The sequence below is a fragment of the Streptococcus suis genome, from assembly GCF_016775005.1.
Classification (GTDB): domain Bacteria; phylum Bacillota; class Bacilli; order Lactobacillales; family Streptococcaceae; genus Streptococcus; species Streptococcus suivaginalis.
In genome coordinates this window covers 114,983-196,110 of the sequence record NZ_JAEUXI010000005.1, presented here as the reverse complement: position 1 = coordinate 196,110, position 81,128 = coordinate 114,983, and the positions used below count along the sequence as shown (strand labels likewise).

Sequence of the window (81,128 nt, the reverse complement as noted above, 5' to 3'; positions counted from 1 at the left end):
GTTTGTTTTTCAGTCAGATTTTCCAAGGCTTCTGTTTGAGCCAGGAGGGCAGCTAAGGCGCTAGTGTTCAAGGCAACGGGGTTCCCACCTGGATTTGGCACTTCTGTTGTGCCACCTGCTCCTGGTGCATCTGTTGATTCGCTTGAACCTGGCGCTTCTGTCGTACCACCTGTACCTGGTGTCTCGGTTGTGCCACCTGTGCCTGGTGCTTCGGTTGTAGCACCTGTGCCCGGAGTTTCGGTTGTGCCACCTGTATCTGGAGTTGCACTAGTACCTGAGGTGTTCAAAGATGTTAACCAATCTTCAATCAAGCTTGCTACTTCATCAACTGCTGCTTGGTCTGTTCCACCTAGGGCAGCATCCGCAGCCTCAATCAGACCTTCCAATTCTTGCGTTTGTTTTTCAGTCAGATTTTCCAAGGCTTCTGTTTGAGCCAAGAGAGCAGCTAAGGCGCTAGTGTTCAAGGCAACAGGCTTCTCACCTGGATTTGGTACCTCTGTTGCACCACCTGTTCCTGGTGCATCTGTTGATTCACTTGAACCTGGCGCTTCTGTCGTACCACCTGTGCCTGGTGCGTCTGTTGTACCACCTGTTTCTGGGCTAGTTGCTGGAGTTTCTACCTGATTGTGAACAACTGCATAGGTTGTGCCGACTTCTCTTTCTCCATCGACTGTCCGAGCGGTTACTAGACCGATTGGACGATTTTCTGCCAGAGTCAGGTAGAGACCATCTGTTGCTAGCCGATGATCAGGCCCTTGAACTGCAACTGTCTCACCAGACTTACTAATTCGAACTGGGTTATCTGCACCTGCGAAGCGAACTTCAACAACAGTCCATGGACCTGTTGGCAATTCCAACTTGATTTCATTGTCGCTTGCCGCTGCATCCAAAATGGTGGCTGGCTGAGCAACTTGGGCTTGTGCTTTCAAAATCACAATGCGATCCAAGGAAATCTTCTTCTGGCTATTGCCAATTGCTTCTGGAGCAATCTTAATTTTAATCGTATGTTCACGGTCTTCAAGGCCAAGGTATTGACCAATCAGAACACCTTTTTCAGTACGATTATCAGAACGGTTGAAGATGAGTGGGTCAACTTCTACCCCATCGATGGTGACAAGGGCCTTGCTGAGCTGGTTGGATTTAATACCATAAATCTGAATTCCTGTTCCAGTAAAGGTCAGGCTTGCAGTTGCCTGCTCGTCTGTTGTCTGGTCATTACGTACACCAAATTTTTCAGTATTGGCAAAGAGACCACTTTGACCGTAGTTGTCAAAAGCAGAGCCATACTGGATACGATCGCTACGATCATCCAACTCTTCATACTCAGCCGAAGTATCGCGCAGGATGCGGAAGTAATCCAGACTGATTTTGTTGCGTTCATTGGCACGGCTTGGCTCTTCACGATTTACAATCAATTGAAGGGTATGCTTACCTGCTTCCAAACCAGTAACTCGACCAATCAAGACACCTTTTTCTGTGCCACCAGTACGGTAGAAGTCAATGGTACTATGCTCACGACCATCAATCAAGACTTTTGCTGTGCTCAATTGCTGCGATTTATTACCATAAATTTCGATACCAGTTCCAAAGAAGGTCAGACTGGCTGTAACAGCGTCTTCAGAAACAGTGCGGCGACCTGTAAAGTCAGCATATTTCTCTGTACCAGCCCATTGACCTGCATCTGCGTAATCCTTAAATTCGCTACCATAGGAAATGCTTGGGTCACGGTCATCTAAAAAGTCGTTGAGGGCATAAACTGATACTGGATCTGAGAAGGCTGTATTGATGCCTGCCAGGACTGGACGTACACGGTAGCTATAATCACCACCAGGCACCAAACTGTTATCTGTGAATTCACCAGTCAGGCTAGAGAAGATTCTCACACCTTCTACACCTGTTTGACTGCGCTCAATCTGATAATAAGCCGCTCCTTCAGAAGCCGTAAAGCGAAGCTTGGCTGTACTTGCCCCTGTTCGCTCTGCCGTCAAATCGGTAATCCGTGTCAAGATAGAATCCAACTCAACAACATCACCCTTGGCAGTCATAAATTCGATACGACCATCTTGAACTCTTGTAAAGTTTGCCACTTGACCATTGATAAGGATGCGGGCTGTCTCGATATTTGGATAATCGAGGACAATCTTGCCGCCTGATTTTGCTTCCAAACGGATGACCTTCAGGTTCTTCTCCTCCCAGTCCATATCCACTTGAACATTACCACGCGCCATCAAACCACGAACTTGACCAGTCTTCCAAGCATCAGGAAGGGCTGGTAGAGGTGCTATATAGCCTGTATGAGACTGGAGCAACATTTCTGCCATACCACTGGTTGCACCAAAGTTTCCATCGATTTGGAAAGGCGAATGGGTATCCCACAAGTTGGCCAGGGTAGAGCCTTTTAGCTGTTCAGACAAAAGACGGTGTGCCCTATTGCCATCAAGCAAACGAGCCCATAGGTTAATCTTATTGGCCTTAGACCAGCCTGTACCACCATCACCACGATGGTTGAGCGTCGCCTTGGCTGCTTCGAGGTACTCAGGCTTATCTTTACCAAAGAGGGTACCAGGGAAGAGTCCAACTAATTCCGAAACATGTCGGTGTCCAATTTCCACTTTTTCACCTGTAAAGGCAGGGGTATCCTCTTCATACCATTCCTTGATGCGACCTGCATTGTTAATATGGAGCGGGTTGAGTTTTTCGTATTTGGTCGTAATTTCTGCAACAAGGTCTGCATCTTGTCCCAATTCATTGGCTGCTTCGATGAAATCATGGAAGAGCTGCCATACCAAGGATTGGTCAAAGGTATTTCCGATGGTAATGGTACCATGTTCTGGCGAATATGATGGAGAAGAAACATAACGATCGCTCGCCTGATCATAATGTAGGAAACCATTCCAGAATTTGGCAGTTTCTTTCAACATTGGATAAATCTTCGTCCGTAAGTAGTCCTTATCCTGGGTAAACTTATAGTAGTCGTAAACGTTTTGCATGATCCAGGCATTGGAAGCTGGTGACCAACCCCAATAATAATTCCAACCTGGGGTCGTCCAACCAAATGGAGTCGCTTGGGTATGGGCTAACCAACCGTTTTCCTGGTCACCTTCTGACACGATATTGGCATATTCTTTGGCAGCCACACGCCCATAATAACGCATGTCATCGACATAGTTGATCAACGGAAGGGCCGTTTCTGCCATATTGGTCACATAAACAGGCCAATAGTTCATCTGAAGATTGACGTTCAAATGGTAATCTGAATTCCAAGGTGGATTATCCACTGCATTCCAGACACCTTGCAGGTTAGCAGGAAGAGCATTTTCCCCGTCACGTGAAGAAGTAATCATCAAGTAACGACCATATTGGAAGAAGAGTTCTTCCAACTCCTGTCCGCTCGCTGTATTGTAGCTATGAAGCAGCTGGTTGGTTCTGCCGTTTGTCTCTCCCTCGGTGATGTTTAAGGTCACACGGTTGTAGATAGACTGGTAATCAGCGATATGACGGTCTTTCAAGGCTTGATAGCCCTTGGTCTTAGCCGCAGCCACCTTGGCTTTTACCTCGGCAGTTAAGTCAACATTTTGACGACGATAGTTGGTTTTTGGATTTTGGGCAAAATCTGTCGCCGCATTCATCACAAGCGTTGCATAACTTGCTCCCGTCACCACGAGTTTATTATCCCGAACACTGACCTGACCATCCGTATTTACCCCAACAAAGGCAGCAAAGTTGAGTTGGTTGTCCGTCACTTGACCAGTCAATAAAATACCTTCTGCACTTGCACTTACTTGACCTGTCTTAAAGCCTGATTTCTCAGCCTTATATTGACGAACACGCGCTAAGCCATCCTGTACCAAATCCTTGGTCATCTGCAAGTCCAATTCAAATTCAAGGGCTTCATTTCCATCCTTGGTCAAATGGGTTACCGAAACATCATCTGGATAGCTGACAAATGACTCCCTCCTATAACGTGTTCCATCTTGCGTATAATTCGTCGCTGAAATAGCTGTTTTCAAATCCAATTCACGGCTATAGTCTGAAACACTTTCAAAAGTCTTGTCTTGGTTAGTAAAGTTGAGGTAGATATCCCCAAATGCCAAGTAGCGGCCATACTGATGGTTGTAAGGACCTTTCAGATGCCGTTCTGCCAAACTCTTAGCTGTTGCCAAATCCCCGTCTTCCAAAGCCTTACGAATCTGCGGCAAGAAGACATGTTTACCAGGAATATTTCCACCATTGTAGTCGCTCGAACCTGGAAGCGGACCACCTGACCAGAGGGTCTTTTCATTAAACTGAATCCGTTCTTCCCCAATCATGCCAAAGACCTTGGTCCCGATATCCCCATTTCCAAGTGGCAGGGCATAATGCTCCCAACCTTCATAGGTATTAGCTGCTGGGCGGTCGTAATTTAGCTTGTAGTTGTTATGGTCCACAATCTCTTTCAAGGCACTTGGACGAGCTTCTGTGTTACCAGTTGATGGCGTTGCTGAACTTGGACGACTGCTTTCAGGAGCATCCGAGGTAGCTGTTGAAGCAGGTTCTACTGGACTGGTAGGAGTTGATGCCGTTGTAGAAACTGGGTTTTCCACTGGATTTGCGGTTTCTGTTGGAGCTGTATTTTCTACAGCCCCTTCTCCGCTTTCTGCTGCTGCAAAGGCTTTTTCAATGACAGACAAGGCTTCTTCAACCCATGCATTGACATAGTTGATGGCACGGCTGTCATTGGTTGCCTTGGCATTCTGAGCCAACTCTTGCATCTGTGCCACAAAACGTTTGTTTTGAGCATTTTGCTCTGAATCTGGAAGAGAATTGATGACAGTAGCCACATGGTTCAATCCCTCTTCATTGAGAACAGGCACTGCTTCACCCGCTTCTGTATTGCTGCTAGCTGGGACTGCATTGATCACCAAGATTCTGTCTCGCATACCTCTAAGCATGTCATTGACATTGCTTAGAAGGGTTGGATTATTGGTTGCGATAGCTTGCTCACCGATACTAATGATTCTCACCAAGTCCTCCATCAAAACTTTCTTTTGATCGGATTCTGGTAAGTTTTCCACATAGCTAATAACAGTATTGAGGGCCTCGCCATCGACCACTAGTTCTTCAGAGACTGCATTTTCTGTTTCAGGAGCTGCTGGAGCTGACTCTTCAGCAACTACCTCCGTTGAGTTAGCTGGTTGAACACTCTCTGTTCTTGGTTCAGCGATAGGATCGGTAACTTCATCTGCTGAAGTATCCTCTTCAGCCGACCTTTCCAGATTGGCCTCCTCACCGACTTGGTTGCTGACTTCTGCTTCAGATTCTGGTAATGTATTGGCAAAAACCTGAGTCTGTTGCCCACCAAACAAGAGACAGCCGACCACTACCGATGCAGCTCCGACACTAAGTCTACGAATGGAGTAGCGGTAGCGTTTATCGAATAATTCTTTCGAACGATTCTTCATAGGTTTTCCTTTCTTAAATAGGTTTTATAAGACTTGCTTACGGAGAAGTTTGCCTCCTTCCCTTCCATCTCTCAAAAATGTAAGCGCTGTACTTTTATTATACACCCTCAGTTTCTAAAATTCAATATGATAATATGTCATATCCGTGAATTTTTAGTAAAAAAACAAACCTAGATAAACTAGATTTGTCAATTATTGTTCAATCCATCGTTCCGCAAGTGTTATAGGGATGCTTGCTAATTCTTTGTCTGTCAAATAAGAAAAGCCACATTTTATCCAAAAAGCCTTGGCTTGGGGATTGCTGGTAGCGTAGCCTAATCGTACTCTTTTTAAGCGATCTGGTAAACTAGCTATGACCTCTTCAACTAAGCTAGAGCCCAAGCCCCCTCCCTGATAGGCCTGATCCACCATAAAGAGACCGATGTAGGCAATCTCCGCTGTCGGATAGCCGTCAATTAGGTCTAAGATGGCAACTAATCGCTCTTTGTCCCAAAATCCTAGAAAATACTTATCTGATAACTCCTTACCTGGTGGACAATCCACCAAGTCATTGGCTAAGCTTTCTAGACTAGGTAAGGGCGGAAAATACTCAAAATAGAGTGGATTAGTCTGGTAGAGGGCCAAAACCTGCTCCAAGTCGGCATCTGTCAGTTTTCGAACTTGGAAGCGACTGGATAAATTAGCAATCTCTATTTCCATAGCGATTCTGCCATTCCTTTCGATGCAATTCATAGTAATAAGAGGTAACTTGCTGACCGGCAATCACTTGATCGGCCTCTTTTTGTGCGACTTGTTGAAACCCCATCTTTTCCAAGAGTCGCTTGGAGGCTTGATTTTCCTGAGCGTGCCCTGCCTTGACCACTTCAAAGTCCAGGTCCAGCAGTAAAAGGTCCAAAACAGCCTGCAAGGCCTCGCTTGCCACCCCCTGACCCCAATAAGACTTGTTGAGAATAATTCCCATAGACAGAGACCTATCTTTTTCTGAAAGCCCATAGGTATCCAGCGTACCAATCATCTTCTGCTTGCCTTTTAATTCCAAAGCAAATTTACCAACAGGATCTGCCAAATACATTTTTTCAATACCCCGTCGAGTGTCTTCCCGAGTCTGATTAGAAGGAAAGGTCCAACGAGTTGTCTCCTCATCAGAGGCATACTCGTACATATCCTCCAAATCCGCCATACCCACAGGGCGAAGCCGTAGGCGTTTGGTCTCCAAAACCTCATGTTGAGCCAGCCTATCCTTGAGAGTCATGGTCTTCCTCTTGCTCTTTCTTCAGCTCCCCAATCGTCTCAAAACTTGCTCGGCTATCAGCTGCCAGAGCCTCCTGCTCGTAGGCATTGATAATTTGGGCAACGACTGGGTGACGAACCACATCCTTAGCTGAAAAATGCACGAAATCAATCTGCGGTATTTTGCTTAGTTTCTCCGTCGCGTCAATCAAACCTGACTTGACCTTGCGCGGCAGGTCAATCTGGCTAATGTCCCCATTGACAATCATCTTGGAATTAAAGCCCAGACGGGTCAGGAACATCTTCATCTGCATAATGGTGGTATTTTGCGCCTCATCCAAGATGACAAAGGCATCTTCCAAGGTCCGACCACGCATATAGGCCAGGGGTGCGATCTCGATGATTTCCCTCTCCATTAGGCGCGTGGTCTGCTCCTTGCCCAAAATCTGGTAGAGGGCATCATAGACAGGACGCAAATAGGGGTCTACTTTTTCTTTTAGGTCCCCTGGCAAAAATCCTAAACTTTCGCCTGCTTCTACCGCAGGACGTGTCAGGACAATCCGCTTGACCTGCCCACGCTTGAGGGCTGTTACCGCGAGAGTGACCGCTAAGAAAGTCTTCCCTGTACCAGCTGGTCCAATTCCAAATACGATATCATGACGTTTTACGCTGTCCACATAGAGTTTTTGACCAAGGGTCTTTACGCGAATAGGTTTTCCGTAGTTGTCCTTGATAATCTCTTCTTCATAGAGGGCAACGAATTTCTCAATCTCATCATTTTTTACCATGGAAATAGCCGTGACCACATCTGGCGTATTGATGACCAGACCTCGATTAACCAAGACTAAGAGGGACTGAATAACCAGGCGAGCTTGCTCCACCTGAGTTTCCTGACCGATGACTTGCACAACTTCTGTCCGTGCATGGATCACCACGCCCAATTCTTGCTCCATCAGCCGTAAGTGACGCTCATTGGACCCAAAAAGGCTAAACAAATCATCTGGATGTTTTAAATGAATATCAATCGAATGTTCTAGCAAGGCCTGCTCCTTTTTCTCTGCTTTTTTTCTATTATAGCAGATTTTTAGCAAAGAGGGGACCTGACCCTCGCAAAACCAAAAGGACAGGCAGTCAACCTGACTGCCCTGTCCTTCTTTTTTGCTATCGCTAAAAATTAACTACGGTAAATTCCTTGGCGGAATTCCTCTGTCTCTTGTAAAAAGGCATTCAACAAGGCCGCTTTCAAGCTGTAAACAGCTGATTTTTCTGGCGAATAGCCTGGTGTTTGTGAGCTGTAATAGCCGTGACTTGCATCATAGGCCACAGCCGCAGCCATCAGAGAGCGTAGATCTGCGATGCTTGAAACAGTCTGACTCGATCCATGGAAGTAACCTCCCTCTTGTCGCCCAAGAATGCGGACTGAACGCAAATCGTTCAAACGCAGTCTGCGCCGTTCAAACATGGCCTTTCTGAAATCAAGAATACTGCTATACTGGTTTCCAGTAATCCGAGCTAGTAAGGCACTATCAGCCATTGGTGCAGTTGAGCTACCTGTCAACTCTTGACCATGCTGGTTGGACACATAAGGTACAAAGCCAGCCTCATAGCCCTTCTCAGCCAATAACTCAAAGGCGATCTTACGGAACTCATATTCATTGCGACTCGTACCGTCATTGCCTGTTGCAGCAAAGAGCGGGTTGAGGGCATTGACATCCAAGTAGGCATTGTGGAATTCATTGGCACTGGTTCCTGACCAGGGGTCATAGGAACGGCGCGATACCAAACCTTGTTCCAAGAGATCATTGAAACTGGTCAGGGTGGACGAAACTTGCTGGATTTGCGTGTGGTTGTTGGCAAAAGTCGTCATACGGTTGAACCAGTTTGCCTTAGCATGCTGATTTGGTGACTGCAGGACGGCCTCTGCTTCCAGATAGTCCATACTATAAATCAGGTCCATATAGTGCTTCATGTAGGTATGGAGGTCTTCTGGACTTGAAAAGCGACTTGGAGAACTGTTGGTCAAGAGTTTGCCTGGCGACTGACCTATATAAGTACCGTAATCCATAATGGTGTTAAGACTGAAATTGTCTTGCGTAAACCAAGTATTGGATTGGAAGAGGCCTTGAGCAAAGGATTCTAAGCCCATTCCAGCCCGCCGGCCATGCCCCAGTAGGTAGGTATCATCGTCTGCCACATGGACCATTTCATGCGAATAAACTCTCGCTCCCTCCATGCCACGAATATCCGTTCCCATAAAATAGATATCTGTCAAGTCTGAGTAGGCATTGGAACCTGTTTGAACGGTATAGTCCAACTCCATCGGTGCGTAGAAATTCCGCACAACTGACAGATGACTATCCCGAGAATCCGCCCAATTATCACCAAAATAACGACTATCCCAGGTCAGAACCCGTTTAAACATCTTATCCTTGTGGGCCGTTGGCAACACGCTATACCAGAAATCTGCATGGGCAGCCCAGCGCTTAGCAATGCTGTCCAATTCCCCATCTAGCTGGTCTGGATTTTGATAGCGCGCATAGGTACCAATTACCGTATTGGTCATATCGGTCAAGACGAAGAGTTCTTTTTGAGATAAATGCAGGAGTATCAGAGCTAATTCCTTATAGGACCAGTTTGGATCTGCCATCTTTTCAAAAAAGGTATTGCGGAAAACTCCTGTCGGAGATTGGGTTTGTTTGGCACGTACTTCCTCAATGGTTGAATAGGTTTCAATAATCCGAGCCTTACTCGTCTGCTTAAACCAATCATTGGTGGAAACAGCTGGTAAGAAGGTTTGGCGATAAGCATCCAAGAAGGTGAAAAGATCTCCCCCCATCCGTGACTGAGCAAGAACTTTTTTCGCAACCAAAGCATTTTGTTTTGGCTTCAAGAAAGCATGTCCTAAGCTGCCGATTTCGATAACCTGCTGGAGAGAATCTACCGGTCGTCCAAAGAAATCTCCCTTCTTAATCACCAAGTCCCGAATGGATGTCTGGCCAAATGGCAAGGCATACCACTTGTGCAAGTAAGCCAAGCCCAAGACCAATTCCGCTTTGTTCTTAAGTAGATAATCTGTCAGATAGTTTTGGTAGGCTGGGCTATTTTGGTAGGTCAAACTGCTGACAGCCAATAGGTCCCGCAAATCTTGTACCAGGCTAGTTTTGACATCGGCAAAGGCTTCGCTCAACTGCAATTGTGCCAGAGTCTGACTGGACTCCCAGGAGGACAATCCTAGCGCCTTGCGAATTTCGGTAGAATTCCATTCAACAGCTTGTAGGGCTGGAAGAACTGCTTGAAGGATTTCATCCAGCTGCTCCTTATTGGCTGCCGATTGACTGGTATACGAAATGCCCTTGTCCACTAAGCGGTATTCGACAATCGCCAAATCAGAAAACTCTTGTACTTTTTCCAGATCATGATAGGTCAAACTGTGGTCATCAAAGTGGAGAAGCAAGCGATTGATGGCATCTTTTTGGTGTCCAGCGTCAAAGACAAATTGATTATCCACCATTGGAAGGACCGCTACAAGTGTTTTTTTCACCAGATCATCTTGGTCTGCTAACTGGTTTGCTTGCGCAATCACCATATCACTCGCCATCAAAGGCAAGAGTTTAGCGACATTGTGATAGGCCAAAAGCCGTTCTCTTCTGGCATCCGGAAGAGCTAGGTAATCCACTTGTTTCCGATTTAGGCGGCTGATCCCTTGGGGATCTTCCTGAGCAGACAAGCCGAGCTCCTGCAATCGAGCTGCAAATTGGTCTGCTGCTAAGGCAGTTAACCCTGTCTGATCTTTGCCAGCTGCCACTTGATCCAAATAGGCAATCCTATTTGCTTTCAAGCTTGAATCAGTCGCAAATCCATAGGCCCGTTTCCCATTGAACACCTCGACAGCTGTGACGGCGTCCTCTAGGATGACCTGTCCATTTTCAGGTACGGATCCGATCAAGCCTCCTGCTTCGCTGTCACTTCCTTGGGTAGTATAAATGGCACCTTGAGCAAAGGCTGTTTGAATGCGGGTCCCAGCATTTTCAGCTTGACCGACCAAACCTCCTGCTCGTAAACTGTTCGAATAGGCATTGATTTCCGTAGAAACCTGGGCTTGTCGAAGTTGGCTTCCACTACCCAGCCAGCCTGCAATTCCTCCAACAAAATTATTTTGACTGCCCGTATAGGCACTGGTTAGCTGGCCTGTAAAGCTGACAGATGACAAGCGAGCATTGGCATAAACCTCAGCTGCCAGTCCACCTATTTTTTCACCTGCTCGAATGCTTCCAGTCACATGAACTCGATCAATCTGACCGCCTCGAATGTCCTTGGCCAAACTGCCAACTGAGCTGGATTTTGGCTGGTCAATCCTTACTTCTTTCAAGTGTAAATTGGTTACTTGTCCTGTTACTACCTTAAAGAGTGGCGCCTGTAAACCATAAATGGCAAAGCCTTGTCCGTCTAATTGCCCCGAGAAAGTCGGGCTGATGTAGGCTTCCCCAGTTGGAAGGTCTTGCGCTTGAACATAGAGATCTTGGGTCAAGACAAATCGACCACTGGTATTTTGCCCAATGCGGTTCAAAAGGTCTTGGAAGCTGGAAATAGCCTGCGCACTGGCACTTGTTAGGGATTTTGCTACCAAGAAGGTCGGTGTTTGAGACTGAGCTGCCGATCTCGCCCTTGGCCCACCATCTTCCCAGCTGGCTATTACTTTAAAGTAGCTTTGTCCTCCCTCTTCTACCTCTTGAATCGCTGCAACCGGTAGATAGACTGGCTGATGCTGCTCTGAGGTGAATTTTGCCACATAGTTGCGTAGATCACTTGGTCTCTGGCTGAGCGCAAACACAGGTGTCGCACTGCCATTTTCCAGATGGAGTAATTCTGCACCTGATATCGATTTGAGTTCAAATCTCGGCTCAAGATTCCTTACAATTGGCTGATTGGTCGGCGGTAAGAATATACTTTCCCTAAATTCTTGGCTCACTTCATGAAAGGCCTTATAAAGGGCTTCCTTGAGTTGCTGACGCTTAAAGCTGGTTCCTAGATTTGCCAGGTCTTCTCGAATAGCCGCCTGCATCAACACCTGAATATCCTGACCAGTTTGCAGGTCATGGTGTCTGCCATCCCAGAAGATTCGAATAGCTTTCATGCTATTCTTCTGATCTAGACTGGTTCGGTATCGTGCCTTTTTGAAGTCAGCATAATCTTGGTAATCAGGCATTATCTTCTTCCAGATATAGCTATCTGTCAAGGCTCTGCCATTTGCATGGGCCTCCTCAGCCAGCTGGTTGCTCACATAAGGCAAGAAACCTTGGTCCCAACCTTTTTCTGCTAACAGTTCCAGAGCTGTCCGACGGAATTGGAGACCACCGACTGTTCCCTGGTTATTGAGCAAACCTGCATAGATTGGATAGTAAAGCGGCACAAAGTAATAGTTTCGATCATTGTCTCGGTAGTAGCTACCGACATTGTTAATGGTATTGGCCAATTGAAGATTATTGGTCACCAAATCTTCGACAGTTGTCAGGTTTATGGTCTGCCATTCGCTGTCTGTTAGCTCACGAATCCGATCCAAGGCATCCTGATAGGTCTGCCCATCTTTTTGGTAGGCTGCTTCTAATTGGAGTTCAATTTTTCTAAAGGCTTTTTTCTGCTGATCTTTCTGCAATTTTAAGAGTTCTTCCGCCTCCAAGGCATCCAAGAAGTAGGTGGTATCAAAAGAACCTTTCAGATAGCCTTGCAAATCGTCTTTGCTCGTTAGACGATTTGGACTAGAGTTATGGCTGGCTGTTGCTGCCAGTTCTTCTGTCAGGTTAAAGCCATAATAATAGGCATTTGCCGAAGCGATGGACTGCAAGAGGCCAAGGGCATAAGATTCTGACTCTTGACCCTGCCGTCTTCCTGCGAGATTTAGGATTTGGTCTTCGAGAATGTGGGTCATTTCATGCGTGAAGGTTGAATTTCCAGTCGGTGTCAACAAGTCAACATTGCCATAGATGATGTATTTTTTAAACTCAAAGTCTGCTGCCCCTGACTTGTTAAAGGTGCCGTAGTAAAGTTCTGTCGGTCCGAAGAAATCATCGATGATGCGGTAGTCATCCCCAAATTCCGCTGCCCAACGGCGGCGATCAGTTGTTCCAACCAGCGGTTGACCAGCTGAATCCTTGATGTTGTAACCTTCTCGAACGGTTACCAACTTGGACTCGATGGCTTGTCGAGCCTGGTCAGATACCAAGGACTTGATAAATTCCATATAGGCATTCCAGATGCGGGCATGCTTCGGAATGCGGTTTTCTTGGATGTCCCTGACTGTGGAACGATAGACATCTGGCTGACTGGTCTGCAATTGATGGTCCACATAACGACCGTAGCTACCAAAAACAAGGACATTGGCCAGCGAAACAAGATAAAGCTGGTCTTCCTCAGGCAGATTGAGCAATGGCAAGACATAGCGATGGTAGTCAGCATGGTTTTTCAGCTGGTCGTAAACCTGGACGGACTTCTCAGGCTGACGAACACTTGCTTCTTCATGAATAAAGGCCTTGCTGGATTGTTTAAACCAGGCTGCATCAGTCTTGTCTGGTGAGAAGAGACGGCGGTTTAATTCCAAGTAGTCAAACAGATTCTGTGTACCTGGAACCTGTTGTCCAATGGTCTTCTTAAAATTGCTTGCTGCTGCAAATGGGGCCAGGTCCTTATAGGTCAGACCTCCTACTTCTTTTAACCAATCCAAGGTTGTTAGGGATTGACCGTAGAAATGTGGCTGATAGATTGCTAAATTGCGGAGGTTTATGCTATCAAAATCGATACCATAGTAGCGTGCCAGATAGGTCAAGGCCAACCAAATGGATTCCTTGTTGTCTTCTACTTGCTGCTGCATATAGGCATTGATAACTGGACTAGCACTATCTGTCACCCATTGACTGGCTAGGAGAGAGCCTACTTCTTGATTTAACTGTGCCTTCAAAGCCTCCTGGGTACGTTTCAGATAGAGCTGTTTCATGCTGATGGTCAAATCCTGCTTGCCATGTTTAAAGCGCAGTTCTGACAGATAGTCTGCCATCTTGGTTTTCAGAGCATAGGCATCTGACTCTATATCTAAGTCCTGGAAGGCTTGGCGGAGATTTGTTACAAGGCTAGCTCTGTTTTGCCCATTCACCCATTGATAAGGTGTAAAGAGCAGGTCTGGACCGAAGCTATATTCCAAGACGCCTGTCTGGTCATATGCCCCTTGATAAGTCAGGTCAAAGACTTGAACAGCCTGGTCAGTAAAGTAAACCAGCAAGCGATCGACTTGGTTGGCATTCTCCGTAAAGTCAACTACAACTTCCTTGCCTCGCAAGGCTTGAATAGACTGGATAGATTTGGTCACAAAGACCGAATCATCTGCCAGCTGATTCCCCATCCGCACGATGGTATGGCGGTCATAGAATGGCAGGAGTTTGGCCATGTTTTCATAGGCCAACTTCCGCTCAATACGACCATTGCGCAAGAGATGGTAGTCGATTCCTCTCGACTGTGGCTGAGTCTGGTTATTATTAGTGGCCTGAATAGGCTGCATCACCCCATCCAAGCCCCAGCTTGAAAGTAGCTGTTTGAGTTCTTCCGCAGTTCTTTCCTCTACCTGATGACCATTATCCACGCGACCTGTTGATCGATTTTCCTGTACTTGAACCGTTAATGGCAATGGAGTTCTCGTACCAACTAGAAGACCTGTTTCTGGCAAGGTCAAAGCTGAAGCTGCTCTTGTAATAATTGGTGAATAGCCACCTGCAACCAGTCCAGCTACCGTTCCTGCCAGCTCCCTATTGGTCACTTGCCCTTCAACAAAGACGGAATCAATAGTGGAAAGCAGAGCATAACCTACAACTGCTCCCAGTCGATCTTGCATAGACAGTCGTGGGGCGAAGGTCGAGGTCAGATGGACGTAAGCCTTGCGCAAGGCACTACCTGACATCAATTTACCAATCAAACCACCAGAAGTAATCTGATTTCCCGTTCGATGTTCATTCAGCACTAGTTCTCCCTTAAAGGAGACTGAGTCAAACTGGCTATTGTTTGCCTCATAGACAAGACCCGCTGCCCCAACATATGACTGAACTTGCCCTGTCACATGAACATCTTGCACACGGCTATTGTTTGCGGTGACAGCAAGGGCAGCAGCCTGAGAATCTCCGCCTTGCAGGGCAACATTTTCAAGTAGGATATGTTCCACTTGGGCACCTGTCATGGTCTGAAAGAGCGGTTTTTGGAGGTTGAGAATCCGATAGACCTGACCATCCAATCCTTCTAAACGTCCACGGAAGTTTTCCACATAGGCTGAATCAGTTGTTGGGCTGGCAACCAAGTCAGCTGCTAGCTTGAAGGTCCCGTCTGGGCGGGCCTTCATGGCCTGTATCAATTGCTGGAAGTCTGCATAACTATCCTGTGCTAGGCTGATCTTTGGAAGCTGGAATTGGTCCAAGTTCTCCAATGCATTTGCATCTGCTTGATTTCTGGCCTGAACTAATTTCGGCAATTGAACCGCTACGTCAAATTCATTGTCATTAGCTACGATGGAATGCACTGCCCAAAGAAATTCCTTGGCATCCGCACTTTTATACCGAACAAAGTAGTTGGACAGGTCACTAGGGACTTCTTGAAGCCCTGTCACTTGCTGGAAGCGACCGTCTGGCATGCGAACAAATAGCTCTCTCTGACTGACTCGGTTGAATTCGATGGACTTCGGACTGATGTCAAACGGTATCGTTGTAACCAGTTCTTCTGCTTGACCATCTTGGGTCCGATAGCGGAAGGAAAGGCGGGCCTGGTAAGCCATATAGGCTTGTAAATCTCTCAGTTGCAATTGATTTTCAACCGCAAACTCGGTGGTTTGTTCAATAGATTTGACCAGTTGTTCTCCATTGTAGATGGCCAGTTGAACAGCCTCCAGGGTCTTATCTGGGTCGGCCACTCGGTAGTAAACATCCACTCCTAGAGCATTTTCATTTACAACCAACCCTGCTGGATGAGTATCCGTACCTAGAACTACACTTGGTTTTTCCAGCGGTTTCGGTGGTGCCTCCACCACTTTTCTACCCACTCGAATCACCTGGTCGATAGCTGGAATTTCTTCGACTTGAACTGGAAGACTTTCTAACTGCCCTGTCCTTTCATCTAAGCGATAGGAAGTTATTCGTGTAATACTACCATCCTGCCCAACTGGTCCTTCTATTTCCTCGCCGATTGGTAGGTCCATATCGTCTTGACGGATAACACGGTGCGGAATGGTTTCCCTTACAAGGGTCGCTTTTGTGCCGACTTCAACCTCTGCCGCTCTGCCTTGATCCAAAACAGTTTGAATTTCTTCCTGGGCTGTGCGGTTACCTGTTCGCGGGTCGACCACATAGTTTGTTTGGTAGCGGATACGACGGGCTTGGCCTTGAATGACCTCTTCTCGATAAGGTGGCTCCCTGTCTTCTCTTGCCCTATAAATAGTTGGAAGACTCTGACTTTCCTCACGGACGGTCGGCTGAGCACCAACTCGGACAATCGTTGCTTCACCCTCGTCTGTCACCGCACTAACTGGTGCATTTACCGTGACTTCTCCCGTGCTTGAATTGAGGGTGTAGGTGGTGGTGATGGTTGTCACCTTGTCTCGACCTTCTTGACGGATAGGAACACTTATGATTGGAAGGTTGGTATCTGCCTGATAAATCAGAGGCAGAGGTTCACGATGGGGTACATGAGTCGGCTTCGTTCCTTTTCGAATCAGGGGAGCTTCGCCTGTTTCACTGATTTGGCCCTGACCTCGATGACTGGTCACAATTCCAGTCTCTTCATCAACGGTATAGGTAGTCTGATAAACGGTTACTTTCTCCCTACCGCTTGATACTGGGCTTTCTTGACCAACTGGAGCTGTCTCGTCTGCTTCATATCGTGTAGGTAGAGATTCTCGGATGATCTCCTCGGTAGGCTTGGTCCCCACTCGGACAACCTTATCCACAGGCGGAATGAACTCAGCCCGTTCTCTTCCCAATTCCTCTGTTTTTTGTCCCTTGATGGTCCGATAGATGATGGCAATAACCTCTTGACCCGATTGTCCATCAAATTCTTCTCTACGTCCAAAGTCTAATTCTGGATCTGCCTGGTAAATAGTTCTAAAAGCAATGGAACGCGATTCTTCTTCAATCAAACTGCCCTCAATCGGCTTGATACCTTTGTGGATAATTCTTTCCTGACCAGTTTGAGTTTCTTCACTGATAACTTGACCATTACGATAAACTGTCCTTCTCCGTCCTGGATAACCCGCCTGCTCGATTCTGATATAGTCTGTGTATTGATCAGCAATCTCAATGATGCGTTCTACAAGTGAAAGCTCCTCTTCAAGGACAACATCCTCCACGCGGCTGCCATGATAGGTCACTTGAGAGCGGGAGGGGTGGATTTCCTCACTGGTTAAGAGAGTCCGAACTCCATCCAGCNTCGGCATAGGTAACTAGGGCTAGTCCATCCTGACCGGGCTCCACGCGACTGGTACCTTGCGCCATTTCAGGATCCTCGGCCTCACTTCTTTCAAAAGGAATGGAAACTTCTTCACTGACCAAGGTCGCAGTGGCTTGGCTGTGCGTAAGTGGAGGAACTTCCTTGGAATCCACTCGCGTCCCCACATAGACCTTACGACTGATTGGAGCAACTTCCTGACGATGAAGTTCGTTGCTAGCAATAACTTGACCCGCTACTATCACATCCTGATAGGTAATTTCTAGTAGTCCTTCACGACCCTCTTCCACCTCAGTCTCACCCTGAGCCAAGCGATCTGTTTCAATCCGCTCCTCTGGAATGGACAAGACCTGACGGTCCACTCGCTCCTGCAATTGGAAATCCATGCGGACTGGCGGAATAGCTTGAGGACTGTCACTTGGAATAAGTATCTCTGATGGTTGTTCAGGAACTTCTTCTGTTTCTCGTGTCCCCACATAGACCTTACGACTGATTGGAGCAGCTTCCTGACGATGAAGTTCGTTGCTAGCAATAACTTGACCCGCTACTATCACATCCTGATAGGTAATTTCTAAAAGCCCTTCTCTGCCCTCTTCCACCTCAGTCTCACCCTGAGCCAAGCGATCTGTTTCAATCCGCTCCTCTGGAATGGACAAGACCTGTCGGTCCACTCGCTCCTTCAATTGGAAATCCAGGCGGACTGGCGGAGCAGTTTGAGGACTATGACTTGGAACCTGGGTCACCTCTTCTTGCACAGCAGTGGTTTTTGTCCCTCGATAGAGGATTTCCGGTTTTCCAGCTACCTCCTTGGTCTCCAAAAGGCGACTAGACTGCAATCGCTCTCCCAACCAGCTTTCCTCATAGCAGTGAATCCGATAGCCAGCATGACCAGCCTCCAAGCGCACCTCGCCAAGCGCTAAATCCGGATCCTCTACTTCAATTCGCTCGATTTCTAGCGGAATCTTTTCTTCACGATAGTTGATAAATGGCTGCAAACCTGGTCCTTCAGCCTGCACTTGTTCGGATACAGGTTCTTTTTCTGGTGAAACTGCCTGGTTGGCAAATAAATGATCAACACGGTCACTTTGTTTAGATGGCTGTTCTACTATCTTTTCCGTCGAAACGGTTTGACCTACTTTCCCATCTTCTATGATATAACCCACAAAATCATAGGAAGCCAGTTCTAACTTCCCATCTGGCAGAAAATCCCCTGCCTTGACCGTCACCGTTTGATTGTAGCGAGCAAGGGCATGGCTCTGAAGTGCTTCCACTTGTAATAGTGGCAAGGCAGCTCCAGCCAAGGTGACGTAGAGCAAACTAACTACTCGGGCTTTTTTTGATCGGATGGTCTGGATAGCAAGGACTAGAAATCCAGTTGCCAACCAAGCCGCTGCATGGGAAACAAACTCACCCGTCGCTGGCAAGACCTTAGGAGACCGTGGCCGGTATACTAAAAAATAAGTCGCTTCTTGGCGCAAGTCCTCTGGCAATTGCTGCACAATCCTGCTCTTTTCCTCAGAACTCAATTCCTCTTCTAAGAGATAGTGAAAATGGATCTCCTGATTGGATGTCGCGATCCGCTCGCTAGCTTCTACCTGTAACCCTGTCAAACTGGATAAGAACAAACCTGTACCAATACAGAGCGAAACTACACCGATGGACAATTTTCGTATGGAAAATATCGAGTGTCGGTATTCCTTCATCTCTTTACAATACCTCCTTTTTTCTATGTGCTAAGTTTTTATTCATCATTTCCAGTATAGCAAAATTCAGTATATTATTCCATTTATTATAGGTAGTTTATTTTTTACATTTACCTGTAAAAAGGACAGAAAAAAGGTGTGGAGAACTCCACACCCTCAATGTTCCAAATAGTCTTCCCAAATCCGATCAAAATCACTCATGGAAAAGCTAAAGCTAGCTGATTCTTCCAAAAAACGACTGACCACATCAAAGTCATCCGATTGTTTGGGAAAATCCGATTCTTCAAAGGCAAAATCTGCCAAAATTGCCACAGGCGCATCACTCTTAGGATTACGCTGGGCCATTAACCAAGTATAAAAACTTTTTCTCACAATGCTTACTTTCTATGATTTTCTTCATAAAGGGAGATATAACCTTCCATGCTCATCCGACTGATTAAATCCCCAATCAATTCAAAGGGAATATTTTTGGGATTTTTCATGCGGATGCAGGATTTCCCCATGTCTAACTTGGTCGGCACCAGCTCTTGATAGGCTGATACAAACCAGTCATTGAGGTCCTTATCCATATAAATCCCCATATGGTAAAGGGCGATATGGGCCTTTTGGGAAGCCAAAGCGACAAATGGCAAAGGCTCCCCTGGCGTACAATGATAACCAGCTGGATAGGCAGATAGAGGGACATAGTAGTTTATCATGCCCCCTAAAACACCTACCTCAAATCCCGCAGGCAGGTGGCCCAGAATCACCTGATGCAAATGCTCCACTGCCTGTCTGCGATTTTCTGGCAGAGCCTCAAAATAAGCCTCTACACTTTCAACATCATATAACATCGTTACCTTCTTCTATTTCTACGAGACCGCTGTCCAGATTGTTGGGTCTGCTTTCGTCTTCTCCGATTCCTACTCAACATATGGTGAAGCATTCCCATCAAAATAAGGAAAATCAAAAGGAGCAACCATGGCCAGTAAGCCAACCACTGCTTCACTTGATCGAGCATACCACTAGCAAGAGTGGCTTGAGTCTCTATCTGGCTGCTCGTGCCTGACGAAGCAGAGTTACTCACCACTTCCACAGCCTGACCTGCTGCAATCATTGGGCTGACCTGCTCCAAACCAGTATCAAGGACTACCCGCCCATCAGCAATAGACAGGTTTGGACTGCTACCTTTTGGAACCGTTGCATACAAATCCGCTTCCAGATTAACAACTTGGCCATCCACTTCCTGCTGTCCAGCTGCCAAAACTTTCTGGTAATCAAATTCAGCGTAAGCCTTTTCCATCAAGGCATTACCAAATGGGTGGCGGTAATATTCGCCATTTTGATCTTCCCAACTACCAACCCCCATAATTACCGTAATAAACCGTTGCCCATTCCGATTGACAGTTGCAATGTAGTTGAAAGCACCTCGTGGACTAGAGCCTGTTTTTAACCCATCGACTCCCTCAATCCCATACAGAGCACCTGGTAGGGAGTAATTATAGGTCTCGAACCTTTCCTCATAAGGAGTCCCAGCCTTAACAGTTACCACAGGGTGCTTGGTGTGTTCCAAAATTTCAGGATAATCTTTCAAAAAATGATAGGTCAAAATAGCCATATCACGCGCTGTTGTTTGGTTAGCACTATAAAGGTCATAACGAGTCGGATTGTAGTAACCCTCAAAAGAAGAAGCCGCTGCCCCACTCGGGTTAAACCAATAAGAATTAGTCATGCCCAGTTCCTGCGAGACGGCGTTCATCTGGTCCATAAACGCATCTGGGTCATTGTTAGACAAGAGATTGGCCAACATAATCGTCGCAATGTTTGAAGAAGGAACTGCCGTCATGGTAATCAATTCTGAAACAGTATAGTCGACACCTGCGACAATCGCATTGTTTGAAATGGCATAGATGCCCGCAATCGCCTGGTCACTTTCTGTTGCTCGAACCAGGGTATCCTCAGAAATGGTCCCAGCTTCAATTGCCTGATAGGTCATGTATAAGGTCAAGACCTTACTCATGCTGGCTGGATCGCGGACCTCATCCACATTATCCTGCCAGACAATGGTTCCTGTATGGGCATCAATGACAATGCTTGACTTAGGACGGTTGATATCGCTCACTTCATAGCCTGCCGCCCTTGTCAAATCCAGCAGTTCATCTGCCCTGACAGATGGAGAGAAAATTGATAACAAGAAAACACAAGCCAACAGAATGAACTTTTTCATTTTCAATCTCCCTCCATCCTAACGCAAGCCTAAGATACTTTCTTTGGTATGGATCATATCCGTCACCATTTGACAATAAGGAGTTGGAATGCCCACCCTTTTGCCTTTGAAGACGACTGCTCCATTCAAGAAATCAATTTCCGTTTTGCGACCATGTTGAACCAAATCCTGGTGCATCGAAGGATAGTGACTTGCTGCTTTTTTAGACGCATCCATTATATACTTCCAAATGCCTTCTTCATCAATGTTGCCAACTTCTGCCTTGGCAACAGCGATAAATTCTTTAAAGATACCTTGCACCAGATTCAAGCCAGATTCCGTTCCAAACAGTTCACCGATCGTACAATCCAAAATCGTACAGGTAGGATTCATGGTCCCATTGACACATGCCTTCTGCCAAATGGCCTGAATCACATTCTCATCATACTGCGCATTGAGACCTGCCTGATTGAACATTTCCACGATCGGAGCCACTGCTGCCACCTGACCAGCTAGGTCTTGCAAGGAGATAGAACCAGTTCCCTCTAGATGGGCATGCCCTGGCCCTTTCAAACCAGCCAACCAAATAGTCACACCCACCATGATATTTTCTTCCGGCACAAAACGGCGCATTGTTGTCGCATGCCCCAAGCCATTCAAGAGACTGAGAACCTTGGTTTCCTTGCCAATGATTGGCTTGATATCCTGTAGCATTTTCGGTAACTGATCCGCCTTTGTCAAAAGAATAATCAAATCTGCCTGTCGTGTCGCCTCAGTCGGCAGCATAATCGGTAGCTGTACCCGATCTTCTACATCACCAGTAATCAATAAGCCATCCTGTCGAATTGCCTCGATATGAGCCGGCCAATTATCCAGCAGGATTACTTCATTCTCCGTTTTGGACAATTGGTAACCAAAGCGACAGCCCATAGCACCCGCACCAGCAATATAAACTAACATAGTCCCTCCTTATATAGTCTCCGTTCCAAATGCATCTTGCTTGATTTTTCCAGCCTTCATCAACCCACCGAGAGCTTTCTTAAATTGCCCCTTGGAAATCCCAAAGGTAGCTTTGATATCTTCCGGAGAAGACTTGTCGTTCAAGGTCATAAAGCCTCCATTGCTCTCCAGATAGGTCAAAATCATCTGGGCATCATTTTCTAACATCTCAAATGAGCGTGGTTTCAAGGATAAGTTCAGCGTCCGATCGACCGCTCTATAGCCAATCACCCGCACTTCCAATTCCTGACCCAAACGCGGTTCAGAGTAGCGTTCATTGGGATGAATAAAGCCCAACATATTGTTATCTGGCAGATAGACAAAGGTCCCCGTCATCTTCAAACGGTAAACAATGGCACGTAGGGTTTGGTTCTGCATATTGTCATAAGCAGGGCCAGCCATCTTTTGAAAATCCTCTTGAAAAGCTGGTAAAGCCCACAGTCTATCTTTTTTATCCACCTGATAGCGAACATAAAGTTGATCCCCTTTTTTAGGCCACAATTCCTTGATTTCAGGCAGGATATCCAAAGACACCACAACTTCCTTATCCGGTAGACCCGTATCCAAGAAAACACCCAGGTCCTTTCGAACTTCCGTTACCCTACCCCAACCAAAGCTGGTCAAGCTAGCGCTGACTTCCTTGGTGGTCATCCGCAGACGTTGTTTCATATCTGGATAGACAAATCCCTTGACGGATTCCCCGATTTGATGAGGGCCTTCTTCCTTGGCTAGGGCCAGGGTTTGTCCTTCTTTTTGAACAAAATAAAATTGGTCATTTTCGTCGATAACCATGCCGGTCACGACAGTTGCAAGTAAACTGGTCATGTCACTCTTCTTTCTATAATATGTTGAAAAAGGGAGGACAGAATCTGCGCCCCCCTCCATGCGTATTACACTTCTAACAATTCTTTTTCCTTGTCAGCAGTCATTTTATCAATTGTCTTGATGGCATCATCCGTCACTTTTTGAATATCTTTTTCAAGCGTCTTCAAATCATCTTCAGTGATTTCCTTGGCTTTTTCAGCTTTTTTCGCTTCATCCATAGCATCACGACGGATATTACGGATAGCAACCTTAGCGTTTTCACCAACTTTTTTCACATCTTTTGCCAAGTTCTTACGTGTTTCCTCTGTCAATGCAGGGATAACCAAGCGGATCACCGTACCATCAGACTGTGGTGTCAAACCAAGGTCTGAAGCATTCAAGGCACGTTCGATATCTTTCAAGATTGACTTGTCAAATGGTGTAATCAAGAGAACACGCGCTTCAGGAACAGTAATCCCCGCCAATTGGTTCAAGGGAGTTGGTGCCCCGTAGTATTCTACCGAGATACGGTCCAACAAACTAGCATTGGCACGACCTGCACGGATGTGGCTGAACTCACGCGCCAAACTTTGATGAGACTGGTTCATACGCTCTTGGGCTTTCGCAATAATTTCTTTCGACATAATACTTCCTTCTTTATAAATTTTTTTGTAGTTTAGTTTTCGACAGATGAGTTTGAGACAGTTGTACCAATTTGTTCACCAAATACAACTCGTTTGATATTACCAGGTTCATTCATATTGAACACCACCAAGTCGATGTCATTGTCCATTGACAAGGTTGAAGCAGTCGCATCCATGATTTTCAAGCCACGGCTAATCACTTCACGGTGGGTCAATTCATTGAATTTAACTGCATTGGCATCTTTCTTCGGATCAGCATTATAAACACCATCCACACCATTTTTAGCCATCAAAATGGCATCCGCTTCAATTTCGGCTGCACGAAGGGCTGCTGTTGTATCCGTTGAGAAATAAGGCGAACCAATTCCTGCTCCGAAAATAACAATACGACCTTTTTCAAGGTGACGAAGGGCACGTCCACGGATGTATGGTTCAGCAACAGACTGCATAGCAATCGCAGTTTGCACACGGGTATCTACACCTAGCTGCTTGAGGGAATCTGCCATAACGAGCGCGTTCATGACGGTTCCAAGCATCCCTGTGTAGTCTGCCTGCACACGATCCATACCAGCTTCTGCAGCAGGCTCACCGCGCCATAGGTTACCACCACCGATTACCAAAGCGATTTGCACACCCGAATCCGCTACTTCTTGGATTTCTCTTGCCATTTCCTGAACTGTCTTGATATCGATACCGACTCCACGTTCACCAGCAAGTGCCTCTCCAGACAGTTTGATCAAAATGCGTTCATATTTTGGTTTCATCTTCTCACCCCTCTATTTTATCCCTACTATTCTACCACAAATTTCTCATTTTATATAGCTAAATCTCTTCAAGAAAAAAGAAAATGTGACTACACAAAGTATGGTGTCTATTACATTTTTCAAAACTTGTAAAACTTAAACAATTAATGTAGAATAAGAAGAATACTACGATTGAAACTGAAAAGGACGAACGATGAAAAAACACGCTTATCTTATAATTGCCTATGATAAATTCGAACAACTTGCGTTTCAAGTGTCACTCCTAGATGACCCACGAAATGATATTTATATTCATATCGATAAGCGTTCTGCATTATCAGATGAAACCATCACACTTATCAAAAATTCTGCTCAGAATTCTAAGATTTATTTTACTCCGCGAATGGCTGTTTATTGGGGGCATTTTTCCCTTGTTGAGTGTGAACTCCTACTTTACCAAACAGCAAGCGACAATGAAGAGTACGCTTTCTATCATTTACTTTCTGGAGCAGATCTACCACTTCGTTCTCAAGACTATATCCACAACTTTTTCCAGAAACATGCAGATAAAACCTTTGTTACACGCTTCAATGAAAAACAAGCAGAGGATCTTAAACTTTATAGAGTTGTTGAACATTATCACTTTTTTAGAAAAATTACGCCACGAAACCTATCCCCTTTTCCTCGAAAAATCTTACGTGCTTATCAAATTATTGAAAGCAAATTGCAAACAATCCTTCGTGTCGATCGCTTGCATGGAAAACGTAAGGAAATGGGATTTGATGGTTATTCACAATGGAAATCAATCAACCATCGTGTCCTGACAGCAATTCTTTCTGAAAGAGATTTTATCAATAGACATTTTCATCATACTTTCTGCTCAGATGAATATTACTTTGGGATGACACTCAAAAAAGCCGGTCTCTTAGATACCATCTACCACCAACCAGCTGTAAATGATATTCCTAATGAATTTCAAGGTAATCTTCGATATGTCAACTGGTGGGATGGTCATCCGTACGAATGGACAGATTCAGACCATGACAAGGCACAAATCGAGCAAGGAATTGCACTTGGACACTTCTTTACTCGCAAATTCGACCTAAACAAATATCCTGGTCTAAAAGACTTTATTCAAGAAAAAGTAAAGGAAGCCTAAAAACTAGGATATTCTCAAAAAACAACATACTAAGAAGACTCCTATTTCTGATAAACTAAAATAGGAGCCCTTATTATTTGCATTAATTAGACAATATATTACTCATTTTTTTATTCATCTTATAAGACTTCTGTAGTTCAGACTTTTATCTATTCCTTAACCTGTTCTCACCAGCTCACATACTGTTATAAAACACTATACTTTCCAATAATGCAACTGAAAAATACTTTTATCCGTTGGTTCCCTGTTGATGACAGAAGGCTGACCTTATAAAAGTATTTTTATTATGTCTCAATTTATAACAAAAAGCTTCTGGTTCCTAAAAACTTTCAGTAAGCCTTTGTTCTTTTTGTTATTTTCAAGTCTTACTCTGACGGATAATCTTAGATGGCTAGACTTCTTCGATTGCCTGATAGCTGGCTGTTAGGCCCCGTTGGACCCCAGGTCTTTGAGCAATCTTTTCCACCCAAGCTGTCAGGTGACGGTAGGAAGCGACATCCAGAAACTCTGCAGAACCTGGATACAAGGCTCCTTGTGCCAAGCGACCATACCAAGACCAGATAGCAATATCTGCGATGGTATAGGTATTTCCAGCTACATATTCTCTTGTCGCCAATAGTTGATCCAAGAGATCCAGCTGACGCTTGGTCTCCATTGTATAGCGATTAATCGGATATTCTTGCGCTGTCGGAGCATAATGGAAGAAATGTCCAAATCCTCCACCAACAAATGGAGCGGCGCCAGTTTGCCAGAAGAGCCAATTAAAGACCTCTGTCCGCTCCGCCCAAGCTTTCGGCATCAATGCATCAAATTTTTCTGCTAAATATAGGAGAATATTGGCTGATTCAAAAACACGAACGGGTTCTTTTTCAGAATAATCTACAAGCGCAGGAATCTTAGAGTTTGGATTGATGCTTACAAAATCAGAGCCAAATTGATCTCCTTGACCGATATTGATAAGAAAGAGGTCATAATCAGCTTCCGAAATACCCAACTCTTTCAACTCCTCCAACATAATAGCAACTTTAATTCCATTCGGCGTTCCTAAAGAATAAACTTGGAAGGGCTTGTCTCCTTTGGGTAAGACTTGTTCAAAACGCCTACCTGCTGTTGGACGGTTGCCAGATCGGTTGTCATTTTCATCTTCCCACTTCCAAACGAGTGGTTTTGTATATTCTGTCATGTTTTCTCCTATTTTACCTTTCCTGGAAAAAGACTGGCATAGCGATAATGGTTTTGAACCTCTTGAAGGTAATGGGCTAGTTGCACCAATTCCTTAGGCGCTCGGCAAGTCAGAGCTGTCAGCTCTGCATTGACAAAGCGGTTAAGATATCCAGCAAGTATGTAGAGATTTTCTTCCCTATCTAGCCGACCTGCGACTTCCAGCATTTTTTCACGCAGGGCTTCTGAAATAGAGCCTGTTGGCAAATTATAAACGGCTGCTAGGTAATCATAAAATTCCGTTTTTTCAACTGGTTTCATCTTCGGTTTCCTCTTTCTAAATTTCTTTTAGTATAGTGAGAACCGACTCTTTTGTCAAGAAGCCACCTAGCAAAAAAAGATTGCCCTAAGACAATCTTTCTATTGATTAAAGTGAGTTAGGATCAACTTTGATACCAACACCTTGTGTTGTAGTGATAGATACTGAAGTCATGTAAGTACCTTTAGCTGTAGCTGGTTTAGCTTTAGCCATTACATCGTGGAAAGCTTTGAAGTTTTCAACGAGTTTGTCAGCGTCAAATGATACTTTACCGATAAGAGCTTGTACGATACCTGCTTTGTCAGCACGGTAAGTGATTTTACCACCTTTAGACTCTTCAACTGCTTTAGCAACATCCATTGTTACTGTACCAGTTTTAGGGTTTGGCATCAAGTTACGTGGACCAAGTACGCGACCAAGACGTCCAACAACTGCCATCATATCTGGAGTTGCGATAACAACGTCGAAGTCCAACCAACCACCGTTGATTTTAGCAACGAGGTCGTCTTCACCAACAAAGTCTGCACCAGCAGCTTTTGCTTCTTCTGCTTTAGCACCACGTGCGAAAACAAGAACGCGTGAAGTTTTACCAGTACCGTTTGGCAATACCATTGCACCACGGATTTGTTGATCAGCTTTACGTACGTCGATGTTCAAGTTGTAAGCAACTTCAACTGATGCGTCAAATTTAGCGAAGTTTGTTTCTTTTGCAAGAGCAACAGCTTCTTCTACGCTGTAAAGTTTTGTGCTGTCGATTTTTTCAAGAGCAGCACGCAAGTTTTTGCTTTTTTTAGCCATGTTATATGTCTCCTTGTAATCAGATAATCTTGGGTGCTACTTAGTCAGTAACAGTGAATCCCATAGAACGAGCAGTACCTTCGATCATACGCATTGCAGCTTCAAGAGATGCAGCGTTCAAGTCAGGCATTTTAGTTTCAGCAATTTCTTGTACTTGTGCACGAGTAACTGTTGCAACTTTAGTTTTGTTTGGTGTACCTGAACCTTTTTCAACACCTGCAGCTTTTTTCAAAAGAACAGCAGCTGGTGGTGTTTTAGTCACGAAAGTGAATGATTTATCTTCATACACAGAGATAACGACTGGGATGATCAAACCAGCTTGGTCAGCTGTACGAGCGTTGAACTCTTTTGTGAATCCCATGATGTTGATACCTGCTTGACCGAGTGCTGGTCCGACTGGTGGAGCTGGAGTAGCTTTACCTGCAGGAATTTGAAGTTTTACGAGTTTTTCGACTTTTTTAGCCATGATATAAAATCCTCCTATTGTGGTTTTGGCGGTAATTACAGATTTTTACCTCCCACAAATATGTGTTTTGCACATACCTCCTCATTATACACTAAATTCAAAAAAAAGCAAGCATTCATGCTCACTTTTTCTTATTTTTCTGCTCGTGCAGAGCGAACCATACGAAAGAAAGTTTTCATTTCCTCCAGGCTGGTTTTTGAGCCCTTCTCCAGTCGGTCAATTTCCTGTCCATCTGAGAAATAAGCCATGTAAGGAACTGTTTTGATGGTAAATTGTTGTCGAAAGGCTTGGATATCCTTATCCTCCCGGTCCTCGGTATCTAAAAAATAAATCTTTGGCCGCAAACTTTTTGGACTTGCAGAATAGGTCTTTAAAAACTGGTGACAATAGAGGCAACTTGAACGTCCCGCATAAAGGACAAATTCTTCATCATCTGCCAAGAAGGTTGTGATTTCCCCTACATTGACTTCTTGAAAGTCTGTCACAACTTCAGCATACCATTCATGGTCTAAAGCAGATTGATCTCGTGTCGCTGCAAAGGGGCGTATCAGTACATAAGCAAGAACTAGGCCCAGGGTAAGGACGGCTATTCCAATTCCGATAACTTTTTTCATCTTCTTTCTCCTAGCTTCTTCATTCTATTAGAAACTGGTTTACATTTACCTCATTTTTTTATAGAATGAAGCTATGATTATTCTAAAAATTGCTTCGATTCTTTTCTTAATTCTTACACTAACAGCTTCCATCATAGCTGTCAAACTATTCGGCTTGGAAAAGAAGGGTTGGAACTTTGCAGACATTGCCTTCCCACTCTATTTCATCGAATCCTACATCATTTCAGATCGGATATTTTACCACAGCTTACTTCCCCATTTGGTCCTCCTCTTGGGACTCTTAGCTATTGGGATTGCTAGCTTCTTTCTGTTTAAAAAACGAACCTTTTCCTACCGTCGCTTTTTCAAATTTTTCTGGCGATCTGGTTTCATTTTGACCTTCCTCTTCTACCTAGCTCTTGTCATCACCTTGTTCACCCTGAAATAGCAGGCTGATAATTGGCAAGAGGCTGGTCTACAAAGACAAAATCAATTTCTTCAACAACATCATGATGGAAGTTGGGAGCTATCGCATCTGCGCCTTACTCCCACTTCTTTTTTATTCATGAATTTCGAGCGGTAGACCATCTGGATCAAAGAAGAAGGCCATCTTCTTCCCATCAAAATCGTCTGTTCGCAGGACTTCATGTCGGATGTCCAAACGGTCAAACTCTTCCAGACAAGCTTCCACATCTGCAACCTGGAAGGCTAGATGGCGTAGACCTGTATGCTCAGGATGGGGCATGGCTGGTCTCAGCGGAGCATCCGGTTTGATGAAAATTTCTAAGATTATATTGCCCTTTTTGACATTGAAAAGAATGTCATTTTTTTCTGGCCGGATGTGTTCATCCAACTGTTCAAAGCCCAATTTATCGACATAAAATTCTCTTGTTTGTTCATAATTACTGCCGATGATGGCAATATGATGGACTGCTTCAAATTTCATTACTGTGTCTCCAATACCTTTCTAGGCTTGGTTCCTTCTGCTGGACCAATAACCCCTGCTGCTTCCAATTCTTCCATGAGTCTGGTTGCTCGGTTAAAGCCGACAGATAATCGGCGTTGGATCATGGATGCGCTAGCTTTTTGCGTTTCGACAACCAAAGCCCGTGCTTCGTTGAAAAGTGGATCTCCTCCAGCATCACCAAAACCTGTATCACTATCGCCTTCTGCCACTTCACCAGGGTCAAATGTCTCATCATAGTCCGCCTCAGCTTGCTCTTTTATAAAGCTCACAATGGCTTCTACATCATCATCTGAAATAAAGGAACCTTGCAGACGGACTGGGTGGTTTTCATCGATGGGTTTGAAGAGCATGTCCCCTCGTCCCAAGAGTTTTTCTGCACCATTTTCATCTAAGATGGTCCGACTATCTGTACCGCTCGATACCGCAAAGGCAATCCGCGACGGCACATTGGCCTTAATCAGACCAGAGATAACATCAACGGATGGACGTTGGGTAGCAAGAATCATGTGGATACCTGCTGCACGAGCCTTCTGTCCCAAGCGAATAATGGCATCTTCCACTTCCTTGCTGGCTACCATCATCAGGTCGGCCAACTCGTCCACAATCACGACAATCAAGGGCAGGGGAATCTGCTTTTCATTTGAACGGGAGTTAAACTCTTCTACCTTGGTATTGTAACCTTCCAAGTTTCGTACCCCAAGATGGCTAAAAAGCTCATAGCGTTTCTCCATCTCGTCCACGACTTTTTGAAGGGCACGAGCTGCCTTGCGGGGATTGGTCACAACAGGGATCAATAGGTGAGGGATATCGTTATAGACTGACAATTCGACCATTTTGGGGTCAATCATCATGAACTTGACTTGGTCTGGTCCAGCCTTCATCAGGATGGAAGAGATAATCCCATTGACTGCAACAGACTTACCTGAACCAGTTGAGCCTGCTACGAGCAAGTGAGGCATGCGCGCCAAGTTAAAGGAGCGAACAGAGCCATTGACTGCTTTTCCAAGTGGAATCTCCAAGAGTTTGTTGGCATCCGTCTTGGATTGCTCCCAGAGTTCTCGGAAGGGTACCATGGCGACTTCTGAGTTAGGAACTTCGATTCCGACCAAAGATTTACCTGGAATCGGTGCTTCAATACGGACATCTTTGGCAGCAAGGGCCAGGGCCAAATCGTCAGCTAGATTGGAAATACGGTTAACGCGAACTCCGACTGCTGGTTTGACTTCGTACTTGGTAACGGACGGACCAATCTCAGCCCGTTCAACTGCTACTTTAATCCCAAAGCTAGCAAAGGTTTCTTCCAAGACCTTGATATTTTGACGAACAATCTTTTTCTCATTTGCTTGACTTTTGGCCTTAATAGGTGCAAACAAATCAATGGACGGTAGCTTATAAGCCAGATTTTTCTTTGGTTGAAAATCAATCTGGATGTCCTGTCCATCATCGTCAGATACAACTTGTTGCTGAGTAGGAAGATCTTCCTCATCTTCAACCAATAGGACTGGAAATTCCTCTTCCTCTTGACTGTCATATCCTGAGATAATTGGAACTTGGGGAACTTCTTCTAAAATCTCCCCCGTTTCAAGGTCCACATGTGGATAGAGAAGGGCGTCCGCCTCTCTCTCTTTCGTCTCTTGTTCTAACCTAAGAGCCGCTCGTTCAGCTTCTAAGGCTGCTTGCTGCGCAGCTTTTTCCGCACGTTTTTCCTCTTTTTGAACTGCCCGAAGGACTCTTTTTTCTGCCCTCTCCTGACTTGCCTGACTCATGCGCTGTCCAGCAAGTCCAAGAAACTCTCCGACATCATAGACAGACCAGGGACTGATGAAAAAGAGGCCAAACAGAACCAACAATCCTGCAATTAAAAATGTCCCGATATTGGCAAAAAGAAAGGAAACCGGCAGGTAGAGAGTCCCCCCGATTAAGCCTCCGCCTAGAAATTCCGTCACTTTCAAACCAAAAAGGTCCTTAAAGGCCAACTCTAAGGTATGTCCAAATAGATCTCGTCCTGTATAGACTTGATCAAAATAAGCCTGATAAGCCAATAAGAATCCCATAATGATAAACCCGATTCCCAAGCGAGTTCCTTCCCTCTCCTTGATTTTCGGTCCTACAAATGCAATGATAAATGCCGCAATTAAACCGAGGTAGGCCAAACTACCAATCAAGATACGAGTTATATTATAAAGTGTGACACCAACTGCACCCAAGCGCAGCATGGTAAAAATGAGTAGAAACAGGAACAGACCACGAACTACAAAATTCTGGACTGTCTGTCTCTGCGCCTGCTCAGCCTTGGTCGGCCTGCGGGTCGCCTTTCCTTTTTTACTTGACTTTGCCATATCTTCCTCAACTTTCTCAATCTCCTTATTTTATCATAATTTAGATAGATTTTCATAGATAAAAAAAAGAGATTGGCTTTGCCAATCTACATCTTCTTCTTTGGGTGTTTGTCAATGACTTCTGGGTGATTATCCAGAGCAGCTCTGCCTTTTTCCGTCAGGGCATAGCCGCGGACAGCAAAGTAAGGAGCTAGTTTTTCTTCTGTCAAGTGGTCCTTGAGGGCAGTGTCGAGGTCGGCCGCCTTCATCTTGGAAAGACCGGTCACACCTTCTGCTTTGAGGATATTCTTCTTGGCAGTGGATGTGATGTGGTCCAGCGAATCAAAGGCTGACTCTAAATAAACATAGCCATCCGCCAACAACTTTTCCATGTGGGCAGGACCGTTGATACCATACATGTACTCAAAATACTTGGAATAGGGCGTCGTAGTTGTAAAAGTGCCAAAATTGACACGCCAGAGGAGGATAATGTCCCCCGCCAGCAAGCCTTCTTCTAGCCGAATCATATTGCGTTTGGGAACAGGCTTTGCCTCCAAAAGCCAGGCTGCCAAGTCACGTTCAGGGGAAATATAGGGTTTGACCTCATGGTCTTTGTACATTTCTTCAATACGTTTTTCAATAGACATTTTTCAAACTTCTCCTATATAGCTCAGCCTGATGGGTTCAACTGCTTCATCTAATTGGGCTGGCAAACTCCTGCTATTATACACTATTTTGTACATTTTCAATAGAAAAAAATACTATCCCCTGTCAAAACCTAGAAAACGGGTGCCTTGAAAATGCAGGCTGCCCACATCTCCTTCTGCTAAGAGGGCATACTGGTCTGAACGTACACGAAATTCCTGCCGTTTGCCCTCCCATTCAAACGTTACATAATAATTGGTTCGTGCTACTTCGTTACCAAAAACATGGGTTCGTTTGGCAACCAACCTAGCCCTACAAGTCTCTTTGGGAGCCTGGTTATTCCGCAACCATTCAGTCAAATTTTTGACAATCTGAAAACAAACCGTTCCCAGTATAAGTGTCGCTATTGCATAGAAGAAAAACATAAACAAGCCTGAGCTATGGACCAAATCTTGCATTTTAGGCTCCTCCTTTTTTAATAATAGTATATCAAATTTTGCACAAAAATCCATTCTCATCCAGTCTTTCAGCAGAAAATTGAAAATTCTACTGAATCATGGTAAAATGAGGTAATTTTTACGTTTTCTAGAAAGGATTTTCCATGAAAAAATATGTGATATTGGCCTTGGCTTCCGCTATTTTTTTAACAGCGTGCACATCTACTGCCAATCAAACGACTTCAACCGATTCTAGCAGCTCAACTGCTTCTAGCACAAGCACCGATACCAGCGCTTCTGCCCAATATGCTAAAGACCTGGCTTATGCAATCAACAATCCAAATGCTGTTTTCCCACAGCTGTCCACAGACATCGCTGAAAATGAAGCGGCTGTCAAATTAAAAACCTCTCAGGGTGATATTACCATCAAACTCTTTCCTGAGCAAGCCCCATTGGCTGTGGAAAACTTTTTAACCCATGCCAAAGAAGGCTACTATGATGGAATTATTTTCCACCGGGTCATCGAAGGATTTATGATTCAAACAGGAGACCCTCAGGGTGACGGTACAGGCGGGGAGTCTATTTGGGCTGACAAAGATGACAGTATCGACGCTGGCAATGGCTTTAAAAATGAAATCTCCGCCTTCCTCTACAATATCCGTGGCGCCCTTGCCATGGCTAATGCAGGAGCCAATACCAATGGTAGCCAGTTCTTCATCAACCAAAACACAACAGATGCCTCTAGCCAATTATCCACAAGCAAGTACCCTGGCAAGATTATCGAAGCCTACAAGAATGGCGGTAATCCAAGCCTAGATGGTGGCTATACTGTTTTTGGTCAGGTAATTGAAGGCATGGATGTTGTTGATAAGATTGCTGCGGTAGAAACCAACGACAATGACAAACCAACCTCTGAAGTAACCATTCAAAGCATTGAAATTATCAAAGATTATACCTTTTAAAAAATGAAAACCCAGCCATACGGCTGGGTTTTATGCTTGTTCTAAAAATGCCATCAAGGTCTGCGCAGAACGTTCGCCTGCTTGGATGATAAATTCATCAAAAGTGATATTGGCATCGCCTTGGGCAGTATCACTCATGGCCCGAATGACCAAGAAGGGTTTGCCTGCATTAACTGCCGCTTGGGCAATGGCCGCTCCTTCCATCTCAACTGCTAAGACGTCTGGAAAGTGAGAACGAATAGCTGCAATCTTGTCCTGACCTGCGATAAAACTATCCCCAGTCGCAATCAAGCCGATATGACTAACCTGTTCCTGCTCTTTCAATACAGCTGCTAATTTTTCTAGCAAGCTGCTATCTGCTGGGAAATACAAGTCTTGACCTGACATTTGACCATGTGGGTAACCAAAGGCAGTCAAATCGACATCATGGTAAACCAATCGATCCGCTACTACCACATCCCCGATTGCGATGCCCTCAGCAACTGCGCCCGCAGAGCCCGTATTGACAATGACATCCACTGCAAATTTCTCAGCCAAAATCGCAACAGACATAGCAGACATGACCTTGCCAACACCAGATTGGACTAAAACAACTTCATGCTGACCCAATCGACCTTGAAAATAGGTCCGCCCCAAAACCTCCACTTCCTGACTATCCACCAAGTTATCAACTAAAATAGCCAATTCCTGAGGCATGGCTGCAATAATTCCGAATTTCATCTCATTCTCCTTTATAGATAGAAAACAGCAATGATCAAGAGGACCAAAAGCAAGATGACTATTAGGAGAATTCGATTGACCTTGCTTCGAAATTCCTCCCTTTTGACAGTTTCGATTCGACGACTCTTGACGATAGAAGCATCTACGGGGATACGGACGGTTTCCCCTTCCTTATAGCCCTGGTAATCCTCCTCTTCCCAATCAAAACCGATTTCTTCCTCAAAGCGAGAAAGGTCCTGGGTTGGTTCATAGTATCCAAATCCCTTTTTATCTGTTACTGGCTCGCCTCTCCTTGCGCGCTCAATGATGTCATCTGTTAACAAGGGCTTGCCCATTGCCAATTTCCTACTTTCTCATTAATTGTAAATATTGAACCGCCATAATGGTCTTGGCATCACAAATGTCTCCATTTGCAATTAACTCCAAGGCTTCTTCCAAACTCACATAAGACAGTTCGATGACCTCGTCTTCATCCATTGGTCGTGGGTTTTCAACTTTTACCAAGTTATCGGCTAGGTAGAGTCGGATGCGCTCATTACAAAAACCAATAGCGGAGTAAAAATCTGCCAACAAGGTCAGCTTGTCACTAGTATAGCCTGTCTCTTCTTCCAATTCACGCAAGGCCGCATCTTCAAGCGTATCTTCTTCTCCCAACTCCAATTTACCTGCTGGAATCTCGTAAATGGCACGTTCAATTGCCTTACGGTATTGTTTGACCAAAATCATTTTACCTTCAGGAGTGACTGCTAGGACACAGACAGCTCCCTTGTGAAAAATCAGTTCGCGTTTGCCTGTGTTCCCATCTGGCAGTAAGACATCGTCAACAACTACATCAAAGATATGGCCTTTGAAAATTTCTGTACGTTGAATGGTTTTTTCTTCAAATTTCATAGTATCACCTATTTTTGGCTTGGGTGGAAGGGAAAACGGATCGCATAGCCTTCTTTATTTTCCTGACGGCCACGACCGACACCGATGGCATCCTTTGGAATGTCTTTGGTAATGGTGGATCCTGCTGCTAACAATGCAGCTTCGCCAACAGTTACAGGAGCGATAATGGTCGAGTTTGATCCGATAAAGGCATTGTCGCCGATGGTAGTCTTGAATTTGTTCTTACCATCGTAGTTGACAGTAATCGTTCCTGCACCGACATTGACATTGCTGCCGATAGTTGCATTACCCAAATAGGTCAAGTGACCTGACTTGGTTCCTTCACCCAGTGTCGAAGCCTTGACTTCCACAAAGTTTCCAACGTGAACATCTTTTTTCAGAAGGCTATCTGGACGGATATGGGCATACGGACCCACAGTCACTCCTTCTTCGATAACAGACTCTTCAATGTCTGAATTGCTGATAACGACATCTGCTGCGATTTTTGAATCACGTACTCGGGTTCCGTTTGTCAAGACAGTTCGCTCACCGATGACCGTTTGACCTTTCAAGACTACATTGGCTTCAATAACGGCTTCTGCACCGATTTCCACATCGATGTCAATATAAGTCGCTTCTGGATTAACAAAAGTTACTCCGTTGATCATGTGTTTTTCATTGATTCGCTTGCGCATGACAGCTTCTGCAGTCGCAAGGGCGATACGGTCATTAACACCCAAACTTTCATCAAAGTCTTTAAGAACATAGGCACCGACCTTTTCGCCTGCCTGACGGAAAATGGAAATAACATCCGTCAAATAGTACTCCCCTTGGGCATTGTCCGTATTGATGTCCTTAAGGGCTTCAAACAGACGCTTGTTGTCAAAAAGGTAGGTTCCAGTATTGATTTCCTTGACTTGTTTTTCAAAATCATTGGCATCTTTTTGCTCAACAATTTTCAAGACTTCGCCGTCTGCATTGCGGATAATGCGACCGTAGCCGAAGGGATTATCAGCCTGAGCTGTCAAAATAGTCGCAACGTTTTTGTGGCTAATATGGAAGTTAATCAAGTTTTTCAAGCTCTCGCCTGTAATCAGCGGTGTGTCACCTGCAATAACAAGCGTATGACCTTCTAGACCTGCCAGATCTGGCTCCGCCATCATCACCGCATGCCCTGTTCCCAGCTGCTCAGATTGAAGGGCAAATTCGGATTGTCCCTCTAGGACTTCCTGCACCAATTCTGCCTTGTGGCCCACAATGGTCACTGTTTTAACAGGTGACATAGCGTCAACCGCACGTTTGACATGTTCCAGCATGGAAATACCTGCAACCTTGTGCAAAACCTTTGGCAAATCAGACTTCATGCGGGTACCCTTGCCCGCAGCTAAAATAATGGCGTAGTTTGACATAATCATTCTCGTTTCTTTGCTTATTCTCTCCATTATAGCAAATTTTACGTTTTTTGGAAAATTGCAGGCAGACAAACAAAGTGCAAAAAAAAGGAGCCTAAACTCCTTATGATCTTAATGAAATAGCTGAAAACCTCTCTGGTCATCTGCTCTTGCTTGCTCCGTCAGGGATTTAAACTCCTCCCAGACAGGGCGTTCTTGGTCTGTAAAACGGAGATTGGCGCCTGGCAAGCTAGCATTAGAAATGGACTGCACAAAGCCTGACAAGCTAGTTGCCAAAGCCACTCCGTTCTTACTAGCCACATCTTCCTTGGTCACAAGCAAGGCCGACTGCAATTTCTCCGTCAGTTCTTTGCCGACTGTTTCCTCTTTCCCAGCCAAAATGGGAGAAAGCTGGTCCAATAAATTGATGACACGTTCCTTATCCATAGGAACCTCCTTGTTTAATTTTATATTATTATAATATAGATAACAAAAATAAACAAGCAAGGACCTACTTTTTAGGGTAAACCAATTCAAATTCTTCACAGACAACCAGCATATCCTCTGAGAAGGTCAGACCTGCTTCTGCCAGCCAGATTGTGAAAAGTTCTTCGTGGACCTGCCGCCAGTGGGTCAGACTTTTCGCTTTTATGTCAGACAAGTCAGCTTCCTGACGGAACTCGCCCTCCTTATAAGCATGTTCTTCCGTCACTTGGGAAAAGGGCGTCACATAGACCTTGGTGGTCTGGATAATACACGCAGCCTGACCTTGCCCATCGAGAATGATGTCGTAGCCACCAGCCGTCGGGATTTCTTCTCCCTCTACTGCGTAGAGGGCATGGGCAGAGCTGGTTGAGGTTTTGATGCCTCTAGCCACCAATTCAGCCAGTCGATCAGCTTCCGCCCCAAAGGCCCAGGCCTCCGGCTCAGGACCAGCTTGGGGATTGATGGCAAGAAATTCTTGCCAGAGTTGTGTTGGGGTCATGGTTTTTCCTTTCTAGAATACCATTCCTCTCTCGTAAATAAACTCACTCTTTCAGTACGGACTTCATCAATGAGCGGGAAATGTACATCTTCCAAGAGGTATTGGTAAATAAAGCCCAGCTTTTCTTGGACACGCAGGGACTTGCTATTTTCTACAAAAGCACAGCACCAAATCTTATCTAAACTCAACTGGACAAATCCGTAATCCAGTAAAACTTGACTAGCTTCTGGAATGAGGCCTTGTCCCCAAAATCCCTGGCCAAGCCAGTAGCCCAGTTCTGCTTCTGAATCTGGCAAATCAAGCCCGCTCTGCTTGCCAATCATGAGGCCAATACTGCCAATGACCTGGCCTGTTTCTTTGAGGACAAGGGCATAGGTTTCGGGTTGGCTGAGAACTGTCTTGATAATCTCTCGACTTTCTTCCAGACTCTGATGAACTGGCCAACCCGCTGCGGGACCAACTTCAGGATGACTGGCCTGAGAAAATAAGTCAGCTGCGTCTGCCTCACTCCAAGGACGGAGCAACAGACGATTGGTCTCTAGAATCATAATACTCCTCCCTACTTCAAACTCCAGCCACCGTCAATGGTGATTATCTGGCCTTGCATGGAGGCGAGTTTGCCAGTAGCCAGCATGAAGGTCAGCTCTGCGATTTCGCGGGGCTGGGTCCAGCGTCCGATAGGGGTCTGGTCGGCCACCCAATCGGCTAATCCCCCTGGCTCAAAGTCCTTCTGGGTCATGCCTGTCTGAACGGCACCAGGGGCGATGCCGAAGACCTGGACCTTGTCCTTGGCATAGTCCAGTGCCAACTGCTTGGTAAAACCTGCCAAAGCGTGCTTGGAAGCGGTATAGGCTGAGCCCCCTCCACCTGCTAGATTGGAAGCAATGGAGCACATATTGATAATCGTTCCCGACTGTCTGTCCACCATTTGCCGCAGATAGGAGCGGGTTAGTCTGGTCACCGCAAAAAAATTCACCGCGAAGATATGTGCTAATTCATCCTCCTCAATATCTAGGTGGGGGCGGTAATCGTCTAGAATGCCTGCAGTGTTACAGAGGACATCAACTGTCTGGCACCAGGAAAAGACTGGTGATAAATCGCCAGTCAGGTCCAGCTGTAGAAAGTGGAAATCACCTGCCAAATCAGGCTTGCTGGCCTGGTCAATCCCGTACACGCGCCAGCCTTTTTCCAAAAAAATCCGCGCTTGTGCAAGGCCAATGCCACTGGAAACGCCGGTGATAAGGGCTGTCTTAGTCATGGACTTCTACCCAGTCGGTCGCAAGGACGTCGCAAGGGGTCGGGCTCCACATAGAGAAGCCCTCACCCTCGCCCGTCACGTTGATGAGGAAATAGGGCGTCGCTTCCAGCTTTTGCCCGTGGACCTCGATGGTGTCAAAGAGCTGGACGTAGTTCTCCGCTCCGCCCCAGCCTGTGCGAACGTACTTTTTCTTGGCCTTCAAGCCTGGTAAAATCTCTTCAAATGTCATGGTTTTGCTCCTTTGTTGCTTTTCTCTCTTTCAACCATTATACCAAAAAATCAGACCACTCTAAAGAGTTGCCTGATCGTATTCCTACCCCACATTCTCCTTTTTCAATAGGAAAAATGTGCCTGCAAGTGTTGAGAAAAAGGCAAGAACCATAAAGAGCAGAGGTAGCCAACCTGTCCAGTCCTGCGGTCCGTAGCCAAACTGACTGGCCAGCAGCTGACTAAAGCCACTGAGAACCGTTAGGACATAGGCTGGAATCAAGGTATCTACAATTGCTGACTTACTGCGATAGTAGAAGAGACCAGCTACGATCCCTAGAATCACCAAAAGACTGGCCCACAAGGGCAGGGGAATCCCCTCATAAAACTGCCGACTAATCCAAAAACGCAAGACAATTAACCCCATAAAGCTAAGCCCCCAGGTCCACATCAGCAGATAGGACTTGATTTTTGACCGTTCATAGACTAGGTTCTTTAGAATGAAAAAAGCAGAGCTGGGTAGAATGAGTGCCAGAAGCAAATCGCACAGTAAGCCCCGCCATTCTAGGACCATTTCACCAGTCACTCCAAACAAACCTAAGAAAAACCAGCTAATATAGACCAAGGAAATCAATCCTGTTAACCGCAGACCATAGTACCAGCGAATAGGCGACAGGTCAGACAAGAGTTCATCCGCCATTTGCTTGCTATCTTTACCCAAAAAATCCTCTACTGACTGACCGTCTGCTTGGGCATCCAAGACATCTTGGTAGATAGAAAGTAAGAGTTCAGTCGCCCTTTCCTCCTGTTCATGAAAGGCTGATGCCAACATCAAGTAAGCATGGAGCTTACGCATATAGGCCTTGTTTTCCTTGGTCAACTTCCCCTGTAAGCTACTAATAGCATTCAAATATTCCTGTTGCTTGTTCATCTTACTTCTCCTTTCTCACCAACAAAACCGCAGTTCCAATCCAAAAGGCCATCGCTGGAAGAATGACCAACATCAGATTGAGCCAAACTGGAACGGTCATGACCATATTTACCACACCGCCAACAATCATGAAGAGGTAGGTCGGTAAAAAGACATAGCGGACCAACTTTTCCCTTTGGAAAAATAGCAGAGCGAGACCAAGTAAGGTGAGTGGCACTAGAAGCCCCCAGCCAGTCAAGACTAGGTCAGGTTCCTTGGGCATTGCCCAGAGACGAAGTCCACAAATCACGAGAAAAAGAAGGGGAATGCAGAGAAAACTTGCCCAAACCTTGATTTTGCTGGTCTGGTAAATCAGACTGCGAATGATGAGGAAAATCCCTGCTGGGAGGAGGAGGCTAAGTACCGCGTCGCAGATCAAGTCCAGCCAGTTGAGGGAGATGGTTCCTGTCCCTGCAAAATCCATGAGCCATTGGCTACCGAGGTAAATGATGAGCATGAGGCCACTCAGGTTTGCAACTTCCACGAAACCAATCGGAGGGAGATAGCTGAGTAGGTCGTCCGCCATCTGCTTGCTATCTTTACCCAGAAAATCCTCCGCCGAAAGCCCGTCTTTTTGGGCTTCAAGAACATCTTGGTAAATGGATAAGAGCTGGGCAGTCACTGCTTCTTCCTGCCTGTGAAAGACAGAGGCAATCATCATGTAGCCATTGATACGGCCCATGTATTCCTTGTTTTCCTTAGTCAGCTGGCTTTCAATCACTTCAATCTGCTTGCGGTATTCCATTTGTTTGCTCATCCTACTCTCCTTTCAATCGCTGAACCTTTTGGACCAATTCCGTCCATTGGCTCCAAAAATCTTCTAGATAAGCCTTTCCCTGGTCTGTCAGATAAAAATACTTCCTGTCCGGTCCATCTGGCGAGGGCTTATTCTGACTAAGAATCAGGCTATTTTTCTCTAACTTCTGAAGGAGGGGATAGACTGTCCCTCCGACCATGTTTTCAAAGCCCTGATTTCTCAACTCCTGAACCAGCTCATAACCATAAATCTCCTTCTGGCTGATGATTTGCAATACACAGCCATCCAGGACCCCCTTGAGCATCTGGGTTTCTTTCATAAGTCCTCCTCTTCCTCTGCGAAAAATCCAAACAGCAAGCCTGACGCTAACATGATGCCTAAGATCAAAATAGAATCCAAGGCCCAGCCTGTTATAATGGCCGTCACAAGCGTGACAGCTGCTAGTTTCCAATTTTCCCGACTTTTCTTATCCAACTTCATACTGCCTCCCCACCTAGTTTGTAATACCGACTAGTTTGATAAAAATAAAAGTGATTTTCTTGGTCTTCTATCACTAGTTTGTTTTACCTATTAGTTTTGTATCTATAGTGTAACACAAGGTGGCTAGTTTGTAAAACAAAATAGTTAAAATTTGTAAAGAAAATAAAAAACTTGGGTTGCCCCAAGTTTAGGAAATAATCTGTTTGTAAGATCGTGTTGTGATGGCATAGACCACTAGGTAGAGGAGGAGATAACCACCACAGATGCCTGCTGTCACCTGTAACATAAGTCCTGCATTAACCACGCCGATAGACAAAAGAATGGACGATAGCATCTTATAAGCAAAAGCAAGATGGACAAAGGCAAGTAAAATAGGTAGGAAAAAGACGGTCAGTAATTGCTTGCGAATGGACTGTCTCGTCTGATCCTCATCCAGACCAACCTTGGTCATAATGACGAAGCGATCTCTGTCTTCATAGCCTTCTGAAATCTGTTTGAAGTAAATCACCAGCACCACTGCCATCAAAAAGATGAGCGAAAGTAAGAGGCCAATGAAGAAAAGTGAACCTGCAAAACTGAAGAAACCACGCATGGCATAGGCACGATAGGCCAGACTGACCGTGTTGGTCCCATCAGGAAGGATATTGGAAACCCACAGTTCGCTTTCAAAACTACCGGATAAGAAGGCCTCTTGGCTCCTTACTTGTTCTTCTTCTGATAGACTGCTTTCAAAGCCCATATAATAGCGATTCTCAGCTTGATTTTCAAATATCGTCAGATCTTGAACCACAATGACTAAGTACTGACTGACATTGAAAGACATATGGTCAGGCAGATGACCCAAGGTCACATTCTTAGGCAAAACTTGGGCAACTTCCATCTCCTTTTCATCAAAGGTGAGGGTTTGACCAGCTTGATACTGGACTCCCTTACTGTAGATGGCTACTTGGTCACTTACCAACTGGAGCGCCTCTCCAGTCATCTTTTCATAGGTGGCTTGGTCAAGGATAAAACCAACACCCAGGTCAGAGAAATCTACGCTAGCGGCATCTTCAACCGTAAAAAATCTTACTTGCTGATTTGTCACCTCAGTAAAAGAGGCTTGCTGGTAAGGATAGACCACCTTACTTTCAATAGGAATATCCTTCTCTTCTAAGATAGCTTCCGCCCACTCCTCCACTTGTGTTTTTGAAGCGGTTGACTGCATTCCAACATCAATCGAATAATCATTTGGATTCTGATTGGCAATATAATCTTTGCCACCGATGTAAATACTGAGACCGCCAACCATGGTTACCAAGAACATGCTGGATAGAACGGTAATGGTCGCAAGGCCCAGAGCATTTTTCCGCATGCGGAAAATCAAGTTGGATACAGAAATAAAATTCTCAGGCTTGTAGTAATAGGCCTGACGGTGTTTTAGCCAGTTTAAGAGACTGATAACCCCTGATTGGAAAAGCAAATAAGTCCCAAAGATAACCAGAAGAGTCGCTCCAAAGAAACTTGGAATTGCTGTCAGCGGACTGGTCACTAGTTGTGCAATGGCGTAGCCTGCCCCCAATAGGATAAGGGCTAAGAGGGTTTGTAGCCAGAAGAATCCTGTTTTCTTGTCCCCACGCTTCTTGCCCTGAACTAGTTTGAGTGAGTCGGTCAAGCCCAGTTTCCCAATATTAAAGAGGCTAACCAAGGCAAAAATCCCAAAGAGATAGATCAGTACAGTGACTAGACTTTTCAACTGGAAGGTTGAAGCCAAGACCACAGGCATCTGCATGGCTTTCAGCAAGAGGGCATAGAAGAGTTTATCTAGAGCCAGTCCCAAGAGCAAGCCAGATAGAATGGTACCGACTGAAAATACCAGATTTTCTAGAAAAGTCATCAAGAGAAGATGTTTTTTCTCCAGACCAAGAATGCTATAGACACCAAACTCTTTTGACCGCTGCTTCATGACAAAACTGTTAGCATAGAAGACCATGATGGCAACTGCCAGCATAACTACAATCATACCAAAGCCCAGCACTTGAATCACCCCGTTGGCCCCCTTGACCTGACCTAAATCAGGATGAAAAGCAAGCGAGGCAAATATATAGGCAATGGCTGTGGACAAAATGGTCATCAAAGCATAGGGAAAATAAAGTCTGCGGTTCTTTTTGAGATTGGTTAAGCCCAATCGAAAGGTCAATCCCAGCATACTATTCACCTCGATTCGCCATGACTGTCAAGGTATCTGAAATCAGTTGGTACATCTCCTGATTGTTTTTTTCACCTCGGTAGATTTGATTGTAGAGGATACCATCCTTGATAAAGAGGACCCGTTTGGCGCGACTGGCTGCCGCTGTCGAGTGGGTTACCATCAAAATGGTTTGCCCTTCTTGGTTGATTTTTTCAAAGATATCGAGAAGGGTTGCCGTTGATTTGGAATCGAGGGCTCCAGTTGGTTCATCCGCTAAGAGGATTTCTGGCTGGGTGATGATGGCACGCGCCACCGCAACACGTTGCTGCTGACCACCCGAAATCTCGTAGGGCATTTTGTCTTGTAAGGTCGCAATGCCCAGACTGTTGAGGGTTTGAATCAAACGCTTATTCATCTGGTCAAGCGGAAAACGAGATAAAACCAGAGGCAAGAGAACATTGTCCTTGACAGAGAGGGTATCTAAGAGGTTGAAATCTTGGAATACAAACCCCAATTTCTCCCGACGAAAGACTGCTGCTTCCTTGCTCTTAATCGTTTCTGTATTGACACCATTGAGTAGGACATGACCACGGGTCGGCTTGTCCAGGGTCGCAAGAATATTGAGCAAGGTAGATTTTCCAGAACCGGATTCTCCCATGATGGCGACATATTCACCCTTTTCAACTGTAAAATGAATGTCCTTCAAGGCTTCAACCTGACTGGCTTGAAAGCGGGTTTGGTAAATTTTTTGAACGTGTTGTACATCAAGTAGTGTCATTGTTTCTCCTCCTTTTCTATCCTTATTCTACCAAGTCTCAAATCTACTATCCATCGGTTTAGCTTTCATTTGGGTGACATTTTTGTAAGTTTACTTAAAGACCAGATCTGCTTGTTCCAAATGAATCTTCACCACCGTTCCTTGCCCCAAGTCAGAATGCAGTTCAATCTTGTAGCCCAGTTTTTCTGCCAATCGTTTCGCTAGATACAGGCCTAGCCCCGATGACTGTTGAGTCCTGCGGCCATTGTAACCTGAAAAACCGCGTTCAAAAACCCTCTGAAGGTCACTTTCTGCAATTCCTATCCCTGTGTCAGTGATGACCAAAACCTCCCCTTCCAGCCCAATTGCAACTTGTTTCCCCTTACTATACTTGACAGCATTGGACAAAAACTGTTCAATCAAGAGACTGAGCCAGCGCTTATCGGTCGAAAGTGTCAGGGACAGCTGGCCCAAGTCCAGCTTGATTTTATCCTCTATAAAAAAGAGAGAATATTTCTTGACCAAGTCCCGAACGACCTCTTCCAAGTCCACCTGCTCCAACTGCAAATCTTCGTGGAAGGATTGCAAGCGTAGATAGTTGAGGACCAAACTAGTATAGTGTTCCAATTTGAACAACTCCTTCTCCAGAGCGGCCTGACTCGGGTGTTGCTGCAATTCTCCTACCAAGAGGTGACTAGCAGCTAGGGGAATTTTCATCTGGTGGGCCCACATGGTGTAGTAGTCCTCCATATCTCCCTGCCACTTGGCCTGTTGAGCCTGTAAGTGGTTGAGCTTGTCCTCCAAACTAGAAATGTCATCCATCAGCATGGTTTCCAAGGCAGACACCGCTGCAAAATCCCTATTTTCAATCTTCTTTCGATAGCGCCGCCACTCCACCAAGCCATCCATCCCTAAAATAATCACGGCAAACAGGAACAAAAGCCCTGTGGCATAGTAAGTCAACTGACGCTGAACCGAAAATAGATCACTGAGAAAGAGGATAAACAGTAAAAAGACCAAAAAACAAGCAAAAAATTGCCAGCGACTACGTAACCAACCTGTCAAAAAACTATGCCTCATCTGTCACCTCCATCAAACCATAGCCCAGTCCTTTTTTGGTCACAATCAAATCAGCCAAGCCCAAATCTGCTAATTTCTTACGAAGACGGGCTACATTGACAGACAAAGTATTATCATCCACAAAGATATCACTATTCCAAAGCTGACGCATCAACTGATCACGGCCCACAATCTGTGGTGCCTGTTCAAACAAGACCCTCAAGATTTGAAATTCATTCTTAGTTAATTCTTCCTTGTCAGCCCCATAGGCCACCTGCATGGTCTTTAAATCCAAGCAAACTGGGCCAAACCAGAGCAAACTTTGGTCCCCTAGAAAATCATAGGACCTCCTTATCAAGCCTTGAATCTTAGCCAAGAGAACCGTCATATCAAAGGGCTTGGTCACGAAATCATCTCCACCCATATTAATCGCCATCACAATATCCATGGGCTGGTCATGAGAGGATAGAAAGAGAATGGGAAGCTGTGAAAACTTGCGGATTTCCTGGCACCAATAATAGCCATTAAAATAAGGCAGACCAATATCCAAGACCAAGAGGTGGGGTTGAAAGGTCCGCATGTGGTCCAATACCATTTGAAAATCCTCCACGACCTCTACTTGGTAGCCCCAATTTTGTAAATTTTTCGCCAAGAGGCTACGAATAACTTGGTCATCCTCAATCAGTAAAATCTTATACATACCATCTCCTCACTTTCTACCTACTATTATACTGTATTTCCTTGTTCATTTAGGCTATTTCTGGCAAAATTACCTTACAAATTTGTCATTTTTGAAGACTTTGCCTATACTTAAAGGAGTATCAGAAAGGACAGCCATGGCAAATTTATTCGATTATATACAAGAGGTAGAGTACGATAGCTTCTATGATATTCCCCTTACCAAACTAGATCTTCTAGCCCTGACAGAACTCTCCTATCTTCCCTTTGATCAACTCGTCAGCCCTGCTTTTTCCCGTGAAAAAGGAACTCGTTTAGACCACCTGGCTCAAGCCTTCCAGGAAGCATTTACAGATGGTTTCCCTCCCTTTTCCATGGTAACTAAAAATAGGCTCAAATTACTGCGTGTCTTGGCTAGCGCCAATCGTTTTAAGTATATCAAGGTTTTCGCCTTTGTCGACGAGGTTAGCTTGGACTTGCAGAAGCAGTTTGCGGCCCTGTGTTTCTCACTCAATCGTCAACAAACGGTGGTCAGTTTTAGGGGAACCGACGACACCATTATCGGCTGGAAAGAAGACTTTCACATGACCTATCTGGAAGAAATCCCCGCCCAGAAGTCTGCTCTGCTCTATCTGCAACAGGTTATGGAAGAGGTCGAGGGCACGTTTTTTGTGACGGGTCATTCCAAAGGTGGCAATCTGGCTCTCTTTGCAAGCAGCTTAGTACAATCTGATTTGCAAGAAAGAATTGTCCAGGTCCTTGCCTTTGATGCGCCGGGTTTGCATAAAACCATCACCCAGTCAGCAGGTTACCAATCCATCACCGAAAAATTCCTCCCTATCGTCCCACAAAATTCTATCGTTGGTATGATGTTGGAACAGACCGAAAACGCCCAAATTGTCTATAGCAATACCATCGGTCTCCTTCAGCATATCACCTTTTCTTGGGAAGTCATTGGTTTGGATTTTAAACCTGCACAAGCCTTAACAGACAATAGCCTTCAGACAGATCAAACCCTCAAAACTTGGACAGCAAGCTTGACTGAGGAAGAGCTACGGCATTTCTTTGACCTCTTTTTCGGGATATTTATCGAGGCGGGCATCCATCGCTTTAGCGATTTAACCGTTGATACCCCTTTAAAAATCCGGCAAGTCATTGAAAATGGTCGACAACTGAGCCCGCAAGAACAAGCCATGATGGAACGCCTAATCCGGCAATTAATTGACACCCGTTACCAGATTTGGAAAGAATCCTTGGCGCATTTCTTGCCCAAGCCACCTGCACTGTTGGACGATTGGTGGCAACAATTCCAAGAACAGAGTCGAAAAAAAGAAGAGAGCTAATCTCTTCTTTTTTGTCTAGAAATGATGTTCCATCCTCTCATAATTCTTCGATTCGAAGAACTTCATCTGCCATTTCCCAAATGCTTGGATTATGGGTCGCAATCAAAATCAGGCGGTTTTCCTTTCGAAGGGAGAGCAGGAGATCCATGATAGCTCTGGCCGTCTCAGGGTCAACGGATGCCGTTGGCTCATCTGCCAAGATAAAGGGCGGATTTTTAAGGATGATTTTGGCTAGAGCAACCCGCTGGGCTTCACCACCAGACAACTCATAGATGGGGGCAGACAAATCAAGATAAGTAAGACCAACAGTTTCTAAGGCCGCCCTTTGCTGTTCCACTTGTTGGACCTTGGTCAGTTTTTGCCCAACCAAACCCAGCTTCAAATTCTCTCCGACAGTCTGGCTTTCAATCAGTCCAAAATGTTGAAATAAATACCCCAGTTCATGGCGGAAAAAGTCAGTTGATTTGTAGGAGCTCAGCTCTTTTCCTCGATATAAAATAGATCCTTCGTAGCCTTCTAGTTTCGCTAACATGTTCATCAGAGTGGTTTTTCCGCTTCCACTCGCACCAATCAGAGCATAGATTTTTCCTGCCTCTAATTGGAGGGATACATCTGTAAATAACTGGCGTTTTCCGAATCGTTTGCAGACCTTGTCTAATCGAATCATACTAGGCTCCTTTCAAAATAGTTGACAGGCTCTTCTCCTCTTTCCTAGACTGCCTATATAAAAGCAGGGAGGTATTTGCCAAGAAAAGGACAAACACTGCTAAAGAGAGAAAGACATGCTTGGTGAGAAATAGACCGCCCACAGCTCCCAATAAGAGAACACAAAACTGAGCTAAAAAGTAGCTACGGTGTTGCTCAAAAAAGGTGAGACCCGCTAGACGTTTGATAAAAATCTCTCTGCGAAACTCTTCAAAATAGAGCAAATTCATGGTATTAAACAGAAGCAGAGAGGTCAAAATGCCCAGACCAGCACTTGCCATCATAAACCAGACCTCCCGCTGCAATTTATTGGCAAAATCCTGAAACATCTGGTTGCCAGAAGGCATCTCCGAAATCTGGTAGTCTAAGCCATGAGTTGCTACCAAGTCCTGTAAATAGGCCAAATCTTCAAAATAGAAATAGGTTTGAAGCTGATTTGACCAGAAGTCTATTGCTTGGTCACCTGTTGATTGGGGTGTTAGGACCACCAAAATCGGATCCCTGACAAACTGTTGATAGGATAAGGGGGTAGTATTATAAGTAAAGCGCAGCTGATTGCTGTCAATGTAGTGTAGCATGGCTTTCATTTTTTGAGATGAGTCTTGCATATAAACCATGTCGGTCAGGGCTTCTTCAAATTCCGAAATCAGATTTTGCTCCTTCTCTCGGAGTTTATCAGGCACAAGCAGGATGAAATTGCCACTGCTGTTTAACTGTGCCAGACTCTCTTTCAAGGCTGGAGTCAATTCTATCCCTTGTCGCTCTAGATACAGGGGTGTGACTAGAAGGACATTTCCTTGAGGGCTGTAATCTTGCCAATCCAAGAGCGGTGCCTGTTGCCAGATATTGCTACCAGCATTCACCCAATAATCCACTAAGAAATGGCGACTCAGGAGGCCTTTTTGATCAGAGACAGCTTTTTCTGCCAGTTGTAACCACTTGCTTTCAATCTGCTTTCGTTCGTCCTTATCATGGGAAAAACTGCTACGATTAAAGCCTAAGCTGACCAAGTCTTTCTCCTGCTGCCACATGGTCTGACCAGCATGGTGCAGGCTCCAGGCTTGAGAGTAAAGGAAGGTCCGACTGACACCGAGCGATACAATCAGGAGCGCCAGCATTTGCCCAAAGAATAATAAGCCCATCACTCCCTTTACAGGAAGCCTCCCCTTGATTAGTTGCATCAGATGAACCCTTTGCAGACCGATTGAAAAGACGGAGGCAAAGAACAAGGCAATCAAGAAAAGCAGAGCTCCGTAGATGGCTAGTCCGCACACAAGGGTTAGGATGGCTAGCTTGGGAAGCCCAAATAGGTAAAAGAAGAGGATGGCTGAGCTACTACCGATTAGCCAACCAAAGAGCAGGTCACGCCCATCTTCCCTCATAGGCCTGAGAAAAATGCTCCACCGACTCTCACCTGAAATCAATCGAATACCTGAAGCTCGTAACCGACCGATATGACCAATCAAAACAAGGGCTCCAAAAGTCAGGAAGAATATCAGAAGGGCAATTAGCTGAAATCCGTTACCAAAAATCCGAATAAGAACATCCATACTAGACGGCTGTATCAAGTACATATGCGATAGACCGATGGCTGCCAACCTTTCCTGCAGCTGACTGAGACGCAAAGAGCCTCCAAAAATAAAATAATTGGTCATAATACTTGGGTTGACAAGGTCTTTCTTCTCTTTTTCACGGATGCCTTCCGGTAGCCTACCCCTTCCGAAAAGGACATAAGAGATCTCTGTTGTTCCCTCTCCTCCAACCTCCTCATGCTGCATAGCGATTAAGCTATCTGTCTCATCTGCCAATTCCTGCAAACTTTCTGCAAGGCTTGAAAAATTGGCTCTTTGTTCCATATCAAGGACCACAACCTTGGGATAGTAGAAGGAAACATAGGTATCCGCCCAGATAGATACAACCCAGGATAAAAAGCAAGCGACAAGAATATTGGACAGGATGATAAACAATCTTTTCATGGCTACCTCCCTACTTGAATCAGCTTTTTTATTTCATTATATCAAAATACTATATATGTTGCCAAAAAATATATAAACCAAAACAAAAAAATCTGAGTCTCCTCAGATTTGCTATCCTATAAATACTCGCCCTTGACAACAAAGAAGGTGCCACGAATTTCGCCAGCTAGTTTGGAGCGTTGGCGGGCAAACTTGAATTTTCCTTCAAATTCTTTGGGAATTTCAATGCCGTCTGATAATTTGAAACCGACCGCTCGTTTTCCTCCTTCTTCTAGCGTATAGAGGACATTGACAGCCAGACCATTGTCATAAAAGACAAAGGACCAGAGAATGCCATCTACCTCAAGCTGAGCGACATTGAGCGGAGTGTAGGGGAGTTTGATAGTCAGGGGAGTGACTATCAAAGCAAAAGGAGTCTGCCAAGACCTTCTCGATGAAGGGTAGGATTTCAGGCTTCTCCTCTGGGGTATAGACCACAAACTCCTGCTTGTATTTGTTCCAGAAATAGCGGGCTTCATTAGCACGCAGACCGGCCAAGACTTCTGCGACTGGACTAGTTTCCAAGCCTATCGTTTCGACTTCTTTAAAATTTACTGTATAAGACATGATTTTCCTTTTATAGTCTTTTAGTTTGCTTTTAGTACTCGCTCCAAAGGTTCAGAGAAGCTTTGGAGGTTGGAGATAGGGCGAACAAAGTTCGTTACAAAAAGGTTTGGGGAACCTTTGAAGGCTGGAGATAGTGCGAACCAAGTTCGCTTCAAAAGCCGCAGGCATAACTCAATGCTTTCTTGTTTCTAGGCATTGACTTGAAACAGTCCCCCAGACTGTTTCAATCAGGCAAGGCGAGTTCAAACACTCCAGTGGAATGTTTGAAGTTGGAAATAAGGAAACGACGTTTCCTCGATCGTCGACGTAATAAAAGATAAACTAAATGACGATAATGAAAAAAGCACCCGAAGGTGCTAGGCAAGGCCTCCCTACCGACTTCAGGTTCGAGGTCGGTGGAAAAATTCATTAGGCGTTGAAAGCGTCAGTCAACTGTGGCACCACTTGTTTCTTACGTGAAACGGCACCTGCAAGGAAGGCGTGGTTATTTTCCAACTTGAAGTTGAAGGCTGCTTCCACCTTGTCCATGTTGCTACCGAGCGCAAGGATTTCAGAGTTTGAGTTAACGATGTCTGTAATCATGAGGACAAAGTCAGAGTAGCCATTTGCTGCTGATGCTGCTGTCATAGCGGCTTCAATCTCTGTTTGACGTTCCAAGACTTCCGCAATGTCCACTGTGTTGACTTGGGCCACACGCACATCATTGCCATTCAAACCAAAGGTTTTCGCATCGATGTCAATCAATTCTTCTGCTGATTTGCTGGCAAGGTTGGTACCAGCTTTCAAAAGTGCCAATCCGTATTCTTCCAAGTTCACACCAGCAATTTCAGCCAATTCAGCTGCTACTTGTGGATCTGTTGCATGAGTGGTTGGCGATTTGAGCAAGAGGGTATCTGAGATCAAACCTGATAGGAGGAGACCAGCCACTTCTTTTGGAGGCGTCACACCATTTTCTTTGAAGGCACGGTAAACAATTGAAGATGCTGAACCTACTGGCTCCAAACGCATGTACAATGGATTTGCCGTTTCGAAGTTTGCGACACGGTGGTGGTCAATAACAGCTGCCACTTCTACATCTTTGATGTCTGCGATTGATTGTTGGAATTCATTGTGGTCTGTCAAGATGACTTGGCTAACGCCTTCTGCCTTAGCAGACTCAACCACGCGCGGTGCAGTAACACCAAAATAGTCAAGTGCAAAAGCTGTTTCTTCATTTGGCGTTCCAAGTGCAACTGCTTCCGCATCACGACCAAATACTTCACGCTCCAAGTGAGCCCAACCGTATGATGATGCAATGGCATCTGTATCAGGATTTTGGTGACCAAAAACTAAAAATTTAGACATGTCTACAACCTCATTTTTCTAATAATCTCCTACATTTTACCATAAATAGAAAGACTTGTGAACATGGACGGGTCGGGATTTGCCAAACGTTTTCAAAAAGAGTAAGATAGAAGGTAGCAATACAAAAGGAGAAACATATGAAATTTTCAGACTATACCTATGTTCGTCCAGATTATGAAGCTATCAAGGCTCAATTTTCTGACCTGACAGACCAGTTGGCTCAAGCAAGTGACCTGGAAACAACTCGTACACTTGTGGCAGCTATTACCAAATTACTCAACCTGGTCGATACCCAGTACAACCTCTGGATGATCCGCCATACTATCGACATGAACGATGAGTTCTACAATGAAGAAACCAAGTTTTGGAATGAATATTCGCCACTCTTTGAAGAATTGACCACCAACTACTACCGTGTCATTGTCCAGACGCCTTACAAGGAAGAGTTGTCAGACATCTTGCCTCAAACCTTCTTCATGCAGGCAGAAAACAAGCTCAAGACCTTCTCATCTGATGTGATTCCCTTGTTCCAAAAGGAAAATGAATTGACTGATGAGTACAGCAAATTGATTGCTGGTGCAGAGATTGATTTCCAAGGTCAGACTTACAACCTGGCACAAATGGGCCCATTCGGACAATCAACTGACCGCGAGATCCGTAAGGCTGCATCTGCTGCCACAACTGCCTTCTTTGAAAGTAAGGAAGCTGATTTCGACCGTGTTTACGATGAATTAGTAAAAGTCCGCACAGAAATCGCCCACAAACTTGGCTTCAAGGACTATGTGGAATACGGCTACCTCAAGATGAACCGTTTCGACTACAATCGTGACATGGTCAAGGTGTACCGTGAAGAAATCCTCAAGCACATCGTACCGATTGTGCAAGATTTGCGTCAACGCCAAGCCAAACGCTTGCAAGTTCCAAGCCTCAAGCACTACGACCTCAACCTTGAGTACTTGGATGGAAATGCTGTTCCTCAAGGTGACCCTGACTTTATCGTCAGCCAAGCCCAAAACATGTACCGTGAATTATCCGCTGAAACGGGCGAGTTCTTTGATTTCATGATTGAGCATGAACTCTTGGACTTGGTCGCAAAACCAGGCAAAAACAGCGGTGGCTACTGTACATACATTCCTGACTTCAAGAGCCCATTCATCTTCTCTAACTTCAACGGAACCAGCGGAGATATTGATGTTTTGACCCACGAAGCAGGCCATGCCTTCCAAGTTTATCGTTCTCGTTGGATTCAAAGTCCAGAAGTTGTCTGGCCAACCTATGAAACCTGTGAAATCCACTCCATGTCTATGGAATTTATGACTTGGCCTTGGATGGACCGTTTCTTCAAGGAACAAGTCGATAAATATAAATTTACCCACTTGGCAAGTGCCCTACTCTTCTTGCCTTACGGTGTCTTGGTAGACCACTTCCAGCACGAAGTCTATGAACATCCAGAAATGACACCAGCAGAACGTAAGGCAACTTGGAAAAAACTCCAAGACCTCTACCTGCCAGACCGTGATTATTCTGAGTCAGAAGCTCTTAACCGCGGTATCTTCTGGTACCGTCAAGGTCATATCTTTGCTAGTCCATTCTACTACATCGACTACACCTTGGCCCAGGTTTGTGCCCTTCAATTCTGGAAACGTACGCAGGTAGATCACGATGAAAATGCTTGGGAAGACTACATCCGCATCTGTGATTTAGGTGGTACCAAGTCCTTCTTGCAAGTGGTTGAAGCCGCAAACCTCCAATCACCATTCAAAGAAGGTGCCCTCGAAAGTACCGCCAAAGCTGCGGCCGATTGGTTAGATGCAGTTAAGGATGACAAACTCTAAAACGCAAAAATCTGAATGAACAGCTCATTCAGATTTTTTTGATTTGACAAAGTTGATGTATTTATCCCCAAAAGTTTCGATTTGCTCCAAGACCAACTTAAATTCCTGCCCAATCTCACTCAGTTCATATTCCACTTTTGGTGGAACTTGGGCGTAAACCTTACGCATAATCAAGCCGTCTTCTTCTAATTGACGTAATTGCTTGGTCAAGGTTGCTTGGGAAATCCCTTCTAACCGCCGATGCAATTCATTAAACCGAATCGGTCCTTCCTCAATATGATGCAATAACAAAATATTCCATTTCCCTGACAAGACTGTCTGCGTTGCCAAGTAAGGACAGGCATAAACATTTTTTGTATGATAATCAGGCATCAAACTTCTCCTTCTTTTCCTTGAATTGCCACATTACTTTAGAAAAAGATAGTGACTATTCAAAAAAATACCTACTTGTATTTTGAACTGTATTTGCTACAATCATACCATAAAAGAGTAGAATAAGAAAGCCAGGTATTCCTATGTACAATTCCCAATTCGAACTGGGCCATGTCGCCCTCAACGTCCGCGATTTAGAACTCCAAAGCCTCTTTTACCAACAAGTCTTGGGGCTCCAAGTTCTCTCCCAAAGCCCCAACCAGATTGACCTTGGTGTTGGAAAAAACACCCTTGTCCGCCTGATTCAAACAGAGCAGGACGGCGAAGTCAGCCACAGCTACGGCCTCTACCACTTGGCCATTGTCCTACCAAGCCGTGAAGACTTGGGTACCATTTTCCGTCACTTTATCGACAATAAGATTCCCCTCCAAGGCGCCAGCGACCACGGTTACAGCGAAGCCATTTACCTAGCCGACACCGAAGGCAATGGCATCGAAGTTTACCGTGACCTGCCACAAGATGCATGGGATGTTCGAGCTGACGGTCAAATTGTTGGAAAATCTGAGCCAATGGATGCTGAAACGATTTATGCTTTAGGGAAAAAAGCTGACGCAGCCTATCAGATGCCTGCTGGCAGTCGTATGGGCCATGTCCATCTATCTGTCCGAGAAAGCGCTGCTTCTAGCAAATTTTACCAAGAAGTTCTAGCTGTCAGAGATAATTTCACCGTTCCATCTGCCTCTTGGTTGGCTTCTGGTAACTACCACCACCACCTAGCTGTCAATGAATGGGGAGGAAAAAATCTGCAAACCAGACAAGAAGGCATGCCAGGTCTTGCCTACTATACAGTCATCTATTCCAATCCAGAAGTATTTGAAGCAACCTTGAATCGTGCCATTGCCGCAAACCTAAACCTTCACAGACTAGACAATAGCGCAGCTTTTGTTGATGTGGATGGTATCAAAACCAAACTTATCTTAGAGTAGAAAGATGAAAAGGAAATGCATGAGCACTTCCTTTTCTTTATTTATTTGATTAAGCCAAGATCGTATTTCATTCCCAAAATTCGTTTGACAGATTGGTCAATTCGCTCCTCTGTAATTGTACCATTCTGCACTTGTTCGATAATATAAGGAATTTGACTGACATAACTTGAAGACAATACCATATCTGTCCCAGCTTGAATGGTCTGCAAGGCACCTGTATCTTGATCTACAAATTGGACCAAGCCTTGCATATCAAAATCATCCGTCATAAGGTGTTTCCAGAAGTTGACTAATCCTCGTTACCGTCCCACCTTCCTCATCTGAGGTAATCAAAAGTGGTACTTTGGATTGGGCTTGATAAGAAGCAATTTCTTCCTTGACTTGTTCTAAGTTCTTACCTTCATAATCCCGTGAAAATAAGATATAGCCTCCAAAATGATAGGTTTCCAATGCCTCAGCTTGTCCTGCAGATGGCATCCGAGCAAAAATCATCTGACCGACCTTTTCTTCTAAGGTCATCTGTCGCAAGTAATCGGAGACACGTTTATCCTTAACAGAAATTTCCTGAACAGTCACAAAAGAAGGACTGTTGATAGACTGTCCATCTCTTTTATTTAGTAGATATAGCAGGGGCAAGAAAGCAAGAATCGACAAACATATTAAAAGTGTTTGTCTAACACCTAGATATTTTTTTACTCTAGCTCTACGCACATTTACTATCCTTTTATTCGATTTAGATAATCTTGATAGGATTCTGTCTCCATCAGGGCTTTGGCATTTAGAACACGTTCTTTGCTCGGTGGCTTTGTTCCTTCGAGCGGGTAGGGTCTGCCCAGCTCACGCCACTTGAATTCTCCAAGGTTGTGATAAGGCAAGACTTCAAAACGCTCGACATTATTTAGCGTTTTAACAAATTTACCCAATTCAAGCAAATCCTCATCTCGGTCTGTCAAGCCTGGAACCAAGACATGGCGAATCCAAACAGGCTTGCCAATATCCGATAGGTAACGAGCACACTCTAAAATGGTTTTATTACTATGACCTGTCACAATACGGTGCTGGTCAGGATTGATCTCCTTAATATCTAGGAGCACCAAGTCTGTCACCGCCATCAAGCGATTGTATTTTTCCAAATACCGCTCGGTCGAACGGAAGGTCAGCGCACAGGTATCCAATGTTGTGTGAATGCCCTTTTCTTTTGCAAGGGTAAAGAGTGCAATCAAGAAATCAATCTGAATAGTGGCTTCACCGCCTGAAACAGTAATGCCCCCTTCCTTGCCCCAGAACATCCGGAAACGAAGTGCTTCATTGAGCACATCCTCAGCCGTCCGCTCCTTGGCAGCAGGATTGACCAAATCCCAAGTATCAGGGTTATGGCAATACTGACACCGCATGTGGCAGCCTTGCATAAAGACCACAAAACGCACGCCAGGCCCATCTACAGAGCCAAAACTCTCAGTCGAATGTACTAGACCTGTTACTTTTCTGTAATCTACTTCTTCCATGATTCCATCCTCGTTTTCTTCTTAAGAGTATTATAACATAAATATGAAAACGCTTCTATAGAAAATTTGCAAGAAAAGATGAGGAAAACCCAGACCTTCCTGCTAGACTAATGGACAGATTCACTAGGTAAGACTCGATAGGTCCAGCCCAAGGCACCTGTTGATATAGTTTCGGCTTCGAGCAGTTCAAGATTGCTTGTAACTTGGTCAAATAGGGCAAAGCCTCCACCGACCACAACTGGCGAAATAGTCAGCCGTAATCAATTCACCAATCCAGCCTTCAATAAAGTTTGAGCTAAACGAGGACTTCCCAACACGACAATGTCACCACCCTCTGCTTCCTTGACCCGTCGAATTTCTTCCAAACAATCTCCCTGCAACAAGCTAGCATTTTTCCAAGTCACCTCTTACAGACGATTCGAACAAACCAGTTTTTCCACTTCTTGAATCCAAGCTGCATGCCTACTCTCATGCTCACTCGCTTCTGGATTATCCAACATGGTTGGCCAATACTGGTGCATCATTTCATTGGTTGTACTTCCCCATAAAATAGTAGTCGCAGTTTCTAGCGAACGATTGGCAAATGCTTCTATCTCTTTATTATAGGCTATGTAGCCAATATCCATAGCCCCCACTGGGACCTCCGCCATTCCGTCTAAAGACAAATGTAAAAATACAGTTAATTGTGCATTCCAATTCCTCCGAATTCGTGATACTCCCCAGTATATCCTTTTTACCCGAATGAATAAAGAAAACCAGTTTCTATTTTCAGAAACTGGTTTCCAGTATTAGTCATTTACTTTTTCTTCATCGTCAACTTCAAGCGGAGTCAACAAGATTTTCAATTTGGTCACACGACCATTTTTCACCTTGTCATTGATCATGACAAGATGGAAACCGTTGTTATCCAGCTCATAGCTTTCTTTTTCTTCCTGGGTCGGGATAGTCCCCAAACCTGTCAGGTAGAAACCTGCAATGGTATCCACGTCATCACTTTCTAACTCTGTACCAAAGTGTTCATTGAAATCGTTCAAGGTCATATTCCCTTGGACAATATAGGTGTGCTCTCCAATTTCACGAACAAAAATTTCTGTCTTATCTGTTTCATCATCGATTTCCCCAACGATTTCCTCCAACAAGTCCTCTAGGGTCACCAAACCAGCCACTCCACCATATTCATCCAATAAAATGGCCATCTGATTTTGCGTATTGCGGAGGGATTTAAGCAAATCATCCACAAAAATCGTTTCTGGAACGAAGAGCGGTTCCTGCATGATCCGACGAATATTAAGGTTTTCAAATCCATTGGCATAGGCTTCTGCTAGCAATTTCTTGGTATGAATCAAACCGATAATATTATCCTTGTCCCCATCGTAAACAGGAATCCGTGAAAAATTCTGCTTGAGAATCTGAGACATGATGACACTGGTTTCTTCCTCAATATCAATCATAAAGGCATCTGTTCGTGGCACCATAACCTCACGCGCCACCAACTCATCCAGAGAGAAAATCCCCTGAAGCATCTCAATCTCTTCGGCATCGAGAGTCTCTTCACTCTTGGTCAAAATGTACTCAATCTCGTCCCGCGTCATCTTATCATCGGCATCATCAAATTCCATCGGAGTAATGCGACTAATCAAGTTGGTTGCAGCAGACAAGAGCCAGACGAAGGGACTGACAATCTTCCCTAGAAAAATGATAATCGGGGCCGATATCACTGCCAGATTTTCCTTCATGTTCATGGCAATGCGCTTGGGATATAATTCTCCTAGCACGATAGACACAAATGTCAACATGGCCAAAGCCAGCCAGTAACCAGCCGTTTGCGCAGTGGTTGAATTGCCCATCCATTGGGCAAAGATAGCTCCCAAATCATTGGCTAAACTCGCCCCTGACAAGATGGAAATAAAGGTTATCCCAACTTGAATGGTCGATAGAAAATTGTTAGGATTTTCTAAAACTGACAACAAGCGAATGAATTTTTTCTCACCTTCTGCAGCTTTTTGCTCCACCCGTGATCGATTAAGGGAGACAAGGGCCATTTCTGAGGCTGAAAAGAAGGCATTGAGCAAGGTCAATAGGAACAATAATAAAATCTGTAAATGAATGGTCTGACTACCGGGGTCTTCCATGGTCTTCTCCTAAAAAAATGTTATAATGAAACTATTATACCATATCTGCAAAAAAATATGGGAATTTGGACCAGAAATTTGGTCCATTCTAGGAAAAGACGAAGATTGGAGAAACAGATGGTCCTATCAATGAAAAACCTGTCCTATAAAAGACAAGGAGACTATCTCTTACGGGATATCAACTGGGAATTTAAACCAGGAGAGCGTTGGGCTATTTTAGGGCTCAATGGGGCTGGAAAGTCAACCCTTCTTCGTATTTTAATGGCTGAGTTTTGGAAGACCTCTGGTGACCTGACGGTGCTTGGAGTGGAGTTTGGCAAGGGAGATATTCCTAGCCTACGCACAAAGATTGGGGTCGTTGGTTCTTTCCTTGCCGAACGCTTTCCCATTGATTTGACAGCTGAGCAGATTGTCCTGACTGGAAAGTACAAATCCTCCATCCTCTACCGTGAGTATGGACAAGCTGAATTGGATGAAGCCATAGACATGCTCAAAACCATTAAGGCTGAGCACTTAATCGGTCGGACCTATGCTAGTTTGTCACAAGGTGAACGCCAACTCCTGCTGATTGCCCGCAGTTTGATGGAAGAGCCGGCTATTTTGATTTTAGACGAGGCTACTGTGGGCTTAGACCTCTTGGCTCGCGAACGCCTGCTCCACCACATCGACCATATCTGTCAACTCCCAACGGCTCCCGCCATTATCTACGTCACCCATCACGCCGAAGAAATCACTGATAATTTCACCCATGTCCTCCTGCTCAAAGATGGCATGGTCTTGGCACAGGGAACCAAAGAAGACATCCTGACACCTGAACTCCTCAGCAATTTTTATGGCAATCAGGTGGAATTGATTGACTTGGGTGAGGGAAGATTGTTCATTAAGCCGATATTATAAAAAACAAATCCAGCCCTAGTTTGAGCTGGATTTTAATCGTTCCACCATCACCAAAAATGGTGGGGTATTGACTTGGTTGAGCGGTTTATAGAGCATGGCAGTAAAGACGGTCTGGTCTAACTGGCTGATAAAATCTAAGACTGCATCCTTCTCAAGAGCTCCGCCCTCGTGACCATAGTAAACCATGATGGCTAGGCGCCCCCCAACAACCAGTCGGTCAAGAACTTTTTCAATAGCTTGAAGGGTGGTTGCAGGCAGGGTGATGACTGACTTATCCGCCGAAGGAAGATAGCCCAGATTGAAAATTGCTGCCTTGCACTCCTCCACATACTGGTCTAGGTTTTCGTGTCCTGTCAAAACCAATTGGGTATTGGTCAAGCCAGCTTTTTCTAGTTTTTCAGCCGTTGTGGTCAGGGCTTGTTCCTGAATATCAAAGGCCACAACTTTTCCTGCTCGTTGGGCTAAAAATAGCGTGTCATGGCCATTTCCCATCGTCGCATCGACCGCTAGGTCCTGGTCTGTTAATATCTCATCTAAAAAGGCATGAGCCATGTGTAAAGGTCTAAGCATCTTCTCTCCTAATGTACTCTATTTTCATAAAATGTATCACACTTAGTATAGCATATTTTCTATCTTCAAAAAATTATAAAAAATATCACATTTTCCTCACCCAATTACGAATAAATAGGTATGAAGACAATTATCCTATTTTTCCTTGGAGCTTCTATCGGCTCCTTCTTGGGATTGGTCATCGACCGTTTCCCTGGACAGTCTATTATCGCCCCCTCTAGTCACTGTAATGCCTGCAAGCGACGGCTCAAAGCCTGGGACCTAGTTCCAATCCTCTCCCAACTTTCGACAAAATCCAAATGCCGTTACTGCAAGGCCAAGATATCTTATTGGTATCTGGGACTGGAGTTCTTAGCTGGTCTAGTTGTCCTGCTCTGCCATTTTCAAGTCCTAAGCCTAATCGAAACCATCATTATCTTAGCAGGGCTAGTTTTGACCATTTACGACATCAAACATCAGGAATATCCTTTTGCTGTCTGGCTCGTTTTTACTTTTATAGCTCTGGTACTCTCCCAGCTCAACTGGCTTTTCTGTGGCTTTTTACTCTTGGCCTATCTGACTGAAAAATGGCAAATCAATATTGGTTCCGGTGACTTTCTCTATCTGGCAAGCCTCTCCCTCTTATTTGGATTGACCGAAATCCTCTGGATTATTCAGATTAGTTCTATCTTAGGACTGGCAGTCTTTTGGGTTTTTACACCAAAATCTCTACCTTATGTACCTTTTCTATTTTTGGCCAGTCTCATCATCACTATCACCCTCTAAATCGAGCCTAGCTCGATTTTTTTGGTATAATAGGAAGAATAAAGGAGAAAGCTATGACAGTTTTTACAGATGACAGTTTAACCCTGCATACCGATCTTTATCAAATCAACATGATGCAGGTCTATTTTAACCAACAGACCCACAATAAACACGCTGTATTTGAAGTTTACTTCCGTTCACAACCTTTCCAAAACGGCTATGCTGTCTTTGCAGGTTTAGAGCGGATTGTTCACTATCTGAATAACCTTCGTTTCAGCCAAACCGACATCGACTACCTAGAAAGTCTAGGCTATCCACAAGACTTTTTAGATTATTTGGCAAATTTGGAGATGGAGCTAACCGTTCGCTCTGCACTAGAAGGTGACCTGGTCTATGCCAATGAACCCCTCTTGCAAGTCGAAGGACCCCTTGCCCAATGTCAGTTGATTGAGACTGCTCTCTTAAATATCGTCAACTACCAAACCCTGATTGCTACAAAAGCTCGCCGTATCAAGGCTGTCATTGAAGATGAGCCCTTGATGGAATTTGGCACTCGCCGTGCCCAAGAAATGGATGCTGCTATCTGGGGTACACGGGCAGCCTTTATTGGTGGAGCATCTGCGACTTCCAATGTTCGAGCTGGCAAAATCTTCGGCATCCCTGTCGCTGGTACCCATGCCCACGCCTTGGTCCAAGCCTATGGCGATGACTACAAGGCATTCAAGGCCTATGCTGAAACCCATCATGACTGTGTCTTCCTCGTTGATACCTACGATACGCTTCGTATTGGTGTTCCAGCAGCCATCAAGGTTGCCAAAGAAATGGGAGATAAGATTAACTTCAAAGGGGTTCGGATCGATTCAGGCGATATGGCCTATATTTCCAAGAAAGTTCGTCAGCAATTAGATGATGCAGGTTTTACAGATGCGAAGATTTACGCATCTAATGACCTCGATGAAAATACCATCCTCAACCTCAAAATGCAAAAGGCAAAAATTGATGTCTGGGGAGTTGGTACCAAACTCATCACCGCCTACGACCAACCTGCCTTGGGCGCTGTCTACAAGATTGTATCCATCGAAGATGAAGATGGAAATATGCGTGATACCATCAAGCTATCTTCTAATGCGGAAAAAGTCTCCACTCCTGGTAAGAAACAGGTTTGGCGCATCACCTCCAAAGAAAAAGGAAAATCAGAAGGGGACTACATCACCTTTGCGGACACTGATGTCACACAGATGGATAGTATCTATATGTTCCATCCAACTTACACCTACATCAATAAAACCATCGAAAACTTTGATGCACGTCCACTCCTAGTTCCTATTTTCGAAAAAGGAAAACAGGTCTATGAACTTCCAAGCCTAGCGGAAATTCAAACCTATGCCAATCAAGAATTTGATAAGCTCTGGGATGAATACAAACGTGTGCTCAACCCACAGCTCTATCCAGTCGACTTGGCACAAGATGTTTGGGATAATAAGATGAACCTCATCAATCGTATCCGCAAACAAACTCAGACCAAATCCATCTAAGAAAGGTATGTTATGACCCTACAGGAAACAATCATCAAAGAATTAGGTGTCAAGTCACATATTGACCCCAAAGAAGAAATCCGTCGCTCCATCGACTTTCTCAAAGACTACCTGAAAAAACACCCATTTTTGAAAACCTATGTCTTGGGGATTTCTGGTGGACAAGATTCGACCTTGGCTGGTCGTTTGGCTCAGCTGACTATGGAAGAAATGCGGGCGGAAACAGGTGACGATTCTTATCAATTTATCGCTATCCGCCTCCCTTACGCTGTGCAAGCTGACGAGTCTGACGCCCAAGCAGCCCTAGCCTTTATTCAACCAGATGTCAGCTTAACCATCAACATCAAGGAATCGACAGATGCCATGGTGGCTGCAGTCAATGCAAATGGGCTTACTATGTCTGATTTTAATAAGGGAAATGCTAAAGCCCGCATGCGCATGATTGCCCAATACGCTATCGCTGGGGAACGCAAGGGAGCGGTTATCGGAACCGACCATGCCGCTGAAAATATCACTGGCTTCTTTACCAAGCACGGCGACGGCGGTGCAGACATTCTCCCCCTCTTCCGCCTCAACAAACGTCAAGGAAAACAGCTCCTAGCTGAACTGGGGGCAGATGAAAAACTCTACCTCAAAGTTCCGACTGCAGACTTGGAAGAAGACAAACCAGGCCTTGCTGACGAAGTCGCACTCGGTGTTACCTATAACCAAATCGACGACTATCTTGAAGGCAAAACCATCGACCCTCAAGCCCAAACCATTATCGAAGGATGGTGGAACAAAACAGCCCATAAACGCCACCTGCCAATTACTATTTTTGATGATTTTTGGAAATAAAATTAACCCCTGACGATAGGCAACCGTCAGGGGTTTTTGCTTTATGGCTTCTGATACTTGGCCCAGTGTTGGTAGGCTTTGATCCAGAGTTGATAGGTAAAATAGGCTAGAACTCCGCCCAGAGTATTGGTCCAGAGGTCATCAATTTCAACCACTCTACCAACATCAAATAAAAGATCCAGGACTAGTTGACTTGTCTCGATAAACAGACTCATCAAAAAGCTGTACCGTATAACTGCTCGAAGGCCTCGCCATTTTTCAAAAAGGAAAAGAAAAGCAAAAACCAAGGGAAAGAGCAGAAAAATGTTGGTAAAGTTCTGCAAAACTGCTAGAATAAAATCCTGCAAACTACCTGCCTGACTGCCGTTCACTATCGTGTTAAAAGGAATCAAGAGCAAGTAAACCCGTCCGATTTGGATGATACCTGGTAGTTGAAAACGGGGCATACCGGGGTAAAATCCTTGTGGCAAAAAGCAGAGATAGACGATAAAACCTGTGTAGAGGCAACAAAGCAACCACAAGATTTTTCTACCCAAGGGGGCTACTTGTCCACTCTCATCAAAGAGATGCCTCATGCCTGAATACCTGCCTTGGCTTTGGCTGCGGCGATTCGAGCACGCGCCCTTTCTCGATCTTTTTTGAGAGTATTAGAACGTAACTGACCACAAGCCGCATCGATATCTGTACCATGTTCCTGGCGAACGACACAGTTAACCCCATTTTTCTTCAAGACATCGAAGAAAGCCAAGGTCCGTTCTCTGGTTGAACGGCTGTACTGGTCATGCTCACTAACAGGATTGTAGGGAATCAAGTTGATATAAGACAATTTACGGATGTTCTTGGTCAAGTCAGCCAATTCCTGAGCTTGTTCCACGCCATCATTGACCTCATTGAGCATGATGTATTCAAAGGTCACACGGCGGTTGGTCACCTTGATATAGTCCTCAATCGCTTCAAACAAGACTTCGATTGGATAGCGACGGTTGATGCGCATGATGCTAGAACGAAGATCGTTATTTGGTGCGTGAAGGGATACTGCCAAGTTAACCTGAACTCCCTCGCGGGCAAAATCACGGATTTTTGGCGCCAAACCAGAAGTGGAAACAGTGATGTGACGGGCTCCGATTCCCAAACCCTTATCATCATTAACTACACGCAAGAAAGACATGACATTATCATAGTTATCCAATGGTTCACCGATCCCCATAACAACGATATGACTGACACGTTCGTTTTTCTCACGCTCATCCAGGTATTTCTGTACCAACATAATCTGAGCCACGATCTCACCGCTGGTCAAGTCACGTTGTTTCGGAATCAAACCAGAGGCACAGAAGGTACAACCGATATTACAGCCAACCTGGGTTGTCACACAGACTGAAAGCCCATAGTGCTGGTGCATGAGAACTGTTTCAATCAACATGCCATCTGGCAGCTCAAACAGATATTTGATAGTACCGTCCTTGGACTCCTGAACAATCCGTTGTTTGAGGGGATTGACCACAAAGTTTTCTTCTAATTTTTCAATCAAAGACTTGGGCAAGTTGGTCATTTCCGAAAAAGATTGAACACGGGATCGGTAGAGCCATTCCCAGATTTGCGTGGCACGGAATTTTTTCTCACCATGCTCCAAGGACCAATCTACTAGTCCCTGTCTTGTTAGGCTATAAATGGATGGTTTCATATGATCTTACTTTTGTCGAATGACAAATCCTCTCTTGGTTTCTTTTGGTTCTTGACCTGCTTTTTTACGTGGTTGATCCGGTTTTCTATCCATCTTTTTCTTGCGACTCTGACTGGATTTTTCTTCGTTTCGGATGGTAAAGGTAGCTTTTTGACCTTGTTTTTTATTCTCTTGTCTCTTCTGCTCTTGTTTTTTGGAGTCTTGTTTCTTAGTCCCCTTGGTTCCTTGCTGCTTTTGATTTTGAGACTGCTTGCCAGCAGAGTCTTGCTGGCGATTGCGGTTGCGGGAACGATTGCGTCGACGGCGCGCTGGCTTGTCTTCTAGTTCGACCGGCAACTCTTGGGGATTTGGGTTTTCTAAAATAAAATAGGCACAACCAAAATTGCAAAACTCAGTCAAATAATCATCCAAACGACCAATTTTCTGCTCGGAAGCCACCTTGCGGTCATCTTTGTAAAAACCTTTCAACCGCAGTTGCTCGTTTCCCCAGTCTCCCACAATGTAGTCAAATTTGAGCATGAGCTGGGAGAAGCGTTGCCCAAATGCAGTTTGGTCAAAGGCTTCCTTGTAATTTTCCACCAAGTCTAATTGAATTTGCTCTGCAACAACCTTGTCTCCCACTCGGGCGAAGCTTGGTCCTGGAAATTTATTGTAATTGTATAATTCTGGAGAAATTTCTTTCTTCATGTTTCCTCCTCAAAAGTATCTTAACCTTTATATTATAACACGAATTTGATAAATCTTTGCCTTTGGCATTGAATTAGAGAATTTTCAGACAATTCTATGCAAAAAAAGAGCGATTACTCGCTCTTAGTTTTTTCTAAATAATCAATGGCATCCTGAACAGTCGTTACTGGAACAAGCTCGATTGGCAAACCTTCTTCTTCAACAACTTTCAAGGCCTCCTCATAGTTGGTTTTGGCATTTGGATTTTCCTTCAAAACAGCTTCATCAACAGGATTATTTGGGACAAAGAAGACCGTTGCACCTGACTTGGCTGCAGAAAGTACCTTTTTATCTGCTCCACCGATATCACCGACGGAACCGTCCTGTTCAATGGTTCCTGTTCCTGCAATCACACGGCCACTGCGCAAGGTGGGATCTGCCAACTGCGTATAGATAGACAAGGTAAACATCAAACCAGCACTTGGACCACCGATATTTCCTGTTTGGAAATCAATCGGCACATCACTGGTCACTTCCGTATGGTCCACCAAGGAGATCCCAATCCCATTTTTTCCATTTTCCAGCTTGATGATTTGTCCATCAGCTGTTTGTTCGATACCGCTCGACACATAACCTACGGTCACATCTGATCCCAATTCCAAACTGCTGACATAGTCAATCAATTCTGCTGAACTCTCAAAGGTTTTGCCATTAATACTCACAACCGTATCTGCAATATTTAGAATCCCTTGGAAGGTCGAATCCTCTGCCAAACCGAGGACATAAACACCAAAGAAGTCCATGGTAACTTCTTTCCCTGCCAAGGTCAAACCTTGATACTTAGCCAAATTTTGAGAGGTTTCCATATAAAATTGTGCGATGCGATAGTATTCTTCACTATCTGCTCCACCTGTCATTTCTTGCTCGGATTGGATATCTGAGTGACCATCAAACGCTGCAAACAAGAGTTTGATAGCTGTAGCCTGTTGGACGGTCACATAGGTAAAGTTATAGGAGCCATCCTCCTGATCAACTTCCCCATTGACCTGAAGAACAGACCGAACGTCCATCGCCCCACCAGGACTCTCAATATAGTAAGGAAGGGGATAAAACATGGCAAACCAAATCAACAGGGTTCCCAAGACGATGGAAGTGATTAGCACCCACTTCCGATTTACTCTTCTATTTTTCATTTTGAATCTAACTCCTGACTAACTCTCAAGGGGACATATGGATTAATGTCCTGACCGAACTGTACTAATTCCCGAACTTGACTCGAAGAAACAAATTTTAACTCTGGCTTAGCTATCAGATAAACGGTTTCCAAGTCCGGTGCTAGCCTACGATTATAAAAATCAAAACTAGACTCGTATTCCAGGTCAGTTGCATTGCGCAACCCCCTCACCAGATGCGTCACTCCAAGACGATGCGCCACATCTACCACCAATTCATTTTTAGCAAGAAAAGCTTCTACCTTGTCCTCCTTTGCAAACAAGTCCTCCAAAACATCTAATCGCTGCTCTGGACTAAGCAAGCCTTTCTTGTTGGGATTGGTGAAAATCCCCACATAAAGTTTATCAAACAGACCACTAGCCCGCTCAATCAGGTCCAGATGACCATTGGTAATGGGGTCAAAAGACCCGGTGAACAATCCAATCTTATCTGACATATACTGTTACCTTACTGATTCCGTAGATTTTTTCCTTCCAGATGCCCATCTCTGCTATTTCCTCCGGAAGAGAGACCGCCTTATCCGTCTCACAGACTACCATGACCTCTTGGGACAAAAGCTGGCGCTGGCACAGCTCGGTAATGTCTGCCACAATGTCTTCCGCTGCATAGGGAGGGTCTAAAAAGACCAGGTCAAAGGATCCGCTCAAGTGAGCCAAAGCTTGCTTGGCCTCCATAGCCAAGAGCTGAAACTTGCTGTCTTCCTTGGTCATGCGGATATTGTCGCGGATAATAGCTTGCGCTCGCCGATCCCGCTCGACCAGAACTGCTGACTCCATGCCGCGAGAAACAGCCTCGATAGACAGACCGCCACTGCCTGCGTAGAGATCCAAAACCCTACCGCCGTCAAAATAGGGACCAATCATATTGAACATTGCTCCTCGCACCTTGTCCGAGGTGGGTCTGGTTGTCTTGCCTTCTAAGGTTTTTAAGGGTCTACCGCCATAGTTTCCAGATACAATTCTCATAAAGTCTATTATAGCAAAAATTTAAGTAAAGTGAGGAAATATCCTCATTAAAGAAAAAAGAACGATAGCCTACAAGCTATCGTTTGCTTTCTATTATCAGTCCTAAAATCCACTATGGCTGCTCTGTTTCTGCCACTGGTGCTTCTGGTGTTACTTCAGCTACAGGTTCTGTCGGTGCCACTGGCTGTGCCTCCGTTTCTGCTGCTGGAGTGGTTGGCTGGCTCACTTCTGTACTTGGAGCGGTTGCTGTTTCAACCGGCGGTGTCGTTTGTACAGCTGGTGCTGTAGTTGTCGATGAACTACTAGTGCTTGGTGCAGCGGTAGAGGCTTTTGTCGTCGATGTCGATGTCCGATTGGCAGAGTTGACACTAGTCCGTGCTCCAGTTGTTTGACTCGGTGTCACAACCTGACTAGTCTGAGCTGCTGGTTCTTCCGTCGAACTGGAAGCGGTTGTGCTTTCAGACTTGTCTTCTTGCGCCTTCTTCTCCTCGGCATATTTTTTCTCCGCCTCAGCCTTTACAGCTTCTGCCTTTAATTTTGCCTGTTGGAGGGCTGTTGCTTCTTTAGCCATTTCTTGTTTGACCTTGTCGATACGGTCTTGGAGGGCTGTTTTTTTAGCCTGGTCCTCTACCTTGTCAACGGCTGTTTGTGAAGCCTTGAGATTGGTTTCTGAATGACTTGCTTCCAGTTTAGTCACGGCAGCTTCCGCCAACTGCAAGGCAGACTGCACTGGACTGGTCGGGCTTGAAACCTGGGCAGTTGCTCTGCTATCTTCCCTTGTTTCAAGAGTATAAATCAAGAGACCAAATCCCAATAACAAGCCAAAGGTACTGGCAAGTAAAAAGAGTTTGACAATCGGTAAGTTTTTTGTAATTTTTCCCTTCTTCTTCATGTTGACACCACTCTTATCTATTTATTAACCCAAACTCCTAAAAACTATTATTACTTAGCAACTTTTGTTTTACCATTCCAGCCATTTAAACCATAGCGAAGAATGAAAATATTGGAAAATCCCTGTTTTTTCAAATGCAGGGCTGCAGGTGTTACCAATTGACCACGATCATTTTCATAGATCAAAATCGGTTTGTCCTTCCGTAAGGCTGCAGTACTTTGGCGCAATTGTTGGTAAGGAATATTGCGGGCACCCAAGATATGTTTTTTACGAAATTCACTTGGTTCGCGTAGGTCAATCAGCTGACCACCTTGGATTTTTTCAGCAAATTCGCCATTGTCAATGACCGTCGCTGCCTGGCGCAAACGCCAATAGTTGAAGCCCATCCAGCCTCCTAAAATCACAACAAATGCAAGCAATGTCCACACTGTTTCCATCACAATTTCTCCTTACTTTTCTGATACTCTAGCTCCAAACGATGCTCCCGTCGCAAGACCAATTCTGCCTCAAGGTATTCCAATCGATCTAGGACACCCGCTTGATAGACCCGATTCAGCTCAATCTGCATCATTTCAATATCGTAGAGACGATTGCCCATATAGACAATAATCCCAAATCGCTTCAGCAACTGCTGCACATCGTAAAGTCTTTTCATAAGTAGAGTGTAGCAAATTATTAGGACTTTTTCAAGAGGGTTTAATATATGTAATTTTTTTGAGCGGTCCATTTTTCGCTTATCTTTCAAGAATAGCAAGCATTTACACATTTTCAACATCAAAAAACCATCTCAAGATAACTTAGATGGCAATCATAGGTCATTTTAAAACCAACCCTTTTCCTGTGCTATCTTAACAGCAGCCGTGCGGTTTTCAGCTCCCAGCTTGGACAGGATAGAGGTCATATAATTGCGGACCGTCCCGTCAGACAGGTAGAGCTGACTGGCGATTTCCTTATTGGATAAGCCGTCAGCAACCAGCTTGAGCAACTGGCATTCCTGGTCCGTCAAGGGACTGCGTTGTGTCAGGAGAATATCCATTAACTCTGGCGAGTATTCCTTTCGCCCTGCCAAGACCGTTTCAATGGTCCGCATAAGGTCCGAAATGGAGCGTTCCTTGAGCACATAGGCATCCACATCTGCCTTGACCGCCCGCTCAAAATAGCCTGGTCGCTTGAAGGTGGTCATGATGACAACCTTGACAGGCAGGGATTTCGCTCGCACCCATTCCAAGACATCCAGCCCCGTCTTCTCAGGCATTTCAATATCTAAGAGTAGCACATCTACTGGCTCTTTTTCCAAAAGAGCAAGGGCCTGACTGCCGTTTTCTGCCTGTAAAACAGCCTCAACCGCATCTTGAAAGCCCAAGAGCTGACAGAGGGCGTCCCGCAGCATAACCTGGTCTTCTGCGACTAAGATTCTCATTCTACCACCTCCTCAAGCGGAATTCGTATGGACAGGCGGGTGGGTTGTGCCAGAGAACGAAATTCCAAACTCCCCTTCACCGTTACCAGCCTATCCTTTATGGTATGCAATTCTTGACCTGTCAACTGGGCAAAGCCCACACCATTGTCTTCGTAGTACAAGACCAATTCTTGCTGGTCTTCTTCAAAGGTCAAACGGCACTTGTTAGCCTGGCTGTGTTTGAGCAGGTTATTGGCCAGCTCTCTCAGCACCATAGCCAGTTTGTTCTGGACAGGCAAGCTGAGCTGCTCTGCTATTTCTCCACCCAAAACGACCAAGTCCACTCCTGCCAAGTCCAGCATCTGCTGCAAAATATGTAGTTCCTCTGCCACGGTGTGCTGCTTGAGGGACTGGACAATCTGGCGGACGTCCTGCATGGAGTCCTTGGCTAAGGTCTGGAGCTCCGCTACTTCCTTCTTGGCCTGGTCTATCTGGTCGTGGTCCAAAAGGGTCTTGACCAGCTCTGCCTTGATGGACAGCATAGCAAAGACATGCCCAAGGGTGTCGTGCAAGTCCTGACCGATGCGGTTGCGTTCGTTCTCAGCAAGCAAGAGGTTAATGGAAGCATTTTGCTCCTGAATCCGTTGTTGAAGAGCTTCCCGCTTGGTTTCAATCCAACTGAAAATCAGCAAGGCCAAGCCGAAAAAGTGAATGATGAGTGCAAAGGCCCGCATCTCAAAGGGGACTGGTCCAAAGAGAGCCCAGAGGATAATGACCAGCAACAAAATCCCATAGGACACCGTCCGATAGGTCGGCCGAGTTTCCTTATAATACCAGCTCAGCATATTGGACAGGTTGAAGATAAAGAGGGAAAATTGCAGATTGCCCCAAAAACTCATGACGGCGATGTAGCCAATCAGGTAAAACCAGCCCAGCATGGAATAGAGCTTGTGGTCTGTGTAAAAGAGGGAACAATAGACTAGGGCAAAAAGAATGGTTGCTAGAACCACAGCCGTCGGATTTGGAGAATATTGGGCATAATAAAGCGGAAAATAGAGAAAGATCATGCCCACGAAGAACATGAGTGGTATCTTTCTTTTTTCAAAAATCATAGGTCACCTCACTGCTGGTCAGATTTTTTATGGATGGCCAGAGCAATTCCTAAGAAAATTATGGCATATCCTAGGACAATTAGCAAGGATTTCCAGAGAAAAACTCCCTCTTGGGCATAGGTGGTCACCAGCTGATTGACATGGTAGCTGGGCATAAGTTTGCAAATTCGCTGTACCCAGTCAGGAAAGAGGGAGACAGGCATCCAAGAGCCACCCATGATAGCCAGAACAAAGTAGAGCAAGTTGGCCACCACCGACATGGTTTGTTCCGACTGGATTTGCACCAAAAGCAAGCCCATGGCTAGAAATACGATAGAGGTCACTAAAAGTAAGAGAGCCGAAATTCCCCATTCTTGAGCTGTCATCTCAACTCCCTTGACTAAACCTCCGACGGCAAAGACAACGGCAATGGAAGACACAAAGCAGAGTAAGACCCGCACCAGTTTTGAAAGATAGTATTGCCAAATCGGCAGGGGCGAATGCTGGATAAAGGTCAACCAGCTATTTTTTCGGTCCTCTGCCAGCATCATAGGAAAGGTAAAGAGGGCAAAGCCCGACATGGAAAATCCTGTCATGGTCAGCATATAGGACTGGATAAAGGCCTTTTGCATGGCTGTATCATCAAACTGGACCGTCGATGAGAAAATCAGGAAAAAGATGACGGGCATGCCGATAGATAGGAGAAAAACTCCCAAACTTCTAGATAATTTGACCGCTTCTACTTGCACCAATGCTTTCATGATTCTCCCTCCCTTGTCTTGTCAAATAGGCTGTTGAGCAGGGTTTTGTTCTGCACCTCTAAGTCTGAAATCCGACAGCCTGCTTCCTGTAAATTCGCCCAAACCTGCTCAATAGCACGGGTCTTGAAGCTGACTGTGTCCTGTTTATAGCTGATGTCGTAAATGGCATCCAAGCCCTCCACCACTGTCGCAAAGTGGATTGGCAGTGTTACTTCTTTTTCCTGCTCCTCACTCCGCATGGCAAATGGCGTCGTATCCCGCAAGAGTCTGCCCTGGTGCAAGACCAAAATCCGCTCCGCCGTATGCTCCACTTCCTCGATGTAGTGGCTGGTATAAAAAATGGTTACGCCCTTTTCCTTCAAGTCATGAACAATCTCCCAAAAACGCTGACGGGTCGACGTATCCATTCCTGCCGTTGGCTCGTCCAAAAAGAGCAACTTGGGCTTACCAATCAGGCAGATGACAAAGGCCAAGAGCCGCTTCTGACCACCTGATAGCTTGCCCGACACTTGATTTTTTTGCTCTGGGGAAAAGCGGAGCAGGCTGTCGATTTCCACATCTGTCAGACTGTCCTTGTAGATGGCTTGGAAAAAGCGGAGCAATTCCTTGACCTTCAAGTCTGTCGGAATAGCATTTTCTTGAGGCAAGACTGCTACTGTTTCTTTATTAGACCGAGCCTGTGGAGCCAGACCGTTCAGCAATACCTGCCCTTTCGTCACCTTTCTATCGCCTAACAAACAGGACATGAGCGTTGTTTTCCCAGCCCCGTTGGGACCAATCAAGGCCACACATTCCCCTGACTGTATCTCAAAGGAAATATCAGACAAAATGGTCCGTCCTTTGATGATTTTTTCTAACTGATTGACTTGAATCATCCTTGCTCTCCTTTCTGACAAATCACCGCTCCAACAATCCCGATAATTATACTTGCTGGCAAGGACCAAGCCAAGTAGGTCATTACTTGTAATCCTTGACCAAACAAAATGTAGGAAGCATAGAGAAACACAAAGGCTATAGTGAAATAAGATATACCTGTTTGAACAAATGATTTCATACCATTCTCCTTACTAATTACTGACTGAATTTCTTTTACACACTCAGTATAACTTATCACCCACACCCCTACTAGAAGCCTTTGTCATGGACTGATATGACAAATGTCATATTATACTCAACGAAAATCAAAAGTACCTAGGAAATGAAGTTGAAGATAGAACTCTGTTACTATCTTGTTTCAAGGTAACAGGCTGAAAAGCTCCACCAGAGCTTTTCACTCATCAAGGCTCTTGACAACGGATAATGTTGATTTTCGAAGAGTATTAAATAATGCAGCAAAAAAGAGTCCTACTGGGGACCCTTCATCTATTTACAACTTAGGTGCTTGACCAAGTTCTGCCTGCAACATCCAAATATGTTTTTCAATACTAGCCTTAGCCACATTGAAAATGTCGTTGGTTACGCTGTCACCTTCTTCATCACTGACATCAAATCCCTTTTGGAAAAGAGCAGCCAGATAGCGGAACACCTCTACCACACGCGCCAATTGCTCTTCAATCGTTACAGTGTAATCACCAGGAACTTCCTTGAGCTGACTATTTTCACTAAACTCTTTGAGGGTAGAAAATGGTGCCCCACCTAAGGTGATTAAACGCTCACTCATCTCATCCAAATAGCCATCAATTTCTTCCATATATTCATCCATCTTTGGATGCCAAATCATAAAGCCACGACCACGCATATACCAATGAACTTGATGGAGGATAGAATGGGCTACTGATAAATCGGCCACCGCTTGATTCAAAACAGCCTTAGAATCAGCCAGTGATGGACGCGGGCTGAAAGACGCAATTTCTGCTGGAGATTGATAATATTTTTGTTTCATCATATATCACCCTTTCTTTTATTTATAATAATTATAAATAAAAGAAGAAAAAATTGCAAGAATTATCCCTCCTCCTCTGGCTTATTGACAGACAAATCCCTTGCTTTTTGCTGCATTTTAATTTAACATAGATATATCAACATGTTCTACATAGTAGAATGACTCGGTGGGCGACCACCCTTGACGCAAAGAAAAGAGGTTTCTTATGTCAGAAGATAAATTAAATGCAAAACTCGACCAGTTGACAGGTTCTGTCAAAGAAGGTTTGGGCAAGTTAACAGGCGATAAAGGTCTTGAAGTTGAAGGGCTTGTGGAAAAAGGTCTAGGCAAGGCAAAAGAATTGGTTGAAGATGCAAAAGACAGCATCGAAGGTGCAGTTGACGGTATCAAGAAAGCCTTTGATAAGGAATAAACACAAACGACCTCAGGGTCGTTTTTTTAAAGAAAGGATACAATATGGCAAAACTCCTCTTTGTTTGTTTAGGCAATATCTGTCGTAGCCCCATGGCAGAATTTGTCATGAAATCAGTCACCAATCAGCACCACATAGAGAGTCGTGCAACCTCTTCTTGGGAGCATGGCAATCCGATTCATGCTGGGACACAAGCTATTTTTAAAAAATACCAGATTCCCTACGATAGTCACAAGTCCTCTCAACAAATCTCTCAAACAGACTTTGAGGAATTTGATGTCATCATCGGAATGGACAGCAACAACGTCCGTGATTTACGGAAAATGGCTCCTGCCCATGCTCAAGATAAGATTTTCCAATTCGCTGACAAATCGGTCCCTGATCCTTGGTACACAGGGGACTTTGATCAGACCTATCAATTGGTTTCTCAAGGTTGCCGTGATTGGCAGGAAAGACTGGCAAATTAGTTTGTAATAATTTTGTAATATTTGAAAAAAAATGCTACACTTAGTCTGTAGCAATTTTTTTGTAAAGGAACGAGAAAATGGATCGTATGAGTCAAATCGGTCAACGCTTGTTGGACCTAAAACACTACCTCACCCGTCGCAATATTGAACTGGCTGCAGTTGTGCTCATTCTCATCTGTGCCCTGTCAGTTTTCACCAGTCGTATTCCTTCTGACGGCGCACTCAAACTAAACAATGGCAGTTTAACCTATTCTGGCCAAGTCGTAGCTGGAAAAATGAATGGTTTTGGAAAATTAACCTATAAAAACGGCGACACTTATTCTGGCGAATTTAAAAATGGTGTCTTTAGTGGTCAGGGAACTTATACTGCTGCAGCTGGTTGGACCTATGAAGGGCAGTTTAAAAACGGCGTTGCAGATGGAAAAGGAAAATTGACAACGGAAACCAATACGGTTTACGAAGGAACATTCAAACAGGGGATCTATCAAAATGCGAATTAAATGGTTATCACTTATACGAACAATCGGTTTTCTCCTGGTACTCTTGTACCACTTCTTTAAACAGATTTTTCCTGGTGGTTTTATCGGGGTCGACCTCTTTTTCACCCTCTCAGGATTCTTAACAACCGCCCTACTGATTGATGAATTCCAAGCCAAGGGAAAAATTGATTTGTTTGGATTTTTCCACAGACGTTTCTATCGCATTTTCCCACCGCTTGTACTAATGATTCTTCTTTCACTTCCCTTAGCCTTGTTGGTCCGCAATGATTTCATTGCTTCGATCGGTTTACAGGTCTCAGCGGCACTCGGTTTCATGACTAACTTCTTTGAAATCTTGGCTGGCGGTAGCTACGAAAACCAATTCAGTCCTCACTTATTTGTCCACACATGGAGTCTTGCCATTGAGGTTCAATTTTATTTGATTTGGGTTCTTGCTGTTTTTGGAATGACCAAAATTTCTAAATCAAGTGGTCAATTACGAGGAACTATTTTTCTGACATCCAGCGCCCTCTTCCTCCTGAGTTTCCTGGGCATGTTCGTTTCAAGCTTTTTTGTTAGCAATTTTTCAAGCATTTATTATTCAACCTTTACCCATATCTTCCCCTTCTTTTTGGGAAGCATCCTAGCGACCATGACTGGCGTTAAAAATACAACACGAGCTTTTGAAAAAATGGTGGAAAAACTGGATGTACGTAAGACAATCGCTCTCTTTGCTGGGGGATTGGTGGTGGAAATACTCCTTCTTTTCTTCTTGACGTTTGACAGTATTTTGACCTATACTATCGGTTTCCTCTTATCCAGTCTAGCGACGGCAAGTATGATTTATGCTGCACGTGTCTTGCATGAAAAGACACCAAATATGGAAGAACCAGCTCTTCTTGGCTACTTTTCTTCCATTTCTTATGGTATCTACCTATTCCACTGGCCTTTGTTCGTCATCTTCTCTCAACTCTTCCAGCTGGCCATTTCAGTTCCTCTGACTCTGGTCTTCTCCATCATCTTTGCTAGCCTTTCCTTCTATGTGATTGAGCCAAATCTACAAGGAAAGAAAGGAAACCTGTTGGGCTTAGATATCGACTTTGTAAGCTATTCAAAATGGTTTTATCCCCTAGCTGGACTCCTAACTCTTGCCTGCCTTGGAATCAGCCTCTTTGCTCCAAGACTTGGTGGGTTTGAAAAAGAGTCTCTTGCTAGCAATTTGGTTCAGGCTCAGACACAAATGGACACTACACGTGCTGCCGCTGAAAATGCCCAGGCTACCAATTATAATGTTCAGGCCGGAGTGACCATCTTTGGCGATTCTGTCACCGTTCGAGCAAGTACAGCCATTCAAGAAGTCCTTCCTGATGCAGTCATTGACGGTACAGTTAGCCGCCATCTGACAGAAGCGAAAAACCTCATTGAACTTTATAAGAAAAACAATACCCTTAAAGAGACCGTCGTTATCTCCCTGGGAACCAATACCAGCGATAATTATCAGGAACTCTTAGACGATTTAGTAGCGAACTTCCCTAAAGGTCACCGCCTGATTTTCGTAACACCATACGACGGGAATTTTTCACAGGACACTTCCTTGGCCTACCAAACTGGTCAATATGAAAAAGAACTGGCTAAAGAAAACGACTTTAGTTCCATTGCAGATTGGTATCAAGTCGCCGTTGCCAATCCTGCTATTTGGGTAGGAAGCGACCTGGTACACTTCAATCTTGAAACCAATGGTGCAGAGCTCTTTGCAACAACTATTCAAGATGCTGTTGAAGCAGCTGCAGATGGTCCTGTTAAAGAATAGACCGTCAAACGAGACTGACAGAGCCTCATCATTTCGCAAAAATAGCCTACCATTTCAAAAGATAGAATGCCTAGGGATTAACACTTTTAGTAAGTTAATTCTAGGCATTTTTTCGATATGTCCTCTACCCTAACCTCAGCCAATCCCAAATGACATATAAAGAGTGAACCCTGGTCTTTCAGTACAAGTAAACACTCTATAGGTAAGCAAGGAAAATATATGTTCGTCAACCAGTTCCCAGATTTCACCTTATCGGGTGCAAACAGCCTAGTCCCAAACCTTGAATGATGTAAACCGACCTCTCTAGTAGCGTGTCTCTTATCTCACAAATTACAAAAAAAGCTGCCATTATACTGGAATATTCACATAAGCCCTGAGAGAGGTCCTAATCTTTTCCAATCTCTGCTCACTATCCCAAATTCAAAAAGATTCATTTTATTATTGCTTTTATAAACGGCTAAATCATGCTATAATACAACATGATATAATAAGAGTTGCTGGAGGTAGCTTCATGTTCCGTAATAAAAAAATATTTCATATAAACTCAGACTCTCCACGGTCCCTCTCAAGAAAAACTGGAGAAATGCTAATCTTCCTAGCTATTCTCTGTTGTGCCGCTACAGTATTCTATCATCGCATACCTTCTCAACAAACCCTTCATTTTGATGATGGTGCCATTTCTTACAAAGGCTATGTTCTCTCCAATAAAATGTCTGGAGTGGGAAGTTTAACATTTGAAAACGGCGACCATTATGAAGGAGAGTTTAAAAATGGGATATTCCATGGCAAAGGAACCTTTACCGCAGCTTCAGGCTGGACTTATATAGGGAATTTTGAGAATGGACTAGCTCACGGACAGGGAAAATTAACAACCGAGTCAAAAACAGTATATGAAGGAACATTCAAACAGGGGATCTATCAACATGAGAATTAAATGGCTATCAATTATCCGTGTTATCGGCCTAATATTTGTATTACTTTATCACTTCTTTATCAAATATTTTCCGGGCGGCTTCTTAGGGGTTGATTTATTTTTTACCCTGTCAGGCTACCTTACAACAGCTATCTTTATAGATGAATATGGCAAAAAAAATAGCATCAATCTCCACCATTTTTCAACTAGGAGACTCTACCGTATTCTCCCACCGCTCGTCCTATGTCTTATCATCACTACTCCACTAGCTCTCTTCATCAGAGATGACTTTCTCGCTAGAATTGGCCAACAAATTACTGCAGCCCTCGGCTTCATGACAAACATATATGAAATATTGGCTGGCGGTGGCTACGAAAACCAATTCACCCCTCATCTCTTTCTACATACATGGAGCCTAGCCCTAGAGGTCCATTACTATGTACTCTGGGGGATAATCGTTTGGATACTTTCTCGTATCGCGAAAACAATCGGACAGCTACGAGGGTTGATTTTTTTGACTGCTGGTACCCTTTTCCTCCTCACATTTCTTACCATGTCCATCACTAGTTTCTTTGTGACCAGTTATTCAACCATTTATTTTGCAACGTGGACCCATATTTTTCCCTTCTTCCTAGGGAGCCTACTTGCTCCTATTGCTGGTATGCATTGCACAACAGCCGCTTTTCAACGTATCTGTCAGAATTGGACCTTCCCTAAAGCCATCCGACTTTTTGCAGTAGGTCTATCAGTTGAATTACTTCTTCTGTTTACCTTTAAATTTGATAGTATATGGACCTATCTTTTTGGTTTCCTGCTCTCTAGTATCGCTACTCTCATCATGATTTATGCCGCTAGGATACTACACGAAAAAACACCTACTATCCAAGAACCAGCCTTTCTATCCTATCTAGCTAATATTTCCTACAACCTGTACCTCTTCCATTGGCCTCTCTATATCATCTTCTCTCAACTATTGGACAATACTCTTGCAAGTACCCTAACATTGGTACTATCCATCATACTATCCAGCCTGTCCTTCTACCTCATCGAACCAATGGTTACTGGCAACAATCCGGCTCTGAAACACCGTTTTATCCATTTTCAAACCTATTCTAAATCGATTGTTAAAATCGGTACTGTTCTGGCCATTCCCACGATTCTTGTCTGTTTACTATCACCAAAATTAGGAAAACTTGAGCAACAACTGTTAATAGATGGCCTCCACCAGGCGGATGCACGGATGATACAGACAAAGACCCTTGCCGAAAGAGGAAAAGCTTCTAGTTATGAAGTGGTCAAAGGGATAATGGTTATCGGTGATTCCGTAACCCTACATGCTACTGAGCAAATCAAAACCATTTTACCCGATGCTCTTGTAGATGCTCAAGGAAGCCGCAATACAACCCAAGCTTTTGAAATCCTAAAAACCAACATTGAAAGCGGCACACTAGTTGAAAATGTTGTCATCGCTACAGGAACCAATATTGTTTACAACTATGAGGAAGAAATCAATAACATCATTGACATCCTCCCCAATGGCTACCGTCTCATTTTCGTTACTCCTTATGACGGTAACTACCAACAGTATGACAACCCAATTGCCGAAAAACATGCACAGTATCTAAAAAGTCTAGTCAAAAAATATAACTTTATTACCATTGCTGACTGGAATACCGTCGCAAAAGAAAATCCCCAACTATGGGTTGGAACTGATAATATTCATTTTGGAGGGACCAGCACGACTCGTTTAGAAGGGGCAACATTGTTTGCTCAAACGATTAGCGATGCTCTTAAAAAGGCTGCCAACTCACCTGTAAAAAATATTGTCAAAAATTAATACCGACTAAACTCCATAAATAAATAAAAAACGCATAAAATCAACCGCTAAGAGGGATTTTATGCGTTTTTTATTTACATCAACTCTCTATTTTTATTGCCAAGGGAGCATATGCAATCTTATTTTTGTTTGCTTTGGAAACGCCATTCAAAGCGTTTTTGATCATAGTATGGAAACATTGCTAGAAGCAAGGTCGCTGCCAAGAGCCAACCACCGATTATATCCGTCGGATAATGCACGCTAATGTAAATGCGCGATACAGCAACCAAGACAGCTAAAATCAACAAGCTAGCTTGAAGCAAGCGTTTGGATACGCTAGATTTCATGCGTTGATTGATAATAATCACCACCGCACCAGCAACCATCATGGTCGAAGCGGTATGCCAGCTTGGGAAAGAATAGCCAATGGTATCGATCAACCATTCGATACTAGGACGCGGACGTTGGTAGACGTATTTCAGGGCTGTTGACGCTACCCCCATGGCCGCAAAACTAGCAAGAATAAAATATGCTTCTGCTTTCCACTGCTTTTTGTAGAAGAAAAATGCCAGGGCCAAGCAGATCGCCAGGATGACAACCGTATTTCCCAGAACCGTAATTGAGGTCCAAAAGCTTGTCGCTGCAGACGGCAAGGTGCCACGGACAGCAGTTTGAATCGCTGAATCAAAAGCGGTCAAACTGGCTGGGTAAAATTTAGCCATATAGCCAAGGATAACAAAGGCAAGGGCTGTAAATGAAGCGTTTGTTAGATAGGTTCGTTTATTTTTCATGAAGTTAGAATAACAGAGAATCTTTAAACTTTCTTTAAAATAGGCTCTACGGCCCGGAAAATGATATAAAATACAAGAGAAAATAGGATTCCCTGCAAGAGGTTAAAGGGAGCTACCATGGTCATCAAATAGGTTGA

General features: G+C 44.6%; 83 protein-coding genes and 1 pseudogene (1 of these 84 cut by a window edge). 16 read left to right on the top strand and 68 right to left on the bottom strand.

All coding sequences use genetic code 11. The features are described 5' to 3' along the window. The 13 genes from JNG37_RS07345 to pyrH all read right to left on the bottom strand — a co-directional run. Positions 1–5,441 (bottom strand): glycosyl hydrolase family 95 catalytic domain-containing protein (locus tag JNG37_RS07345; protein ID WP_202848244.1); only part of this gene is annotated, 5,441 nt, incomplete at its 3' end. A 192-nt stretch (positions 5,442–5,633) separates the two neighbouring features. Further along, complete coding sequence (locus tag JNG37_RS07340; RefSeq protein ID WP_238336288.1) at positions 5,634–6,140, bottom strand: GNAT family N-acetyltransferase; 507 nt, start codon at positions 6,138–6,140, stop codon at positions 5,634–5,636. Beyond that, positions 6,121–6,693, bottom strand: a complete 573-nt coding sequence (locus tag JNG37_RS07335) for a GNAT family N-acetyltransferase (RefSeq protein WP_158456566.1) — start codon at positions 6,691–6,693, stop codon at positions 6,121–6,123. Before JNG37_RS07335 ends, JNG37_RS07340 begins: the two co-directional genes overlap by 20 nt. Next, the gene (locus JNG37_RS07330; RefSeq protein WP_158456568.1) at positions 6,677–7,711 is read right to left on the bottom strand and encodes a PhoH family protein; all 1,035 of its coding nucleotides are present in this window, start codon (positions 7,709–7,711) and stop codon (positions 6,677–6,679) included. The genes JNG37_RS07335 and JNG37_RS07330 overlap by 17 nt, the downstream gene beginning before the upstream one ends. A gap of 134 nt (positions 7,712–7,845) precedes the next feature. Beyond that, a complete protein-coding gene (locus tag JNG37_RS07325) occupies positions 7,846–17,127 on the bottom strand; it encodes a ZmpA/ZmpB/ZmpC family metallo-endopeptidase (protein WP_202848243.1) in 9,282 nt (3,093 codons plus the stop codon). Then, on the bottom strand, positions 17,087–18,841 hold the full coding sequence (locus JNG37_RS07320) for a G5 domain-containing protein (RefSeq protein ID WP_202848242.1): 1,755 nt from the start codon (positions 18,839–18,841) through the stop codon (positions 17,087–17,089). The genes JNG37_RS07325 and JNG37_RS07320 overlap by 41 nt, the downstream gene beginning before the upstream one ends. 156 nt (positions 18,842–18,997) lie before the next feature. Next, the gene (locus tag JNG37_RS07315; RefSeq protein WP_158456570.1) at positions 18,998–19,213 is read right to left on the bottom strand and encodes a YozE family protein; all 216 of its coding nucleotides are present in this window, start codon (positions 19,211–19,213) and stop codon (positions 18,998–19,000) included. Positions 19,214–19,218: 5 nt separating this feature from the next. Further along, positions 19,219–19,674 (bottom strand): DUF1801 domain-containing protein, encoded by a 456-nt coding sequence (locus tag JNG37_RS07310; protein WP_158456572.1) that lies wholly within the window; start codon positions 19,672–19,674, stop codon positions 19,219–19,221. 2 nt (positions 19,675–19,676) lie between these two features. Beyond that, positions 19,677–21,047: a DUF1958 domain-containing protein gene (locus JNG37_RS07305; protein WP_158456574.1), complete on the bottom strand. Its 1,371-nt coding sequence runs from the start codon at positions 21,045–21,047 to the stop codon at positions 19,677–19,679. An 18-nt stretch (positions 21,048–21,065) separates the two neighbouring features. After that, the gene (locus tag JNG37_RS07300) at positions 21,066–21,986 is read right to left on the bottom strand and encodes a 2-dehydropantoate 2-reductase (protein ID WP_158456576.1); all 921 of its coding nucleotides are present in this window, start codon (positions 21,984–21,986) and stop codon (positions 21,066–21,068) included. 9 nt (positions 21,987–21,995) lie between these two features. Next, positions 21,996–22,850, bottom strand: a complete 855-nt coding sequence (locus JNG37_RS07295; RefSeq protein ID WP_158456578.1) for a CvfB family protein — start codon at positions 22,848–22,850, stop codon at positions 21,996–21,998. A 65-nt stretch (positions 22,851–22,915) separates the two neighbouring features. Then, positions 22,916–23,473: a ribosome recycling factor gene (gene frr, locus JNG37_RS07290; protein ID WP_158456580.1), complete on the bottom strand. Its 558-nt coding sequence runs from the start codon at positions 23,471–23,473 to the stop codon at positions 22,916–22,918. 32 nt (positions 23,474–23,505) lie between these two features. Then, positions 23,506–24,237, bottom strand: a complete 732-nt coding sequence (gene pyrH / locus JNG37_RS07285; protein WP_158456582.1) for a UMP kinase — start codon at positions 24,235–24,237, stop codon at positions 23,506–23,508. A 193-nt stretch (positions 24,238–24,430) separates the two neighbouring features. Here pyrH and JNG37_RS07280 point away from each other — a divergent pair, with 193 nt between their 5' ends. Continuing rightward, positions 24,431–25,375, top strand: coding sequence for a beta-1,6-N-acetylglucosaminyltransferase (locus JNG37_RS07280; protein ID WP_158456584.1), 945 nt, complete (start codon positions 24,431–24,433; stop codon positions 25,373–25,375). Between the two features lie 391 nt (positions 25,376–25,766). Here JNG37_RS07280 and yghU read toward each other — a convergent pair whose 3' ends face one another. The 5 genes from yghU to JNG37_RS07255 form a co-directional block, all read right to left on the bottom strand. Beyond that, the gene (gene yghU / locus JNG37_RS07275; protein ID WP_158456586.1) at positions 25,767–26,558 is read right to left on the bottom strand and encodes a glutathione-dependent disulfide-bond oxidoreductase; all 792 of its coding nucleotides are present in this window, start codon (positions 26,556–26,558) and stop codon (positions 25,767–25,769) included. 8 nt (positions 26,559–26,566) lie between these two features. Further along, positions 26,567–26,857 (bottom strand): hypothetical protein, encoded by a 291-nt coding sequence (locus tag JNG37_RS07270; RefSeq protein ID WP_158456588.1) that lies wholly within the window; start codon positions 26,855–26,857, stop codon positions 26,567–26,569. Between the two features lie 106 nt (positions 26,858–26,963). Continuing rightward, positions 26,964–27,653, bottom strand: a complete 690-nt coding sequence (rplA, locus tag JNG37_RS07265; RefSeq protein WP_004194879.1) for a 50S ribosomal protein L1 — start codon at positions 27,651–27,653, stop codon at positions 26,964–26,966. Positions 27,654–27,693: 40 nt separating this feature from the next. Then, on the bottom strand, positions 27,694–28,119 hold the full coding sequence (gene rplK, locus JNG37_RS07260) for a 50S ribosomal protein L11 (RefSeq protein ID WP_105116783.1): 426 nt from the start codon (positions 28,117–28,119) through the stop codon (positions 27,694–27,696). 131 nt (positions 28,120–28,250) lie between these two features. Beyond that, positions 28,251–28,733, bottom strand: coding sequence for a thioredoxin domain-containing protein (locus JNG37_RS07255; RefSeq protein WP_158456590.1), 483 nt, complete (start codon positions 28,731–28,733; stop codon positions 28,251–28,253). 73 nt (positions 28,734–28,806) lie between these two features. Between JNG37_RS07255 and JNG37_RS07250 the strand changes: the two genes are divergently transcribed. After that, a complete protein-coding gene (locus JNG37_RS07250) occupies positions 28,807–29,160 on the top strand; it encodes a DUF3397 domain-containing protein (RefSeq protein ID WP_158456592.1) in 354 nt (117 codons plus the stop codon). 111 nt (positions 29,161–29,271) lie between these two features. On the opposite strand, the gene gloA2 is transcribed toward JNG37_RS07250, so the two are convergent. From gloA2 to JNG37_RS07230, 4 genes are all read right to left on the bottom strand, one after another. Further along, a complete protein-coding gene (gene gloA2 / locus JNG37_RS07245; protein WP_158456594.1) occupies positions 29,272–29,658 on the bottom strand; it encodes an SMU1112c/YaeR family gloxylase I-like metalloprotein in 387 nt (128 codons plus the stop codon). Beyond that, the gene (locus tag JNG37_RS07240; protein WP_158456596.1) at positions 29,658–32,018 is read right to left on the bottom strand and encodes a DNA translocase FtsK; all 2,361 of its coding nucleotides are present in this window, start codon (positions 32,016–32,018) and stop codon (positions 29,658–29,660) included. Before JNG37_RS07240 ends, gloA2 begins: the two co-directional genes overlap by 1 nt. An 86-nt stretch (positions 32,019–32,104) precedes the next feature. Next, positions 32,105–32,644, bottom strand: a complete 540-nt coding sequence (locus tag JNG37_RS07235; protein WP_158456598.1) for a hypothetical protein — start codon at positions 32,642–32,644, stop codon at positions 32,105–32,107. A gap of 114 nt (positions 32,645–32,758) precedes the next feature. Further along, positions 32,759–33,100, bottom strand: a complete 342-nt coding sequence (locus tag JNG37_RS07230; RefSeq protein ID WP_158456600.1) for a DUF2500 domain-containing protein — start codon at positions 33,098–33,100, stop codon at positions 32,759–32,761. A gap of 143 nt (positions 33,101–33,243) precedes the next feature. Between JNG37_RS07230 and JNG37_RS07225 the strand changes: the two genes are divergently transcribed. Further along, on the top strand, positions 33,244–34,041 hold the full coding sequence (locus tag JNG37_RS07225) for a peptidylprolyl isomerase (protein WP_158456602.1): 798 nt from the start codon (positions 33,244–33,246) through the stop codon (positions 34,039–34,041). A gap of 30 nt (positions 34,042–34,071) precedes the next feature. Here the strand turns inward: JNG37_RS07225 and JNG37_RS07220 are convergent, their stop codons facing one another. The 17 genes from JNG37_RS07220 to JNG37_RS07140 form a co-directional block, all read right to left on the bottom strand. Next, positions 34,072–34,761: a 5'-methylthioadenosine/adenosylhomocysteine nucleosidase gene (locus tag JNG37_RS07220; protein ID WP_158456604.1), complete on the bottom strand. Its 690-nt coding sequence runs from the start codon at positions 34,759–34,761 to the stop codon at positions 34,072–34,074. A gap of 11 nt (positions 34,762–34,772) precedes the next feature. Then, positions 34,773–35,096 carry a cell wall synthase accessory phosphoprotein MacP gene (gene macP / locus JNG37_RS07215; RefSeq protein WP_158456606.1) on the bottom strand — a complete coding sequence of 108 codons (324 nt, stop codon included), beginning with the start codon at positions 35,094–35,096 and terminating at the stop codon, positions 34,773–34,775. A 10-nt stretch (positions 35,097–35,106) separates the two neighbouring features. After that, a complete protein-coding gene (locus JNG37_RS07210) occupies positions 35,107–35,652 on the bottom strand; it encodes an NUDIX hydrolase (protein ID WP_158456608.1) in 546 nt (181 codons plus the stop codon). Positions 35,653–35,660: 8 nt separating this feature from the next. Beyond that, a complete protein-coding gene (glmU, locus tag JNG37_RS07205; protein ID WP_187321628.1) occupies positions 35,661–37,040 on the bottom strand; it encodes a bifunctional UDP-N-acetylglucosamine diphosphorylase/glucosamine-1-phosphate N-acetyltransferase GlmU in 1,380 nt (459 codons plus the stop codon). A 114-nt stretch (positions 37,041–37,154) separates the two neighbouring features. After that, complete coding sequence (locus tag JNG37_RS07200; RefSeq protein WP_158456610.1) at positions 37,155–37,469, bottom strand: hypothetical protein; 315 nt, start codon at positions 37,467–37,469, stop codon at positions 37,155–37,157. 64 nt (positions 37,470–37,533) lie between these two features. Beyond that, positions 37,534–38,007 carry an ASCH domain-containing protein gene (locus JNG37_RS07195; protein ID WP_158456612.1) on the bottom strand — a complete coding sequence of 158 codons (474 nt, stop codon included), beginning with the start codon at positions 38,005–38,007 and terminating at the stop codon, positions 37,534–37,536. After that, the gene (locus tag JNG37_RS07190; protein ID WP_158456614.1) at positions 38,004–38,555 is read right to left on the bottom strand and encodes a GNAT family N-acetyltransferase; all 552 of its coding nucleotides are present in this window, start codon (positions 38,553–38,555) and stop codon (positions 38,004–38,006) included. Before JNG37_RS07190 ends, JNG37_RS07195 begins: the two co-directional genes overlap by 4 nt. Positions 38,556–38,566: 11 nt before the next feature. Then, on the bottom strand, positions 38,567–39,265 hold the full coding sequence (locus JNG37_RS07185) for a 3-oxoacyl-ACP reductase (RefSeq protein WP_158456616.1): 699 nt from the start codon (positions 39,263–39,265) through the stop codon (positions 38,567–38,569). Then, positions 39,258–39,494 carry a DUF2829 domain-containing protein gene (locus JNG37_RS07180; RefSeq protein WP_004194840.1) on the bottom strand — a complete coding sequence of 79 codons (237 nt, stop codon included), beginning with the start codon at positions 39,492–39,494 and terminating at the stop codon, positions 39,258–39,260. The genes JNG37_RS07185 and JNG37_RS07180 overlap by 8 nt, the downstream gene beginning before the upstream one ends. 84 nt (positions 39,495–39,578) lie before the next feature. Beyond that, positions 39,579–40,403 (bottom strand): DUF1048 domain-containing protein, encoded by an 825-nt coding sequence (locus tag JNG37_RS07175; protein ID WP_238336287.1) that lies wholly within the window; start codon positions 40,401–40,403, stop codon positions 39,579–39,581. A 1-nt stretch (position 40,404) separates the two neighbouring features. Beyond that, positions 40,405–41,199, bottom strand: coding sequence for a DUF1129 domain-containing protein (locus JNG37_RS07170; protein ID WP_158456618.1), 795 nt, complete (start codon positions 41,197–41,199; stop codon positions 40,405–40,407). Between the two features lies 1 nt (position 41,200). Then, positions 41,201–41,518, bottom strand: a complete 318-nt coding sequence (locus JNG37_RS07165; protein ID WP_024387534.1) for a PadR family transcriptional regulator — start codon at positions 41,516–41,518, stop codon at positions 41,201–41,203. After that, positions 41,515–41,679 carry a hypothetical protein gene (locus JNG37_RS07160; RefSeq protein ID WP_044753114.1) on the bottom strand — a complete coding sequence of 55 codons (165 nt, stop codon included), beginning with the start codon at positions 41,677–41,679 and terminating at the stop codon, positions 41,515–41,517. Before JNG37_RS07160 ends, JNG37_RS07165 begins: the two co-directional genes overlap by 4 nt. A 187-nt stretch (positions 41,680–41,866) precedes the next feature. Then, a complete protein-coding gene (locus tag JNG37_RS07155; protein ID WP_158456620.1) occupies positions 41,867–43,867 on the bottom strand; it encodes an ABC transporter permease in 2,001 nt (666 codons plus the stop codon). Position 43,868: 1 nt separating this feature from the next. Continuing rightward, positions 43,869–44,627 (bottom strand): ABC transporter ATP-binding protein, encoded by a 759-nt coding sequence (locus tag JNG37_RS07150; RefSeq protein ID WP_158456622.1) that lies wholly within the window; start codon positions 44,625–44,627, stop codon positions 43,869–43,871. A 90-nt stretch (positions 44,628–44,717) separates the two neighbouring features. After that, complete coding sequence (locus JNG37_RS07145; RefSeq protein ID WP_158456624.1) at positions 44,718–45,686, bottom strand: sensor histidine kinase; 969 nt, start codon at positions 45,684–45,686, stop codon at positions 44,718–44,720. Next, positions 45,676–46,365, bottom strand: a complete 690-nt coding sequence (locus tag JNG37_RS07140) for a response regulator transcription factor (protein ID WP_158456626.1) — start codon at positions 46,363–46,365, stop codon at positions 45,676–45,678. The genes JNG37_RS07145 and JNG37_RS07140 overlap by 11 nt, the downstream gene beginning before the upstream one ends. A 136-nt stretch (positions 46,366–46,501) precedes the next feature. On the opposite strand from JNG37_RS07140, the gene JNG37_RS07135 reads away from it, so the two are divergent. Continuing rightward, complete coding sequence (locus tag JNG37_RS07135) at positions 46,502–47,686, top strand: DUF2974 domain-containing protein (protein ID WP_158456628.1); 1,185 nt, start codon at positions 46,502–46,504, stop codon at positions 47,684–47,686. A 37-nt stretch (positions 47,687–47,723) separates the two neighbouring features. Here JNG37_RS07135 and JNG37_RS07130 read toward each other — a convergent pair whose 3' ends face one another. From JNG37_RS07130 to JNG37_RS07115, 4 genes and pseudogenes are all read right to left on the bottom strand, one after another. Continuing rightward, entirely contained in the window at positions 47,724–48,353 is a 630-nt protein-coding gene (locus JNG37_RS07130) for an ATP-binding cassette domain-containing protein (protein ID WP_158456630.1), read from the bottom strand. Between the two features lies 1 nt (position 48,354). Beyond that, positions 48,355–50,367, bottom strand: coding sequence for a bacteriocin-associated integral membrane family protein (locus JNG37_RS07125; RefSeq protein WP_158456632.1), 2,013 nt, complete (start codon positions 50,365–50,367; stop codon positions 48,355–48,357). A 116-nt stretch (positions 50,368–50,483) separates the two neighbouring features. Beyond that, positions 50,484–50,973 (bottom strand): annotated as a pseudogene (locus JNG37_RS07120) (phage tail protein). A 408-nt stretch (positions 50,974–51,381) separates the two neighbouring features. Next, positions 51,382–52,317, bottom strand: a complete 936-nt coding sequence (locus JNG37_RS07115; RefSeq protein WP_158456636.1) for a manganese-dependent inorganic pyrophosphatase — start codon at positions 52,315–52,317, stop codon at positions 51,382–51,384. Positions 52,318–52,454: 137 nt separating this feature from the next. Here JNG37_RS07115 and JNG37_RS07110 point away from each other — a divergent pair, with 137 nt between their 5' ends. Then, positions 52,455–54,152 (top strand): M3 family oligoendopeptidase, encoded by a 1,698-nt coding sequence (locus JNG37_RS07110; protein WP_158456638.1) that lies wholly within the window; start codon positions 52,455–52,457, stop codon positions 54,150–54,152. Positions 54,153–54,176: 24 nt separating this feature from the next. Here JNG37_RS07110 and JNG37_RS07105 read toward each other — a convergent pair whose 3' ends face one another. Further along, positions 54,177–54,524 (bottom strand): winged helix-turn-helix transcriptional regulator, encoded by a 348-nt coding sequence (locus JNG37_RS07105; RefSeq protein WP_158456640.1) that lies wholly within the window; start codon positions 54,522–54,524, stop codon positions 54,177–54,179. 143 nt (positions 54,525–54,667) lie between these two features. Here JNG37_RS07105 and JNG37_RS07100 point away from each other — a divergent pair, with 143 nt between their 5' ends. Beyond that, a complete protein-coding gene (locus JNG37_RS07100; protein ID WP_158456642.1) occupies positions 54,668–55,510 on the top strand; it encodes a VOC family protein in 843 nt (280 codons plus the stop codon). Between the two features lie 41 nt (positions 55,511–55,551). On the opposite strand, the gene JNG37_RS09915 is transcribed toward JNG37_RS07100, so the two are convergent. From JNG37_RS09915 to JNG37_RS07075, 6 genes are all read right to left on the bottom strand, one after another. Beyond that, complete coding sequence (locus JNG37_RS09915; RefSeq protein ID WP_238336286.1) at positions 55,552–55,779, bottom strand: glycoside hydrolase family 3 N-terminal domain-containing protein; 228 nt, start codon at positions 55,777–55,779, stop codon at positions 55,552–55,554. After that, positions 55,769–56,164: a glycoside hydrolase family 3 N-terminal domain-containing protein gene (locus JNG37_RS09910; RefSeq protein WP_238336285.1), complete on the bottom strand. Its 396-nt coding sequence runs from the start codon at positions 56,162–56,164 to the stop codon at positions 55,769–55,771. The genes JNG37_RS09915 and JNG37_RS09910 overlap by 11 nt, the downstream gene beginning before the upstream one ends. A gap of 62 nt (positions 56,165–56,226) precedes the next feature. Then, a complete protein-coding gene (pflA, locus tag JNG37_RS07090; RefSeq protein WP_158456644.1) occupies positions 56,227–57,018 on the bottom strand; it encodes a pyruvate formate-lyase-activating protein in 792 nt (263 codons plus the stop codon). A 257-nt stretch (positions 57,019–57,275) separates the two neighbouring features. Further along, complete coding sequence (locus tag JNG37_RS07085) at positions 57,276–57,419, bottom strand: dihydrofolate reductase family protein (protein WP_158456646.1); 144 nt, start codon at positions 57,417–57,419, stop codon at positions 57,276–57,278. A gap of 3 nt (positions 57,420–57,422) precedes the next feature. After that, positions 57,423–57,665 (bottom strand): hypothetical protein, encoded by a 243-nt coding sequence (locus JNG37_RS07080; protein WP_158456648.1) that lies wholly within the window; start codon positions 57,663–57,665, stop codon positions 57,423–57,425. A gap of 138 nt (positions 57,666–57,803) precedes the next feature. After that, positions 57,804–59,147, bottom strand: a complete 1,344-nt coding sequence (locus JNG37_RS07075; RefSeq protein ID WP_158456650.1) for a hemolysin family protein — start codon at positions 59,145–59,147, stop codon at positions 57,804–57,806. A gap of 117 nt (positions 59,148–59,264) precedes the next feature. Here JNG37_RS07075 and JNG37_RS07070 point away from each other — a divergent pair, with 117 nt between their 5' ends. Beyond that, positions 59,265–60,044, top strand: a complete 780-nt coding sequence (locus JNG37_RS07070; RefSeq protein ID WP_158456652.1) for an ABC transporter ATP-binding protein — start codon at positions 59,265–59,267, stop codon at positions 60,042–60,044. 15 nt (positions 60,045–60,059) lie between these two features. On the opposite strand, the gene JNG37_RS07065 is transcribed toward JNG37_RS07070, so the two are convergent. Next, on the bottom strand, positions 60,060–60,614 hold the full coding sequence (locus JNG37_RS07065) for a tRNA (mnm(5)s(2)U34)-methyltransferase (RefSeq protein WP_158456654.1): 555 nt from the start codon (positions 60,612–60,614) through the stop codon (positions 60,060–60,062). A gap of 120 nt (positions 60,615–60,734) precedes the next feature. Between JNG37_RS07065 and JNG37_RS07060 the strand changes: the two genes are divergently transcribed. Genes JNG37_RS07060 through nadE form a run of 3 tightly spaced genes read left to right on the top strand, consistent with a single transcriptional unit; the run spans position 60,735 to position 63,730 of the window. After that, a complete protein-coding gene (locus JNG37_RS07060; RefSeq protein WP_158456656.1) occupies positions 60,735–61,379 on the top strand; it encodes a prepilin peptidase in 645 nt (214 codons plus the stop codon). A gap of 53 nt (positions 61,380–61,432) precedes the next feature. After that, on the top strand, positions 61,433–62,893 hold the full coding sequence (locus tag JNG37_RS07055; RefSeq protein WP_158456657.1) for a nicotinate phosphoribosyltransferase: 1,461 nt from the start codon (positions 61,433–61,435) through the stop codon (positions 62,891–62,893). Between the two features lie 12 nt (positions 62,894–62,905). Next, on the top strand, positions 62,906–63,730 hold the full coding sequence (gene nadE / locus JNG37_RS07050) for an ammonia-dependent NAD(+) synthetase (RefSeq protein WP_158456659.1): 825 nt from the start codon (positions 62,906–62,908) through the stop codon (positions 63,728–63,730). Between the two features lie 41 nt (positions 63,731–63,771). On the opposite strand, the gene JNG37_RS07045 is transcribed toward nadE, so the two are convergent. The 15 genes from JNG37_RS07045 to JNG37_RS06975 form a co-directional block, all read right to left on the bottom strand. Next, on the bottom strand, positions 63,772–64,305 hold the full coding sequence (locus JNG37_RS07045; RefSeq protein WP_158456661.1) for a VanZ family protein: 534 nt from the start codon (positions 64,303–64,305) through the stop codon (positions 63,772–63,774). Beyond that, positions 64,302–65,414 carry a 23S rRNA (adenine(2503)-C(2))-methyltransferase RlmN gene (rlmN, locus tag JNG37_RS07040; protein WP_158456663.1) on the bottom strand — a complete coding sequence of 371 codons (1,113 nt, stop codon included), beginning with the start codon at positions 65,412–65,414 and terminating at the stop codon, positions 64,302–64,304. The genes JNG37_RS07045 and rlmN overlap by 4 nt, the downstream gene beginning before the upstream one ends. Before the next feature lie 6 nt (positions 65,415–65,420). After that, positions 65,421–66,101, bottom strand: a complete 681-nt coding sequence (locus JNG37_RS07035) for a YutD family protein (RefSeq protein WP_158456665.1) — start codon at positions 66,099–66,101, stop codon at positions 65,421–65,423. Positions 66,102–66,214: 113 nt separating this feature from the next. Beyond that, entirely contained in the window at positions 66,215–67,273 is a 1,059-nt protein-coding gene (locus tag JNG37_RS07030; RefSeq protein ID WP_158456667.1) for a SepM family pheromone-processing serine protease, read from the bottom strand. Then, a complete protein-coding gene (gene coaD / locus JNG37_RS07025) occupies positions 67,270–67,749 on the bottom strand; it encodes a pantetheine-phosphate adenylyltransferase (RefSeq protein WP_158456669.1) in 480 nt (159 codons plus the stop codon). Before coaD ends, JNG37_RS07030 begins: the two co-directional genes overlap by 4 nt. Beyond that, entirely contained in the window at positions 67,739–68,278 is a 540-nt protein-coding gene (gene rsmD, locus JNG37_RS07020; protein ID WP_158456671.1) for a 16S rRNA (guanine(966)-N(2))-methyltransferase RsmD, read from the bottom strand. The genes coaD and rsmD overlap by 11 nt, the downstream gene beginning before the upstream one ends. Positions 68,279–68,390: 112 nt before the next feature. Beyond that, the gene (locus tag JNG37_RS07015) at positions 68,391–69,170 is read right to left on the bottom strand and encodes a hypothetical protein (protein WP_158456673.1); all 780 of its coding nucleotides are present in this window, start codon (positions 69,168–69,170) and stop codon (positions 68,391–68,393) included. Between the two features lie 50 nt (positions 69,171–69,220). Next, positions 69,221–69,607, bottom strand: coding sequence for a rhodanese-like domain-containing protein (locus JNG37_RS07010; RefSeq protein ID WP_158456901.1), 387 nt, complete (start codon positions 69,605–69,607; stop codon positions 69,221–69,223). Next, positions 69,607–69,825 carry a YqgQ family protein gene (locus tag JNG37_RS07005; protein ID WP_158456675.1) on the bottom strand — a complete coding sequence of 73 codons (219 nt, stop codon included), beginning with the start codon at positions 69,823–69,825 and terminating at the stop codon, positions 69,607–69,609. The genes JNG37_RS07010 and JNG37_RS07005 overlap by 1 nt, the downstream gene beginning before the upstream one ends. A 165-nt stretch (positions 69,826–69,990) precedes the next feature. Further along, positions 69,991–70,590 (bottom strand): response regulator transcription factor, encoded by a 600-nt coding sequence (locus JNG37_RS07000; protein WP_158456677.1) that lies wholly within the window; start codon positions 70,588–70,590, stop codon positions 69,991–69,993. Further along, positions 70,587–71,681 (bottom strand): sensor histidine kinase, encoded by a 1,095-nt coding sequence (locus JNG37_RS06995; protein ID WP_187321630.1) that lies wholly within the window; start codon positions 71,679–71,681, stop codon positions 70,587–70,589. Before JNG37_RS06995 ends, JNG37_RS07000 begins: the two co-directional genes overlap by 4 nt. A gap of 8 nt (positions 71,682–71,689) precedes the next feature. Further along, entirely contained in the window at positions 71,690–72,421 is a 732-nt protein-coding gene (locus tag JNG37_RS06990; RefSeq protein WP_158456679.1) for an ABC transporter permease, read from the bottom strand. Next, a complete protein-coding gene (locus JNG37_RS06985) occupies positions 72,418–73,296 on the bottom strand; it encodes an ABC transporter ATP-binding protein (RefSeq protein ID WP_158456681.1) in 879 nt (292 codons plus the stop codon). Before JNG37_RS06985 ends, JNG37_RS06990 begins: the two co-directional genes overlap by 4 nt. Next, complete coding sequence (locus JNG37_RS06980) at positions 73,293–73,475, bottom strand: hypothetical protein (protein ID WP_105179392.1); 183 nt, start codon at positions 73,473–73,475, stop codon at positions 73,293–73,295. Before JNG37_RS06980 ends, JNG37_RS06985 begins: the two co-directional genes overlap by 4 nt. Positions 73,476–73,787: 312 nt before the next feature. Continuing rightward, positions 73,788–74,306, bottom strand: coding sequence for a Dps family protein (locus JNG37_RS06975; RefSeq protein ID WP_024384587.1), 519 nt, complete (start codon positions 74,304–74,306; stop codon positions 73,788–73,790). A gap of 202 nt (positions 74,307–74,508) precedes the next feature. Between JNG37_RS06975 and JNG37_RS06970 the strand changes: the two genes are divergently transcribed. The 6 genes from JNG37_RS06970 (at position 74,509) to JNG37_RS06945 (ending at position 80,221) form a co-directional block, all read left to right on the top strand. After that, positions 74,509–74,715 carry a CsbD family protein gene (locus JNG37_RS06970; RefSeq protein WP_158456683.1) on the top strand — a complete coding sequence of 69 codons (207 nt, stop codon included), beginning with the start codon at positions 74,509–74,511 and terminating at the stop codon, positions 74,713–74,715. Positions 74,716–74,759: 44 nt separating this feature from the next. After that, entirely contained in the window at positions 74,760–75,182 is a 423-nt protein-coding gene (locus JNG37_RS06965; protein ID WP_158456685.1) for a low molecular weight protein-tyrosine-phosphatase, read from the top strand. A 77-nt stretch (positions 75,183–75,259) separates the two neighbouring features. Continuing rightward, positions 75,260–75,682, top strand: a complete 423-nt coding sequence (locus JNG37_RS06960) for an MORN repeat-containing protein (RefSeq protein ID WP_158456687.1) — start codon at positions 75,260–75,262, stop codon at positions 75,680–75,682. Next, positions 75,672–77,471, top strand: coding sequence for an acyltransferase family protein (locus tag JNG37_RS06955; protein ID WP_158456689.1), 1,800 nt, complete (start codon positions 75,672–75,674; stop codon positions 77,469–77,471). The genes JNG37_RS06960 and JNG37_RS06955 overlap by 11 nt, the downstream gene beginning before the upstream one ends. 583 nt (positions 77,472–78,054) lie before the next feature. Continuing rightward, entirely contained in the window at positions 78,055–78,405 is a 351-nt protein-coding gene (locus JNG37_RS06950) for an MORN repeat-containing protein (protein WP_238336295.1), read from the top strand. Then, positions 78,395–80,221: an acyltransferase family protein gene (locus JNG37_RS06945; RefSeq protein WP_158456693.1), complete on the top strand. Its 1,827-nt coding sequence runs from the start codon at positions 78,395–78,397 to the stop codon at positions 80,219–80,221. The genes JNG37_RS06950 and JNG37_RS06945 overlap by 11 nt, the downstream gene beginning before the upstream one ends. Positions 80,222–80,340: 119 nt before the next feature. Here the strand turns inward: JNG37_RS06945 and JNG37_RS06940 are convergent, their stop codons facing one another. Continuing rightward, positions 80,341–80,991, bottom strand: a complete 651-nt coding sequence (locus JNG37_RS06940) for a phosphatase PAP2 family protein (RefSeq protein ID WP_158456695.1) — start codon at positions 80,989–80,991, stop codon at positions 80,341–80,343. 23 nt (positions 80,992–81,014) lie between these two features. Next, on the bottom strand, positions 81,015–81,128 hold the 3' portion of the coding sequence (locus tag JNG37_RS06935) for an ECF transporter S component (RefSeq protein ID WP_158456697.1). Its footprint extends 444 nt past the window's final position; the window shows 114 of its 558 coding nt (coding positions 445–558); its start codon lies off the right edge, out of view — the gene reads right to left on this strand; it ends in the stop codon at positions 81,015–81,017.

Bases quoted from the DNA above. Each gene is read 5' to 3' on its own strand.
- rsmD (WP_158456671.1), bottom strand. From the start codon at position 68,278: ATGAGAATTGTATCTGGAAACTATGGCGGTAGACCCTTAAAAACCTTA.
- JNG37_RS07030 (WP_158456667.1), bottom strand. From the start codon at position 67,273: ATGAAAAATAGAAGAGTAAATCGGAAGTGGGTGCTAATCACTTCCATC.
- JNG37_RS07155 (WP_158456620.1), bottom strand. From the start codon at position 43,867: ATGCTGGGATTGACCTTTCGATTGGGCTTAACCAATCTCAAAAAGAAC.
- JNG37_RS07300 (WP_158456576.1), bottom strand. From the start codon at position 21,986: ATGTTAGTTTATATTGCTGGTGCGGGTGCTATGGGCTGTCGCTTTGGT.
- glmU (WP_187321628.1), bottom strand. From the start codon at position 37,040: ATGTCAAACTACGCCATTATTTTAGCTGCGGGCAAGGGTACCCGCATG.
- JNG37_RS07070 (WP_158456652.1), top strand. From the start codon at position 59,265: ATGGTCCTATCAATGAAAAACCTGTCCTATAAAAGACAAGGAGACTAT.
- JNG37_RS07075 (WP_158456650.1), bottom strand. From the start codon at position 59,147: ATGGAAGACCCCGGTAGTCAGACCATTCATTTACAGATTTTATTATTG.
- JNG37_RS06950 (WP_238336295.1), top strand. From the start codon at position 78,055: ATGCTAATCTTCCTAGCTATTCTCTGTTGTGCCGCTACAGTATTCTAT.
- JNG37_RS07045 (WP_158456661.1), bottom strand. From the start codon at position 64,305: ATGAGGCATCTCTTTGATGAGAGTGGACAAGTAGCCCCCTTGGGTAGA.
- coaD (WP_158456669.1), bottom strand. From the start codon at position 67,749: ATGTCAGATAAGATTGGATTGTTCACCGGGTCTTTTGACCCCATTACC.
- JNG37_RS07160 (WP_044753114.1), bottom strand. From the start codon at position 41,679: ATGAAGTTGGATAAGAAAAGTCGGGAAAATTGGAAACTAGCAGCTGTC.
- JNG37_RS07125 (WP_158456632.1), bottom strand. From the start codon at position 50,367: ATGAAAAGATTGTTTATCATCCTGTCCAATATTCTTGTCGCTTGCTTT.
- JNG37_RS07255 (WP_158456590.1), bottom strand. From the start codon at position 28,733: ATGAAAAAAGTTATCGGAATTGGAATAGCCGTCCTTACCCTGGGCCTA.
- JNG37_RS07135 (WP_158456628.1), top strand. From the start codon at position 46,502: ATGGCAAATTTATTCGATTATATACAAGAGGTAGAGTACGATAGCTTC.
- JNG37_RS07220 (WP_158456604.1), bottom strand. From the start codon at position 34,761: ATGAAATTCGGAATTATTGCAGCCATGCCTCAGGAATTGGCTATTTTA.
- JNG37_RS07340 (WP_238336288.1), bottom strand. From the start codon at position 6,140: ATGGAAATAGAGATTGCTAATTTATCCAGTCGCTTCCAAGTTCGAAAA.
- JNG37_RS07000 (WP_158456677.1), bottom strand. From the start codon at position 70,590: ATGAGAATCTTAGTCGCAGAAGACCAGGTTATGCTGCGGGACGCCCTC.
- JNG37_RS06975 (WP_024384587.1), bottom strand. From the start codon at position 74,306: ATGATGAAACAAAAATATTATCAATCTCCAGCAGAAATTGCGTCTTTC.
- JNG37_RS09915 (WP_238336286.1), bottom strand. From the start codon at position 55,779: ATGACGGATGATTTTGATATGCAAGGCTTGGTCCAATTTGTAGATCAA.
- JNG37_RS07310 (WP_158456572.1), bottom strand. From the start codon at position 19,674: ATGTTATATGATGTTGAAAGTGTAGAGGCTTATTTTGAGGCTCTGCCA.
- gloA2 (WP_158456594.1), bottom strand. From the start codon at position 29,658: ATGAAATTTGAAGCAGTCCATCATATTGCCATCATCGGCAGTAATTAT.
- JNG37_RS07060 (WP_158456656.1), top strand. From the start codon at position 60,735: ATGAAGACAATTATCCTATTTTTCCTTGGAGCTTCTATCGGCTCCTTC.
- JNG37_RS07055 (WP_158456657.1), top strand. From the start codon at position 61,433: ATGACAGTTTTTACAGATGACAGTTTAACCCTGCATACCGATCTTTAT.
- JNG37_RS07145 (WP_158456624.1), bottom strand. From the start codon at position 45,686: ATGAGGCATAGTTTTTTGACAGGTTGGTTACGTAGTCGCTGGCAATTT.
- JNG37_RS07305 (WP_158456574.1), bottom strand. From the start codon at position 21,047: ATGAAAAAGTTCATTCTGTTGGCTTGTGTTTTCTTGTTATCAATTTTC.
- rplK (WP_105116783.1), bottom strand. From the start codon at position 28,119: ATGGCTAAAAAAGTCGAAAAACTCGTAAAACTTCAAATTCCTGCAGGT.
- JNG37_RS07280 (WP_158456584.1), top strand. From the start codon at position 24,431: ATGAAAAAACACGCTTATCTTATAATTGCCTATGATAAATTCGAACAA.
- JNG37_RS07295 (WP_158456578.1), bottom strand. From the start codon at position 22,850: ATGACCAGTTTACTTGCAACTGTCGTGACCGGCATGGTTATCGACGAA.
- JNG37_RS07175 (WP_238336287.1), bottom strand. From the start codon at position 40,403: ATGAACAAGCAACAGGAATATTTGAATGCTATTAGTAGCTTACAGGGG.
- JNG37_RS07185 (WP_158456616.1), bottom strand. From the start codon at position 39,265: ATGACTAAGACAGCCCTTATCACCGGCGTTTCCAGTGGCATTGGCCTT.
- JNG37_RS07150 (WP_158456622.1), bottom strand. From the start codon at position 44,627: ATGACACTACTTGATGTACAACACGTTCAAAAAATTTACCAAACCCGC.
- JNG37_RS06955 (WP_158456689.1), top strand. From the start codon at position 75,672: ATGCGAATTAAATGGTTATCACTTATACGAACAATCGGTTTTCTCCTG.
- JNG37_RS07130 (WP_158456630.1), bottom strand. From the start codon at position 48,353: ATGATTCGATTAGACAAGGTCTGCAAACGATTCGGAAAACGCCAGTTA.
- JNG37_RS07165 (WP_024387534.1), bottom strand. From the start codon at position 41,518: ATGAAAGAAACCCAGATGCTCAAGGGGGTCCTGGATGGCTGTGTATTG.
- macP (WP_158456606.1), bottom strand. From the start codon at position 35,096: ATGGGCAAGCCCTTGTTAACAGATGACATCATTGAGCGCGCAAGGAGA.
- JNG37_RS07005 (WP_158456675.1), bottom strand. From the start codon at position 69,825: ATGAAAAGACTTTACGATGTGCAGCAGTTGCTGAAGCGATTTGGGATT.
- JNG37_RS07250 (WP_158456592.1), top strand. From the start codon at position 28,807: ATGATTATTCTAAAAATTGCTTCGATTCTTTTCTTAATTCTTACACTA.
- yghU (WP_158456586.1), bottom strand. From the start codon at position 26,558: ATGACAGAATATACAAAACCACTCGTTTGGAAGTGGGAAGATGAAAAT.
- JNG37_RS07170 (WP_158456618.1), bottom strand. From the start codon at position 41,199: ATGAGCAAACAAATGGAATACCGCAAGCAGATTGAAGTGATTGAAAGC.
- JNG37_RS07065 (WP_158456654.1), bottom strand. From the start codon at position 60,614: ATGCTTAGACCTTTACACATGGCTCATGCCTTTTTAGATGAGATATTA.
- JNG37_RS06945 (WP_158456693.1), top strand. From the start codon at position 78,395: ATGAGAATTAAATGGCTATCAATTATCCGTGTTATCGGCCTAATATTT.
- JNG37_RS07190 (WP_158456614.1), bottom strand. From the start codon at position 38,555: ATGATTCTAGAGACCAATCGTCTGTTGCTCCGTCCTTGGAGTGAGGCA.
- pyrH (WP_158456582.1), bottom strand. From the start codon at position 24,237: ATGAAACCAAAATATGAACGCATTTTGATCAAACTGTCTGGAGAGGCA.
- JNG37_RS07010 (WP_158456901.1), bottom strand. From the start codon at position 69,607: ATGGAAACAGTGTGGACATTGCTTGCATTTGTTGTGATTTTAGGAGGC.
- JNG37_RS07225 (WP_158456602.1), top strand. From the start codon at position 33,244: ATGAAAAAATATGTGATATTGGCCTTGGCTTCCGCTATTTTTTTAACA.
- JNG37_RS07335 (WP_158456566.1), bottom strand. From the start codon at position 6,693: ATGACTCTCAAGGATAGGCTGGCTCAACATGAGGTTTTGGAGACCAAA.
- JNG37_RS06960 (WP_158456687.1), top strand. From the start codon at position 75,260: ATGGATCGTATGAGTCAAATCGGTCAACGCTTGTTGGACCTAAAACAC.
- JNG37_RS06990 (WP_158456679.1), bottom strand. From the start codon at position 72,421: ATGAAAGCATTGGTGCAAGTAGAAGCGGTCAAATTATCTAGAAGTTTG.
- JNG37_RS07115 (WP_158456636.1), bottom strand. From the start codon at position 52,317: ATGTCTAAATTTTTAGTTTTTGGTCACCAAAATCCTGATACAGATGCC.
- JNG37_RS07110 (WP_158456638.1), top strand. From the start codon at position 52,455: ATGAAATTTTCAGACTATACCTATGTTCGTCCAGATTATGAAGCTATC.
- JNG37_RS07140 (WP_158456626.1), bottom strand. From the start codon at position 46,365: ATGTATAAGATTTTACTGATTGAGGATGACCAAGTTATTCGTAGCCTC.
- JNG37_RS06995 (WP_187321630.1), bottom strand. From the start codon at position 71,681: ATGATTTTTGAAAAAAGAAAGATACCACTCATGTTCTTCGTGGGCATG.
- JNG37_RS07210 (WP_158456608.1), bottom strand. From the start codon at position 35,652: ATGAAATTTGAAGAAAAAACCATTCAACGTACAGAAATTTTCAAAGGC.
- JNG37_RS07035 (WP_158456665.1), bottom strand. From the start codon at position 66,101: ATGAAGAAAGAAATTTCTCCAGAATTATACAATTACAATAAATTTCCA.
- JNG37_RS07230 (WP_158456600.1), bottom strand. From the start codon at position 33,100: ATGCAAGATTTGGTCCATAGCTCAGGCTTGTTTATGTTTTTCTTCTAT.
- nadE (WP_158456659.1), top strand. From the start codon at position 62,906: ATGACCCTACAGGAAACAATCATCAAAGAATTAGGTGTCAAGTCACAT.
- JNG37_RS07080 (WP_158456648.1), bottom strand. From the start codon at position 57,665: ATGGCGGAGGTCCCAGTGGGGGCTATGGATATTGGCTACATAGCCTAT.
- rlmN (WP_158456663.1), bottom strand. From the start codon at position 65,414: ATGAAACCATCCATTTATAGCCTAACAAGACAGGGACTAGTAGATTGG.
- JNG37_RS06940 (WP_158456695.1), bottom strand. From the start codon at position 80,991: ATGAAAAATAAACGAACCTATCTAACAAACGCTTCATTTACAGCCCTT.
- JNG37_RS07105 (WP_158456640.1), bottom strand. From the start codon at position 54,524: ATGCCTGATTATCATACAAAAAATGTTTATGCCTGTCCTTACTTGGCA.
- JNG37_RS07195 (WP_158456612.1), bottom strand. From the start codon at position 38,007: ATGACCCCAACACAACTCTGGCAAGAATTTCTTGCCATCAATCCCCAA.
- JNG37_RS06970 (WP_158456683.1), top strand. From the start codon at position 74,509: ATGTCAGAAGATAAATTAAATGCAAAACTCGACCAGTTGACAGGTTCT.
- JNG37_RS07180 (WP_004194840.1), bottom strand. From the start codon at position 39,494: ATGACATTTGAAGAGATTTTACCAGGCTTGAAGGCCAAGAAAAAGTAC.
- JNG37_RS07270 (WP_158456588.1), bottom strand. From the start codon at position 26,857: ATGAAACCAGTTGAAAAAACGGAATTTTATGATTACCTAGCAGCCGTT.
- JNG37_RS06965 (WP_158456685.1), top strand. From the start codon at position 74,760: ATGGCAAAACTCCTCTTTGTTTGTTTAGGCAATATCTGTCGTAGCCCC.
- JNG37_RS07100 (WP_158456642.1), top strand. From the start codon at position 54,668: ATGTACAATTCCCAATTCGAACTGGGCCATGTCGCCCTCAACGTCCGC.
- JNG37_RS07235 (WP_158456598.1), bottom strand. From the start codon at position 32,644: ATGTCTATTGAAAAACGTATTGAAGAAATGTACAAAGACCATGAGGTC.
- JNG37_RS06985 (WP_158456681.1), bottom strand. From the start codon at position 73,296: ATGATTCAAGTCAATCAGTTAGAAAAAATCATCAAAGGACGGACCATT.
- frr (WP_158456580.1), bottom strand. From the start codon at position 23,473: ATGTCGAAAGAAATTATTGCGAAAGCCCAAGAGCGTATGAACCAGTCT.
- rplA (WP_004194879.1), bottom strand. From the start codon at position 27,653: ATGGCTAAAAAAAGCAAAAACTTGCGTGCTGCTCTTGAAAAAATCGAC.
- JNG37_RS07015 (WP_158456673.1), bottom strand. From the start codon at position 69,170: ATGAAGAAGAAGGGAAAAATTACAAAAAACTTACCGATTGTCAAACTC.
- JNG37_RS06980 (WP_105179392.1), bottom strand. From the start codon at position 73,475: ATGAAATCATTTGTTCAAACAGGTATATCTTATTTCACTATAGCCTTT.
- JNG37_RS07240 (WP_158456596.1), bottom strand. From the start codon at position 32,018: ATGGCAAAGTCAAGTAAAAAAGGAAAGGCGACCCGCAGGCCGACCAAG.
- JNG37_RS07200 (WP_158456610.1), bottom strand. From the start codon at position 37,469: ATGGATAAGGAACGTGTCATCAATTTATTGGACCAGCTTTCTCCCATT.